This window comes from Mesorhizobium marinum (assembly GCF_040813675.1).
In the GTDB taxonomy this organism is placed as follows: domain Bacteria; phylum Pseudomonadota; class Alphaproteobacteria; order Rhizobiales; family Rhizobiaceae; genus Mesorhizobium_K; species Mesorhizobium_K marinum.
Window position 1 is genome coordinate 192,802 of the sequence record NZ_JBFOCI010000002.1, and the last position, 111,592, is coordinate 304,393.

The window sequence follows — 111,592 nt, forward strand, 5'->3', positions numbered from 1 at the left end:
AAAGCTGGCGCTGGCCGACCTGCAGGAGCTGCATCCCGGCATCACGCAGGACGTGTTCTCGGTACTGTCGGTGCAGAATTCGGTGAAGAGCCGCGTCAGTTACGGCGGCACGGCGCCGAGCGAGGTCAGGAAGCAGATCCGGGCCTGGAAGAAGCGACTGGCCAAGCTCTGAGCGCGCCCCGCACGCCGGTCATTTGCCGGGTGCAAAGCCAGAAAATTTTCGCTACAAGCGGCGAACGGATTTCAGCGTGGACGGATGGGCTCAATGAACGGCGGCAGGATTTTCGCGGTGATCGCACTGTTGCTGGCAGCCGCCGCCGTGGCCGGCTGTGGCCGCAAGTCCGCGCTCGACACGCCCTATCAGGCGCAGGTCGACGCGCGCAAGCAGGCCGAGAAGACGGGCGCGCCGCTGCCGGCCGCCCCGGAGAAACCGGACCGGGACAAGCCGTTCATCCTCGACCCCCTGCTTTGACCGCGTTCGCTCAGGCCCAATGAACCACTTCCACTACAAGGACGGCGTGCTGCACGCCGAGGACGTCGCCATTCCCGACATCGCGGCGGCGGTCGGGACGCCCTTCTACTGCTATTCGACGGCGACGCTGACCCGTCACTACAACGTGTTCGCAAAGGCGTTCGCCGGGCTGGACAGCCTCGTGTGCTATGCGCTGAAGGCGAACTCCAACCAGGCCGTGTTGCGCGTCCTGGCCAGGCTCGGCGCCGGCGCCGACGTGGTATCGGAAGGCGAACTTCGGCGCGCGCTGGCTGCCGGCATTCCGGCCTCGAAGATCCTGTTTTCCGGCGTCGGCAAGACGGCGCGCGAGATGGACGCCGCGCTCGAGGCGGGAATCCTCTGCTTCAACGTCGAATCCGAGCCCGAACTCGAACTGCTGTCGATGCGCGCCACGCGGCTCGGGCTGAAAGCGCCGGTCTCGCTGCGCATCAATCCCGATGTCGACGCCAAGACCCACAAGAAGATCTCGACCGGCAAGAAGGAAAACAAGTTCGGCATCGCGTGGCAGCGCGCCCGCACCGTCTACGCCAGGGCCGCCGAACTGCCGGGCATCAGGGTGACCGGCATCGACATGCACATCGGCAGCCAGATCACCGACCTGCAGCCCTTCGACGACGCCTTCGCGCTGCTCGCCGAACTGGTCGGCACGCTGAAGGCCGACGGACACGCCATCGAGCATGTCGACCTCGGCGGCGGGCTGGGCATCCCCTACCGCACCGACAACGACCCGCCGCCGCTGCCCGACGCCTATGCCGAGATCGTGCGCAGGCGCGTGGCGCCGCTCGACCTGAAGGTGACGTTCGAGCCGGGCCGGCTGATCGTCGGCAATGCCGGCATCCTGGTTTCGCAGGTCATCTACGCCAAGGAAGGCGACGCCAAGAATTTCCTCGTCGTCGACGCGGCGATGAACGACCTGATCCGCCCGACCCTCTACGACGCGTTCCACGACATCCGGCCGGTGGTCGAGCCGGCCGCCGACGCGCCGCGCATGGTCGCCGACGTGGTCGGCCCGGTCTGCGAGACCGGGGATTACCTCGGCCTCGACCGCGACCTGCCGAAGCTGGCGCCGGGCGACCTGATCGCGGTCGGCACCGCCGGCGCCTACGGCGCGGTGCAGTCGGGAACCTACAATTCGCGCCTGCTGGTGCCCGAGGTGCTGGTCGACGGCGACCGCTTCCACGTCATCCGGCCGCGCGGCACCTACGAGCAGCTTATCGCCCTGGATTCGGTGCCCGACTGGCTGTAGCCGCGCCCGGGCGGCCGGCGATCACGATTTGGCTACCGCCTCGCCTTTGCCGCACTTGCTGCTATTCTGCGCGATGAGCCGCGCCGGCGCGCGGCCGCTGGACGTGCTGATGACGGACAAGAATGCGCAAGGATACGACCCCGGCCTGACCACGAAGCTGGCGCGCACCCGCATGGCGGTCCGCGCCACGATGGTCGTCGAACGCGGCTGGCCGCTCGTCCTCCCCCTGCTCATCGTCGGCTGCCTGTTCCTGACCATCTCCTGGCTCGGCATCTTCCGCATCCTGCCGGACGCGGTCCGGCTCGCCGTCATGATCCTGCTTGGCGCCGCGGCGCTCGCCGCGCTCTACCCGCTACGCTTCTACCGGCCGCCTCTCGACGCCGAGATCGACCGCCGCATCGAGCGCGCCAACCTGCTTGCCCATACGCCGGTCAGCGCGCAGACCGACCGGCCGAGCGGCCGCGCCGGAGCCTTCTCCGAAGCGCTCTGGCGCGAGCACCAGCGCCGCATGGCGGCGCGCCTTGGCGGCATCGTCGGAGACCTGCCCAAGACCGGCGTCGCCGAGCGCGATCCCTGGGGCCTGCGCGCGCTGGCGCCGCTGCTACTCGCGGCGGCCTTCGCCTTCTCGCTCGGGCCGCATGGCGGGCGGGTGAGCGACGGTTTCCGTGCGCATTCCTGGCTCGAGACGATCCCGCCGCGCATCGACGCCTGGGTGACGCCGCCGACCTATACCGGCCGGCCGCCGGTGTTCCTCACCGCCGCCGCGAACGGTTCCGCCGCCGTCGAGGGCGAAACGCCGGCAGCCTCGGTGTTCACCGTGCCGGAGAACAGCGAACTCTCGCTGCGCGTCACCGGCGGAAGCGGCGAGGAGACGCTGTCCTTCCTTGATGCGGCCGGCAATCTGAGGGATATCGGGCCGCAGGGTCCGACTGAGGTGAGCGCGGGCGCCGAGCCCGCCGTTCCGCCGCCCGCGGGCAGCGGCGTTCGCCAGTTCGCCAGCAAGCTGACCGGCGACGGCACGCTCAGCCTGAAGTCCGGCGAACGCGAGGTCGCCAGCTGGTCCTTCGCCGTCACGCCGGATCACGCACCGGCGATCCGCTTCGCCGGCGACCCGAAGCGCGCCGTCAACGGCGCGCTCGAGCTCGCCTACGAGGTCGAGGACGACTACGGGGCGACCGAGGCGTTTGCCGAATTTGCGCTGGAGGACGCGCTGCCGCCCGGCACGCGGCCGCTCTACGACCCGCCCGAGATGAAGCTCTCGCTGCCCCGCCGCGACGCCAAGGGCCCGGCGGCCAAGACCTCGCGCGACCTGACGGAGCATGTCTGGGCCGGCTCGCAGGTGAAGCTGACGCTGAAGGCGAAGGACGCCGCCGGCCAGGAGGCCGCCAGCGAGACGAAGACGCTGGCGATGCCGGAGAAGATCTTCACCAATCCGCTGGCCAAGGCGATCGTCGAGCACCGCAAGATCTTCTCGATCGACGCCAACCGGAAGCAACGCGCGATCGACCTCATCGACGCCATCACGCTGCGGCCGGAGGACACGTTCGACAACCCGTCGCACTACCTCGGCATCATGACGGGCCGCACCAAGCTGGTGACGGCGCAGACCGACGACGAGCTGCGCGCCGCCGCCGACTACATGTGGGAGATGGCGCTGACCATCGAGGACGGCGACCTCTCCGCCGCCGAGCGGCGGCTGCGCCAGGCGCAGGAAGCGCTGCAGCAGGCGCTGGAGAACAATGCGTCGGAGGAAGAGATCGATCGCCTGATGGCCGAGCTGCGCCAGGCGATGGACGAGTTCCTGCGCGAATTTGCAGAACGCGCGCTGCAGAACCCGAACATGGCGCAGCAGATGCCGCAGAGCGGCCAGGAACTGCGCCAGAACGACCTGCAGCGCATGCTCGACCAGATCGAGAACCTGGCCAAGTCGGGCAACCGCGACCAGGCGCGCGACCTGCTGGCCCAGCTGCAGCAGATGATGAACAACCTGCAGGCGGGCCGCCAGCCGAACCAGGGCGGCCAGCAGAATTCCGAGATGCGCCAGCAGATGGACCGGCTCGGCGAGATCATGCGGCGCCAGCAGGAGATGATGAACGAGACCTTCCGCATGGACCAGATGCAGCCCGGCCGCCAGTCCGAGCAGGGCGAAGGCGGCGACCGGCAGCAGGGCGAGAACGGCCAGAACCGAGGCCAGGGCCAGGGCCAGCCGATGACCCCGGAAGAATTCGCCGAGGCGATGCGCCAGCTGCAGCAGGGCCAGGGCCAGTTGCGGGGCGAGCTGGACGCGCTGACCAAGAGCCTGGAAGGCATGGGCATGGAGCCCGGCGAGGGCTTTGGCGAGGCGGGCGACGCGATGGGCGACGCCGAAGGCTCGCTCGGTCGCGGCGAAGGCGACCGCGCCGTCGGCCAGCAGGGCCGCGCGCTGGAAGCGCTGAGGCGCGGCGCCCAGAACATGATGAACCAGATGATGCAGGCGATGCAGGGCGAGGACGGCGGCGGCCAGGAGGGCGGTCGCCAGCAGAACGCCGACCGCGACCCGCTGGGCCGCCCGCGCGCCACGCAGGGACCGGACTTCGGCGATTCGGTGACCGTGCCCGACGAGATCGACGTGCAGCGCGCGCGCCAGATCCTGGAAGCCATCCGCAAGCGGCTGGGCAATGCCCTGAGCCCCGAACTCGAACGCAGCTATCTCGAGCGGCTGCTGGAGATGAAGTAAGCGCCCGGCCGGCGGTCAACCGGCCATGCCGGCTGCCTTGGCTAGCTCGAAATCCTTCTGCGCGAAGCGCTTGTAGGCGGGGCGTTCCGTCAGCCGGTCGGCGTAGTCCTTCAGAACCGGGCTGTCGGCCAGTTGCCCAAGCGCTGTCATGGCGTATCCGATCGCGCCTCCGACCTGGGTGTCGGCTGCGGTGAACCGGTCGCCCGCGATGTAGGGCCGCGACGACAGCGTCCTTTCCAGGTGCCGCACCATGTCTTCGTAGGAGCCGAAGGAGAAGCGGCTCGGCACGTAGTCCCAGCCATGCGCCCTGACGGCGAGAACCGGATCGAAAACGGCGTCGGCATAGACCAGCCAGGACAGGAACGCGGCACGGTCGCGGTCGCCGGGCTTCGGCGCGAGGCCGGCCTCGCCGAAGGTTTCCGAGAGGTAGATCGAAATCGCCGCGCGCTCGGTCACGACGGTTCCGTCGTGCACGATGGCCGGCACCTTCTTGTTGGGCTGGATGGCGCGGTAGTCTTCCGCCACGCCCGCCGCGGCGCGGATATCGACGAGCTTCAGCTCATAGGGGACGCCCAATTCCTCCAGCAGCCAGAAGACGGTGGAACTGCGCGACCAGGGAGCGTGGTAGAAGGCAAGCATGGCGATCTCCTGTCCGGCCATGCTCCACCAGTAGCAGACGGCTCCTGACAGCTTTCTGTCAGGAGTACCGGCGACAGCGCGCTCGGGATCAGGGCGACGGCAGGCCGGGATCGCTGCGGCTGAGCGTGGCCGACGCGGAGAAGGCGCGCCACCACGCCGACAGCCTGGCGTGGCCCGCGAGCGCCGAACCGCCTTCAGGGGCCATCGTGAAATAGGCCATCATCGCCCCCAGATGCAGGTCGGCGAGCGACAGCGACCCGGCGACCAGATGCGGACCGCCGGAAGCCAGGCCGTCCAGCGCCCGCAGGACGGCGGCGGACCGCTCGACGCCTTCCGCGATCATCGCCTCGTCGGGCGCCCTGCCCGAGGCCGGTGCGAACACGCGCTGGGCGAAGACCTGCCGTACCAGCGGCCAGTAGGCATAGGAATCGGCGACCGCGATGACCTGGTTCATGCGCGCCCGCTCCCTCGGATCCCGGGGCTGCAGCGACGAACCGGCAAACGCCTCGTCGACATAGCGCGCGATCGCCGTCGTCTCGTAGAGGACGAACCCGTCATGGACGAGCGTCGGCACGCGGCCGAACGGGTGGAGGGCCAGATAGGCAGGCGGCACCGGCGAGACGAAGGGGTTCACCTCGACATGCGTCCAGGCAACACCCTTCTCGAGCAGCGCCATCGCGACGATCCGCAGGTACACGCTGTAGCGGTAGCCATGCAGTTCGACGGGCATGGCGGTCAGGCGTCGCCCTTGACGATGCCGACGAACGGCAGCTCGCGGAACGCATGCGCGACGTCCATGCCGTAGCCGACGACGAAATAGTCGGGACAGTCGAAGCCGACATAGTCGGCGTTCAGCGCCGTCTGGCGGCGCATCCGCTTGTCGAGCAGCACGGCGATCGAACAGCTGCGCGCGCCGCGCGACATCATCAGGTCGCGCGCGAAGGTCAGCGTCTTGCCCGATTCCAGGATGTCGTCGATGAGCAGCACGTCGCGGCCGGCGACCTCGTTGTCGATGTCGCGCAGCACCCTGACCTCGCCGCTGGTGGTGCCGGCGCCGTAGCTCGAGATGAAGATGAACTCGACCTCCGGCGACAGGCCGGCGTCGTGCATCGCCCGGATGAGGTCGGCCGCGAAGATGAAGGAGCCCTTCAGGACCGAGATGACGAGCAGGTCGTGATAGTCCTTGCCCGCGATCTCCTTGGCGAGTTCCAGGTTGCGCCGGGCGATCGCCGACGCCGAAAAAAGAACCTCGATGTCCTTGCCCCTGACCACCGGCATGCGCTGAACCCTATTCCGCGAAGCTGACCGAAACGGTCTTCACCCCGTTCTTAGGGGCATCGAGGCGGCTGGAAAAGGCGAATGTTTCGCCGGGCGCCAGCGGGCGGCCGGATGTCCCCAGCCTGTAGCGCGTGACGAGGCCGTCATTTCCGGTGACCGCGATCTCCAGCGGTGGCAGGTGTTCGGTCGAGCGCCCGTCATTGGCGGCTTCGCCGTCGATCAGCAGCAGCGGCCGGACGCCGGAGGTCTCGACGCGCGAGGTGACGCCGGAGATGCGCAGCGCGCTGCCCGACTGCCCGGCGCCGGCGAAAGCGCCGTCGCGCAAAAGCGCATGCCCGCCCGAAACCCAGAACGCCGCGACGACAAGGGCTATGCCGGTCGTCCAGAACAACGGTCCGCCGGGGCCCCTGCTCCGGGGTTCCCGCGCACCCCCTCCCCGCAGCATGTCCATGCGGCCGGCGGGCGGAGCGACCGGAGCCGGAGCGGACACCGGTGCGCGCGTCGCCGGCCCGGCATGGGCGGCTGCGGCAGGGAGGCTGATGAAGTCGGCGTCGATGACATCGTCGGCGGGCGTCGCGCGGGCCTCGGCGCCGAACCCGGCGCCGGTCATGATTTCGCCGGAAACGGCGCGTGGCTTCACCTCGTCAGCCATCCGGCGGACCATCCCTTGGAACCCGAGTCCTACGCGGGTAAACGGAAATGGTTAACGCTTCGCAACGCAAGCCCGATTCGGGAGGAATTTTAAGCTTTGGTTAACCATACCGGACCGATGGTCGAGCATAGCCGGACGGCCCGCCAGGCGTGGCCGCAATCGAGGTTTTCCAGCAATTGATCCGTTTTGAGAATGTCGGGCTGCGATACGGAATGGGCGCGGAAATCCTCCGCGACCTCTCCTTCGACATCCCCGCGCGATCGTTCCAGTTCCTGAGCGGGCCGTCGGGCGCCGGCAAGACATCGCTGCTGCGGCTGCTGTTCCTGTCGCTCAAGCCGACGCGCGGGCTGATTTCCGTGTTCGGCAAGGACCGGTCGCGAATCAGCCGGCGCGAGCTGCCGCACATCCGCCGGCGCATCGGCGTCGTGTTCCAGGATTTCCGCCTGCTCGACCACATGACCACCTACGAGAACGTGGCGCTGCCGCTCAGGGTGCGCGGCCGCGAGGAGGCGAGCTACCGCAACGACGTCGAGGAACTGCTGAAATGGGTGGGGCTGGGCGAACGCATGCACGTCCTGCCCCCGGTCCTCTCGGGCGGCGAGAAGCAGCGCGCGGCAATCGCAAGGGCGCTGATCGAGCAGCCGGAAATCCTTCTTGCCGACGAACCGACAGGCAACGTCGACCCGCCGCTGGCGCGGCGGCTGCTGCGGCTGTTCATCGAGCTGAACCGGCTGGGAACCGCGGTGGTGATCGCCACCCACGACCTCGGCCTGATGGAGCAGGTCGACGCCCGGCGCATGATCCTGTCCGGCGGAAGGCTCGACATCTATGACTGAGACGGCTGTCGGCGCGAGTTTCACCGAAGACGGCATCGCCGAGGGCGAAGGCGGCGTGCGGCGCGCGAAGCGGCGCATGGCACCGATCGTCCCGGCGCAGAACGTGGCCGGACGCGCGCTGGTGTCGGTGATCGCCATCATGACGTTCCTGTCGTGCCTGACGCTCGGCGCGGTGACGCTGGTTCGCGACACCGCTGCCGTCTGGGAGAGCCAGATCTCGCGGGAGGCGACGATCCAGATCAAGCCCGCCGAAGGGCTCGACATGGAGGCGTCGCTGGAAAGGGCGGCGGAGATCGCCAGCGGCTTCCCCGGCATCACCGGCGCGCGCATCGTCGACCGGGAAGCGACGGCGCGGCTGCTGGCGCCCTGGCTCGGAAGCGGCCTGGACATCGACGAACTGCCCGTGCCGCGCCTCGTCATCGTGACGATCAACGAGGACTATCCGCCGAACTTCGCGCGCCTGGGCGAGGCGATCACCGCCGAACTGCCGCAGGCTTCGCTCGACGACCACCGCACATGGGTCGACCGGCTGGTGACCATGGCGCGCACCACGGTGACGATCGGCATCGCGGCGCTGGCGCTGATGCTGACGGCGACCGTGCTGTCGGTGGTGTTCGCCACGCGCGGCGCCATGGCCGGCAACGGCCACATCATCGAAGTGCTGCATTTCGTCGGCGCCGAGGCGCGGTTCATCGCCCGGGAGTTCCGGCGCCATTTCCTGGCCACCGGCATGAAGGGAGCCGCCGGCGGCGGGCTTGCGGCGATCGCCGTGTTCATCGTGGTGTCGTTCTGGTCGGCCCGCAACCTGGCGACGCCGCAGGCGGACCAGGCGACAGCCCTGTTCGGCAACTTCGCGATCGGCCTCAGCGGCTACGCCGGCGTAGCGCTCATCGTGCTCCTGGTCGGCGTGCTGACCGCGGCGACCTCGCACGCCACCGTCGTCGCCTACCTGACCGATATCGAGACACGCCAGACCGACCAGGGCTGAGGCGGCGGAGGCAACTGGGGATAACCTGCGCGGGCAAACAGCGATGGCTTCTACACAACGCCGCAATTCAGCGCTACTCATGCCGGCGATGAAGGGACATCGGTTCGACGACGCGTCCGGCTCGGGACCTGGACGCGGCACGGGATTTGGTTTGATCGGCCGGGGGCTTGCGGCACTGTTGCGCGCGGCCGCGAAGGCCGTGACCCCGGCATGCATCCTGGTATTTGGCGGTTTTGCGCTCTTCGCCACCCATGTCAGCCAGCTGTCGACCCCTGACGACCCCGAAGCGGCCGACGCCATCATCGTGCTGACGGGCGGCCAGGCCCGGCTGGACGCGGCGCTCGACCTCCTGAAGTCGGGCAAGGGCGAGCGGCTTCTGATCAGCGGCGTGCATCCCTCCACCAGCCGCAAGTCGCTGCAGGCCGCGACCGGCGGCGACGACGCGCTGTTCGCCTGCTGCGTCGATATCGACCGCGCCGCGCTCGACACGATCGGCAACGCCGAGGAAAGCGTCAAATGGGTGCGCACCCACGACTACCGGCGCGTCATCCTGGTCACCAACAACTACCACATGCCGCGCAGCCTGCTGGAGCTCGGCCGGCTGCTGGACCGCGAACAACTCGACCCCTACCCCGTGGTCAACGCCAACCTGGACAAGGGCGAGTGGATGGTCCGGCCCGAGGCGCTGCGCGTGCTGTTCACGGAATACGGCAAGTACCTGGTCGCGCTGGTGCGCGGGCTGCTGCCGCAGCGGCCGGCCGATGAGGGCGACATGACCGTCGTCAGCGCGCCCGCGGATGCGACCGACTGAGACTGTCGACGCCGGTTTCCTTTTTGCGGCCTTCTGGTGTAACGAATTGCGGCTTTCTCACCGGGCCGCGCGCATGCTCTACATCCGTTCGCTGGCGTTCAATTTCGCCTTCTACGTGAACCTCATCGCCCAGATGATCTTCTGGACGCCGTACTATTTCCTCGCGCCGCGCCTGAAGGCCTGGTTCGTGCCGAAGTTCTGGTCGCGAAGCTGCCTCTGGCTCTACGACAAGATCGCCGCGACCAAGAGCGACATCCGTGGCCTGGAGAACCTGCCGTCCGGCTCCTTCATCCTGGCGCCGAAGCACCAGTCGTTCTGGGACGCGATCGCCTTCTTCCCCTATCTCGAAGACCCGCTCTACATCCTCAAGCGGGAGCTGACCTGGATCCCCTTCTTCGGCTGGTACATCATGAAGCAGCGACTGATCCCGGTGCATCGGGGCAGCCGCGCCAGGGCGCTGAAATCCGTCGTCGCGGCGACAAAGGCGGAACTCGCGCGCAATCCCCGCCAGCTGATCATCTATCCCGAGGGCACGCGACGCGCGCCGGGCGACGAACCGGCCTACAAATACGGCATCGTCGAGCTCTATGCGCAGCTCGGCCTGCCGGTCGTTCCGGTCGCGCATGTCGCCGGGCTCTACTGGCCGCGCCGCAAGTTCCTGCGGTTTCCCGGCACGATCCACGCGCGCTTCCTGCCGCCGATCCCCGCCGGGCTGGACAAGAACGAGTTCATGCGCCGGCTGATCGCCGAGACCGAGGCTGCCTGCGACGAACTCCTGGTCGAGGCCGCGCGGGCGCCGAACCCGCCGCCGCTGCCGCCGACGGCGGTCAAGCGACTGGCCGAAATCGAGGCGGCGAGACAGGTCAGCGCAGGCGGCGACGCCACCTAGGAAACGGGCGACGGAGAGGCCGAGCATGCCGAAAGCCGGACCGTCGATCTTCCTGGGCGGCGACGCCATGCTCACCGAACCCTGGTCCGAGATCGACGATCCCGCCTTCCTGCGCCTGGTCGCCGAGATGCGCGCCGCAGCCGTCACCGTCGTCAACCTCGAAACCGTGATCCACCAGCAAACGGGCTATGCCCAGCCGGAATGCGGCGGAACCTACATGGTTTCGCCGCCGGCGATCGCCACCGAACTGAAATGGGCCGGCATCGACATGCTGGCCTGCGCCAACAACCACGCCTTCGACTATGGCAGCGCCGGCGTTCTGGAGACGCTGGAGCATGTCGCCGAGGCGGGACTGGCGCTCGCCGGAACCGGCCGGGACCTGCAGGCCGCGCGGGCGCCCGCCTTCTTTGGCAGCGACGCCGGAACGGTCGGGCTCGTGTCGATGGCCTCGACCTTCGTTCCCTACGGGCGCGCTTCGGCCTCGCGACCCGACATGCACGGCCGCCCCGGCCTCAACCCGCTCAGGCCGACCAAGAGGATCGCCGCGACCCTGCCGGCAAGCGTCGCCGCCCGCCTGCCCGGACGCTTCGGCAGGCAGCTCGCGCAGGGCCGCACCGCTCGCTTCTTCGGCCTGCGCGTGCTCGCGGCAGACCAGGCGCGGCTCGATCTTTTCCGCCACACGGTGCTGCCGGCCGACCTCGAGGCCAACCTCGAGGCGATCGGTTCGGCGGCCGCGCAGGCCGACGTGACCATCGCCTCGATCCATGCGCACATCCAGCGGTCATGGCTGCGGCGATTCGCGCACCGGGCCATCGAACGCGGCGCCGACGTCGTCTTCGTGCAGGGACCGCATGAAGTGCGGGCGATCGAGTTCCATGCCGGCAAGCCGATCTTCTATTCGCTCGGAGACTTCGTCTACCAGCCGCACCGGATCACCCGGTTTCCCTCCGAGATGTACGAGGCATTCGGCCTTGGACCCGAGGCGACGGTGCGCGACCTCTGGCCGATCTGGGAGCGCGGCACGGGCCTCGGCAGCAAGCGGAAGACATTCGAGGCGGTCGCCGCCGTGCTGCAGTTCGACGGCCGCAGGATCGAACGCATCCGGCTCCTGCCCCTCGACCTGCAGTTCGACGCAGACGCCGAAATCCGGGGTCGCCCGAGGCTGGCTGACGCGCGACTCGGGCGGAAGATCATCGAGGAAATCGCCGCGCTTTCGCGCAGGCGCGGCACGATCGTCCGCTACGACGCGGCCCTCAACGAGGGGATCGTGGAGCCGGCGTAGGCGCCTACGGCGCGCTCGCCCGGTCCAGCACCTCGATGTCGCCGGCGCTCAGCGCAAGCGCGGCGGCGCGGACCAGGCTATCGGTCTGTTCGACGGTCGTGGCGCTGGCGATCGGCGCGGTGACGCCGGGCCGCGCGATGACCCAGGCGAGCGCCACCTCGGCGGGCTTTGCGCCATGCCGGGCGCCGACCGCATCGAGGGCGGCGAGGATGCGCATGCCCCTGTCGTCGAGATAGTGCGCGACGCCTTCCCCGCGCGGGCTTTTGCCGAGATCCGCCGCGCTGCGGTACTTTCCGGAGAGGAACCCCTTGGCGAGGCTGAAATAGGTGATGACGCCGATGCCCTCGCGCATGCAGAGGTCGCGCAGCGGACCGTCGTAGGACGAGCGGTCGTAGAGATTGTATTCCGGCTGCAGCACCTCGTAGCGCGGCAGCTTCCTCAGGCTGGCGGTGCGGAGCGCGGCGTCGAGCTGGCCGGCGTCGAGGTTCGACGCGCCGATGCTGCGAACCTTGCCGGCCTTGATCAGCCTGTCATAGGCGGACAGGGTCTCCTCGTAGGGCGTCGCCGGGTCCGGCCAGTGCGAAAGATAGAGATCGATCGCGTCGACCTGGAGCCGACGCAGCGAATCCTCCACCGCCTTGGCGATGTAGGCTGCGGACAGGTCTTTCCTGCCCTGCCCCATGTCGGAGCCGACCTTGGTGATGACGACCACCTTTTCGCGGTTGCCCCGGCTCTTCATCCAGTTGCCGATGATGGTCTCCGATTCGCCGCCCTCGTTACCGGGCGCCCACCGCGAATAGGCGTCGGCCGTATCGATCGCGTTGAAGCCGGCGCCGACGAACCGGTCGAGAATGTCGAAGGACGTCTTCTCGTCAGCCGTCCAGCCGAAGACGTTGCCGCCCAGNTGCGGACAGGTCTTTCCTGCCCTGCCCCATGTCGGAGCCGACCTTGGTGATGACGACCACCTTGTCGCGGTTGCCCCGGCTCCTCATCCAGTTGCCGATGATGGTCTCCGATTCGCCGCCCTTGTTGCCGGGCACCCACCGCGAATAGGCGTCGGCCGTATCGATCGCGTTGAAGCCGGCATCGACGAACCGGTCGAGAATGTCGAAGGACGTCTTCTCGTCAGCCGTCCAGCCGAAGACGTTGCCGCCCAGAACCAGCGGCGCGATTTCGAGGTCGGTTCCACCCAGGCGTCGTTTCTGCACGGCAGTTCTCCATGGTCGTCGATCAGCGGCCGTCGATCGGCCCGCCGGGAAGCTAGTGGCGAGCGGCGCCGAATTCAAACCGGCAGGGCGATTTTTGTGCTTGCCGCGGGCGGACTGGGTTTCAGGACACCCGGCGGCCGACTTCCTCCAGCCAGTGGTCGCGGATTCCCAGCGCCCTCAGATGCTCGATCGTGTTCAGCACATATTCCTCGTTGGGACCCGCCGTGCCGGCCGCACCGGAGACGATGCCGGCCGCCGTCATTTCGTCGAGGGCGCCGGCATACTGTTCGTGCAGCCGATCGACGACATAGGTCACGGCGTCCACCACCGCGCCACCGTCGAGCCGCACCGGCACCGTTCGCTCCAGATAGACGCTGGTGACGAGCTCGCGGTCGCGCAGATAGGCGAGCGCCTCGTCGCGCAGTTCGCCCGGCACGCGGAACGCCAGTCCGACGCAGGAGCCGCCGCGATCCAGCCCAAGCACCAGGCCGCGCCGCTCGGGCGTGCCGCGATAGACGAAGGACGACACGCAGAGCGAGCGGCGGAAGCCGAACAGGCGCGCGCGGCGCGTCTCGGTATGCGCAAAACCCGGCCGCCACATCAGCGAACCATAGCCAAAGACCCAAAAATCGCCCATATCGCCAAGCCAGTGTCCGTTTGGGACTGCAGGCACAGCGTTAGCGCATGATTCCGCGCCGTGCATAGCCGTCGAACCGGACAAGGCAGAAAAAGCGGGGACGCCGATGACCGACACGGATGACAGAACGCCGAACTACGGCCGCCGCATCCTTTGGCTCGCCGTTTTCGTCGTCGTCCTGTTCGGCGGCTACAGCGCAGGCTGGTTCTACCTGGCCGACAGGATGGTCGAGCGCGCCAAGTCGACAATCGCCGACGCCAACCGCGACGGCGTGACCGTCGAATGCGAGAATCCCGTCGCGCGCGGCTTCCCGTTCCGGCTCGGCGTCTTCTGCGACCGGGTCGCCTATGCCAACGCCGACGAGGCAATCGGGCTGACGGCCGGCAACCTTCGCACGGTCGGGCAGATCTACGACCCGCTGCGCTTCATCGCCGAACTGGACGGACCAGCGACGCTGGCGACGCCCAACAGCGGCCCGCTGAACCTGAACTGGGACAAACTGCGGGCGAGCGTGCGCTGGGCGCGGCCGCTGCCGGAGCGCGTCTCGATCGAGGGCGGCAACCTTGCCGCCAGCACGGCCGGCGGAGAGCCGCTGGCGACAGTCGGCGCGTTCGAGACCCATCTGAGGCCGAACGGACCGGACCTCGACCTCGCCAGCACATTCCACGGCCTGACGCTCGACCCCGCGCTGGCGGAGGGACGGGCGGTGCCGGAGCTTTCAGGCCAGTACGACCTGACCATCAACGACGGCGCCAGCCTGCGCGGCCTGCAGCCCAAGGACCTGCGCGGGCGTTCCGGCGTCATCCGCGACGCCTCGCTGAACCTCGAAAGCAACGCCGGCTTCACCGTCAACGGCACCTTCGCCATCGGCCAGGACGGCCTGATCGACGCCAACCTCAAGCTGACGGTGCGCGATCCGCAGAAGCTGTCGGCGATCCTGACGAAGACCTTCCCCGAGAAGCGCCGGGAAATCCGCAACGTGGCGTCGGCGCTGACCTTCATGGGCAACGACCCGACGCTGCCGCTGGTGATCGAGCGCGGCGAGGCCAAGCTTGCCTTCTTCAAGCTCGGCGACGTTCCCGCCTATTGAGCCGGTTGCGATGCGACGGGCAACCCTGCTGAGCGTCGGCGCGCTCACCCTCGACACGATTCTCAAGGTCGACACCCTGCCGCGCGAGCAGGGCAAGTTCGTCGCGTCCGGCGGCATGACGATCGCGTCCGGAATGGCGGCGAGCGCCGCCTGCGCGGCGCAGCGGCTGGGCGCCGACGCATGGCTCTGGGCGAGCGCCGGCGACGACGCTGCCGGCGAACAGCTGATCTCCGGCATCGCGGCGGACGGCGTAAACTGCAGCCTGGTGCGCCGCGTGGCCGGCGGGCGTTCGGCGATCTCGGCTGTGATCATCGACGACGCCGGCGAGCGCGTGATCGTGCCCTATTACGATCCGGTGACGCAGGCCGATCCGGTGGCCCTGCCGATGGACATCGGACGCTTCGACGCGGTGCTTGCCGACGTGCGCTGGCCGGGCGCCGCGGCTCTTGCGCTGACAGGTGCGCGCGATGCCGGCCGCGCGGCGATCCTCGATGCGGACACGGCGCCGCGCGAGGTGCTGGAGCGGCTGATTCCGATGGCGACCCATGTCGTCGCGTCGGAGCAGGCGGCGCGAATCCTGTGCGGCGCGCTGCCGCCGCAAGCCGCCTGCGCTGCCATCGCCGGACGCGCTGGCGTCTTCGTGGCGGTGACCGCCGGCGCCGCCGGGACATGGTGGCGGGACAAGGGATCGGACATGGTGCGCCATGTAGCGGCGCCCAGGGTGACCGCCATCGACACGCTGGCCGCGGGCGACGTCTTCCATGGCGGCTTCGCGGTCGGCCTCGCCGAGGGGATGCAGCCGGAAGCCGCCCTGCGCCTCGCCAGCGCCGCCGCGGCCATCAAGTGCACCCGGTTCGGCGGGCGGCTCGGAGCACCCGGCCGGGCCGAGACGCTGGCGCTGGTCGAGGAAACCTGGGGGACGGCCGGCTAGGCTTTCGGATGCTCCACGGCCTGGCGGCCAAAGTCCGGCTGGTCGATATCCTGGCCGGCCTCGATGATCGAGCGGCGGACAGCGCGGGTTCGCGTGAACAGGTCGAACAGCTTGTCGCCCTCGCCCCAGCGGATCGCCCGCTGCAGCGAGGCGAGATCTTCGGAAAACCGCGCCAGCATCTCGAGGATGGCATCCTTGTTGTGCAGGCAGACGTCGCGCCACATGGTCGGGTCGGATGCGGCGAGACGCGTGAAATCGCGAAAGCCCGAGGCCGAATATTTGATGACTTCGCTTTTCGTCACCGTCTCGAGGTCGTCCGCGGTGCCGACGATGTTGTAGGCGATGATGTGCGGCAGGTGCGAAACGATGGCGAGCGTCTTGTCATGGTGCTCGGCGTCCATCGTGTCGATGTTGGAGCCGCATCGCCGCCAGAACGCCGAGAGCGTCTCCAGCGCCTGGGGATCGGTGTCGGGAAGCGGGGTGAAGATGCACCAGCGATTCTCGAACAGCTCGGCGAAGCCGGAGTCTGGCCCCGACTTCTCCGTGCCGGCCAGCGGGTGGCCGGGGATGAAATGCACGCCTTCGGGCACGTGCGGCGCCATCTGCGCGATGACGGACGCCTTGGTCGAGCCGACATCGGTGAGGATGGCGCCTTTCTTCAACGCCGGCGCGATCTCCTGCGCGACGGCGCCGGACGAGCCGACGGGGACCGAGACGATGACGAGGTCGGCGTCCCTCGCCGCCTCCGCCGCATCGGTGGTGTAGCTGTCGCCGAGATCCAGTTCGCGCGCGCGCGCCAGCGTCTCCGCGCTGCGCGTCGAGATCGCGACATGGCGGGCCAGCGTCTCGCGGCGGATTTTCCGCGCCAGCGACGACCCGATCAGGCCGATGCCGATGAGGGCGATCTTGTCGAACAGCGGCTCGGCCATGGCGTCAGCTTTTCAGGAACTCGGCGAGCGCCGAGACGACGCCGCGATTGGCCTCCTCGGTGCCTACCGTCATGCGCAGGGCGTTGGGGAAGCCGTAGGCGGCGACGCGGCGCAGGATGAACCCGCGCTGCGACAGCCAGGCGTCGGCGTTCGCCGCCGAGTGCTTTTCGTCGGCGGGGAAATGGACGAGCACGAAATTGCCGACGCTCGGCGTGACGCGCAGGCCGAGCTTCGGCAGTTCCTCGTTCAGCCAGGCCAGCCAGCGGTCGTTGTGGACGACGGTGCGCTCGACATGGGCGCGGTCCTTCATGGCGGCAACGCCGGCCTCGATGGCCGCCGCATTGACGTTGAAGGGACCGCGCATGCGGTTGATGACGTCGATGACATGCGCCGGCGCGTACATCCAGCCGATACGCAGGCCGCCCAGCCCGTGGATCTTGGAGAAGGTGCGCGTCATCACGACGTTCTGCGCGTTGCCGACGAGTTCGACGCCGGCCTCGTAGTCGTTGCGGCGGACATATTCGGCGTAGGCGGCGTCGAGCACCAGCAACACGTGCGCGGGCAGGCCGGCATGCAGGCGGCGCACTTCCTCGAAGGGAATGTAGGTGCCGGTCGGATTGTTCGGATTGGCGAGGAAGACGATCTTCGTCTTCGCCGTCACGGCGGCCAGGATGGCGTCGACGTCGGCGCGCTCCTGCGTCTCCTTGACCGAAACCGGCACTGCGCCGGCGGCCTGGATGTAGATCTTGTAGACGAGGAAGCCGTGCTCGGTGAAGATCGCCTCGTCGCCGGCCGACAGGTAGGCCTGGGCGAGCAGGCCGAGCACCTCGTCCGACCCGTTGGAGCAGACGATGTTGGCGGGGTTCAGCCCATGCGCCTGGCCGATTGCCTCGCGCAGCCGGGTGGCGGCGCCGTCCGGGTAGAATTCGAGCCTGTCGGCGACGTCGCGCACGGCGGCGACGACCTGCGGCGACGAGCCGAGCGGATTCTCGTTGGAAGAGAGCTTGTGGACCTTGGCAGCCCCGTGCGCGCCGCTCTTGCCGGGCACGTAGGCCTCGATATCCAGGATGCCGGCGCGCGGCTGGGGACGGGAAAGATCGGTTGCCTTGGTCATGATGCGGATCCGGAAAGCCTCGGTCTTGAGGACCGCTGCGGAATACAGGCCGCGGCCGCGAATGTCGAGACTGCCGCAGGGTCGCCATGGCTGCGACCGTTGACGTCGGGGCTCGCCGGGCTTAGATAACCGGTCGGACACCGTGGTGATTTGGCCGGTCGGCTTGCAGCCACGTTAAACAACTCGCTAAAGGGCCGTTGCGTCGGAACCGGCTTTTGCGCGAGCAAGGCCGGTTTTTTGTTTTGGAGTTTGCGATGCCGATCAAGATACCCGATCTGCTGCCCGCGCACGAAATCCTCCTGCGGGAGGGCGTCTCGGTGATGGACGAGCGCACCGCGCTCAGGCAGGACATCCGGCCTTTGCAGATCGGGCTCCTGAACCTGATGCCCAACAAGATCCGCACGGAGACCCAGTTCGCCCGCCTGATCGGCGCATCGCCGCTGCAGGTCGAGCTGACGCTGGTGCGCATCGGCGGCCACAAGGCCAAGAACACCTCCGAGGAACACCTGATCTCCTTCTACCAGACCTGGGAGGAGGTCGCCGACCGCAAGTTCGACGGCTTCATCGTCACCGGCGCGCCGATCGAGCTGCTGCCGTTCGAGGAGGTCACCTACTGGAACGAGCTGACGCGGATCCTCGACTGGACGGCGTCCAACGTGCATTCGTCCTTCTTCATCTGCTGGGGCGCGATGGCGGCCGCCTGGCGTTTCCACCGCATCCCCAAGTATACGCTCGACAAGAAGGCCTTCGGCGTCTTCCGGCACAGCAACAATGCCCCGGCCTCGCCCTACCTCGCCGGCTTCTCCGACGATTTCGCCATTCCGGTTTCGCGCTGGACGGAAGTGAGATCGGCCGACATCCGCGCTGAGGCAAACCTCGAACTGCTGATGGAATCGGACGCGACCGGCCCCTGCCTGGTCGCCGAGAAGACGGGCAACCGGCTCTACATGTTCAACCACATCGAATACGATTCGACGTCGCTGAAGGAAGAGTACGACCGCGACGTGGCCGCCGGCTCGCCGATCGCGGTGCCGCACGGCTACTACCCGGATGACGACCCGCGACGGCCGCCGCTCAACCGCTGGCGCTCCCACGCGCATCTGCTGTTCGGCAATTGGATCAACCAGGTCTACCAGACGACGTCCTTCGATCTCGAGGGCATCGGCCAGCGCCCGGCGCTCGCTCTGTCGTGACCTGACCGCGGCGGGAAAGCAGTTCCGGACCGCAGATCAGCCGTCGGACCGGCTGCGCGTCGCGGCGCCCTGCGGCGAGAGGACCGGCACGAACACGCGGCGCGAAGCCCGTTTGGCAACCGGCAGACCCTGGTAGATGCGCTTTTGCGCCTCGACGACGACGACGCCCGAAAAGATCGGCCAGAAGCGGCGGCCGCTGCTTTCCAGGATGTTGTGGAAGCGCATCATGAAGCGGCGCTTGGACGGCGGGAACAGCAGCGCTTCCGACCAGGCGGACGGCGTGAAGTTGGCGTCGCGCAGCAATTCGTTGAGCTGGCCGCGCGAGAACGGCCTGCCGGTGCCGAAGGGCGTGTGCTCGAAGCGCGCCCAGACGCCGCGGCGGTTGGGCACCACGATGACCACGCGCCCGTTGGGCGACAGCACCCGCCAGACCTCCTTCAGCGTCTCGCGCGGGCTTTCGGCGTGCTCGAGCGAATGCACGAGCAGCATGCGGTCGATCGAGGAATCGACCAGCGGCAGTTCCTCGTCGAACACCAGCGCCGTCGCCGAGGGCCCGCCCGGCGGCCAGACGACGGCGCCCTGTGTCGCCGGCATGAAGGCAAACGCGCGCTCGGTATCGACGCCGAAGCGGTCGAGCCAGGGCAATGTGTAGCCGAGGCCGACCAGGCGCTCGTTGGGGAGCTTCGGCCAGACGGACGAAATGGCCATGGCGATCGACCGCTCGGCCAGCCGGCCGAGCAGCGAGGAGTAGAACGACCTGAGATCGACGATGTCCGAATTCATGCCGCGACCCTAGCGGCTCGCCATGGAATATTGAAGCCGCGTCACCGCCGCGTGATGACAAGGCTGGACCGCCGCCCTATCTTGCGCGCAACAGATTGGAGTTCTTGATATGGCCTTGCAGATCGACCAGTTCATGTGCCGGGAGGACAATTTCGGCGTTCTCGTCCACGACCCCGTGAGCGGCGAGACGGCGCTGATCGACGCCCCCGAAGAAAGGGCCATCCTGGCGGCGATCGAACGCACCGGATGGACGCCGAGCGTGATCATGACCACGCATCACCACCCGGACCACGTCGAGGCGAACCTGGCTCTGAAGAAGCGGTTCGGCCTCAAGATCGTGGGACCGAAGGCGGAGGCGTCCAAGATCCCCGGGATCGACGTCGAACTGTCGGAAGGATCGAAGTTCGAATTCGCCGGCCAGCCGGTCGAGATCATCGAGACGCCCGGGCACACGGCAGGGCACATCTGCTACTACCTGCCGAAGTCGCACGTCGCCTTCGTCGCCGACACGCTGTTCGCCATGGGCTGCGGCCGGCTCCTGGAGAAGCCGGCGCCGGTGATGTTCCATTCGCTGATCAAGCTGGTCGAACTGCCTGCGGCCACCACGCTCTACTGCGGCCACGAATACACGCTCTCCAACGCGCGCTTCGCGCTGACCATCGACCCGACCAATTCCGCGCTCAAGGAGCGGGCGGCGAAGGTGGAGAAGCTGCGCGCAGCCGGCAAGCCGACGCTGCCGACGACGCTCGCGGAGGAACTGGCGACCAATCCCTTCCTGCGCTGGCACGACCCGGCCATCCGCCGCAACCTGGGGATGGAAAAGGCGACCGACGCCGAGGTCTTCGCCGAAATCCGCAAGCGCAAGGACAACTTCTAGCCGCATGACGGCCGCCGACATCATCGCCGCCCTCGGCATGACCCGCCATCCCGAAGGCGGCTGGTATGTCGAGACCTTCCGCGACAACGGGAAGGACGGCGGGCGCGGTCATTCGACGGCGATCTACTTCCTGCTGGAGCACGGCGACGTCTCGGCCTGGCACCGCGTCCGGGACGCCGCCGAGGTCTGGCATTTCCATGCCGGCGCGCCGCTCGAGATCCGGATCGCCGACGGCGCGGGCGGCACGACAGCCTCGGTGCTGGGCATCGACCTCCAGCGCGGCGAACGCCCGCAGGTGGTGGTTCCGGCCGGCCGGTGGCAGACGGCGCAAAGCCTGGGCGACTGGACGTTGGTCGGCTGCACCGTCGCCCCCGGTTTCGATTTTGCAGAGTTCGAAATGGCGCCTGAGGGATGGCGGCCCGACGCCTAGCGGTTCAGGCCGGCTGGCGGGCGGGCCTTCGCTGGAACAGCATCGACTTGGCCGCAAGAACGGCACCCGCGGTGATGAGCAGGCAGGCGGCAAGGATGCGCATCGAGGGCTCGGCGACACCGGCCGCGATCAGCACCAGCGTCGACAGGAGCGGCGCAGCGTAGCTGGCCGCCCCGAGCACCTGGATGTTGCCGCGCTTGACCCCGATGTCCCAGACATAGAAGGCCGCGCCGACCGGCATCAGGCCAAGCGCGAGGACAGCGAGCCATTGGCCCGACGTGGCCGGCAGCACCGTCTCCTCGAGCAGGAAGTGGCAGAGAAGCGAAAGCAGGGAGGTCGCGGCGCAGAACCACGTGACCGTGCTCGTCGGAACGGCCGGAAACCGGCGCGACAGCAGGGAATAGCCGGACCACAGAACGGCGCAGACGCCGGCCATCGCGTAGCCGAAGGCATAGCGGCTTTCGAAGGCCAGCCCGCCGCCCCGCGTCACGATCAGCGCGGCTCCTGCAAGCCCGAGCAGGGCGCCGCCGACATGGAACCAGCGCAGCCGCTCGCCGGGCATCAGCGCCGACCCGAGCACGATCAGCAGCGGCCAGAGATAGGCGATCAGGCTCGCCTCGACGGCCGGCGCGTTGCGCAGTGCCGTGAAATAGAAGAAGTGGTAGCCGAACAGCCCGCCGATGCCGATGATCCAGACCTGCACGGGTACAGGCTGCCTCGGTCCCGACGGCGGCGACAGGAGCCGGGCGACGATGCCCACGGCCGTGCCGATGGCGAAGGTCATGGCCGAAAGCAGGAAGGGCGGCGTCTGGCCGGACGCATCGGTGAGCAGCGCCAGAAGCGCCCACATCGCGATCGCAGAAAAACCGATAAGGGTCGCGCGCGCCATCCGAACCTCCGGCGCATGCCCTCAGGGCTCAAGACGCCTTGCCAGCTTCCAATCGCCGCGCGCGCACCGTGATCGTGCCGACCTGGGTGCCGATCGTCGCGAAGATCGGCGCGTATACACCGGTTTCGCCGATCTGGGCAAATGTCACGACGATGCGGCTCTTGGTGCTGAGATATTCAAGCGAACGGCGGCCCTTGCGATAGCCGGCCGTCGGCGTGAACTTGAGCCTGCAGGTGACGGTCGGGCCGTCGAAGCCCTTGACCGACATCCGGCCGGTGCTCATGAAGGAGAGCGTCAGATCGGCGCGCAACTCGCCGTCGAACATGCGGGCGCCGCCCTTGCAGACGTCCTCGAGCCGGTCCGCCTTGACCAGCGTGGCGGCGATCGGATCGACGGTCGCCTTGAGGTCGTCGGGGCCGATCGGCACCCAGTTCTTGCGCCGTTTCAGCGGCGGATCGTTGACCACCTCGACGACGTTTCCATCGGAAAAGCCGATGGCGACCAGCGTCGGCTTGTCGTTGTAGCGGTAGTCGGCGCGGAAGGCGTCGGCCTGCACGCGATCCTTGAAGCGGCCGGTCGCGGTCAGCGTCCCGCGGGTGTCGTAGAAGAAGGCGCCGAGCCCGGCGCTTGTGGCCTTGCCGCGGATCGAGTAGCCCTCGCGGTCGATGCGGCTGTCGAAATCGACGCGCGCCACCGTCAGGCCGAGAAAGGACAGCGTGTACTCGCCCCGGTAGACCGGCCCTTCCGCGTGGGACGGCAGCACCAGCAGCGCAAGCGCGGCCGGCAGGGTGGTCAGGATGCGAAAGGCTCGAAGCATCGCGGTCTCGCTGCGAAATCCGGCGCCATGTCCCGGGTGAACGGCGATGCCGGCATGTTGGCGCGAAATCCGGCCATTATGTGGAACGGAAGCGGCGCGCGGGCAAGCGTCCCGGTCAGCTTGACGCGGGAGTGAATTCCCACTATGGAACGCCGACTTTTCCATAAGGCCGCCTGCAGCGACTGCGTGCCAGCATTCCGGTGCGCCGCTTCGTGGCTGTTGAAGACCTGAAGGTACGAAAAATGTCCCGTATGTGCGAATTGACCGGCAAGGCCGTCCTGACTGGCAACAATGTCAGCCATGCCAACAACAAGACCAAGCGCCGCTTCCTGCCGAATCTGGTCAATGTGACGCTGATGTCGGAAGCGCTGAACCAGAACGTTCGCCTGCGCATCTCGGCGAACGCGCTCCGCTCGGTCGAGCATCGCGGCGGTCTCGACGCGTTCCTCGCCAAGGCGGACGCCGCCGAACTTTCGCAGCGCGCCCGACTGCTGAAGAAGCAGATCGCCAAGAAGGCCGCCGAACAGGTCGCCTGATCGTGCGTTTCGCGGCGGCTTCGGCCGCCGGCTGGTTCCATCACCCAGGATAAAAAAATGCCTCGGCTCTCCTCCTATGTGCCTTTCGTGGCCGCCATGGCGCTCGTCGTCGTGGCCTCGAACGTGCTTGTCCAGTTCCCGGTCGACGGCGAGGTCGGCGGCCTGCAACTCGCCGACATCCTGACCTGGGGCGCCTTCACCTACCCGTTCGCCTTCCTCGTCACCGACCTCGCCAACCGGCGCTACGGGCCGGCCGTCGCGCGGCGGATCGTCTTTGTCGGCTTCATGCTGGCGGTGACCTGCTCGATCGTCGTTCCTCCGCTGCTGTTCCGCTACGACTGGATCGGCTTCGAGACGGCGGCGAACCGGCTGGTGCGCATCGCTGTCGCATCCGGCGCCGCCTTCCTGACGGCGCAGCTGCTCGACGTCACGGTGTTCAACTGGCTGCGCAGGCAGTCCTGGTGGCGTGCGCCGGTGTTCGGCTCGCTGGCCGGGTCGGTGCTGGATACGGCGATCTTCTTCAGCGTCGCCTTCTCGGCCGCCTTCGCCTTCGTCGGCCCGAACGACGCCTTTGCGCTCGAAAGCGCCCCGCTTCTCGGCTTCCTGCCGGGCGAGACCGCGCGCTGGGTCTCCTGGGCGCTCGGCGACCTGACCGTGAAGCTCCTGATCGCCGTCTTCGCGCTCATCCCCTACCGGCTGATCGCCGCGCGGTGGACACAGCCGCTGGCGGCGCCGGCCGGCTGACGCATCCCCGAAACGGCGCTAGCCGTCGCTCGCCTGCTCATGCGGCTCGTCGTGCAGGACGAATTCCAGGTAGAGATTGCGCTGCAGGATCGAGTGGTTGTCGTCCGAGATGATGGAGACGACCAGCGCGCCGTCGGCGCGGGTCCAGACGTCGAGCCCTTCCATGTTGTCGATCTGGTAGCCCATGTCGGCCTCGAAGAGGACCGGTCCGTCGGCGACGGCCCCCTTGGCGATCGTCTCGCCGGCGATGCGGCGCAGCCGCATCTTGACGCCGGTGGCCATGGAGAAGCTGCGCTCGAGCAGGAGCAGGTCGCCGCCCGGCAGGAAGGCGCCGTCGGTGACGTCGAACTCGCCGAGGCGCTTGACCGTGAAGATGCCCTTCTCAGGACCCTCGATGACCGCGGCGAAGATGTTGCCTTGCTTGTCGAGGCTCTTTTCGGACACGATCACCAGCGCGCCCTTCTGGCGACTGTCCAGCGGCGCGTGCGCCACCGTCTCGAAGCCGCGGTTCTGCCTCAGTTCCCGCTTCGGGATCAGGAAGTCCACCTCGCCGATCGCCGGCTTCATGTCGTCCGGATCGAGCTTGAACCGGGCGATCCGGTGGTCGCGTTCGAAGCCGACCGTCGCCACCCCGTCGCGGACATCGAGGCTCTCGGCGTCGACTTCCCACTTGCGGTCCGAAACGCGCCCCGCGCGGTCGAACATCTGCTGCATGCGGAAATTCTCGATGCCGGTCGGGCGGCCATCGGCGTCGCGCGCGATCGTTCCGAAGAACCAGAAACCGGTGTCGGCCACGCCGACGAAATCCCCGCCCGGCGTCAGGAACCGGAACGAGGACAGCGCGCCGAAATCCCTCGATGCCGAGGAGAGCTCGAGGCCGCCGACGAATTCGAGCGGCCCGAAACGCGTCCCCGCGACGCCAAGGCGAAACTGGCGGATCGGGCTCGCGGAAACCTCTAGCCGTTCGACTCCCTCGGCGGCTGCCCTGACCGGCTGATGCGCGGTAAGCCACAGCGCAGGCCCAAGCGCCGCCGCGGCGAACAGCCCATAGGCCAGCCCGCGCCGCAGGAGCGCGTTCAACCGGCGCGCCTCAGGCCGCCGCGGCGCGTGTCGCGCGCGCTTTCCTCGCCGAACAGCGATGCGAGCTGCTCGGTCATCGCCCCGGCCAGTTCCTCGGCGTCCACGATGGTGACCGCACGACGGTAGTAGCGCGTCACGTCGTGACCGATGCCGATGGCGAGAAGCTCGACCGGCGAACGCGTCTCGATCAGGTCGATGACGGCGCGCAGGTGGCGCTCCAGATAGTTGCCGGGGTTGACCGACAGGGTGGAATCGTCGACCGGCGCGCCGTCCGAGATCATCATCAGGATCTTGCGTTGCTCGGGCCGGGCGATCAGGCGCTGGTGCGCCCACAGAAGCGCCTCGCCGTCGATGTTCTCCTTGAGCAGGCCCTCGCGCATCATCAGGCCGAGATTGCGCCGGGCGCGCCGCCACGGTGCGTCGGCGCTCTTGTAGATGATGTGCCGGAGGTCGTTGAGACGGCCGGGATTGGCCGGCTTGCCGTCCTTCAGCCACTTCTCGCGCGCCTGCCCGCCCTTCCAGGCGCGGGTGGTGAAGCCGAGGATCTCGACCGAGACGCCGCAGCGCTCGAGCGTGCGCGCCAGGATGTCGGCGCAGGTGGCTGCGACCGTTATCGGACGCCCGCGCATCGAGCCCGAGTTGTCGAGCACCAGCGTCACCACGGTGTCGCGGAACTTGGTGTCGCGCTCCTGCTTGAAGGACAGGGGCTGCATCGGGTCGATGACGACGCGCACCAGGCGCGCCGGATCGAGATACCCTTCTTCGAGGTCGAAATCCCAGGAACGGTTCTGCTGCGCCATGAGCCGCCGCTGCAGGCGGTTGGCGAGACGCCCGACCACGCCCTGCAGGTTGGCGAGTTGCTTGTCGAGGAAGGCGCGCAGCCGGTCGAGTTCCTCTTCCTCGCAGAGCTCCTCGGCCCCGACCGTCTCGTCGAACTCGGTGGTGAAGACCTTGTAGTCGACCTGCCTGGGCAGATCGGCGAACGGGTTGTCCTTGCGCTTGGCTTCGCCCGGCGTCTCGGCGTCGGGCTCGTCGTCGTCGGAGAACTCGTCGGAGGTCGCGTCGGCGGCTTCCATCTCGCCGGCCTGCTCCTCCTCCGAGGAAGCGTCCTGCTCCTCGGATTGCGACTGGTCTGCGCCGGAATCGTCCTCGCCGCCGTCCTCGCTCTGCTCCTCGCCCTGCGGCTGCGGATCCTCGCTGTCCTCGGCGTCGTCGGAACTCTCCTCGTCGCCGATGTCCTGCGCCATCTCGAGGGAGGCGAGCATCTCGCGCACGACACGCGCAAAGGCCTGCTGGTCATCGACGTTGCCGGCCAGATGATCGAGGTCGGCGCCGGCCTTTTCCTCGACCCAGTCGCGCCAGAGATCGACGACGCGCTGGCCGCTCCTCGGCGCCGGGCGGCCGGTGAGCTTCTCGCGCACCATCAGCGCCAGCGCCTCCTCGATCGGCGCCTCCTCGCGGTCGCGCACGTCGGCCAGATTGGCCTTGGCGTACTTGTCCTCGAGCATGTGGCCGATGTTGTCGCCGACGCCGGTCATCCTGAGCGCGCCGACCGCCTCGACGCGAGCCTGCTCGACGGCGTCGAACACCGCGCGCGCCTGCTTTCCCTCGGGCGCAAAGCGGGTATGGATGCGCATATCGTGGCAGGCGCGCCTGAGCGCCATGGAATCGCCGAGGCCCCGCGTCACCGCGACGTCCGCCGGCGACGGCTTCTTGGGCAGTTCGGGCAGCCGCGCGCGGTTGCCCGCCAGCGCCGGCTTGTCCTTGGCGAAGCCGACCTCAAGTTCGTTATCGCCGGAGATGGCGCGCATGCAGACCGTCACCGCGCGCTTGAACGCGTCGGTGTCGGAGCCGTTCTTCGGCTTGTTGCGCGTGTTGTCCCCGGGACCGGCCATGCTAGAGCACGCCTCCGGGAGAACGCATAAATGAGGCCATGGACTGCGCCCGCCCCGCTTATCCCAGGACGACGTTGGCGGCGGATTCCGGCAGTTCCTCGCCGAAGGCGCGCTGGTAGAATTCCGCCACGATCGAGCGTTCCAGTTCGTCGCACTTGTTGAGGAAGGTCAGCCGGAAGGCCATGCCGACGTCGCCGAAGATTTCCGCGTTCTCGGCCCAGGTGATCACCGTGCGCGGGCTCATGACCGTCGACAGGTCGCCGTTGATGAAGGCCTGGCGCGTCATGTCGGCGACGCGCACCATCTTGTTGACGATCTCCTTGCCCTTGGCGTCGCGGTAGTGCTTGGCCTTGGCGAGGACGATCGACACTTCGTTGTCGTGCGGCAGGTAGTTGAGCGTGGTGACGATCGACCAGCGGTCCATCTGCGCCTGGTTGATCTGCTGCGTGCCGTGATAGAGGCCGGTGGTGTCGCCGAGGCCGACCGTGTTGGCGGTGGCGAACAGGCGGAAGGCCGGATGCGGGCGGATGACCCTGGACTGGTCGAGCAGCGTCAGCCGGCCCGAGGATTCGAGCACGCGCTGGATGACGAACATCACGTCCGGCCGCCCGGCATCGTATTCGTCGAAGCAGAGCGCGACATTGTGCTGGTAGGCCCAGGGCAGGATGCCGTCGCGGAACTCGGTGACCTGCATGCCCTCCTTGACGACGATGGCGTCCTTGCCGACGAGGTCGATGCGGCTGACATGGCTATCGAGGTTGACGCGGACGCAGGGCCAGTTGAGCCGGGCGGCGACCTGCTCGATATGCGTCGACTTGCCGGTGCCGTGATAGCCGGAGACCATGACGCGCCGGTTGAAGGCGAAGCCCGCGAGGATGGCCAGCGTGGTCTGTCGGTCGAACAAATAGTCCGGGTCGAGATCCGGCACGTGCTCGGTGGCCGCCGAATAGGCGGGAACCACCATGTTGGATTCGAAACCGAATGTGTCCTTCACCGACACCGTGGTGTCGGGCAGGTTGGCTATGTCGCGGTCGACCTTGTTCATAACGTCCTCACGCGGCGCATGCGCCGGCAGATGCAATCTTGTTCGGGGGCGTCTTTAGCAGACTCAGTGCCTAGCACAAACCTGCTTGTTTGAGCACGCGATAGGCCTGCAGGACATCGCGAAACCGTTCTTCAGAACCCCTGTCGCCGCCATTCGCGTCGGGATGGTGGCGCTTCACGAGTTCCTTATAGCGCGCCTTGATCGCCTCGCCAGTCGCCTTTGTGTCAAGGCCAAGCGTTTCCAGCGCCTTGGCCTCAAGCGGCTTTGCCTTGCGCTCGCGCGGCTGGCGGTGGTCCCGCGGGCCGTTGAACAGGTTGAAGGGGTCGCGCATGCGGTTGTAGTAGCCGGCGCGGCCCGACCGCATCTGCGCCATGTCGGGCGAAGAGCGGGCGCCGCCGTTCATGCCCATCGTCCAGGTCGGGCGGTGGCCGGTCAGCGCCTCCCGCTGGAACCGCGCGACCTCGGAATCCGGCACGCCCGAGAAGTAGTTGAAACCCTTGTTGTATTCGCGCACGTGGTCGATGCAGAACCGGAAATACTCGCCTTCCTTCATCCGCCCGACGGGCGCGCGGTGCGTGCCGGCCTCCTTGCAGCCGTCCCACTGGCAGATCGGCGCATGCGACTTCACCTCCGCCTCCTTGTCGGGGCGGATCCGAATCTTCTCGAAATATTTCGGATACGGCTTCATCTCGCGACCGTTATGGGCGCATCGCACCGGCGATACAAGAATTGACATTTTCGGGAAACATTCCCAACCGGGACAAATCACCCGGCCTGCGCCGACGCGCGATCTCGTGACCGCTGTCGCCCGTGGCCGGACCTATATGGGCAGTGGAGACGCCGATGTCGATACAGACAAGCATTGAAGAGAAGCTGAGCCGCGCATTCCGCCCGGAGCGGCTTTCGGTGATCAACGAAAGCCACCTGCACGCCGGCCACCATCACGTCGAGTCGGGGCATCACGCCAAGTTCGACGGCGAAGGCGAGACGCATTTCCGCGTGCGCCTTGTGTCGCCCCTGTTTGCGGGCATGAGCCGGATCGAGCGGCACCGCGCCGTGAATGCGGCGCTGGCGGACGAACTCGCGGGCGGGGTGCATGCGCTGGCGATCGAACCGGCCGCCCCCGGGGAAAAGACGCGCTGGTGAGCCGCCCGGACGAGAGGATCAGGCGACCGGCCTGATCCTGATCCTGGCGATGCGGTTCTTGTCGCGCTTCATCACCACGAAGCGCTTGCCATGGAAGGTGAACGCCTGGCGTTCCTCGGGGATCGACTGCGTCTCGTGGATGACGAGGCCGGCGATCGTCGTCGCCTCCTCGTCGGGCAGTGTCCAGTCCAGCGCGCGGTTGAGGTCGCGGATCGGCACGGTCCCGTCGACCACGATCGAGCCATCGGCCTCCTGCCGCACGCCCTGCATGTCGAGGTCGTGCTCGTCGGCGATGTCGCCGACGATCTCCTCGATGATATCCTCGAGCGTGACCAGTCCCTCGACCTCGCCATATTCGTCGACCACCAGCGCAAAATGCGCCTTGCGGCGCAGGAACGCGGTCAGCTGGTCCTGCAGGGAGGTCGTCTCCGGCACGAACCACGGCTTGGAGGCGATCTTCATCACGTCGATCTGCGTAAAGTCGTTGCCGACCTCGTTGAGCGCGCGCAGCAGATCCTTGGCGTGCAGCACGCCGACGATGTTTTCCGTCGAGCCCTTCCAGAGCGGCATGCGCGTATGCGGGCTCTGCAGCACCTCGCGCACGACGACCTCCGGCGGGTTGTCGGCGTTGACCGAGCGCATGTTGGTGCGGTGGACCATGACGTCGGCCAGTTCGAGCTCATGCAGGTCGAGCAGCGCGCCGACGCGGTCGCGGTCCTGCTTGACCACGCCGCCTTCCCGGTGGAGCACGGCGATCGTGCCGCGCAGTTCCTCATGCCCGGTCAGGAGCATTTCGTCGCGCGCGAGATTGACGCCGAACAGCGCCAGCAGGGCGCGCACGATCCAGTTGGCGATCGACGACAGATGGCCGAACAGGAAGACGACCAGCCGCGCGAAGCCGGCGACGTTGATCGCGAACTGTTCCGGCCGGGCCAGCGCCCAGGACTTCGGCAGGATCTCGGAAAAGATCACCAGCGCGACCGTCATCACGATGGTGGCGTAGATGACGCCGCTGTCGCCGAAGGTCTTGAGCAGCACGCTGGTCGCCAACGCCGACGCCAGGATGTTGACGAGATTGTTGCCGATCAGAAGCGCGCCGACCAGGCGATCCTTCCGCTCGATCAGCCGCTCGACCAGCCCGGCCCTGCGGTCGCCGGATGCGCTCAGCGAATGAATGCGCGCCCGCGACGCGCCGGTCATGCTGGTCTCGGTTCCCGAAAACAGGAACGACAGCATCAGGAGCAGCACGATCAGGCCGACAACAAGCCACGTTTCCAGGCTCATCGGGGGTGGTTCTCCTTGAGGAATGCCAGCACTTCCGAAGACGGGACGTCCCTGGCGATGAAGGCCTGGCCGACGCCGCGCGTGAGAATGAAGGTCAGCGCCCCGCGCGACACCTTCTTGTCCTGCGCGATATAGGCCAGGAGCCTGTCGGCATCGGGCAGGTCGCCGGGGATGTCCGCCATGCGCGTCGGCAGCCCGACGGCCGCGAGGTGCCGCTCGACGCGCAGCGCATCGTCCATGCTGCAGAGGTTGAGCCGCGACGAGAAGCGATGCGCCAGCGCCATGCCGATGGCGACGCCCTCGCCGTGAACCAGGCGGCCGCTGTCGTAGCCGGTGGCGCCTTCGAGCGCGTGGCCGAAGGTGTGGCCGAGGTTGAGCAGGGCCCGGTCGCCCGTCTCGAACTCGTCGCGCGCCACGACTTCGGCCTTGGCGCGACAGGATTCGGCGATCGCGCGCGTCCTTGCCGGGCCGCCCTCGAAAATCTCGCGCCAGTTGTCCTCCAGCCAGGCGAAGAAGTCGGGCCGGTCGATCAGGCCGTATTTGGCGACCTCGGCATAGCCGGCGCGAAACTCGCGGTCGGACAGCGTGTCGAGCGCGCCGGTGTCGGCGAGGACCAGCTGCGGCTGATGGAAGACGCCAACGAGGTTCTTGCCGTGCGTGCTGTTGATGCCGGTCTTGCCGCCGACGGACGAATCCACCTGCGCCAGGAGCGAGGTCGGCATCTGCACGAAGCGCATGCCGCGGCGCACGATGCCCGAGGCGAAGCCGGCGAGGTCGCCGATGACGCCGCCGCCGAGCGCGATCACCGCGTCGCCGCGCTCGAGCCGGGCGGCGAGGACGCCGTCGACCACGGTCTGCAGCGCCTCGAAACTCTTCGTCTTCTCGCCGGGCGGAAGCGTGATCGCGGTCGATCCCACCCCTGCCCCTTCGAGGCTCGCGAGCAGCGGATCGAGATGCGCGGCGGCGACATGGCCGTCGGTGACGATCGCCGCCCGTACGCCCGGCAACCGCCTGACGATCTCCTCGCCGGCCCGCGCGATCAGCCCGGCGCCGATCAGGATGTCGTATGTCCGGTCGCCCAGCCTGACCGGGACGGTCTCGATGCTCATTTCGTCGCCTCGGTGCCTGGGGATGCGCCGGCTAGATGCCGGCCGATCGCCTCGATGACCTCGCTGGCGATGACCTCCTTGCGCTCGGCCCGCGTCGGCGCGGTGATGTCGGCCAGCGCGTAGACCGGATAGCGCTCGCCCATCAGCTTCTCGAGCACCGCGCGCGGGTCGGCATTCCTGAGGAGCGGACGGTTCTGCTTCTTGGCGACACGCTCGAGAAGCGTATCCACGTCGGCCTTCAGCCAAACGGACAGCCCATGCTCGCCGATCGCCTCGCGCGTCTGCTCGTTCATGAACGCGCCGCCGCCCGTCGAGAGTATCTGCGGTCCCTGCTCGAGGAGGCGGAGGATGACGCGCTGCTCGAGGGCCCGGAACTCGGTCTCGCCATAGCGCTCGAAGAGATCCGGGATCGTCATCCTGGATACGCTTTCGATCTCGTGGTCGCTGTCGATGAAGGGAAGGCCAAGCGCCGTGGCGACCTTGCGTCCGATCGCCGTCTTGCCGGCGCCCATCAGGCCGATGAAGACAATCGAGCGCGAGCCGAGCCTGGCGAGCAGGTCGGCACTGTTGTCTGCAGCCAGCGTCTGGGTCGCGATCATGGCGCCGTTCCACATGAAAAGCCTGATGGCGTCAAGCAGACGATGTCCCGCTCGCCCTTGTCTTGACGAAATTCGCGTCCCATAAGGGCGCGGAACGGAAAACGGGCGGCCAAGGGATTCGATGCCGACGCTATTCAGGTTTGTCATCACTCTCTGCATTCTGGCTGCCCTCGGCTACGGCGCGATGCTCGCGCTGGTGATCCTGGTCGAGCCGAACACGGCGGAAATGAGCGAACGCGTTCCCGCCGACCGGCTCAACCCACAGACCAGATGAACAGCGCGGCGCGCATCGAAGCCTTCCTGGAGATGATGAGCGTCGAGCGCGGCGCGGCCGACAACACGCTGGCGAACTACCGCCGCGACCTCGAAGACGCGACCGAGACCATCAAGGGCGGCCTGGCCGGCGCCGGAGCCGACGACATCCGCGCCTATCTCGGCGGCATGGCCGCGCGCGGCTTTGCCGCCTCCTCGCAGGCGCGCCGGCTTTCGACGCTGCGGCAGTTCTTCAAGTTTCTCTATGCCGAGAACCTCAGGCCGGACGATCCGACCGGCACGCTCGACAGCCCGCGCCGAGAGCGAACGCTGCCGAAGACCATGGCCGAGACGGAGACCGGCAGGCTGCTCGACCAGGCCGACGCCGAGGCGGCCGGCAAGGCCGCCGACCCGGTCGCGGCCGCGCGGATGCACGCGCTGGTCGAGGTGCTTTACGCCACCGGCCTGCGTGTTTCCGAACTCGTCGCCCTGCCCGTCGCCGTCGCCATGCGCGACGAACGCTTTTTCGTGGTGCGCGGCAAGGGCAGCAAGGAACGCATGGTGCCGCTTTCCCAGAAGGCCCGCGACGCCATGCGCGCCTGGCTGGTGCGGCGGAACGGCGATCCGGCGCTGGCGGACAGCCCGTATCTCTTCCCGTCGCCGGCGTCGGAAAGCGGCCACCTGCCGCGGCAGGTCTTCGCCCGCGACCTCAAGGCGCTGGCCGCGCGCGCCGGAATTGCGTCGGCCAAGGTTTCCCCGCACGTGCTGCGGCACGCCTTCGCGAGCCATCTGCTGGCCAACGGCGCCGACCTGAGGGCGGTCCAGCAACTGCTCGGCCATGCCGACATTTCGACCACCCAGATCTACACGCACGTCCTCGAGGAAAGGCTGGTGCGGCTGGTCAACGACCACCATCCGCTTGCCGACCCGCCCCCGTGAGGTTATGTGAGGCTTGATTTCACCCGCCGGAACCGCGTTTTCAGGGGTTCCGCGCGTTTCCCGCCCCGGCGCATCGGTTCAATCACGAATGTACAACTATCTCGATTTCGAAAAGCCGGTTCAGGACCTGGAAGGCAAGATCCTCGAGCTGAAGAAGCTTTCCGAGAGCGGTGAGGCCGTCGACGTCGGCGAGGAGATCGCCAGGCTGGAAAAGCGTTCCGCAGAGGCGCTTCGCGACGTCTACCGGCAACTGACCCCTTGGCAGAAGGTGCAGGTCGCCCGCCACCCCGACCGGCCGCATTGCCTCGACTACGTCAAGGGCCTGTTCACCGATTTCACGCCGCTCGCCGGCGACCGCAAATTCGGCGAGGACGCTGCCATCGTCGGCGGCTTCGCGCGCTTCCGCGGCGAGCCTGTCGCGGTGATCGGCCAGGAAAAGGGCTCCGACACCAAGAGCCGGCTGAAGCACAATTTCGGCTCGGTCAGGCCCGAGGGCTACCGCAAGGCCGTGCGCATCATGGAACTGGCCGACCGCTTCGGCATCCCGATGATCACGCTGGTCGACACGGCTGGCGCCTATCCGGGCGTCGGCGCGGAGGAGCGCGGCCAGGCCGAGGCGATCGCCCGCTCCACATCGGCCTGCCTGTCGCTGCGCAGCCCCTCGCTTTCGGTCGTGATCGGCGAAGGCGGCTCGGGCGGGGCCATCGCCATCGCCACGGCGAACCGGGTCTACATGCTGGAGCACGCCATCTATTCGGTGATCTCGCCGGAAGGCGCGGCGTCGATCCTGTGGCGCGACACCACGCGCTCCAAGGAAGCCGCCACCAACATGAAGATCACCGCGCAGGACCTGCTCGACCTCAAGATCATCGACGGCATCGTGCCGGAGCCGATGGGCGGCGCGCACCGCGCGCCTGAGGCGGTGATCGGCGCCACCGGCGACCTGATCGCAAGAACGCTCGGCGAGTTTGCGCAATCCAACGCGGATTTCCGCGAGCATCGGCGCGAAAAGTACCTGGCGATGGGCCGCTCCCTCTGAAGGGACGCGGATTCCCGCCAAATGTGGCGTCCGACAGCTTTTCGCCACATTAATGTCGAAGCCTGCCCGTCAAGCTGACCTGGGGACAGGGACGGCAGACGGGGGTTGTGGTAATCAATTCTCAAGGTTAACGGACCTAAAATGTCCGTCGACCTGCCATGAACCCGCCGGCCCTATTCGAACGCGCCGCCTAACGGACGAAACCAGACCAATGATCGCAAACGTGATCCGCGCCGCATTCCTCACCGCTGCAATCGCCGCAGCCGGATGCACGGGGTCCGACATCAGCGGCATCTCGACCGGCGGAAACCCGGCCGCGGAGAAGCAGCTTTCCTCGAAGCGGCTGGCCGAAATGCAGGCCAAGGGCATGAGCCGGACGTCGCCCGTCATGGCCCGCATCTTCAAGGAAGAAGGCAAGCTCGAAATCTGGAAGCAGAAGACGAACGGCCGCTACGACATCCTCGCGAGCTACGACATCTGCAAGTGGTCCGGCAAGCTCGGGCCGAAGTTCATCGAAGGCGACCGCCAGGCGCCAGAGGGCTTCTACACCGTGCGTCCCACGCAGATGAACCCGCGCTCCAGCTACCACCTCGCCTTCAACATCGGCTATCCCAACGCCTACGACCGCGCCAACGGGCGCACAGGCCAGCACCTGATGGTGCACGGCGCCTGCTCGTCGTCGGGCTGCTACTCGATGACCAACGAGCAGATCGAGGAAATCTATGCCTTCGGCCGCGACGCGTTCCGCGGCGGCCAGACCGAGTTCCAGATCCAGGCCTTCCCCTTCAGGATGACGGCCGCCAACATGGCGCGCTATCGCGACGATCCCAACTTCGCCTTCTGGACAATGCTCAAGGAAGGCTACGACCAGTTCGAGATCACCAAGGTGCCGCCCAAGGTCGATGTTTGCGAGAAGCGCTACGTCTTCAACCGCATTCCGGAGGGCACTGCGACCTTCAACCCGACGGGCGCCTGCCCGGCGTCGACGCAGCCTGGAACGCTGGCGACCGCCTACCAGTCCTACCAGAAAAGCTATGAAGCCGCTTTCGCAACCGCGGCGAAGAAGAGCTCGAAGCTGCCGCCGAAGCCCACCATCGCCGGGCTGAAGGAAGCCAATCTCGTCGCCGACTGGACCAAGAAGCGGGCCCGCGGCGAGCGCATTCCGGTGGAGCCGCCGTCGATGAACCAGGACGGAACGGTGAGCCAGACCGCCCAGATGGGTCGCATCGATTCGCCGGCCGGGCGCCGCCAGGCTGAAATCGACGAAGCCGCCGCCGAGAAGGCCAAGGCCGAAGCCGAGAAGAAGCGGATCGAACTGGCGAAGGCTGAAGAGAAGAAGCGCCTGGCCGAGCAGGCTGAAGCCGATGCGCAGGCGGCGACCCCTGTCGTCGCCACCGGCGCCGTGAACACGCAGGAAGCGCCGGTCGAGGCCGCGCCCGCCGACAATCCGGGCCTCTTCAACAGCGCGCGCAAGCGGATCGCCAACATCTTCGGCAGCTGATCGCCTTGCACGACACGTCGACCTACGACCTCAGGGGCCTGAAATGCCCCCTGCCGGTGCTTCGCGCGAAGAAGCGCATGGCCGCAATGCAGCCGGGCGAAAGGCTGTGGCTGGAGACGACCGATCCGCTGGCAACGCTCGACATCCCTGCCTTCTGCGCCGACGAAGGGCACAGGCTGATCGATCGCGAAGCAGTTGACGGCGGGCACCGCTTCCTGGTCGAGCGCGGGCCGCCGGCGCCGTCCGGTCGCTCCTGATCTTTTTTGCAAGGTGGCGGAACCTTTCGCCCGGCGGCGCATTGTTGGGAGACGGCAGGCTGTCCCCCGACCCCCCAAATGCCCGCCGTCCAGTCTCCAGCCGGCCGCAAGGCCGGCTTTTCTTTTCCAGGACCTAGCGCAGGCCGGCGATGGCGAGCGGGTTGTCCACCAGCGCCGCCCGATCCGGCGTATCCACCGCCGGTGTGTCGGTGAAGGCGGCGAACAGGCGCCTGACATAGTCCGCGGGCATGTCGAGCGTGATCAGGACGAGCCGCGTTCCGCGCGTTGCGTCCGGCCATGCCGGCAGGCGGGCGGGCGGATGCAACAGGCGCTGGACGCCATGCACGACCAGCGGGCGCGACGGATCGTCGGCCAGTTCGATGACGCCCTTCATGCGCAACAGCTTGTCGCCGTGGGCCGAACGCAAGAGGTCCAGGAACATCTCTATCGCCGCGTAGGGGACCGGCTTGTCGTGCGTCAGCGTGAACGTCCTGATCCGCGAATCGTGCCTGTGATGCTCGTGATGGTCGCCATGATCGTGGCCGTGCCCATGGCCGGGCCCGCAATCGCCATGCGCGTGCGCAGCTTCTTCGCCAAGCCAGCGACGGACATCGGCGGACTTGCTGGCGGGATTGTAGACGCCGCAGTCGAAAAGCGCCGAACAGCCCGTCCCGGGCGTACGGGCATCGATGATCGGCGCCGAAGGATTGATGTGCCGCAGCCGCGCCGCGAGCACCTCCAACGCGCCCTGATCCCGAACGAGATCGGACTTCGCGATGACGAGACGGTCGGCGACGGCGACCTGCTTTACCGCCTCGATGTGGGCGTCGAGGGTCGCTTCGGCGTTGACCGCATCGACCAGCGCGATCACGCCGTCGAGCCTGTAGGCCTGGACCAGGGCGGGATGGCCCATGATCGATTGCAGGACGGGCGCCGGATCGGCCAGACCGGTGGTCTCGACGATCACGCGCGCGAGACGCGCGATGCGGCCGGTCTGCAGCCGGTCGACCAGGTCGGCAAGCGTGTCCACGAGGTCGCCGCGCACCGTGCAGCACAGGCAGCCGTCCGCCAGCTGGATGATGCCGTCGGACGAGTTCTCGACCAGCAGGTGGTCGATCGCGACATCGCCGAACTCGTTGATGATGACGGCCGTGTCGGCCAGCGCCGGGTCCTTCAGCAGCCGGTTGAGCAAGGTGGTCTTGCCGGCGCCCAGGAACCCCGTCAGCACGGAGACCGGTATGGGTCCCGGGATCATTGATCCAGCGTCGTCAGCGCGTCTTCGTCCGTCGCCTCGGTGTCCAGCGCGGCGGAATCGCCGAGCGCGGCAGGCTCGGCCCCCTCAGGAGCGGGGATGTCGGGGCGCCAGTCCGGCAGCGGGATATCCGGATCGTAGCCGGCGGCAACCGCAGCCTGCTTCTTCAGTTCCTCGGCCTCGCGCGCGGCCTTGTCCGCCGCGTCCTGGATCAGCAGGGCCGCGACCGAGGGCGTGGCCGGTCCGGTGGCCGTGCCGACCCGGATCGGCACGAGATCGCGCGGCCCCTCGCGCTTGGCGAGGTAGGACGCCGGCTCGGCCTTGCCGTCCTTCTTGCGCTGCGCGGCCGCCTCGCGCTCGCGCTTGCGCAGCGCCTGGCTGCCGGCCTTGGTGCACAGCGCCTCGCGCATGTTGGTCGCCTTGTCGAGGCCGGCGCCGGTCGGCTTCATGGCCGCGAGCGACAAGCCGCCGGCGGTCGGCTCGGCAAACCCCTTGGCCAGCAGGCCCGCCGCCGCCTCGTTGCGCCCCTTCACCGACGTCGCGCCTATGACGATGGCCATCAGCGTGCGTCCGTCGCGCGTCGCCGAGGCCACCAGGTTGTAGCCGGCCGGGCAGGTATAGCCCGTCTTCATACCGTCGGCGCCCTCGAAGCGCCCGATCAGCGCGTTGTGGCTGGCGATGACCTGCTTGCCGGACGACAGGCCCTCGATCGAGAAATAGGATGCGTATTCAGGGAACTCCCGGCGAAGCGCCGAAGCGAGAATGCCGAGGTCGCGCGCCGTGGTGTACTGCTGGTCGTCGTGCAGGCCGTGCGCATTGACCCAGTGCGACCCCGTCATGCCAAGGCGCCGGGACTCCGAGTTCATGCGCGCGGCGAACTCCGCTTCCGATCCGGCAAGGCTCTCGCCGATCGACGTCGCCACGTCGTTGGCCGACTTCACCATGATGATCTTGATCGCGTCGTCGAGCGTGATGACGGTGCCGACGGGATAGCCCATCTTGCTCGGCGCCTCGTTGGCGGCGTTGGCCGAGACGCGAATGGGCGACTGCATCGTCACCTCGCCCGACTTCACGGCCCGGAAGGCTACATAGGTCGTCATCAGCTTGGTCAGCGAGGCCGGATACCAGCGCGCGAAAGGCTGCTCGCTTTCCAGGACCTGGCCGCTGGTCGCGTCGAACAGCAGCGACGGGCCGGCGCTTGCCGGCTGGCCCGCCAAACTCGCGATGGCCAGGACCGCGAAACCGAGAGAAAGCATGTGCCGCATCGATGATCCCGCCTTTGGATCCGGGGCTTCCCGGGTGTTCCAGCGCCGCAATAGAAGAAGCCAAGGACGGCGCCTGAGGCGGCGACCCTGCGCATCGTTATGTGCTATCTAGCCTATCTGACCTCAAGATGGCAAAAAGCCCGGATTCGGGCAACAGCCCGGCACTTCAATATCACGGGAAATCCGATGCCGATTCTGAACCGCGCCGCCGAACTGCAGGACGAGATCACGACCTGGCGCCGACACATCCACCGCACGCCGGAACTCGGCTTCGATCTCTACCAGACCGCGGAGTTCGTGGCGGCGCGGCTGAGGGAGTTCGGCTGCGACGAAGTCGCGACGGGCATCGCCCGCACGGGCGTCGTCGGCGTCATCAGGGGCCGCCTCGGCGACGGCCCGGCGATCGGCCTGCGCGCCGACATGGACGCGCTGCCGATCGAGGAGACGAGCGGCGCGCCGCATGCCTCGACCGTGCCCGGCAAGATGCACGCCTGCGGCCACGACGGGCATACCGCGATGCTGCTCGGAGCGGCGAAGTACCTGGCCGAGACCCGCAATTTCGCGGGCACCGTGGCGGTTATCTTCCAGCCGGCCGAAGAGGGCGGCGGCGGTGGCCGGGAAATGGTCCGCGACGGCATCATGGAGCGCTTCGGCATCACCCGCGTCTTCGGCATGCACAACATGCCCGGCCTGCCGGTCGGGCAGTTCGCGATCCGGCCGGGCGCCATCATGGCGGCGACCGCCGAGTTCAACGTGCGCGTGCGGGGCCGCGGCGCCCACGCGGCGATGCCGCATGTCGGCATCGACCCCATCGTCGCGGCGAGCCAGATCGTCATGGCGTTCCAGACCATCGCCTCGCGCACCGTCGACCCGACCGATTCGGTCGTCGTCTCGGTGACCAAGTTCAACGCCGGCTCGGCCTACAACGTCATTCCCGAGCAGGTCGATCTCGCCGGTACCGTGCGCTCGCTCAAGGCCGAGGTGGCCGCCCTCACCGAGGAGCGCATGCGCGCCATCTGCGAGGGCATCGGCCGCGCCGCCGGCGCGACCGTGACGATGGACTTCAAGCCCAACTACCCGGTCACGGTCAACGATCCGGGCGAGGCCGCCTTCGCCGGCGACGTCGCCGCGACGGTGGCCGGAGAGGCGGCCATCCACCGCGCCGTCGCGCCGCTGATGGGCGGCGAGGATTTCTCCTACATGCTGCAGGCGCGCCCCGGTGCCTTCATCTTCATAGGCAACGGCGACACGGCGAACCTTCACCACCCGTCCTACGACTTCAACGACGAAGCGACGCCGCACGGCGTGAGCTACTGGGTGAAGCTCGCCGAGACCGCGCTCGCCGCATGAGTGGAAAAGCCTGATCGAAGACAGTTGGCGAATTGGCCGGAAGGGGCTATGTGTCAGCCGGCTGGTCCCGTAGCTCAGTAGGATAGAGCGGCAGATTCCTAATCTGTAGGTCGCAGGTTCGATTCCTGCCGGGATCACCAACAAAATCAAGGCTTTAGATACCTCTGCCCTTCGATCTCATGTTGCGTCATGCTGCAACTGAATAACCTTGATTTCCAACGGTTTTCGCTGACACTCGGCGACTCGACGCGACTTGAACGCGACATGGGGAGCACTCCCCCAGCGCACAGCCAACGCGGCCATCCAGCGATCGCTGAGCTTGTAGCGGCCGGAGAAGTCACCCTACCCCAGCGCAGCGTCTGGACGGCCGTGTCCATCAGGTCACAGGTCGGCAATGTTCTGCCCTGCAACCCGCAAATTGGGGTTTACAATCCCGGATTGCACACGCATGCCGGTCTAGTTCATTTTGAGGAACTGCTTATGCGCACATTTATAGCCACCGCACTGTTCCTCGGCTCAGCAAGTTTTGCCCACGCCGCCGATGCAGTGGTTGAAGAGGTTGTTGTCGTCGATACAACCTACAACTGGTCGGGCGTCTATGTCGGCGGCCAGATCGGCTATGCCTTCGAGGGCAGCGCCGACTACGTCCATGAAGGTATCTCCGGTTTCTACAGCCATGATCCCGACGGGGTCATCGGCGGCATCTACGCGGGCTACAACTATCAGTTCGCCAACGGCATCGTGCTCGGCGGCGAGGCCGATATCGCCCTGGGGGACGTGGAGGACTCATCAGTCTTAGGCCTCAGCCCTTTCTCGGCGCGAACCGAAGTCGACTGGATGGGCGCGGTTCGCGGGCGTCTGGGCTACGCCTATGATCGCTTTCTTCCCTATGTCGCGGGTGGCGTCGCATTCGGCCACTATCGCTTTGAGGAATTCAGCAGCGGCAATCCATACGGTGACCACGACGGAAGCATGGTCGGATGGACGATCGGCGCCGGCGCAGAATATGCCGTCACCGACAATTGGATCGTCCGCGGCGAATACCGCTACACCGATTTCGACGAAAAGCACTTCACCGCGAATCATTCTGGCGACGAATATGACGTGGACATCGACATCCACGATTTCCGCTTCGGCGTCGCGTACAAGTTCTGACGGTCACGCGTCTGCATTTGAGCCCGGCCATCGCGCCGGGCTTTCTCGCAGGGCAGCTCAAGACGCCATAGGCGCCAGTCAGCCGTTCCCCAAGCGCCGCCTTCGGGCGGCGTTTTCATTTGGTGGCCGACCGCCACCACCCGTGCGTGCCAGTTGCCAGTGACGTCGACTGCGAGGGCGGCAAGGGCGATGGCCCTGAATATGTGACCGGTCCCATCCGGGTGATCGGAATCGACGTCTACGGCCTGGACAGGGACGGCGACGGCATTGCCTGTAAGCCAAAGAAAAAGAAGAAGCGCGGATAGACTGCGATTCCTACTTACTAGACTGCTCGACAGGACATGCTCGATCTGAGCTATCTCCCTGCCGCAGCCACCTCTGCGCGGTAAAGTTCCGCAACGGTATCTTCGCCGAGCGACACGTCGGCAAGACCGAGCACCGCCCCCTCCGCAATGTTCCGAAGGAGCTTGACCCTGTGCGCCAGGCCAATCGGCAACGCATCGCGCGCCTCGTCCAGCGGAAGCGCCTTGCCCCATACGGTGTAGCCCCCCTCGCCGTCGAGCATCTCGCCTTCCTTCAGAGCACGCTTGGCCACGGCAGCGACGGTGCCCCGCATCATCCGGGCAGAACCCGTCGCCTCGCGCCGCAGAGCGGCCGACAGGACCGAGACCGACAGTTCAAGACCGATCAGGTGAAACGGCTTGTACATCGCCGCAAACCGGCCCGTGTCGTCCACCTTCAGCCCGTATTGCCGAAAGCATGCCGCCGCATAGTCGTTCGTCGCTTCGAGCACGACGTAGACGCCCCAGCGCAGGTCGCGATAGACCGGCCGGCCGTCGCGCTCGAGCGAAGATATGGTTTCGACCATCCCGCGCCCCTGAAGCTGCCCGCCCAGTTCCCGAGGCCGCAGCACCATGGCGAGATCGTCCACGCCGCAGGGTGGGAATCCCAATCCTCCCGAAGGCACGCGCAGCCCGCAGGCATTGGCGATCGCCACCATCTCGATGGCGCTCTTGGTGCCGTCGAGAAACGAATTGAACATCTGCGGGTTCATCCCGGCGCGGCGCGCTTCCTCCGGCGTCAAGCCATAGTGCGCCCAGACGCCTTCGGGCGTGACCTGGTGATAGGCAGGCAGGTATTTGGTGCCTTTGCCGGCAGCGGCGACCGAGAAGCCCGCCGCCCGTGCCCAGTCGACCATTTCGGCCACCAGCGCCGGCTGATCACCGTAGGCCATGGAATAGACCACGCCCGCCGCCGCAGCCTCCCGCGCGAGCTTGGGTCCGACGAGCACATCCGCCTCGACATTGACCATCACGACATGCTTGCCGGCTGCGATTGCCGCCCTTGCGTGGGCGATGCCGGCTCGCGGACTGCCCGTCGCCTCGATCACCACGTCGACGTCGTCCCGCCCGGCAAGCGCCGAACCATCGTCGAGGATCACGGTGGCGTCGATCCGCTCCTCGTCCCATCCGACCGCGCGGCAGGCAGACCGCGCCCGGTCGGGATCAAGATCGGCGATCGCTGCAACCGACAAGCCGCGGATTGTCGGCACCTGCGCCAGGAACATCGAGCCGAACTTGCCTGCGCCGATCAGGCCCGCCCGGACCGGCCTCCCATGGTCCTCCGCCTCCGCGGCCAATCGTGCCAGGTTCATCCTTCATCTCCCATGTTCGGGAAGACTATAGGATTGGCCGCCCGCCGCCGCGAGCGACATTTGAGAAGGACCGGGCCTTTGATCTGTCAAGGTCGGGGGAGAACCGAATCGGTCGCCACCAACAGGCCTGCTAGCCAGCAGAACGAAGGGCCACACATTGCCTCGGATCCGACCTACTTGATCCCGGCCCGCATGAAGCTTTGAACAAACTGGCGCTGAAAAAGGAGAAATCCGATCAACAGCGGCCCGGATGTTATCAGCGTCGCCGCGTTGATGATTGACCATTCGGTGCCGCTGTCGGTTGTTGCGAAGATGGAGAGGCCAACCGTAAGGGGCCGCGTCTCGGCGGAGGAGGTGATGATCAACGGCCAGATGAAGTTGTTCCAATGGTGGGACACCGAAACCAGCCCGAAGGCGAGCATGGTGGGTTTTGCCAGCGGAATATAGACCCGCCACAACAGGCCAAGCAGGTTGCAGCCCTCGACGCGCGCCGCTTCGTCCAGTTCCTTCGGCAGTGTCTTGAACGTCTGGCGCAGCAGGAAGATTGCAAAGCCCGAAGCAAAGTACGGCAGACCGATTGCAAGAATGGTGTCCACCAGTCCGAGCGTGCGCATCGCCGCATAGTTCCTGACGATGAGGATATCCGGCATCACCATGAGTTGCAGGAGGACCAGGGAGAAGAGAATGTTCTTTCCCGGGAACTCCAGCCTGGCGAAGGCGAAGCCGGCGAGCGTGCACAACACGAGCTGCGCGGCGAGGATCATGGTCACGAGAATGATCGTGTTCAGGAAGTACCGCGCGAACGGCGCTGCATTCCATGCCTCGACGAAATTCTCCAGCGTCAGCGGCGCAAACAAGTCAAAGCGTGTCTCGTAGGCGGACGGATGGATGGCGGTCCATACGGCGTAGAGCAGCGGGAGCAGCCAGACCAGGGCCAGCGCCCATGCGCCGGCCACGAACAGCGCGCGATCGATGGTGATCCCGCGCACGTTGGAACTGGAGGATGTCTGCCTCAGGTCGGTGGCTGCGGTCGTCATCTGTAGTGCACCCGACGGTCGAGGAGGAAGAACTGGCCGATGCCGACGATCGCCAGGATCGCCACCATGACGACGGTAAGGGTCGCGGCGTAGGCCGTATCCCAGAACCGGAAGCCCTGGTCGTAAATGTAGTAGAGCAGCAGGGTCGAGGCGTTGTTGGGCCCGCCCTGCGTCATCACGAAGACATGGTCGACCATGCGAAACGCGTTGATCGTCGCATTGACCGACACGAAAAGCGTGGTCGGCATGATGAGCGGCCATGTGATCCGCCAGAAGAAGACCCAGCTGGAAGCGCCCTCGAGCGCCGCCGCCTCGCGCAGGCTCTGGGGAATTGTCTGCAGCGCAGCCAGGAAAAAGATCATGAAGAAGCCGGCCTGGTTCCAGATCGTCACCGCGGTAATGGCGTAGAGCGCGGTGGAGGGCTGGCCTACCCAGTTGATCGGCTGGAACCCGAAAAGTCCGCGAATTTGATCGAACAGACCGAAGCCCGGAAGGTAGAAGAACAGCCAGATATTGGCCACCGCGATCAGTGGCAGCACCGTTGGCGTGAAATACGCCATGCGCAGTAGTCCCTGCCCGAGGATTTTCCGGGACACGAAGAGAGCCATCGACAATGCGAGCGCGATCGAGGCGGGAATCGTTATCGCCGCGTAGATCGCATTGTTCACCATCGCCTTGACGAAGACTGCATCGCCAAGCATGCGCTGGTAGTTGTCGAAGCCGACGAAAACCGCAGCCCGCTGTCCGCGCGGTGTGGACCAGAAGCTGTCGAGAATTGTCTGCACCGCCGGCAGATGGGTAAACCCGAAAAGCAGCAGCAGCGCAGGCGTCAGCAGCAGCCAGGCATTTATCCATTCGCGCTTGATCATGATCCGCGGCCTTTGGCGAAGTCAAAAGCGGGGGCGACCGAACGAAGCCGCCCCCGGCTGGTCCTACTGACGATAGAGTTTGAGAATTGCGTCCGCCTCGCCCTGAGCATCGGTCAGAGCCTGTTCGGGAGACTTGTCTCCGACGATCGCGGCCGCGATGGCGTCGTTGAGTATCTGGCGAACGCGGGCATTCTCATAGGTCGAGAACTCGGCGACCGCGTGTTCGAGCTGGTTGCGCGCGACCAGTGCGCCGGGAACTTCCTTCACGTACTCCTTCATCTTGTCGGTTTCCCAGATGTCGGGACGCGGCGCCACATACCCGGTCGCGATCGACCACGCGGCCGCCTGCTCCGGAGCAGTCGCCCACTTCACAAAATCGATGGCGGCGCGTGTCGCTTCCTGGTCGTGCCCCTTGAAGAGAAAGAAGTCACCGCCACCGGTAGCGACGCCGTACTGCTTGTTCTTCGGCAGCATCGCCACACCGAGATCGAAGGTCGCATTGGTGCGGATGTTGGTGAGGTTGCCGGTCGTGGTGATAGCCATCCCGGCCTCGCCGTCCAGGAACGCGCGCGGCGTTGCGCCCCAGTCGACAATGCCCGGCGCCAAGATCTGATGCTTCTTCGAAAGGTCCACGAGGAATTGGAGAGCCTCGATGACTTCCGGCCGATCGAAATAGGTTTCGGTGCCTTCAGCGTTCATCAGTTCGGCGCCGTTCGCAATCGCCAGAGCCTGGAACGGCCAATAGGGAAAACCGGATGAGGGGATGCGAACGCCCCATTGGGTGACGGTGCCATTGGCGTCGCGGACGGTCAGCTTCCTGCCGGTCTCGACAAGCTGCTCCCAGGTGCTGGGCGGAGCCTCGGGATCCAGCCCTGCTGCCTTGAAGGCATCCTTGTTGTAGTACATGACCGGCGTGGAGCGCTGGAACGGAATCCCCCAGGTCTTTCCATTCTTGTGCGTGTTCGCGCGGAATGCCTCGTAGAAGCCGCCCACCCAATTCTGCAGCTCGTCCTCGCTCAGGTAGCCGTCCCAGGCGTCGATAAGATTTTCGTCCTGCAGCATGAAGACATCGACGGCCGACAGGATCGCGAGGTGGGGCGGATTGCCGCCGCGGGCCGCGGTGATCGCCCGGGTGGTCGTGTCGGCGTAGCTGCCGGTGTAGATGGCGTTGATTTTCACATCCGCGTTCTGCGCCATGTACTCATCGGTCATGGCCTGGATGGTATTGGCCGCTTCGCCGCCGACGGCGACCGGGAAATAGAGCTCAAGGTCAACCGCAAGCGCCGTGGACATAGATAATGCGAGCATTGCGCCGCAAAGCGACGACGATTTCAGAACGTGTTTCATTGAAGTTCCTCCCTGTATTGAGCTTGCGCCGCCTCATCGAGGCGTCGTCCGTCAGGACCGAAAACGTGCGCAACCGACTCCGGCCACACCAATGCGATCGTCCCGTCCAGCGCTTCAGAACGCGCGGGTTGCCTGACGATGACCCTGGCATCGCCGACATGGGCGGCGACGAGTTCGTCCGCGCCGAGATACTCGACGCTTTCGACCACCGCTCGCACGCCATCGCGGCCTGCGCGGATATCTTCTGGACGCACGCCGATCAGGCAGCCCTCAGCCAGGCGTTCATAGCCTGGCACGACGCCTGCCGGGATCAGGTTCATCGGCGGCGTGCCGATGAACCGGGCGCAGAAGGTGGTGGCCGGCCGCGTGTATAGCTCGCGCGGGCTGGCGATCTGCTCGATGCGCCCCTGGTTCATCACGACGATCTTGTCGGCCATGGTCATGGCTTCGACCTGATCATGGGTGACATAGACCATGGTCAGGCCGAGGCGCTGTTGCAGCGCACGGATCTCGACACGCATGCTCGCCCGCAACTTCGCGTCGAGGTTGGATAGCGGCTCGTCCATGAGACAGACGGGGGATTGAGCCACGATAGCCCGGCCGAGGGCGACGCGCTGCTGCTGCCCGCCGGACAGTTGGTTCGGGCGCCTGTCGAGCAGTTCGCCAAGATTGAGGAGATCGCTGGCCCGCTTCAGCCGGCGCTCGCGCTCGGCAGCGCCGACCCGCCTCACTCGAAGGCCGAAGATGATGTTCTCCCTGACGCTCAGATGCGGGAACAGCGCGTAGGACTGGAAAACCATGGCAATGCCATGTTCGGCCGGCGACGCATGCGTCACATCACGCCCGCCTATGAGAATCGAGCCGGAGCTGACTTCATCAAGTCCGGCAATAAGCCGAAGCGTCGTCGACTTCCCGCAGCCGGATGGCCCCAGCAGCACGGTCAGCGTGCCCGGCTCGACCTCGAAACTCACCTCGTGAACAGCGTGGACGGCGCCCCAGCGCTTGCTCAGATCCTTGACTTGAATTCCCGACATTCCGATCCACACCCCGCCTGGAGTTTTGCCAGCGTCGCCGGCGGATGTTTTCCAAACCGCTCCAAGCAGGACTATTGAACTAAATCTTGATGGTCAATACAAATGTTCAAAATTGGAATGGCGGTCCGATTCCCGTGGCCGCGTCGCCGTCCTCAAGGAGACCGGAATGACCGCTTTCAGCATGCTTCACCTGTCCGACACGCACCTGTCGGCACGTATGGGCCATTTTCAGCGCAACAACGAACTGATGCTGGAGGTGCTGAAGAACTCGACCCATGACCTCATCGTTCACACCGGCGACATCACGCTGGACGGAATTCGCCACGAGGACGACTTCAGCTTCTGTCGTTCGTTCTACGAGACGTTGGACCAGCACATCCATTTCATCCCCGGCAATCATGACGTCGGGGACAATCCGCGACTTTCCCGCCCCGCTGCCGAAAACGGCAGCACGATCGACGACATCCGCATGCGCCGCTACCTGGACTATTACGGAGAAGACCGCTGGAGGGTCGACCGGGAGCGCTGGCTCGTTCTGGGCATCAACTCCCTGCTGGTGGGTTCCGGGCTGTCGCGCGAGGCGGAACAGAATGCCTGGATTGCGGAGCAACTTGCTGATGTGGAGGACCGCCACCTGGCGCTCTTTACCCACCAGCCCTTCTTCATCGACGATCCGGATCCTATCGATCTCAGCTACTGGACGGTCGATCCCGAGGGTCGCGAGGCGCTGAGATTCCTGATGGAGCATCCGCGCCTACGAATGATCGCCAGCGGTCATCTGCATCAGGAACGGCTGCGCAGTCATGGTCAGACCGGCCTGGTATGGTGCCCGTCGATCGCCTTCACGACCCGGGAGAAACTGGTCCCTGAAATGGGTGGGCAGCGCCAGGTGGGCTATCTCGAGCACAGGTTCGAGGACGACGGAACGGTCGCGACGACCGTTTGCGGCCATCCCGGATTCCAAAACAGCCACCTCGATGACGTCATCAAGGTGGTCTACCCCTTCGCCGGATAGTCTTCCGGCAAAGGGGAATGCCGCCCTCGTTCAGGCCTGCCGGGCGCGGGCGGCGGTTTCCCACAGAAGTGATTCGGGAACGCCTGCGTGGCCCATCCAGTGCAGACGGGTTACGCTGGCGATGCCCCCGTCGACAAGGCTGTTCTCGTCGCCGTCCCGGGCGGCGTAGTCCCGGTCGGCCAGCGGCTCGATATCGGCTGAGTTCGCATCCTGGCGATGGATGATCGCACGCTTGGCAACCTTGTCCCGCCCGATCTGCGCAGCGCGGAGCGGAGCAGGCAGACGGCGGGGAAGGTTGACGCTCAGCCAGTGGCCTTCATGGGCCCACTCATCGCGTGCGCGCCAGAATCCCTCGATACGGTTCGCGAGCCACTGAAGCCCCTCGCCCTCGATCGGGCCGGCATCCCTCGGCATGGAGAAGGCAATGCCTGGAATGCCGACCAGCGCGGCCTCGCGCGCCACGGCCATCGTACCGGAATAGGCCACGTCTTCGGCCACGTTGCGTCCCTCGTTGATACCCGAGAGGATCAAGTCCGGCGTCTCGGACGCTTCAAACACCCATTGCATGGCTGCGATCACACAATCGGCGGGTGTACCCGAACAGGCGAAGCGCCGCGGATGGCGCCGTTCGATCCGGAAGCTGCGTCGCAAGGTGATGGAATGGCCGTATCCGCTGCGGTTTCCTTCAGGCGCAACCGTCCAGACGTCGTCGCTAATCAATGCCGCCGCACGCTCAAGGATTGCCAGGCCAGGCGCATCGATGCCGTCGTCGTTGGAAATCAGTATCTTCATAAAAGCCCTCGGGTTGGGACAACGCTTCTCAGGGGACCGGGCAACAATGGCGCTGCACTCCCCAAGCGAACCTACGATCCATTTTTGAACATAGTTTCTCTAGTATGATGTTTTGTTCGTTTTGAAAAGCCGGGCGATGTGATATTGAGGATGCAGCCGGATCCCTTCTGAGAGAGGCAACAGCGCCATGACCGCCAGGAAAAAGTCCAAGCGAACCGCCTTCCAGGCGAACCAGGAGGAACTGAAGCTCCGCTGCGCATGGCTCTACTATGTCGAAGGCATGACCCAGGAACAGGTGGCCCACAATCTGGGCATCAGCCGCCTCAAGGTACTGCGCCTGCTCGCAGCCACGCGCGAAGACGGGACCGTTCAGATCATCATCAATTCGCAGGCCCAGTCTTCCGTGGCGCTGCAGCGCGCGCTGGAAAAGCATCTCGGGCTTTTCGAGGCCACCGTGGTTCCCGCCTCAGACCAGAGCGAGGCGACCATCGCCAACGTGGTCGGCTACGGCGCCGCGCGGTATCTTTCCGAGCAGATCTCCAATGGCCTTTCCGTCGGCGTCGGTTGGGGCGGGGCGCTGCAGGCATGCATGCGCTCGCTGACCTGGCAGGAGGTCGAGGACATGACGGTCGTGTCGCTGCTCGGCGGACTGACCAGGGCTTCGGTTCACAACCCGTCCTCTGTTGCCTGGCGTCTCGCCGACTTCTACCAGGCCGAGCTTTTTCAGATCACCGCGCCGGTGTTCGTTCCGGATACGAGCCTGGTGACGGCACTCTGGGACCAGGCGGATTTTCGAGACCTGCGCGAGCGAGCGCGCTCCGTGGACATAGCGCTGCTCAGCGTTGGCGACCTGAGCCCGCAGGCGTCGATCTTCCGGCGCGGCATTCTTGCGCCGAACGAGGCCAAGAGCCTGCGCGACGCTGGAGCGGTGGGAGACGTTCTGTGCCACTTCGTGGATCAGAACGGACGCGTGATCGATCACCCCGTCAATCGGCGTGTCATGGCCATCGACCCGACCGACCTTCGGCAGGTGCCGAAAGTCGTCATAACGTCCGGCGGGGTGAGGAAGGCCCAGGCCATTCGCGCGGGCCTGCTTGCCACCGGCGCAAGGGTGCTGATCACCGATGTCGCGGCCGCAAACGCGCTTCTGGAATTGCCTCCGATAGAGCGAACCAGTTCCTGAAGGGCTCCACCGCGAACTCGCCCGTCGCCGTGGACGCACGATAGCTGCTGCCAATCGGCACCGTCAGCACACACGCGGCTCCGGCTGGCCCTAGCGCAGGGGCGAGAAGGACGTCGGAACGAGGATCCGGTTCTCCATTTCGACGATCATCGGCGTGCAGACGCGGAGATAGTCCTGCCATTCTGCCAGGCCGGCGAGTTCCGCGCGCCGCCTCGCGCGATCGTCCAGGCTGTCGTAGCCCCACATGTGGACGATGCTGCTCAAGGGACCGATCTCGGTCGTGAAATAGCCGATCAGGTTTCCCAGGATCCGCCGCTGCAGGTCGAACCCCATCGCTTCGTAGCGTGCGAGGTATTCCGGAAGCCTTCCGGCCTGGATGCGGTAGATGCGTTCTTCGACGATCATCGCGTAGCTCCTTCATTCAGTCTGGGCGCGCGGCTCCCGGCGGCGAAAACGTAGCCGGGGAGGCCTGGACCGCCGGCTCAGCGGTAGACGAGGTCGCGCAGGAAGAGCGAGATCTGAGGCAGGAAGGTTATGATCGTCAGCGCGACCAGAACCGTGCCTATGAAGGGCAGGATGGGGCGGAACACCCGGTCCGCGGGGATCTTGGCCACGGTGCAGGCGGCAAACAGGTTGACGCCGAAAGGCGGGGTGACGAAACCCAGCGCCAGATTGACCACCATGACGATCCCGAAATGCACGGGATCGACGCCAAAGGCGATCGCCACGGGCGCCAGGATCGGCGCGAGCACGATGATTGCGGCGGCGCCTTCGATGAACATGCCGACGACAAGCAGGAAGAGGTTCACCGTGAGCAGGAAGCCGATCGGCCCGTCGACCATCCCGAACAGCCAGTCCGTGACCATGGCCGGCGCGCCGGAGCGGTTGATCATGAAGCTGAACAGGCCGGCCGCCGCAATGATGAACATGATGATGGTCGAGCTGATCACCGTCTTGTGCAGCACCGCCGGAATGTCTCGCCACGACATCTCGCGATGCACCACCAGCGCCACGAACAGCGCGTAGAAGACGGCGACCACCGACGCCTCGGTCGGCGTGAAGACGCCGCCATAGATGCCGCCGAGGATGATGACCGGCATGAACAGCGCGAAGGCGCCGCGCCGAAACGCGACCAAGACGGGATAGCCGTCGACGCCCTCGCTGATCTCGGCCTTGGAAAAGCGAGTCCAGACCAGCACATACGCCATGAGCGCACCGCCGACGAGAAGGCCGGGCAGGACGCTTGCAACGAACAGTTCGCCGATCGAGACATCGGCGGCGACGCCGTAGAGGATGAGCGGGATCGACGGCGGAATGATGACGCCGAGTTCGGCCGACGTCGCCTGCAGGCTCGCCGCCCAGGGCGTCGGATAGCCGTGCTTCTGCAGGGCGGGTATCATTATGGCGCCGATGGCGAAGGTCGTCGCCGTTCCGGAACCGGAGACGGCGGCAAAGATCATGCAGGCGAGGACGCAGGTCAGCGCGAGGCTTCCGCGCACCTCCCCCACCAGCGACTTGGCGAAGTCGATCAACCGCTGCGAAATGCCGCCGACCTCCATGATGTTGCCGGCGAGCACGAAAAAGGGGATCGCGACGAGCGAGAACTTGTCGATCGCGACGTAGAACTGCTGGCCGATCAGAACCGGCGGCAGCGACGAGAAGAAGTGGATGGTCAAGATGCCGGCAAGGCCGACGGCCACCGCGACGGGCAGGCCGCCCGCCAGCAGGAGCATCATGAAGGAGACGAGCGGCACTATCATGTCCTGGCGCCTTCAGCGTCTGCCGCGGCGGCGGCGGTTGCCGCCTCCGTCGCGGGATCGAGGATGCGGGCGATCACGGCGACGATGGCAAAGGCGGCGCCGACCGGGACGGCCGCGTAGCCCCACGACATGCTGATGCCGAGCGCCGGATGGTTCTGCGACGCGGCGCGCTCGACCATCTCGATCCCGAACCAGACGAGATTGCCGAGAAACGCCAGCGTGATGCCCGCGCAGATCAGGTCGAACACGGGCTGGGCCCGCACTCCGGCAAGGCGGCGCACCGCGTCGACGGAAACCAGCGCCCCGGCGCGCATGGTGACGGCAACGCCCAGATGCACCATCCAGACGATCAGCAGCTGCGTCGTCGCATCGGTCCAACTGACCGGGCTCGACAGGACAAAGCGCAGGATCACCTGCACGAATGCGAGCGTCGCGGCGACCGCAAGCGCCAGCGAGGCGGCAAACGCGACGAAGCGGAGCACCGCCCGGTCGATCACCTTCAGGATCATTGCAGTCATGCGCACTTCCACCCTTCCACGCACCGGCGAGATGCCGGGTAGCTCCGGGAGCGGCGACACAGGCCGCCGCTCCCGGTCTTTCTGGCCGCTCAGTTGCCCTGCTGGCGGATCTTTTCGACCAGCGCCGGATCGATGCGGTCGGCAAAACGCTCGTAGACCGGCGCCAGCGCACGGTCGAAGCTCTCGCGGTCATACTCGGTCGCGATCGTCATGCCGTGTTCGCGCAGCGTCGCGAGACCCTCGGCTTCGGCCTTCTCGACGGCGTTGCGGGTGGCTACGCCCGCTTCGCGCGCGGCTTCGACGAAGATCGCGCGATCGGCCTCGTCGAGCTGGTCCCAGGCGCTCGGAGCCATGATGAACATCGCCGCCTGGTAGAACAGCGGGGCCATCGTCATGTGGCTCTGGACCTGCCAGAAGTTGCTCGTCACGACGATCGGCACGACCATGTAGGTGCCGTCGATCGCGCCCGTCTGCATGGCGGTGTAGATTTCGCCGAAGCCGAGCGGAACGCCCTGCGAGCCCATGGCTTCGAAGGTCGCGGTGTGCAGCTCGTTCGCCTGCACGCGCATCTTGAGACCGCTCAGGTCCTCGGCCTTGGCGATCGCGCGGTCGCGGGTGACGAAACCCGGCACGCCATTCTCGGCCCAAGCCAGCGGACGGAAGCCCTTGGCTTCGACGGCCTCGAGCAATCCGGCGCCGATCTCGCCATCGATGACGGCGCGGGCGTGCGCCGCGTCATTGAAGAGGAACGGCAGGTCGAGGACCAGCGTCTCCGGAACGAATGCGCCGACGGTGCCCATCGAGGTCAGCACCATGTCGACGGTGCCCAACTGGACGCCCTCGACCATCTCGCGCTCCGAGCCGAGCGAACCGCCCGGCGCGATCTCGATGCGGTAGCGCCCGTTCGTGCGCTCGGCGACGAGGTCGGCGAAGGTCTGCGCCCCGACCTGGTAGTGCGAGTTCGGCGACAGCGAGTGTCCGATCTGGAACGTCGTCTGCGCCGAGGCCGGAGCCGACAGCCCGAGGGCGACGAGTCCGGCGGTAATCGAGAGTGTCCGTAGCATTATTGTCTCCAGTGGTTTCATTGTTCGGCGGCCCCTTCTTGGGGGGTCATCCGCCCTCCCGCTCTCCCGAAACGTCGCCCGGTGTCATCGGGCGCGTGGCGGGGGATGATGCGCCGTCGCGGCAAGCGACAGCTTGAGCGCAAGCGAGCGCTCGATCTCCTGCGCGATCTGCAGGAGGATGTTGCTCAACTCGTCGGCGTTCATGGTCTCGAACCGGCCAAGGCCGATGACGAACACGACGCTGCCGAGCACGCGCTTCTCGACGTCGCAGACAGGCGCGGCGACGCCAACGAGCCCGTCGAACACTTCCGCGCGCGTGATCACGACGCCTGCCGAGCGGATATCGGACATTGCCTTGGCGAAGCCCTTCCAGCTGTCGGCGAGCCCGGCCTGGCGGATCGCCTCGGCGTTGTGCTCATAGAGCTGGCGCCGCTGATAGTCGGAGAGGTTGGCGAGGATCGCCTTCGCCATCGCGCCCCGGAAGATCGGCATCGAGCGGCCGCGGTGATAGATTTCCGGCACGCTGCGGTCGGGCCAGGCGAGATCGGCGCAGAGCACGCGGCTGCCGTAGGAGGAGCACAGCATGATGTTGATGCCGAGTTCCTCGGCGCGGCGCCGGATGATCGCGCGCGCGGCGTTGAGGAGCGGATCGTTCTGGCGCATCAGCGCCTCGAGCTCCATGACACGCGGCCCGAGCACGTAGGTACCGTCGACGGAAGCGGCGAGAAGTCCCGAATCCGTCAGGCTCTTCAAGTAGCGGTAGGCAGTCGCGCGCGAGGCGCTGACGATCTCGGCCGCGCGCGCCACGTCGATCGTCATGGTCTGGTCGCTGAAATGCTCGAGCAGGCTCAGCATCTTGGTCAGGCTTGTCATAGCGTCCCCCTCAGCCCGCCAGGAATCGGGCCGGCGCTATTACCATCGCGGGAAAGGCGATCATCAAGCCGAGCGCGAGAATGAGCGTGACGACATAGGGCCACACGCCCCTGACGACCTGCATGAACGGAATGCGCGAAACGCCCGCGACGACGTTCAGGACGGTTCCCACCGGCGGCGTGATAAGGCCGATGGAGCAGGCGATGAGGAAGATGACGCCGAAATAGACCGGATCGACACCGGCAGAAACCGCGACAGGCAGGAGTACCGGCACCAGGATCAGGATGATCGGCACCATGTCCATCGCCATTCCGATGACGATGACGAGGCCAACCACGACCAGCATGAACAGCTGCGGCTCGGCCGCGAGAGGCGCGACAAGCTGCGCAACCTGCGCCTGCAGGCCGGCGACCGTGACCATCCAGCCCGAAACAGCCGCGGTCGCGACGAGGAACATCACAGTCGCGGTAAGCTTGCCGGCTTCGAGGAGGGCGGCGTGCAGCCCACTCAGATCGAGTTCGCGGTAGACGAACATGGCGATGAAGATGGCATAGACGCTCGCCACGACGCCGGCCTCGGTCGGCGTAAACACGCCGAAGCGCAGGCCCACCACGATGATCACCGGCAGGAAAAGCGCCCAGAAGCTTTCCCGGAAGCGGGCCCAGACAAGGCCGCGCGGCGCGCGCTCGCGCACCGCAAGGTTGAGCGCCCCGCGGTTCAGAACGTACCAGACGATCGTCAGGGCGAGAGCCATCACGAGGCCCGGCACGATGCCGCCCAGGAACAGCCGCGTGATCGAGATGTTGCCGACGACGCCGATCAGGATGAAGCCGATCGAGGGGGGAATGACGAGCGCGATGATGGCCGTCGAGGCCACGAGGCCCGAGGAGGAACGCGCGTCATGGCCGGCGGTCAGCATCATCGGTATCAGGATCGCCGCGAGCGCCGCCGCGTCGGCGGCCGCGGAGCCCGAGAACGAAGCCATCACGAGGCCCGCCAGGATGGTGACGTAGCCGAGGCCTCCGCGCACATGGCCGAGGCCTGCCAGCGCAAGCTCGACAATGCGCCGCGACAGGCCGCCCCTGTTCATCACCGCGCCGGTGAGCATGAAGAAGGGGATCGCCATCAGCGGGAAGCTGTCGGCGCCGTTCATCAGGTTCTGCGCCACGATCTGCGCGTCGAAGAAGCCGATATGCAGCATCAGCGCGACGCCGGTGAGCAGCAGCGCATAGGCGATCGGAAAGCCGAGCGCGATGCCGCCCAGGAGCGTCGCGACGAAGATGAATGCGGTCATGGACCGCCCTCCCCGGCGCCTTTGTCGACGCCGCGGATCTCGCGCCACAGGCGCACCAGCAGGATCGCGAAGGCGGAGACGCCGAAGACGAGGCCCGCCGCGAAGAACCAGGAGAGGGACAGTCCCGAGGCGGGCGCGAAGGAGGTCCGGTTGACCGAGACCTGCGTCAACGCGCCCTGGATGACGAGCCAGGTGAGGCCGAGCATGGTGATCGTGACAAGGATCGCGATCGCCTGCCGCACGGCGCGCGGCAGGCGCGCCACGAACATGTCGACCGCGATATGCCCGCCTTCGCGCAGCACGACGATCGCGCCGCAGAAGACCATCCAGACGAACAGCCAGCGCGACAGTTCCTCCGACTGCGTGATGCCGCCGTTGAAGCCGTAACGCAGCACCACGTTGCCGAAGACCATGACGACCATGCCGGCCAGGCAGATCACCACGATCTGATCGAGCGCCTTGAAATAGGCGTTCGCGAGCCTCGTCAGCATGGCCTTCCTCCCTCGCTCGATCCCGTCAGGGACGCCGGTAGCCCTCGAGCGCCGTATCCGGGACATCGTCGAGATTGACGACGATGTTGTCCGGCGTCCTGCAGGTGAGCCAGAACAGCGGCTCGGTGATGCTCATGTTCACCTCGACATGGACCATGTGCGGAGGCACGAACACGAAGTCGCCCTCGTAGAGATCGACATATTCCTTCAGTTCCTCGCCGAAATAGATCCGGCCGTGCCCTCGCAGCACGTAGCCGCCTGTCTCGGCCTCGCCGTGGTGATGCGGCGGCGAGCGGAAGCCCGGCTCGTTGCTGACCTGGCCGAACCAGATCTTCGTAGCCGGCGTATGCTGGGGGCTCACGCCGGAACGGCGCACGCAATCCCCGGATTGCCCGGTCCGGTCGTCGAGCGCGCCCCCTCGCGTGACGACGGGTCTGACATCGGCCTGATTCATCTTCGTTCTTCCTTGCTGCGTTTTCGGTCGCCCGTGGGAGGTCAGCTCATGTACATGCCGCCATTGACGTCCAGGCAGACGCCAGTGACGTAGCGCGACATCGATGAGCCGAGGTAAAGGCACGCCATGGCGACATCTTCGGGCGTGCCAAATTCGTTGAGCGGTATCTGTTCGAGCACCTTCTTTTCGAGGGCGTCGTCGTAGAAGCCGATGGTCATGCCGGTCCAGATCACGCCGGGGTTGACCGCATTGACGCGGATGCCGCGCGGGCCGAGGTCGCGGGCCATTCCGCGGACGAGGCCGACAACGCCGCCTTTCGACGCCGCATAGTGGGAGCCGCCCATCAGCCCGCCGCCGCGCTGGGCCGCAATCGAGGCGATGCAGACGATCGACGCGCCGGCGGCCATCAGCCCGACCGCCTCGCGGCTGACGAGGAAGGTCCCGCGCAGGTTGACCCCGATCATGCGGTCGAAATCCGCCGTCGAGATCGCATCGACCTTGCCTGGCTGCGCGATGCCGGCGTTGTTCACGAGCACGTCGAGCCCGTCCCAGCGCTCACGGAGCGCCCCGAAGAGCGCGAGCACCGACGATTCCTCGCCGATGTCGGCGGCGAAAGGGAAGGCGCCCTGCCCGAGGCTCGCGGCCGTGGCCGCGACCTTGTCCGGATCGCGATCAACGATCGCCACCTCAGCGCCGGCGCGCAGGAACAGGCTGGCCACGCCATAGCCGATGCTGCGGGGGTCGCTGACGCCCGTCACCAGTGCACGCCGGCCTTCGAGAAGGCGCTCGACCATGATCGTTGCTCCGGATGGGTGACGGCCGCCCCGGAACGAGGCGGCCGCGCTTCAAGACATCAGTTCGTCTGTGCTTCCGCCGCGGCGAGTTCGCTCGAGAAGAGCGTGACGAGGTCGGCATCCACGCGACCCTTCACCTGCTCGATCACGGGCGCGACCGCGGCCTTGATCGCAGCCATGTTCTCGGCCGGGATCTCGTTGACCTGCATGCCCTTCTCGGCGAGGTAGGCGAGGGTTTCGGCACCCGACGTCGTGATGATCTCGCGATTGAACGCGGCGGCCTCGTCGCAGGAAGCGCGCAGCGCGCCCTGCTGGTCGGCGGAGAGCTGATCCCAGAAGCGCTTGCCGACATAGACGACGGCGGCCGTCGCGAAATGGCGGCTCTCGGTCAGGTACTTCTGAACCTCGTAGAAGGAGGTCGAGCGCGTGACGGAGTTGGCGATCTCGTTCGAGTCGATGGCACCGGTCTCGAGCGCGCCGTAGGTCTCGGGGAACGGCAGCGGGTTCGGGTTCACGCCGAGCGCGGCAAGCGAATCGAGGTACACGCGGTTCTGGATCGTGCGCATGCGCAGGCCGCTGAGATCGTCGATCCCGTTGATGGGTCCGCGATTGTTCGTGAAGTTGCGGAACCCATAATCCCAAAGGCACAGGCCGACGAGATTGACTGCGCCGGCCTTCTCGAGCATCTGCCCGACCGCCTTGCCGCGCATCATGCGCTCGAGCACGCGGTCATTGGCGAAGATAAACGGCATGTTGAACAGGTCAAACTCGGCGACGGTCCCGGCAAAGCCGGCCGTCGACGTCACGCCCATCTCGACGATGCCGCCCTGCGCCGAGGAAACGGTCTGGATTTCATTGCCGAGTTGGGCATCGGGAAAACCCTGGACGCGCAGTGCGCCGCCCGTCTTCTCGGCGACGATCTCGCCGAAACGGTCGATCGTCTGGCCCATCGGATTGCTGTTGGCGACAGGGTAGCTGAATTTGATCGTCTGAGCCGCCGCAGATCCGACAGCGACGTACGAAAGCAGTGCGCCGACGGCGCATGCCGCCTTCCATGAAAACCGCATATTTTCCTCCCGTTGGACCGGAATGTCTTCGTCGGCCCTCCGTCGCTCGTCGATATCAAAATTCTCACATTGTGCAACATTTTTTTGCAAACGGCTTCGTTGCAGCGCACCGCCTTGAGACCAAACTGCCAATTGAGTATACGAAATTTGCCTATTTCACTTGCGTTCACGCACGATGTGCGACAAGGCGTGATCAAGGAACAATTTTCGCAAATTGTGATACCTGGTTGCCCCAAGGTGAGGAGAGACGGACGATGCAGAACGAGCGCGCGACAATCGATGAGCGCATGAAGGGCTCCCTCGCCGTGGTGACGGGCGCAGCGCGCGGCCAAGGCCTTGAGGAGGCACGGCTTTTCGCCCGACATGGCGCCAAGGTGATCCTCGCCGACGTCCTCGAAACGGACGGCGAGGCGGCGGCCGCCGCCATGCGCGCGGATGGGCTCGACGTCCGCTTCCAGCGCCTCGACGTGACCGACGCGGCGCAATGGGAAGCCATCGTGACGACGGCTCGCGAGTGGGCTGGACGCATCGACGTGCTCGTGAACAACGCCGGGATCATCCGCCGAAAGACGATTGCGCAATCGACGATCGAGGATTGGAGCGCGGTGATCGGCGTCAACCTCACCGGCGCCTTCCTCGGTATCAAGGCCGTCGCACCGCTGATGGCGGCAGGGGGAGGCGGCGCGATCGTCAACATCTCCTCGAATTCCGGCTTCTCGGGACATCCGGACCCGGCCTACACCGCGAGCAAATGGGGCCTGCGCGGGCTGGCCCGCTCGGCGGCGCTGGAATTCGCCAGCGCCCGCATCCGCGTCAACAGCGTCTGCCCCGGACTCGTCGTCACCGACCTCAACCGGAACGCGCCGCACCTGAAGTCGATGCTCGACCTGACCCCGGCAGGCCGCGCGGTGGAGGTGTCGGAGGTCGCTTCGCTGGTCTACTTCCTCGCCAGCGACGACGCCGCGATGATCACCGGCGAGGACGTCGTCATCGACGGCGGCTTCGTGATGGGCGCGGCCTATCGCAAGACGGCTCTCGACGCCGGCTCCTACAGCTAATCGCGCCAGCGCGCATCCGATCCAAAAAGAAGGCAAGAACACCATGAAGCTCCTGCGATACGGCGAACCCGGCCTTGAGAAGCCCGGCCTCCTCGACGCCGCCGGCTCCATCCGCGACCTGAGCGGCATCGTTCCCGATATCGCCGGCGATACGCTCTCGCCGGACGGCCTCGCCCGCCTCGCCGCAATCGACCCGGCCACGCTTCCCCGCGCCGAGGGATCACCCAGGCTCGGCCCGGCGGTCATGCCGACCCGCAACTTCGTCTGCGTCGGCCTGAACTATGCCGACCACGCGGCCGAGACAGGCTCGCCCATCCCCAAGGAGCCTATTCTGTTCCTGAAGTCGCTGAGCGCCGTCTGCGGCCCCGACGACGACACCATCATCCCGCCCGGCGCCACGCGCATGGACTGGGAAGTCGAACTCGGCATCGTCATCGGTTCGCTCGCGCGCCGCGTGCCGAAGGAACGCGCGTTCGAGCATGTCGCAGGCTACACGCTCATCAACGACGTCTCCGAGCGCGAATGGCAATCGCATCGCGGCGGCGTCTGGGACAAGGGCAAGGGCTTCGAAACCTTCGGCCCGATCGGGCCCTGGCTCGTCACCCGTGACGAGGTGGCGGATCCTCAGGCGCTGCGCATGTTCGCGGATGTCGATGGCAAGCGCTACCAGGACGGCTCGACCAGGACGATGATCTTCGACGTCGCGACCCTGGTCGAGTATGTCAGCTTCTGCTTTACCCTCCATCCGGGCGACGTCATCGCCACAGGCACCCCGCCCGGCGTCGGCCTGGGCCAGAAGCCGGACCCCGTCTTCCTGCGCGAAGGCCAGGTCGTGAAACTCGGAATCGAAGGGCTCGGCGAGCAGACCCATCGCATGGTGGGCGCGCGCTGACGGACGGAGGCCGCTGCAATCCAGTGCGGCGGCCGTCGCCGGCAATGGGGCGCAAGGCCGAACTCATCGCGTGTCGGCGCCAACTGTCGCCTGACGCACCAAGTCGGCGCATGGGAAAGACTGCTAGCTAATCTCCACATCGCAGACGAGCGGTAGGCCACCCTTTGGGTGGAACCACATCCTGTTCTCCCAGACGACGCCGATCTCCGCGCGGTAGCGCGCCGCCGGCAGGCCGGAAACGTCGACCTCGATGGAACAGTCCAGCTTCGAGCCAGGCTGCACGTCCTGCGCGGCGAGCGCCGCACGTCCCTCGCGCTGAACGGCGCCAAAGCCGTCGAAAAGCCGCACGCCCAGGCGGATCGGATCCTTCTCGCTGGCGATGGACCAGCTTCTGATCCCCGTGTTCATCACGCAAATTCCGTCCAGGCTGAGCCGGTCGCCGGCACGGCGGATCGACACCGCCCCCCCGAGCTCGGCCTTCCATTCGTCCCGGTCCCAGCGGGGCAGGCCATCGGGATGCGACGCCCCCGCCTTCGCCAGATCCGGGGTCAGGTAGAGGGGTTTCGCGGGTTCCGGCCTTGTCGACCAGTCCGGCCTGCCGATTGGCTCTCCCGACTTCAATTGCGACACGAAATGGCTTGTCAGGCGGAGATAGAAATCGCCCCAATCGAGGGTCGGCTCGATGACGGCGGTTTCGAAATATTCGTTCCAGCCATAGACGATCACGGTGTGGGCATCGTTTGCCTGGGCGTTGCGGAACTGCGTTTCGAGGGTGCGCCCGTCATCATGGTCGAGAGGCGGCGACAACTGGGGATCCCGCTCGAGCATCAGGTCGTCGTAGCCCGCGGCGACCGCCGCCACGCCGTTCATGACCGGCATTTCCCCATTGGAGGTCCAGAACGGGAAGTAGCCGTTCCCTTCCAGCGATTCCCGCAGCGTGACGCCGCGGGCCAACGCGTCTTCCCAATCCGCTCCGAGGACATGCCGGACGCCGTCCGGATAGGTCTCCGGGCGTATGTGGCCCCATTCGGGCGACCAGGTGCAGGCCCACCAATCCATCTGCGACGGCGCCAGTTCCCGGAGTTCGGCGACCTGTCCAACCTTTGGCGCGAAGTGAAAGAGCGGCTTGCCCAGTTCGGCGCAGTCGAAGCAACCCTCGAGCCAGCCTTCGCCGGCAAGCCGTTCCAGCGTCTCCGAATAGATCCGGAAAGGTTCGGCGATTTCCCGGAAGATCGCCATGTCGACAAGGAAGGAATATCCGATGCCGCGTTCGGCAAGCAGCGGCAGGCAGTTTCGGACATGGCTGCAGATCTGCTCGAAGCTGTGGTCGCTGTGCGGCACCATCTCGAAGACGACGAAATCGACTCCCGTCCGGGCGATCTGCTCGACCTGCCAGCGCGCCAAGAGCGGGTCGCCCGACCGGTAAAAGCCGATCTGCGGACGGAGCGGAAACCGGTGGCTGGTCCATTTTTCGTCGTCGTACCAGCCGTAGAGGTAGATGCCGACATGCGGCCGTCGCGGCAGCTGTGCCTCCGCCGCCGGACTGCTGACAGACCGCGTCAGGCCGACTGATTTCTGAAAACCACCCGCCATTTCAGCTCGCGACCTCCGGACCTTCCGAGGCCGAAATCGGTTCGGTCGCCACGATGCGTCCGCCAGCCATCCTGACAGCCTTGGTGCAGTAGCGTTCCAGGATGTCCGTCGCATGGCTGCTGATCATCAGGATGCCGGCCTGGCCGACAAGTCCGTCGAGGCGTTCGATCGCCCTCGCCTGAAAATCCTCGTCGCCAACGACGATGCCCTCGTCGATCAAAAGGACATCGCTCGGGAAATGCGTCGAGGCGGAAAACAGCAGCCGCGAGGTCATGCCGGCGGAATAGGTCCGCACAGGCAGTTCCAGGAAATCGCCGAGGCCGCTGAACTCGGCGATGGCCGGCATGGCGGTGTCGATCTCGCGCCTGCTGCGACCGAGATAGAGGCCGCGCAGGACGATGTTTTCATAGCCCGTCGCATCCGGGTCGACGCCGTGCCCGATGTCCAGCAGCGGCGTGATGCGGCCGACGACCTCAAGCCGCCCGCCGGTGGGTTCGTAGATCCCGGCGATCAACCGCAGCAGGCTCGTCTTGCCGGCGCCGTTGTGGCCGACGAGACCGATCCGGTCGCCGGGCGCCAGCGCGAGGCTGACGTCCGACAAAGCGTGCACCAGCGTCACCTTGGAGCCCGACTTCTCGATGGCGCCGCCGACCAGCGCCTTCGCCACGCGGCGCTTCAGCGACTGGGTGGTCGACCCGTAGATCGGGAAGTCGAGGGCTACGTTTTCGAGCAGGACGCTTGCCATATCAGACCCAGAACACGATCCGCTTGCGGGTGCGGCTGAGGAGGCCAAGCGCCCCGATCCAGCCGAAAACCGCCATTGCGGCGCAGATCGCGACCGACACCATGTCGGGCCAGTGGCCGAGCAGCGGATCGCGCACCACGGCGATGAGATGGAAGAACGGGTTGAGCATGATGAGCGACAGATGCGGGGGCAGCGCCTCGGGCATCCAGAGGACCGGCGTCGCGAAGAACAGCAGTTGCAGGGCGCTCATGATGATCGGCGGAACGTCGCGGAATCGCGCGCAAAGAATGCCGCTGACGAGAACCATCCAGGCGATGTTGGCGAACAGCAGCACAAGCCCGAGCGGAAGCAGCACCAGGGGCCAGCCTGGTAGAACGCCGAACAGCAGGAAGACCGCCAGGATCACGACAGCGTTGTGCAGCAACAGCAGGACATTGCGGTAGAGGGTCTTGTAGAGGAAGGTCGATCGCGGCGTCTTCATCTGGCGCATCGCGCCGCCTGCCTCGAGGAACATGTGGCAGCCCTCCAGGATGGATTGGCTGATAAAGCTCCAGAGCACGAAACTGACGGCCAGGTGAGGAACGTAGCGCGCCGCGTCCGAGCCGATCATGCCGCCATAGATGGTGCCTATCGCGCCGACCATGATGCCGGTGGTGATCGTCACCCAGAACGGACCGAGATAGGACCGTCGGTAGCGCTGCTTGACTTCGTGATGCGCCATGAACGCCCAGAAATCGACGTTGCGCGCGCCGGTCACGAGGTCGTCAAAGCCTGAGCGAACGCTCGTCATGCGCCGGTCTTTCGCGATTGGCGGTCGATGAGTTTCACCGGTCCGATCAGGCTCCGTTCGATGTTCGGCTGCGGAGAAGTCGGCGGTAGAGCGAAGCGTAGGCCTCGCCCGCAACCTCGACCGTGAAGTGCGCATGATAGCGCTGTCGCGCGCGGATGCCCATGTTCGCCGCCAGTTCCTCGTCATGCCAGAGTTCGGTCATTGCCGCTGCGAGCGCCTCCGGGTCCGCGGGCGGGACCACGCGTCCGGTTTCGCCATCGACATTCACATAGCTGGTGCCCGTTCCGATCTCGCAGGAGATCAGCGGCCGGCCGAACTCGGCCGCCTCGAGGAGCGCGATGCCGAACGCTTCCGACCGGAGATGGGAAGGAAAGACGAAGGCATGGCAGGCTTCGAGAAGAGCATGCTTCTCGTCTTCCGTCTGCGCGCCCAGCAGGTGGACGTTGGCGAGCCGCCGCCGGCGCACTTCCCGCTCGAGGTAGGACGCCATCTCCCCGTCGCCGGCGATCGCCACGGGATAGCCGGTGCGCGCCGCGGCGTCGATCAGGTACGGCAGGCCCTTGTAGTAGCGCAGCGCGCCGAGAAACAGGAAGAAGCGGCCGCCCAGCCGCCGTCGCCATGCATCGGCGGCTGCCGCCAGCGTCGGTGCTCTCGAAACAGGTCGCACGCAAAGCGGGATGACCGAGACCTTCTCCCGGAACCTCTGCAGGACCGCGCTCGATTGCAGGTAGTTCGGCGACGTCGCAACGATGTGATCGATGCTGTCCAGAAAGCGGTACATGAGCGGCTTGTAGAGCGCGAGCAGGCGCTTCTGGCGCACGATGTCGGAATGATAGGTGACGACCGTCGCGCTGCGGATGCCGGCGAGGAAATGCGCGACATCCATCATCGGCCATGGGAAATGATAGTGGATGATGTCAAAGCCGGTCGCCATGCGGGCGAACTCGCCGAGCACGGAAAGCGACAGTCCGGTCGACGCCACTTCCAGATGCAGGCGTGCCTTGCGGGCCCAGTGCCCGTCGACCCGCATGGTGCTTTCCGCCGGCGTGCGGCTGAGCGACAGCACCTCGCTTTCGACGCCGTACCGGGCGGTGCTGCGGGCGATGTCGTTGATCGCGGTCTCCGCGCCGCCGAAGCTGTCGGGATAGTAGGTCTTGTAGAAATGCAGGACGCGCATCAGGCCCGCGACGGCTTTTTCAGCCGACCCCTGCGGCGACTGTCGGGCTTGGCCAGCGTTTGCCGCAACAGCATTTCCGTTTCCGAGACGATCCAGCCGTCGGCATCGACGGCGACGCGCCCCTCGCCGTAATCGTTGTCCGCCTGGTCGACAAGGGCTGAAAACGCCCTGCTGTCCAGGCCGGCCAGGTGCGTGGGCAAGCTTTTCCTGGTCATCCCGAGAGTTCCACGGATCGGATGAAATAGCCGAGTTTGCGCTGATCGTCGCTTTCGCCCAGGGAAGCCGGCGACTGGGGCGAGGGAAACGAAAAGACCAGTTCGCATTCGGCTCGCCCGTCTATCTCGCATTCGAAGCGCTGGGCGTCTTTGCCCCGACCCTGGAACACCTCAATGCCATTGACGGAGAGCGCCAAATCAACCTCCCTGTAGCCCCAACCTGCCAAGCGCAGCCGCGTTGCGCCCGCAGCCGGCAGCACAAGTCGCGACACCCGACCCTCGCTCCAGATGCCGAGGTCCTCGGCATGCGACCATCCTTCGAGCAGGTATCGGTTCTCCGGACGGTCGTGGCCAAATCGAAAGCCCTGCCCCACCTCGCCGAAGCCCGCGGTCAGCGTTGCCGCAAGACGTGCCGCGAGCGCGAGGAAGTTCATCGTCGGGTTGACGTAGTCGCTGGCGGCGAACACCGAGGAGCCGGCGATGAAGAGATTGTTCAAGCCGAAGACCTTGCAGTCGCTGTCGACGACGCCGGCCGTCGGCGCATGAGCCATGCGGGTCGTGCCGAGCTGGTGGCCGGCATGATTGGCAATGATATCGGACCAGTCGCTTTTCCTGTAGGCGGGGCGCATCCGCGCGCGGGCGAGACCTCCCTGGTTGAACAGGCCGCAGAGCAGCAACGTCGCCCTGCGGTAGCTGTCGATATCGCTCGGAAGAATCTCCCAGTGAATGCGCGCCAGGGGCGTGCCGTCGCGATCGCGCCTTTCGGAAAGTTCGACTCGGCTGCGTTCATGTGGCGTCTGCTCGAACTTCAGGGCCGGTATGACGCATCGGTAGCCGGCTGCCTCGCGCAGCCATCCTCCGTGGTCCGTGGCAGGGCTTTCGCCTTCCGTCGACTTTATCCCGCTGTCGAGCATGATGGCGGCAAACCGCGGCAGCCGATGGCGTTCAAGGAGCGCATCGTCCGGTCGCCACGCGAGATACCGGAGCACGTCGCCGTGCCGTGTCGGTATGCTGTTCGACAGGTCGACCCTGCGGTCGAAGAACATTTCGACCGGCCAGTAGACCGGGTGCTCGGCGTAATATTTCCCCGTGAGTTCGTTCGGTCCCCCGAGAAACGGATTTCCGGCGGCATATTTGCGGCCCGCCCATAGCAGCAGCCGGGCGTTTTCGGTGCCTCCGGCGCACAGCAGCACCCTGCGCACAGGCAGGCGCAGCCTGCTGCCGTCGGCGCCGGCAGCCTCCACCTCGCGGACAAGCCCTCCTCCGGCCTCCAGGATCATATCCGTGACCCGCATGCCCGGCAGGACGTCGATCCCGGGATGCGCAAGCAGGCGTTCCCGTATCGGCGAGGCTCCAAGCTTCGGCAACGGATCGGGCATCATGAACAGGTCCGTCGTCAGCCCCCGGTGATCGGCGAGGAGGCCTCGCGACAGTTGGTCGGCCGGGTCGTCATACCGCTCCGGCAGGTTCAGCCAGGCTCGCGCCTCGCCGAGATAGGCCTCGTAGTCGCCATACCGGATCGGCCAGCCCGGAATGCCTATTCCGTCTCGATTCCGGAAAATTGTTGGGGAAAATGGCCGGCAGTGGCCGGTCCAGTGGTTCGAAGTCCCGCCGAACGCCGACAATCGCGTGCCGAGCCATGGCAGGGCGATCCCCGTCGATTCGACCTCGTAGTAGCCATGGCCCATGGCCAGCGGCTCTTCCAGAGACCCTGCCTCGATGACCAGCACCCGTCCGAGCTTCGCCAGCTTCTCGGCCAGGAAAAACCCGGCGAAACCGGAGCCGATGATGGTGAAGGCGTAGTCGTTGCGGCGCGCGACATCAGCGCTAGCGAGCATGGCGACCGCCAGAAAAGTGTTGTTTTGTCCGCGACGGCACTGGTGCTCCCCACTTTGGCCCAGCTAATATAACCACTGCAAAAATGGTATTCGCAAGCGCCGCCTCGCGCCTCAGGGCCGGCGACGACGTTGTCTGGTTCCCGGAAAACAGTATTCGTGATCGGTCTTCGGCATTGGCAGCTCGCAAGGGGAATCGCCACGGCGTTGGTGTTCTATCCGGTCGCCGAGGCTATCGAGCGGCGTGACGTCGCCAGCAAGATCGTCAAGCTGCGCAGGCACTATGCGCTGTCTCCCGCCGAACGCGAGGCCGCGTCGAAGGTCCGTCTCGCCGAGATGCTGCAATTCGCCGGAGCCAACGTTCCCTACTACCGCGACCTGTTTTCTCGGCTGGGGTTCGATCCGGGCCGGGCGGCGGCCGATCCGGCGCGACTCGAGGAATTGCCGCTGCTCACCAAGGACATCATCGACGAGCAGGGGGAAAGGCTGTTGTCGCGGCCGCTCGCCGAAACCCGTCACCATGCATGCCGCACAGGCGGTTCCACGGGCCGCAAGGCGGTGATCTTCTATGACCAGGACGCCGCCGACTATTCGTCCGCCGTTACCGCCTATTGCCGCGAGCGCATCGGCGCGACGCGGCTGCGCTCGACGCTGCACTTCGCGGCGCGGTATGCCGACGTCGAACGCCGCGGCTGGCCGGACCGCGAGACCTTCAAATGCCTGGCGATGAACAGAAGCAACATCTTCTTCGACCGCGTGGACGCCCCTGCCCTCGCCGCGATGTGGCGCACGATCGAGCGACGATCGCCGTATCTGGTGCACGCGCACCCGTCGACCGTCTTTGCGCTCGCCATGCACCTGAGCGACAGCAAGGCGGCAGGCGTCGCAACCGCCTTCGAGGTGTTCGAATCGAGCGGCGAGGTCCTTGACCAGCGCAAGCGCCGCATCATTTCGGACGTCTTCGGCTGCCGCGTCATCAATCGCTACGGGCTCGCCGAGTTCGGCATCATCGCCTATGAACTGCATGATCGGCGCGGTGCGCTCGATCTCCTCGATTCCGAATGCTGGGCGGAGACGCAGCCCGGCGATGGCGAGGAGCCCGGCCGCTTGATCGTCACCGGGCTTCGCAACCGCCTGATGCCCCTGATACGCTACGACACCGGTGATCTCGCCTCGATCTCCAGGGTAGACGGCGTGCCGGTTCTGGAGAACCTGGTCGGGCGGGTGCACGACACGATCGAGGTCGGCGGAGCCCCCTACCTTACCCACCATCTTCAGGACGTGTTAGACCATCGCGTCCAGGGGATACGGGATTTCCAGTTCGACATGCGCACCAACCCGCCAACGCTGAGGATCGTGCCCGAGCCGGACGCCGACACGCAGGAAATCGCAAGCCGCGTCCGCGCCCAGTGGGGCGACGCTTTCGGACTGGCCTTCGTCGGCGCCGACGAGATGGTGCGCGTTGGCGACCGCGCCAAGTTCCGACACGTGGTATCGGCTTGATCAAGGTCGTCGGGCACGGCGGATCGGCGGACGCCAGAAGGCTGGTCGCGGCGGCGCTGCGACGGTCGGTCGGCCATGGCCAGGTCGGCTTTCAGTCCCGGACAGAGCCCCTTGATGCCGGCATCGCCGCTTTCGTCGATCCCGGCGAGGGCAATGGCGACATCATGCGCTCCTGGCTGGCCGGCGGTCCAAGAAAGCTGATCGTGTTCGGCAGGCCGCCATCGTTTCTGTGCGAACTGCTCGGCGCGAGCCTCAAACCCCGCAACGGGGCCAACGCGTTCGATGGTGCGGCGCAAGCCGCGCCGGTTCATGAGTTCCGCGAAAGCCCCGCATTCGTTCAGTACGGCCCGCTCGCGCGCCGGCTCGGCGGCAACGCGTGGCGCAGGCCGCTGCAGCGGTTCGACTACGCCGATGAGTGGAACAATCTCGGATACGGATCGATCGCCTCCGGGCAAACGATCTGGGGCCCAGGCGAAGTCACGGACGTCCCGCCCGACATCGAGCTTGCGGCATTGATGGCGGCGCCGGGGCGCAAGGTCGGCAGCTACGCGGCGCTGCTGGATCAACCGGACTCGTCGATCCTGTGGTTCAACCGGCCGGTCGGACCGATCGATTCCTTCGAATGGCGCCTGGTCGAAATGTTCCTGTCGTCGCATCGCGCGGACGAGTTGCCGGCGCAGCCCGTTCTCAGCGAGATCCCCTTCGGCCACGACGCGGTCGTCACCATGCGTCTGGATTGCGACGAGGACATCGAGTCCGCGCGGCGCCTGTGGCTCGCCTATCGACAATGGGGCGTACCCCTGTCGCTCGCCGTCAAGACCGCCCTTCTCGACGGCGAGTTTCCCCTCCTCGCCGACGTCCTTTCCGGCGGTGGCAGCATCCTGTCCCACTCGGCAACCCATATGGCGAACTGGGGCGGCAGCTACGCAGCCGCTTTGGAAGAGGCCCTGTCCTCCGCGACGCGCCTCGAACAGGTCACCAGCCGGCGCCCGAGGTACGCGGTCTCGCCATTTCATCAGACGCCCGGCTATGCGCTGCAAGCGTTGCACGCGGCGGGCTACGAGGGCTGCGTCGGAGGCAACGTCGGCGGCGATCCCGCATTCAATCTCGCCCGGGGCGGCAGCCTTGCCGGCCTGCCCAGGGGGTTTGTCGGGCAGTCGCAGCAGTGCATGCTGCACGGCGACTGCATGCTTCCGGGCGGCGATCCGCTGGCGACCTATCGCCAGGCCTTCGACACCGCTCTCGAAACGCGATCGATCTTCGCCTACACCGATCACCCGTTTTCGGCGCGATACAGCTACGGTTGGAGTAACGAGGACGCGCGGATCGAGGCGCACCGAAAGCTTCTCGACCACATTGCGGCAACGGCGAAAAGCCCGCTCTATCTCGGCATGGAAGCGGTTCTCGACTTCCTTGCGGCGAACGCCCGGACGGAGGTGGTCGCAAAGGACGGCGGCTTTGCATTCGGGCTCGATAACGGCGACAAAAGGGGCGCCTGCGTGGAATACCGTGGCAAACTGGTCGAAATCTTCGATGGAATGCACCTGCGATGAAGGTGTTCGTGGCGATCGGAACGCGGCCAGAGGCGATCAAGCTCGCCCCCGTCGTCGCCGCGCTGCGCCCGAAGGCGGACGTCGTCGTCGCGACGACCGGCCAGCATCCACGACTCGCCGTCGGCGCGCTTGCCGATTTCGGCATCGTTCCGGACCTCGCGCTACCGCCCATTGAAGGCCGCCCGTCGCTTGCCCAACTCACGGCGTCGATGACCGCGGTGCTGGACCTGGCGCTGGTTGGGCAAAAGCCGGACTGGGTGGTGGTGCAGGGCGACACCAACTCGGCTTTTGCGGCCGGGCTCGCGGCCTACTACCGGAGCATCCCGGTTGCGCATGTCGAAGCGGGGTTGCGGACCGGCAACCTGGCAATGCCGTTCCCCGAGGAAGGCAACCGGCAGATGCTGGCGAGGATTGCCCGATGGCATTTTGCGCCGACCGTCCGTGCCGCAGCCAATCTGGTTTCGGAAGGCGTGGACCGAACCAGGGTGGTCATGTCCGGCAACACGGTGGTCGATGCCGTGGCGCTGGCGCGGGCCGGCCGCCGCGAGGAGGACTGGAAGGCGCTGGACGCAGCGCTTGCGCTGCCTGACGGTCCGCTCGTCCTGGTCAGCTGCCACCGGCGCGAGAACCGCGGCCAGACCCTCCTGGATATCTGTTCGGCGATCCGCCGGCTTGCGGCGCGGTATCCGCTCCATCGCCTGGTTCTGCCCATGCATCCCGAGCCTGACGTGCGGACAGTGTTTCAGGTCGAACTCGCCGGCGTCGACAACGTTTTCCTGCGAGAACCGTTCGGATATGTCGAAACCCTGCATGCGCTGGACCGCTGCGATCTCGTCCTGACCGATTCAGGCGGGCTTCAGGAAGAGGTCGCAACGTATCGCAAGCCCGTCGTGGTCATGCGCGACCAGACCGAACGGCCCGAAGGCATCGAGGCCGGGTTCGCGAGCCTCGCCGGCCGGGATCCCGACAGGATCGTGTCCGAAGTGTCCGGATGGCTGGACGACCCGCAGCGGCGGGCCCGGCTTGCCGGGGTCGCCAATCCCTACGGCGACGGCTCAGCGTCACGCCGTATCGCCGAAACGCTGCTCGTGTCGGACTGACATGCCCGAGCGCCCCGACATCGTCCTGTTCTCGACCGCCGACTGGGCGACCCGCTATTGGACGAACAAGCAGCATGTCGCCGCCAATCTCGCAGAGAGCGGGCATCGCGTGCTCTATGTCGAAACCCCAGGCATCCGGAGGCCCAGCCTTGCCAGCCGCCGCGATATCGGACGGCTCGCCGCCCGCCTGAAGAGCGGCGTCCGGAACCTGGTGTCCGGTCCCAGGCAGGTGCGCGCCAACCTGTGGGTGCTGTCGCCGGCGGTGATTCCCTGGGGACGCGACCACGGCGCGGTTCGCGGACTGAACCGCGCCATGGTCCGGTCCTCGCTGGTCCGGTTCCTCAAGAAGGCCGGCTTCCGAAGCCCGGAAGTGTGGGCCTATCATCCGTTCGTCCGCGATATCCTGGATGGCATCCAGATTGGCACGCTCAGCTACCATTGCGTCGACGACATCGCGGCAATTCCCGGCGTCGACGTGGCGCGCTACGAGGAGGAGGAGACGGAAATCCTCAAGGCCAGCGACGTCGTCTTCGTCACCGCGCCGCCGCTCGCAGCGAAGGCGCGCAAGCTCAACGGCAACGTGCACCTGGTTCCGAACGTGGTGGACCCTGCCCATTTCGCAACCGCGATGGCGCCGGGTCCCCTGCCGGACGATCTGGCCCGCATTCCGGGGCCGCGGCTCGGCTTTCACGGCACCCTCTCGGCCTACAAGATCGACACCGACCTGCTGCTGGGTCTCGCCGAGCGCCGTCCGAACTGGCAGATCATCCTGATCGGCGACGAGCCGCCGGCTCAGCCCGGCCACCACTTCGCAGCATTGCGGCGGATGGCGAACGTGCACTTCCTCGGCGGCAAGGACTATGGTGACCTGCCGTCCTATCTGCGCGGGATGGACGTCGGCCTGCTGCCGATGCGGCTCAACCGGTACACGGCATCCATGTACCCGATGAAGTATCACGAATACCTGGCCGGCGGCGTGCCGGTCGCCTCGACGGGGCTGGCGTTCCTGCAGGGCGGCGCGACATTTCTGGAAGCGGGAGACGGGGTCGAGGGATTCGCGGTCGCGGTGGAGCGCCAGTTGAGGCGCGGCCGCCTGTCGGCGCACGAGGCCGCCGCCGCGGTTGGCGACAACACCTGGAAAAGGCGGCAGGAGACGATGCTGGAGATCAATGCGCAGACGCCCGCGCGCCGCGGGGTGGCGTCGTGAAAGTCCTGTTCGCCACCTATCCCATGGCCTTCCACACGCCCGGCGGGGGCGAGGTGCAGTTGCTCGCCTACGAGCGCCACCTTGCCGACGCAGGAATCGAGGTCGCGCGGTTCGACCCCTGGAACCCCCGCTTCATGGAACACGACATCGTCCACTATTTTTCCTGCGTGGGCGGCTCGTCGCATTTTTGCGCCTTTGTGAAGCAGCTCGGGCTGCCGCTGGTCGTCTCGTCGAGCCTCTGGGTCACCAGAGAGACCGCCGCCGGCTTTCCGATCGACGAAATCCGTCACCAGTTGTTTCTCGCAGACAGAGTGGTCACGAATTCCGAGGCCGAAAGCGCCGTGCTTTCCGGGCTCCTGGAACTTCCGGTTGCGAAATTTGTCACCGTCCGCAACGCGGTCGACGAGTGCTTCCTTAGAAAGTCCGACCCGGACGCGTTCCGCAGTGCCTTCGACATCACCGGCGATATCGTGCTGTGCGTCGGCAACATCGAGCCGCGCAAGAACCAGTTGCGGCTTGCCGAAGCCATGCAAGCGATCGAAGACGCGACACTCGTTCTCGCCGGCGGAGCCCGCGACCAGGACTACCTTGCTGCGGTGCGGCACGCCGGCGGCTCGAAGTTGCGTTATGTCGGCAATCTGGAGCATGCCGGCGAGCTCATCCGTTCGGCCTACGCGGCATGCACGGTTTTCGCGCTGCCAAGCCTCTTCGAGACGCCTGGACTTGCGGCGCTGGAGGCCGCGGCCCAGGGCGCGCCGGTCGTTATCACCGGCGAAGGATCGACGCGCGAGTATTTCGGGTCGGCTGCCCGCTATGTCGATCCGATGTCCGTTTCCTCCATCGCCGCGGCGATTTCGGACGCGCTGGCGCAACGATTGACTTGCGCCGCCCCTTCGGCCTTCATTCCGCCCACATGGCACGAGGTTGTTGCCGAACTGAAATCGATCTATTCGGAACTGGTGTAACCGACTAGCGGGGGCCCGGACGCGCGGGTTGAACGCCCAATGCTCAATTCAGTGGCCGGCAGAGATTCCGACGCCGGATTCTGGGAATGGGAACGCGACCGGGAGGGTCCGTTTCGCTGGACCAGACCTCGTTTTGCGCTGGCGGCGCCCGCCGCCCCCGGACCCGGTCGTTTCGTCTGCCTGGAACTGGCGTCGCCGCTGCAGGGCAACTCGCTCACCGTCCAAGCCGGCGGCAAACGCTCCCATCTGCATTTGCTCCAGGGATGGCAGGTCGTCGATCTTCGGCTCACCGACGCGACGTCCGTTGAGTTCGAGGTCGGCCTCGCCTTCCAGGCACCCGACGACACGAGGGCGCTGGGCTTGATGATCCGGGAAGTGACCTTCCACGACGACCCGGAACTCCATGAAATCCGCCGGCGGCGTCATGCCAACGCGCTCCTCAACAGCGCAGAATTCGCCGAAGGCCGCGAACAACTGGCGTCCTTCCCGACGCATCTGCGCATCACGATGTCCAAGCGCTGCAACATCGCCAACGAAAAGCCCTGCGTCTATTGCTCATGGGACTGGGCCAAGCGCATGGAACGGGGTTCTCCAACCTTCACGCCAAAGTTTTTGTCCGACATGGGGCAGTTCATGGACCTCGCGCTCGCGGTCAACGACTGCAGCTACGGCGAGCCTCCTCTCGAGGCGTCCTTCGGCGAGGTGGTCAACATGGCGACCCAGGCCGGCAGGACATTCGAGTTCACATCGAACGGACAGACTCTGTCGAAGAAGAAGCGCGACCTGCTTCTCGGCCGTCCGGCGCGCGTTCACGTGTCGGTCGATGCCGCGACGGCCGCCGGCTACAACCGCTACCGAGACCATCGGTTCGAACTCGTCGTCAAGAACCTGAGGGCGCTGTGCAGTGAACGGGCCGCTTTCGGCGGACTGCCTGAGGTGTTTGTCAGCTTCATCGTCATGCGTTCCAATCGCGGCGAGATTTCCGATTTTCTGCGCCTGATGAAAGACGTCGGCGTCGATCGCGTCACGTTCCGGACGCTCTATGTCGAGGACCGCCTGGACACCCGACGCCTGGTCCATCATGGCTGGCAGTTCGACTACGACGCCGAATGCCTCGACGCGGACGAGCTGTCTCCGATCGGCGAGGCCTGCCTTGCGGAAGGGCTAGCCAACGATATGGCCGTGTCGATCGAATGGGATGAATTCGCGCGCAACAGCGGCCCAGCCCATGACGGCACGCCGATTTGCTCGGAACCCTGGAAGACCGCGTACCTGCTCGACCGGGGGATCATGCCCTGCTGCTATGGCCGTGAAGCGATGATCCCATGGCAGGACATCGACGAGAGCCAGCTCGAATCCAGCCTGCATGCAGCGTTCAATTCGCAGCCGATGGTCGAACTTCGCCGCGACCTTAGCCAGGGCCGACTGGGCAAATATTGCGATAGGGCGCAAGGCTGCCCGATCGTGAAGCAGATGGCGAAACGTCCGGCGACGCAGACAAGTCCACCATCTCGCAACCGCCGGCGCGCGTGAACCGGCGCGCTCCGAACACCGCTCAATTCGTTGCAACATCGCTTAGACAGGAGGCAGAGATAGATCACGACGCCCGCAGTCTGGACCTGGCTCTCGTCATTCCCTCCCTGGAGAAATATGGCGGAGCGGAGCGCGTCGTCATCGAGTGCCTCGCCAGGTGGCAGAAGCGGCACAGGATCACGCTCTACTCCGCCGCGATCAACGATCGCCTGCTTGAGGAGCACGGCATCACGGACCGGGTGTCCCGGCGTCTCCTGACGCCGTTCTTCGAAGGAGAACACGCCCTTTTGCTCAACGCAGTCCTGCTGCCGAAGCTCTGGCGCGACGAGATCGGGACGCATGAGATCTATCACACGCATCTATGGCCGACCCATCTGATCGACCGCCATCCCATGGTCTGGTACCCGCACGAGCCGCTGCGCATGCTGCACGACCTGCGCTATGAGCAGAAATATCTCGGCGGCGAGAGCGAGGGATCGCATATCTATCCAAAATACGACTACGACCGGTTCGCAGCGCGGCTTTTCGAACCGTATCTGGGAGCCATAGCGGCCGCCGACGGCACCGTCGTGCCCCAGCGTGTCGTCGCCAACAGCCGGTACTGCGCGGACTATCTTGAGAAGGTCTATGGGCGGAAAGTCGACGACATCGTCTATCCCGGCGCCGAGCCGACGACGCCGCTCGAACTGCCGCGCGACCCGAATCTCTTCGTGACGGTCAGCCAGCTCTGGGACCACAAGCGAATCCGGCTGCTGATCGAGGCGCTGGCGCTGACCAACGAAACCCAGCTCATCGTCATCGGATCGGGTCCCGAGCGGGACTGGCTCGTCGAACTGACGGAACGGCTGGGTGTCAGCGACCGGGTCTTCTTCCTTTCCGGTCTGAAGAATACGGAGCTCGAGCTGATCTTCGCGCGAGCCAGCGCCTTCCTGTTCGCTCCGATACGCGAACCGTTCGGCATTGTCGTGCTGGAGGCTTTCGCCGCCGGACTGCCGCTGATTGCCGTGAACGAGGGAGGCTATTCCGAACTGTGCACGCCGGAGAACGCGTTTCTCGTTCCCCCCTTTCCTTCGGCCTTCGCGAAAAAGATGTCGCTATTCCAGTCCGATCCGGAACTGCGCGACAGGATGGGCGAGGCCGGACGGCGAACCGCGGTGCTCTACACCTGGGACAGGACCGCCCGCGAACTCGAAGCGGTGCTGCTGGAAACGGCGCCTCCCCCACCCCCGATGGAGCCGCCCGGGAAGCCGCGCCACACCCTGGTTGGCGCCCAGTACTACCTCTGGTACGCGGAGGGCTACGGCGCGGCCCACTGGAACGACAACGCCGCGTTCGGCCATGTCGCCGACCAGCCTCTGCTCGGCTACTATGGGTCGATGAAGGGCGAAACCATCGAGCGCCATCTCGGCCAGTTCGAGGCAATGGGCCTCGACTATGCGATCCTCAACCTCCACGTTGATCATTCCGAAATCAACGATATCGAAGCCGGCAGCATCGACCGCCTGTTCCGGCTCGCCGCCGAGCGGGGGTCGAAGTTGCGGTTCGCGGTGCAGATCGCTCCCTATTCTGACGATGCCGAAGCCCTCGCAACGGTGGTTGACAGGCTGCGAACCCAGTACATGGCGCATCCCAACTACCTGCGGCTGGAGGGCAAGCCGGCCCTGTTCTGGTTCTGGACAGGCGCTCACGACCGGCGCGAGCGGCTGCTCGCAGCGCTGGCGAAGGCGACCGATGGATTGGTCAACATCGCGGCCGGTCTGCGGCTTCCGGGCGGCGCGGGCGAGGACGCGCTGACCCATCGCCTGTTTTCCGGTTTCGCGCCGTTCTCTCCGCTTGAGCTCGCGGACAGCGCCAACCTGGAGAACATCTGGAACCTGGCATGCCGGCGCGCCGACGAAGCCGGCATGGAATACCGCGTTGTCTCGGTATCCCCGGGCTACGACGATACGGGTCTGGCCGACGTCAGGCGGCTCGGAAACCCGCGCCGCGCCATCCAGCGCGACGGGGGCGAGACCTTCGCCAGGGGGCTGAACTGGATCGAAGCGCTCAGTCCGCGGCCGGATCTGGTCGTTGTCTCGACCTTCAACGAGTTTCATGAAAACACGCATATCGAGCCGTCGCTCGGCCACGGTCAGACCTACGTTGAACTGACCAGGCAGTTCGTCGAACGGCTGCGCTCGGCATCGGATGCGCGGCCATGACGGACGAACTCCTTCGCATCGCCTTCGGACACAGGGCCGTCGCCAGCACCGAGGCCATCGGTACGACGCTGGCCGTGAGCGACGCGGCGCTTCAGGCCGACGCCTCGATCGTCATCGACGTCTACGATCTCGACCATCCTGTTCATCCGGCAGGGCATCTCGGATGGTGGAAATTTCGCATGGCGGCGGCTTCGCCAGTCGATATCCGCCTGCGGGTCGACGCAAGCGCGGTTGAGGCGACCCTTGCCAATGAACCGCCGACGCAGCTTTGGCTCAATCCGGCTCCGCCGCAGTATCGCCGCCTGCTCCTCAACGCCGTCGTCCGTTCGAACACGACAAACGCGATTCTGGCCCTGGACCGGATCGCCGCCGTACCCGGCGAGGACGCCCTGGTCGAGTTTCGAGCTGCGTTCGATCGCGACTGGTCCTCGCCGCGCCTGGCACCGTCTCCCTACATCCCGGATCCCGGCCAGACGATCCACATCGTTTCCCGTGCGATCTTCCAGCGCGATGCGGTCGGCGAGTTGTGCCTCGATCTCTACCGCATGCTGAGGCAGAACCGCATTCCGGTCCGCATGCATGCGGAAGGCTGCGACCTCACGATCAACGACATCGTCGAGCCGCAGAACCTGCTGCATGAGCGCATCGGGCCGGCCGACCAGGTGCTCTACTTCTACTCGCAGCACGACCCTCTGCTGGAGCCCCTGCTCGCGGCCGACTGCGCACGCAAGTGCGTCTACTTCCACGGCATCACCGATCCCGACCTCGTCAGGGTGTTCGATCCGGAACTCAGCGTCGTGTGCGCGAAGGCGATCGCCGAACTGCCCCGGCTGGCAAGGTTCGATCGCTTCGCCGCCAACTCCCGCCACTCGGCCAGTGCGCTCGCGCGCGCGCTCGGACCTGAACGTGCTCCAGACATCGGCGTCATCCCGCCGCAAATCGCGCCTCGACCGGCGGCGCGCCACGAGGATAGCGCTCCCAGGCAAGACGCGCTGCTGAGCGTCCAGCAGATGCGACCGCACAAGAAGGTGGAAGACGTGCTCAGGCTGTTCGCCGCCTATCGCGAAGCCAGCCCGTCGGCGCAATGCTGGATCGTCGGCCGCGCGCCGAACCGCGCCTACCGCGACTACCTGGACTGGGTCGAGCGAAAGGAGCTCGGCCTGCCTGCGGGGGCGGTGCGATGGCTGGGCAGCGTCGGTCCGGCCGAACTCGCCGACCTCTACCGGTCTGCCTCGGCCTATGTCTCGATGAGCGAGGATGAGGGCTTCTGCCTCCCGCTTTTCGAGGCGATGCGAAACGGTCTGCCGGTCTTTGCCTACGGCGTGCCGGCAGTCGCCGAGACGCTCGGCGGTTCGGGACTGCGCTTCGCCACGAAGGACTTTCCCCATCTCGCCGAACACCTCGCCGCGGTGCTGGCCGACCCGGCTCGGCGGTCGGCGCTGTTGGCAGGCCAGGCGCGACGCGTCGACGACCTCCTGCCCAGGATGTCGGGAACCGGATTTTTTGAACTTCTGTCGCCCTGAAAGGCTTCCTCCAGTTTGGCGGTCGTCTATTGCGCGCGCTTCTTCAGGATGACGGCTTCGCGCTCGAAATTCGCCCACAACACCTCGTCGCCGGGGCCTGCGGTCGAAAGCGGCGCCACCGCTACGAGTTGCCAGGTCCGCGCTTCGGCCGATGCATCTTTCGATGTTCGAAGACGGACGATGTCCTTGCTCGTCAGGCCGCGCTTCGGCCGGGGTTCGGAGATCGGTATCGGCGTGTTCAGCGTGCGCCGCCAGGAGACGTAGGCGGCAGCCGGATCGTTGCTCAAAACGATCGTGTTCGGGGGCGTGTTCTTGCTGATCCAGTCCAACGCCATGTAGCGCTCATAAGGCATGTTCGGCTCATAGAGCACGTTCCAGCGCTCACGGTTTTCAAAGGCGAGGTAGAGCAACGCCAGGCTGGCCACCGACACGCCGGCCGAGACCGGTATCGGCACGCTGCGCCGCGCGGCGAAGACGATGTATCCGGCGAACACCGCGAGAAAATACACGAGGTCGGTCTGGAAGCGCGACGGCGTGAAGACGGCGTATGCGGTTCCGTAGAGCGACAGGGTGATCGCGCGAACGGCGTAGGCGAAGATGACGAACAGCGACGCGATCGTGACCAGCGGAACCCAGAGCGCCAGGTCGAACCGGACGTCCTGGCGTCGCAGGCCCCACAGGACCAACCAGGTCGCCAGGCCAAGCGCGGCAAGCGTTGAAAAGATGTGGCCCAGCCCGTGACGAAAGCTGTCGAACGAAATGAACGTTTCTTCGAACCTGAAGATCGACGTGTCACCGAGGCCGGTCGCCTTGAGCGCATAGGGCACGATGTAGAAGCAGCCGATCGCCAGGCTGGTCAGCAGGCCACCCAGGATCAGTCTCGCCCTTGCATGCTCTTCGCGCCTCAGCAGGCACACGGCGAACATTGCGGCGAAGGTCAGCCCGGCCGTGACCATCACGTGATGGTGGGTGAAGAAGATCGCGGTGAACAGGAGCCCGAACAGGGCAACGTCCCGCATGCCCGGGCGCCGTTCCGTCGAGACGATCAGGCATTCCAGGAAGAAGCTCATGCCGATCAGGTTCGGCAGGCCGCCCCAGCGGTAGTAGTCGATGCTGCCGAGAACGGCGAGCAACCCATAGCTCGCCGCGGCATAGAGTGCGAGTTCTCGATGCCCGGAGACGCGCAGCGTAAACACGAAAATCTGCGCCGTGGTGATCGCGCCGAACAGCGGCACCAGGAACTTGAAGACCGTGTGTGGCGGCAGGCCGGTCGCCAGGGAGAACTCCGCGATCAGCAGATGGCTGCCGACCGGATAGTTCAGTCCGGCCGCCTCGAATGGCAGCCAGTCGTAGATCATGCCCTGGGCGGTCAGTATTTTCTTGGCCAGCAGCAGATGGAAGGTGGAATCCCAACCGGGCGGAAGGACGTGCCATTGCGTCGGCAACAGCCTGGTCACGAGGACAAGCGCGATGACGATGACCAGCCAACAACCGACGACGTCGAGACGCGCCGGCCACGGCAACCGCAGCGGGATCCGCCAGACGATCAGGAAGAGCGCAAGCGCCAGCATCGGCCACGCCGCCCAAAACAGCGCAAGATGCAGGTAGCTCGACACCAGGGCGAGATAGACGGCTGCGGCAAAGCCGACGGCGGGGCCACGCAACAGGATCTCTTCGTATGAGCGGCCCCTGGAGAGCAGTGCGACGACGAGCATGCCCGGCAGAGTTACCGCGGCGGCTGTCAGCGCTAGCAGGCCGAAATGGAACAGGAGAGCCCCACGAACCAACCCAATCGGTCTATCGATAGCTCACCGGGTCGGGTGAAGAAAGCCGGTTCGCCTTTTTGCAGGGCCGCCGGGGGCCGAACGCGTCGCAACCGCTTCCTCTCTGACGGCCACGCGCGATCGGGAATGCTGCGCTCATCCGGCCGCCAGGCGCCCGGACAGCCTGTAGAGAGGTCTTCCGAAAACGTCGCCCGCCGGCGTCAGCAGCCACCGGGTTCGGACGCGATCGACGACCGCCGCCATCGAATCCGTGTCGACGAGGAAGAACTGCTCAATTCCGGCATCGTCAAGTCCGGAGACGAGAGCGTCCTGAATCTCGGGCGAGGTAAACATGATCTTGGCCGAATAGGCGCCGTAACGCGCGACGACTGCGCTGCCATAGACATCGCCCCAGACGATCGGATCGTCGGCAAATCGCTGCTTGACGGCCGGATCGATGGCAAGTCTCTGGCTCGGGAACGCGATGGCCATTAGCCCCACGACTGCGGCGACCGCAACGGCCGCCGGGAAGGCCCAAGCCGACCATCCCCTCGCAGGCTTGGTCGGCTCCGGCAAGCCGATCAACACGGCTACCGAAACCGTCGTCAGGAACGCTGCCGCCGACAGCAGATAGTATGGAACGAGCACATCCTTTGGGACGAGATAGGCGAGCGACAGAGCCATCACCCATGCCGCAACCGACATTGCAACGGATCGTGGATGGGCGAGCAGAGTCGCGATGCCGATCACCAGCGACAGGGTCAGGGCGAGGCCGTTCGAATTGTCTCCGAAATAGAACGCTATTCCGCGCAAGATGTCGTCGAGATCGAATTCCGGCTTCGTCGCATCGACGGCCGAGTAGGTGGTCCTGAAGATGGAGCCCGCATTGACGAAATTTGCCCAAATTGCCGGCGCGAGGCCTGCCACCGACCCGGCCGAATAGGCCATCAGGCTGGCGACGTCCGACCGGCTTCTGCTCCTGACCAGCCTGACTAGGAACACAAGGCCGACGATTGCGACGATGAGCAGGTTGGTCACACGGATCGTCGATGAAAACCCGGCCGCCAACCCAAGCAGCGCCGGCGCCAGGGTGCCGGCTGTCCCAAGCGCCGGCGCAAGGAGCAACGCGCAGACGACCGACAGGGCGATGCCGGCATAGGCCGAGTCGGTCCCGACCTGAGATGCGGCCAGGACAAGCCCCGCACCGCCGAGAACGACCAGTCCATCGGCAGGACGCGTTGTCCTTGCAAGGAGATAGGCGAACGCCGCGGCGACTGCGAACAGGCAGCCGTATCTCAGCCACCTTCGCTCTACATCCTCGGGCAGGGGCGCCATCAGCATGCCGGTCCCGGGAGGGTACTGCAGGATCACCTTGTCGACATCCGCGCGATAGTGGTGGCAGTGAGGGGCGACAGCCTGGTACCAGTGAGACGTCTTCTCTCCAGTGGCCTTCGCGATCTCGATAAGCCGTCGCGAATTCGGCGTCTCGAGCCCCGTGTCGAAGCCGTGCAGTCCGTTTTCCCTGAACAACGCCGCCTGCCTGTGGTAGCCGAAGTCGTCGCAACCGAGCGGCGCTTCTCTGACACCGGGCAACCGGAGCGCCCCCTGGAACGTGATCCCGATCAGCACAGCGAGCAGGGCGACCTGGAACAGCTGCGGCCGTTGCGATCCTGCGGCGGTCATCCGGCATTCCGTCGCTGGTGGGACAATCCGGGCCGCATCACTGAGCTTTCCCGCATGGCGACAGGTCGAGCGTCACCACGCGTTTCACGTAGTCGGAGACATCGATGCCGCCCATGAAGTCCGCATAGCCGCGCAGCTTGTCCTCGACGCTGTCGCAGCTGTCGCTGCCGATATTGCCGGGCGGCTGGTTGCCGGAATAGCCGTTGAGCGTCGGTCTTCCGATATCCTGGGCGAGGATCATCGCGTCGAGCTCGGCATGCACCATGTCGACCCGCACGTCCGATCCGGTCCTTACCCAGATGATGGCGTCCGGCGGCAGATCCGTCGGCAGGATCGCCTTCAGCGCGGCCTGCCTTTCCTGCCACATTGCGATGGGGTCGGAGCGCGGCGGGACGTTAAGCGGCTCGAGAACGACCAGGGCAGCCCCAGCCAGGACGACCGCGACATCGGCCATCGCGGTCCTGCCGACGGCCCGCCTCAGATAGTCGACACCCAGCCCGGCCAGCACGGAAATCGGCAGGAGCATGACGACGATGATGCGGGTGACGGCGCGCACGGCGTTGATGCCCGGCAGCCAGGCGATCAGGTAGTAGAACGAAAAGTGCTTGATCCATAGCGTGCCGATCATCATCAGCAGCAGTGACCACATCATGGTCTTGCCGATCCTCGAGCCCGGCTGACGCCACGCCCCCAAGATGCCGGCCGCAGCCAGCGCGACCGCGCCGAAGCCCACGAACATCTGGTGCTCGTGCCGGACCGGCATGGGGATCGAGCGGGCGACGCCGTCGAGCCAGGGACTGACATCAGCCACGATATAGCTCGCCCAGCGCGGCAGCATCGGCGTGATCTGCTCGACGTCGCGCCCAAGATCGTAGAGGCGCGACACCGCAAAATAGTTGCCGACTAGATATGCGAGCGCGGCGAGGGCCGCCACGCCGACTGCCGCGCCGAGCGCCTTCGTCGCGGCCGTCTCGCGCGAAAGGCTCTCGAGCCATGGCCGCAGCGGTACGCTGCGCTCCTGGCGAACGAGCACGGCCGTCATCGCAGCCAGCAGGTAGAACAGGAATATGCCGACATAGATCGAACAGTAGAACTGCCACACCGTCCAGACGATCACCGTCACAGCGTCCATCGCCCGCCGCCTCGTGAACAACTGCCAAAGCGCGAGCACGGCCAGAGGGACCGCAAAGCGGTAGACCAGTTGCGCATGGCCGTTTTGCGCCAGAGCGGGAATCGCGAAGGTGAAGAGGAATGCGCCGATGGCCGACGCCGCCGGTGACAGGCCGAACCGGTTCAGCGCATAAAGGGCCGCGAGGAAGTTCAGGATGAATCCGGCCAGGTACCAGACGTCGAACGCATGCTCGCGCATGGCGCCGAGGAGCCGCGCCGCGACGTAGACGGCGCCAGACCCGAGATGATTGTCGCTGAACGCAAGCACGCCGCCGAACGGGAAGAAGAAGTCCGGGCTCCACAGCGCATTCTGCTGCCCCGTCGCCAGGCGAAAAAGATGCTCGAGGACGACGCTGTTGAAGCGCGGATCGCCAATGTCTCCGGGGACCATGCTGAAGTAGCCCATGTCGGGCAGCACGCTGCCGAACATGCCGATCGCCAGGAGCAGCGGCGCCAGCACCCACTCGTGCATGGACCAGCCAGCAGCCGGCGCCGTTCTCCGGTCCAGCCGCGCGGGCCGCTCAACATTCATATCCCATCACCCCCTTCCTGCTGTTTGCGAAGGGATCGACGAGCGCGTCGGTCTTCTCGTCCATCAGCCACCTTTGCTTCGGCAGGAGATTCGTGCGGAAGAAGCGGCTGAAGCTCGCCAGCGCCTCGCCGCGCGGCGTCAAGCGGACGCAGCCGTTGTCGAGGGTCACCGTTCCGGACTCGATCTGCTCGGTCAGCCTCACGTCGACGAGACGAAACTCGGGCATGTACTCGCCAACGAAAACATCGCCCAGGCGGTCGGCGCGAATGCCGCCGCCACGCTGCTGGATCTTTTCGAGGATGTAGAAGGACAAGGACCGGTCAAGCACGGTCGGGACGGAGATCGCCACCGTGTACCCCGTCAGCAGCCACAGGCAGCAGAGCAGCAACCGCTCGAAGCCGCCGAACGGAAGGCGCCGGCGAAGCGCAAGCATGATCGCCGCCGTCGCTACCGCGGCCACGACGCCGTCGAAAACGGCCGCGTAGAGCACCACCGTTACCGGAAAGATCCAGACATGCGCCAGGTAGAACGCCGCCATCAGCGCCAGGAACAGCAGCGTCAGGAGGAGCGCCGCCCAGACCTTCAAGGCGCGAACACCAACGTTCGGTTGGCGACGAAACTGATCATCACCTGCAGTCCCGTTGCGATGAGGAAGCCGATGCGAAAATCGTACCCGAGCCGATCAGTCCAGACAAAAAGCACGCCAGCGTGCAACACGGCCAGCATCGCATAGATGAGCACGAACCGCCACAACTGCCCCGACCAGTCGCCATCGCCCGCCTCGAAGACGAAATAGCGGCTGCCGAGGAAAGAGACGGTAATCCCGACGACGGCCGCGGCAAAGTTCGCGGCGCCGGCCGACGGGACGCCAACGACTTCAAGCAGGAACACGAGGACGGAATAGTGCGCAGCGGTCGCGGCTATCCCGTTCGCCAGGTACCGCGCGAACTGCCGCCGCGCGTCAGCCCGGGGTCTGTCCATGGACCTCGTCGACCTCCCTGATCAGCGTGCGATAGTCGACCGCGGCCAGGCTGGAGACGCGCGCGACCCCCGACAGGACGAGCGTCATCAGCGTCAGCGTGCCGGTCTGCAGGAGGACGAGCAACAGAATCCCGAGCGCGACCGAGAACCACCCGGGCGTCGCGAAGCCGATCGCCTTCAGCACGACCGCCAGCCCCATCAGCGCCAGCGACGTCGCGGCGACGGCGGCGCACAGGATGCAGACCCGGACGAGAACGTCTTCCGAAAAGACCATCAGGGCGCGCACGCCGTGCAGGACCAGGGACGAAAAATTCATCTTGCTGCGGCCGCCATAGCGTTGCCCGCGGTCGATCGGCGCATAGGCGACCCGCAGCCGAGACAAAAGTACGCTGCTGGCGACATGAACCCACAATTCCGGCATCGCGGCCAGAACCCTCGCACCGGCCGGCGTGACCGCCATGAAGTTGCCGAAGGTGATGCGGCGCCCGCAAAGCAGCGTGAAGATCACCTTGTAGAAGGCATAGAACGCCTTGAAGACGAGCGATTCATGCCGGTTCTTCCGTTCCGCGACGGCGACATCGACGCTGCCGTCCGCCAGCGACCTCAGCAGCGCCGGCGCCGTCGCCGGAATGTCCTCGCCGTCGGAATCCATGACGACGACGCGTGCGTCGGGCATCTTGTCCGCAGCGTAGTTCAGACCGGTCGCGATCGCCCTCTGATGCCCGAGATTGCGCCGCAGGTGGATGACGACGCCTCGCAACCCCGCTCCGGAGATCGCCGAGGAATGCACCTCGCTTTCGACCGAGCCGTCATCAACCAGCACGACGTAGACATCGGGCCCCAGCGCTTCCCTGAGGTCGCGGCAGAAGGTGGACGCGATGGCGCCGTCCTCGAATACCGGAGCCACGACAACCAGCGAAATCGAGCTCACGCCTGTTTCCCTCTCCAGCCAGGCAGCCAAAGCAACCGATCCGCTTTGTTAACGTCTTCGCCGACATTGGCAAGCCGGCCACGCGCGCTGGGCCCTCGCGGTCGAGGCGCCGCATTTCCGTCCGCCCGAACGCTTCGGAGGAATCACAAGCCGGTCCGGCTTGGGGGAAGCCCCCTGCCCGTATGCCTCGCAACGGACGCGCCGTGCGCGCCACCGGACCTCAGACAGTTCGCCGCGCGATGCTGCCCTTTCGTTCCTCTAGACTGCCGGCAGCAAGGCCTCCGTTCGTCCAGAATCCGGCTGCCGGATGAGGTTGAAGAGGTCCAGCTGCCAGAAGAGAGCGGGAACGCCGCCCGTGTGCAGGAAGCACATGGCCTCGTCGGCCGGCAGCGCGCCACCCTTGGCCATGTCCATGAAGCAGGCGAACGTCTTGCCCGTGTAGGTGTGCTCGAGGAAGATCGCCTCGTGCCGCGCCAGCGCAAGTATCGCCTCCTCGGCCTGCGGCGTGGGTCGGGCATAGCCCGGTCCAAGGTAGTCCATGTGGTAGTGGATGGCCGCATCCTCCAGCGGCGGCGGATTGAGCCCGGTCGTCCGCCTGAGATCGCGGTCGATACGCGCAATTCTCGCCGCCAGGTCCGCCAGCCCGTATTCCACGCTTACCAGGTGAACCTCGAACGGATTCCCCAACAAGGCATTGCCGAAGATGAAGCCCGTCTCGGTCGGCCCCATCGATCCGGGCAGGAACACGTGGCGAATCCCCGCGCCCGTCTCGTCCGACTGCCGCAGGAGTTCGGCCGCGGCACGCGCATAGCCCAGGGCGCCGACCACTCCGTTGCCGACGACATAGGGTCGCCGGCCATCGAGCCGCAACTGTTCGGCGACGTCCTCAACCACGTTTGACCGGCGGTTCTCGTCCATCGGCCCGACGAACCTGATCGTTGCGCCGAGAATGCGGCTGAGCGCCGACGCACGGCCCGCCCAGTCGTCCTGGTGTGCGTTGTGGACGATGACGCAGTCGAGGCCGGCCTTCGCCGCGGCCGCCGCGGTCAGCCGGCACTGGTTGGAGTTGGGCTCGCCGGCAACGACAAGCACGTCGGCCTCCTCCTCGAGCGCAGCACCAACCCAGAACTCCAGGCTGCGCAGCTTGTTGCCGCCGAGACCGGCTTCCATGTGGTCGTCGCGCTTGATGTAGAGGGGTCGGCGACCAAGCGTCGCTTCCAGTCGCTCCATGCGGCGAAGCGGCGTCGGTCCATCGAGGAGTGCAAAGCGCGAATGGCCGAAATCGGTCATCGTCCGTCCGCCTTGCCAGACGCCTGCAGGCTGTCGCGGAGTGACGACTTAGGGTCGACCGAGCCCATCTCGCTGCGGACCTTGTCGATGTAGTTGTACAGCGTAAACTTGGACACGTTCATTCTCGCCGCGATCAGGTCGATCGCCCCTTTCACCAAAAAGACGTTCTTCTTCTCGAGCCCCCTCACCACGTTCATGCGGTAGGTGCGCTTGTCTTGCGTGCGCAGCGAACCGTTCTCGTTCATCACTTCGCTGACGATCGCATCGACCATGCCGATCACGTCTTCGTTGCCGGCAATTGCGGGAGCCGCCGCTGGCGGCGTCTCGAAGTTGCAGAAGTTCTGCAACACGTTGATGCTGTGCATCAGGCTTTCGATGCAGAAGTCGATCCTGAGGCAGCCGAACGTCTCCCCGGATGCGTCGCGCAGCAGCGTCAGCGACGAACTCAGCCGCCGGCCGTCTGGCGTCGCGGCCGTGAAGAGCAGCGGCTGGCCGGATTCGCGCGCCGCCGAGTTCAACCGGTCGAACAGCTTCTCGGGCAGATATGATCCGATCTCGGCCTCCATGACGGTGCCGGTGACCGCAACCAGCTGCGGGCGTCGGCCGCGCATGTCATAGAGCGAAGCCTGGCAGTTCGCGCCAAACTGGCTGACCAGTGCGCTCATCAGCGCGCCATAGGATTGGAAGATCGGTTCGAGTTCCTGTTCCATGCGATCCAACACTCGTCTTGGTTATGGGGACGGTTCGGCCGTGGCTCTGCCGCGGCTGACGTTTTGGCGCGACCGGCTCTCGAGCCAGTCCACGAATTTCAGGACCGGGAAGCAGTAGCAGAAGTAGATGAGAGCCACGACGCCGTAGATGAACAGGATGTCGCCCGGGTATCTCAGAATCGCGTTTTCGCCCTCCCGGGTCAATTCGCTGATGCCGACGACCGATACGATCGACGTCGCCTTGATCAGGTTGACGTAGACGCCGCCCAGCGAGGGCAGGATCAGGGCGGCGGCCTGCGGCAGGATGATGTGCCGCAGTGTCTGGACGCGACGCATCCCGAGCGCGAAAGCACCCTCCCACTGGCCGCGCGGCACCGCGCGGATGGCGCCGCTGACGATCTCCGTGACATAGCTCGACGTGTAGATCGACAGGCTGAGAAGCGACGCAGTCATCGAATCCCACATCAGCCAGGGAATGCCGGTTCCCGGCAGGACGAAATAGATCACATAGAGCTGCACCAGGAACGGCGTGCCGCGCAAAAGGTGCAGATATCCGCCGATGAGCGTGGTTGCGTAGCGAAAGTTCTGGCCCCGGACGACGCCCAGCAGGAAGCCCAGTACCGAGCCCCCGGCCACGCCGAGCAGCGAGATGCGCAACGTCTCGACGAAGCCGGTCAGCAGAAACGGCAGGACCGAGCGCAAGACTTCTGAGTAGTGCTCGATCATGCCGGGTTCCTGTTCCAGGCCTTGCCTGCAAGCGTGCGCTGCACCCGCTGGGAGAGGACGAGCAGGATCAGGTAGATCGTCAGATAGATGGCCGCGACGGTCAGGAAGCCCTCGCCGGGCCTTATTCGCTCGCTGTTCAGCAGCATGCCGGCGGCGACAACGTCGAACACGGTGATCAGCGACAGGAGCGAAGTGTCCTTGACCAGGATCGCGGTTTGCCCGAGCAGCGCCGGCAGCGTGTTGGCGAAGGCCTGCGGCAGCACCACGTGGCGTGCGCGCTGCAGGAAGGTCATGCCGACCGCCATCGCGCCTTCGATCTGCCCCCGCTCGACGGACTGGATTCCGGAGCGGATGATCTCGGCCATGTAGGGCGCGGTATGGATGGTCAGGGCGACAATGCCGAGCCAGAGCTCCGGCCAGCGCAGGGCGGCTGGAAACAGCAACGGAAGCCCGAAATAGACGATGTAGATCTGCAGCAGCAACGGGGTCGAACGGATGGCCTGGACATAGGCTTCTGCCGGCCACGTCAGAAAGCGGGTGCCAGACAGTCGCGCGCCCGCAACGAGCGTCCCCAGCGCGACCGACAGGATCAGGCTCGCACCGGCAGCTGCCAGGGTGTTTGCGAGGCCGCGCGCGAATTCGTCGAGATAGTGCGCGACGATCCGGAAATTGTATATGCCGACAAGCCAGTCGGCGAGAAAATCCAGCAACATGAAGATCCGAACCACGATGGGCGCCGGCGACCCCGGGCCGCCGGCGCAGGTTGGGAGGACTTACTTGTGGTCGGCTTCCCAGTCCCGGGAGTTCCACCAGTACTTGACCAGGCGGTCCAGCTTGCCGTTGGCCGAGATCAGCTCGAAATAGTTGTCCATCCAGAACTTGAGGTGGCTGTTTTCGGCGCGCGTCGCGAACGCCAGCGGCTCGCGGGTAATGATGCCGTCGACAATCTTGAGGTTGGTGAACTCACCCACATAGGTCTGGGCGTTTCCGAGATCGGTCAGGGCGGCGTCGATGCGGCCGGCGGCGAGCGCCTGGGCGGTAGCCGGTCCGCTCGCGAACTCCTTCACGGTAGCGTTGGGGAGGAACTCCTTGATCGCGGTTACATAGGTTCCGCCCTGGACGCCGCCGACGTTGACGCCTTCCTTGTTCAGGTCCTGCCAGGTGGTCGCCGGGTTCTCCTTGCCGGTGAACGCCACCGTGTCCTGATAGAAGAACGGGCGGGAGAACAGCAATTGCGCCGTGCGCTGCGGAGTCGGCGTCATGTCGGCGGCGATGAGGTCGAACTTGCCGGCAAGCAGCGCCGGGATCAGGCCCTTCCAGTCATAGTCCTGCAGCACCAGCTTGACGCCGAGATCGTCGGCCATCATCTGCACGATCTCAATCGCCAGCCCCGTACGCTCGCCGTTCTTGTTAATGAAGCTGACCGGCGCGCCCTGGGTCTGGACGCCGACGCGCAATTCGCCGCGCTGCAGAATTTCGTCCATCTCGGTTTCAGCTGAGGCCAGCCCTGGAAGCGCCGCCAGCGCGATCGTGGCAACGGCCAGCGCCTTGCCTATCGACTTGAACAATTTCATGAGATCTCCTCCCTCATCAAAAGCACCGTGATTGGTGCGGGTTCAGTGGATCTGTGACAGGAAGCGGCGCGCGCGCTCGCTCTGCGGATTGGCGAAAACGGCTTCGGGCGCCCCGCTTTCGACGACTGCTCCGCCATCCATGAAGATGACGCGGTCGGCGACATCGCGGGCGAACCCCATTTCATGCGTGACGGCGACCATCGTCATGCCGTCTTCCGCGAGACCACGCATGAGGTCGAGGATGCCGCCGATCATTTCGGGATCGAGGGCCGAGGTCGCTTCGTCGAACAGCATGACGCTCGGATCCATCGCCAGCGAACGCGCAATCGCCACGCGCTGCTGCTGGCCTCCGGAAAGCTGGCCCGGATAGTGATCCTGGCGGTCGAGCACGCCGACGCGATCGAGCAGCGCCAGCGCCCTATCCCTCGCCTCGGACGCACTGCGGCGGCGCACGACGCGCTGCGGAAGCACGACATTCTCCAGTGCCGTCTTGTGCTGAAACAGGTTGAAATGCTGGAAGACCATGCCGACATCGGCGCGCAGCTTCGGGAGATCGGTCTTCGGATCGGTGACCTCGCGCCCGGCGATGCGGATGACGCCGCGATCGACCGCCACCAGCGCGTTCAAGGTGCGCAACAGCGTGCTCTTGCCCGAACCGGAAGGGCCGATGATCACCACCACCTCGCCCCGCCGGACCGACATATGGACATCGTCGAGCGCGACGCAGCCTCCACGCGACCCGATGGAAGGGAAGGTCTTGCGAACGCCGACGACGTCGATGATGGCCTCGTCGGGTGCAATTGTGCTGGCGCCCGTCATGTCTTCTCCCCCATGGACGAGCACATTTAGGCGACGCGAAATTACGTTGTCAATTTTTTTGATTTAAAAAATTTTTTGGCAAATGCATATTCCATTCTTGAGTTTGACAACTTCCTCCATCGTCCTAGAAACCCAGTAAGGCATTGGAATATCATGAATATTTACATCTCGATGGATATCGAGGGCGTTGCCGGCGTCTCCAGCGCCTTTCAGGGCCAGCGTGGCAACCCCGACTACGAACTGGCGCGCAGGCTGATGACCGCGGAGGCGAACGCTGCCGCGGCCGGAGCGTTCAGGGGCGGCGCGACGGCGGTGACGGTCGCCGATTCGCATGGGAGCATGCAAAATCTCGTGCTCGAGGACATCGACCCAAGGGTGCGGGTCGTCAGCGGATCACGACGGCCCGTCTCGATGGTCGCCGGCCTCGACCGCAGCCATGACGGACTGGTGCTGATCGGCTACCACGCGGCGGCCGGTCGGCGCGGCGTACTCGCCCACACCATCAGTTCGGCGGCCTTCCGTCACATCGACATCAACGGGATGACGACCGGCGAGCCCACCCTGTTTGCCGGCCATGCGGCGGAACTCGGCGTGCCCCTGCTCGCCGCAAGCGGCGACGACTGCCTGGCGACGGAGATCGAGGCGCAGTTTCCCGGCGCCGCGCGGATCGTCACGAAATCGACGATCTCGGCCGAAGCCGTCGACAGCATGGCCCCGGCAGCCGCGCGAGCGCTGATCGAGGAACAGGTCCGGTCGGCGGTCGAACGGGCGGGCGACTGTCCGGTCACCCCCCCTTGCCGGCCGCCCCATGTCGTCACGGTGGAGTTCCTGCGGCAGACATACGCCGACGCGGCCGCCCTGCTGCCCTGGATCGAGCGGCGCGACGTTCTGTCAGTGACGTTCACTGTCGGCAGTTTCGGCGACGCCGCAAGCATCCTCTCGGCGCTCTCGATCATGGCCGCTGCGCCGACGCAATAGGCACAGGCAGCAACCTAGAGAGCGCCCGGTCGTGGCGCCTTTATGGTTTCATTATGCACAGCCGCTTCATTCCCAATCGAGATTTGACGCTGATCGCTGCACCTATGCCTCCGAACTCTCATCGGAGAAAGCTATGTCCGACATCCTCTACCTCGCCATAGGGCTGGGCATGTTCGTCCTGCTTGCGCTCTATGCCCGCAGCCTCGGCCGAATTTGAGGAAATCGCGATGGTTGAACCACTCATCGGTCTCGCCGTTGCGCTCGCGCTAGGCATCTACCTCGTCTTCACGCTGATCAGGCCGGAACGGTTCTGATCGCGGCTTCGGAGCAAATTCCATGACACTCATTGGTTGGCTGCAGATCGGCCTGCTTCTTGCCGTCGTCGCAGCCTTGGTGAAGCCACTCGGCCGCTTCATGGCGAACATCTTCACCGGCGAACACACATTCCTTTCGCCCGTGCTCGGCCCGGTCGAGCGCGCCTTCTACGCCGCCGCCGGCGTCGACCGCAACGTCGAGCAGGGCTGGCTCGCCTACGCGTTTTCCATGTTCGCCTTCGCCGCGGCGGGTTTCGCCGCGCTTTACGCGATCCTGCGCCTGCAATTCTACCTGCCGCTGAACCCGCAGGGATTTGCCGGCATGTCGCCCGATCTCGCCTTCAATACGGCGGCCAGTTTCGTCACAAACACCAACTGGCAGTCCTACGGCGGCGAGACCACGCTCAGCCATTTCAGCCAGATGGCAGGGCTGACCGTGCAGAACTTCGTTTCAGCGGCGACCGGCATCGCGCTGGCGCTGGCGCTTACGCGCGCCTTCGCCCGTTCCGCAGCGCAGACGGTCGGCAACTCCTGGGTCGACCTGACCCGCGCCACCCTCTACGTGCTCCTGCCGCTCGCGGTAGCGGTGGCTCTTGCCTTCGTGGCGATGGGTCTGCCGCAGACGCTCGACGCGTCCGTCACCGCAACCACGCTCGAAGGCGCGCGGCAGACGATCGCGCTCGGCCCTGTCGCCAGCCAGGAGGCCATCAAGCAGCTCGGCACCAACGGCGGCGGCTTCTTCAACGTCAACGCCGCCCACCCGTTCGAGAATCCGACGGCCCTGTCGAACTACCTCAATATCGTCGCAATGCTCGGAGTCTCGGCCGCCCTCGTCTACGCCTTCGGCCAGATGGTCGGCGACCGCCGCCAGGGCTGGGCCTTCCTCGCGGTGACCGGCATCATGCTCACCCTCGCCATCGGCGCGATCTACTGGGCCGAGACATATGGCAACCCGATCCTGGCAGCACTGGGGGTCGACCCTTCGCTTGGCAACATGGAAGGCAAGGAGGTCCGTTTCGGCCAGGCGATGACGGCAGCCTACGCGGCTTCCACCACCGGCCTGTCGGACGGCGGCGTGAACGCCATGCATGGTTCGCTCACCGGGCTTGGCGGCCTCGTGCCGATGTTCTTGATGCAGCTCGGCGAGGTACTGCCTGGCGGCGTCGGCTCCGGCCTCTACGGCATGCTCGTCTTCGCGATCCTCGCCGTCTTCGTAGCCGGCCTGATGGTCGGCCGCACGCCCGAACTGCTCGGCAAGAAGATCGAGAGCCGCGAGATGAAATTCGCCATGCTCGCCGTACTCATCCTGCCGACCGCAATCCTCGGCTTTACCGCCGTTTCCGCGATGCTGCCCTTCGCTACGGCCGGCGTCGGTACGGTCGGGCCGCACGGACTGTCGGAGATCCTCTACGGGTTCACCTCCGCCGCCGGCAACAACGGCTCGGCTTTCGGCGGCCTGACGGCGAACACGCCCTGGTACAACACCACGCTCGGCATCGCCATGCTGCTCGGACGCTTCGCCTATGCCGTTCCGGTCTTGGCGATCGCCGGGGCGCTGGTCGTCAAGCCGCGCGTTCCCGCGTCGGCCGGCACCTTCCCGACCCACACACCGCTTTTCGTCGGCCTGCTGATCGGCATCATCCTGATCCTCGGCGGCTTGCAGTTCTTCCCGGCGCTCGCGCTCGGGCCGATCGTCGAGCATCTCGCGATGCTCAGCGGCGAGACATTCTGAAGGGTCTTCCCATGTCCAAGCATCCCGTTGAGGCCCACAGCCTATTCGACCCCGCCATTCTGGTTCCCGCAGCCAGGCAGGCGTTCCTGAAACTCGACCCCAGGCGCCTGATGCGCAACCCGGTGATCTTCGTCACCGAAGTGGTGGCGGCGCTGGTCACACTGCTCTTCCTGCGCGATCTGGCGGCCGGCAACGGCGACGCCGCCTTTTCGGGCCAGATCGCGATATGGCTCTGGTTCACCGTGCTTTTCGCCACCTTCGCCGAAGCCGTCGCGGAGGGCCGCGGCAAGGCGCAGGCGGATAGCCTGCGCCGCGCCAAGTCACAGCTCACCGCACGCAGGCTCGTCAAGCCGGACGGAACCGAAGCGGTCGAGATCCCGGCGACCGACCTCAAGGTGGGCGACATGGTGATCGTCGAGGCCGGCCAGCTGATTCCGGGCGATGGCGAAGTGGTCGAGGGCGTCGCCTCGGTGAACGAAAGCGCCGTTACCGGCGAATCCGCCCCCGTCATCCGCGAGTCCGGCGGCGACCGTTCGGCGGTGACCGGCGGCACCCAGGTGCTGTCAGACTGGCTGCGCATCCGCATCACCGTGGCGCCGGGGTCCAGTTTCGTCGACCGCATGATCGCGCTGATCGAGGGCGCCGAGCGGCAGAAGACGCCGAACGAGATTGCCCTGTCGATCCTGCTTTCCGGCCTGACGCTGATTTTCCTGGTCGCCGTCGTGACGCTGTGGGGCCTCGCCAGCTATTCCGGAACGGTGCTCACCGTCACAGTGCTCGCTGCGCTCCTGGTAACACTGATCCCGACCACCATCGGCGGCCTGCTCTCGGCGATCGGCATCGCCGGCATGGATCGCCTTGTGCGCTTCAACGTCATCGCGACCTCGGGCAGGGCGGTGGAGGCGGCCGGCGACGTCGACACGCTGATGCTCGACAAGACCGGTACGATCACCTTCGGCAACCGCATGGCCAGCGACTTTCTGCCAGTCGCCGGCGTCACGCGGGCCGAACTCGCACAGGCGGCGCATCTCGCCAGCCTCGCCGACGAAACACCTGAAGGTCGCTCGATCGTCGCGCTGGCGACGGGCGAGTTCGATCGCGGCCAACCGGAAATCCAACCCGACCGCGCGGTGCCCTTTGCCGCAGAGACCAGGCTGTCGGGCGTCGATTTCGGCGCACGCCGTATCCGGAAGGGCGCGGTCGACGCCGCGTTGAAGTTCGCCGGGCTGGACAACGAGGATGCGCCGACCGAGTTCCGGCAGGCCGTCGACCGTGTCGCGCGCACCGGCGGCACGCCGCTCGCGGTCGTCGAGGGCAGCCGCCTGCTCGGCGTCATCCACCTGAAGGACGTGGTGAAGCCCGGCATCAAGGAGCGGTTCGCCGCGCTGCGCGCCATGGGCATCCGGACGGTGATGGTGACAGGCGACAACCCTGTGACCGCCGCCGCCATCGCCTCGGAAGCGGGCGTAGACGATTTCCTCGCCGAGGCGACACCGGAGCAGAAGCTCGCCTTCATCCGCAGGGAACAGCACGGCGGTCGCCTGATCGCCATGTGCGGCGACGGCACCAACGACGCGCCGGCGCTGGCCCAGGCGGATGTCGGCGTGGCCATGCAGTCCGGTACGCAGGCTGCGCGCGAGGCCGCCAACATGGTCGACCTCGACTCCAGTCCGACCAAGCTCATCGAGATCGTCGAGATCGGAAAGCAGTTGCTCATGACTCGCGGCTCGCTGACGACCTTCTCGATTGCCAACGACGTCGCCAAGTATTTCGCCATCGTCCCGGCGCTCTTCATCACCACCTATCCGGCGCTATCGGCGCTGAACGTCATGGGCCTTGCATCGCCGCAATCGGCGATCCTGTCGGCAGTCATCTTCAACGCCTTGATCATCGTCGCGCTGATCCCGCTTGCCCTAAGAGGCGTAGCCTACCGGCCGGTCGGCGCCACCGCCCTGCTGCGGCGCAATCTTGTCGTCTACGGCCTCGGCGGCCTGCTTCTGCCTTTCGCGGGCATCAAGCTGGTCGACATCGCCGTTTCCGCCCTTCATCTGGTGTAGTCATGTTCGCTCACATTCGTCCCGCAATCGTCCTCACAGCAGCCTTCATCGCGCTCACCGGGCTGGCCTACCCCCTGGCAATCACGGGCATTGCGCAGATCGCCTTCCCGGCACAGGCCAACGGCAGCCTGATCCGGAACGGGGAGACGGTCATCGGCTCCTCGCTCATCGGCCAGCATTTCGCCTCCGACAGGTATTTCTGGCCGCGTCCGTCGGCGACGGCCGAGGCACCCTACAATGCCGGCGCATCGGCTGGATCCAACCTCGGCCCGACATCGGCCAACCTGGCGGCCAGGGTGAAGGGCGATGTGGCGCGGCTCGTCGCCGCCGGCATTGCCGGTCCGGTGCCGGCTGACGGTGCGACCGCTTCCGGCTCTGGTCTCGATCCGGACATCTCGCCCGAGTTCGCCCTGGCGCAGGTCGGCCGCGTCGCGGCCGCGCGCGGGCTGCCGGAGGCCGATGTGGCCGCACTCATCGACCGCTTCACGGACAGGCGCCAGCTCGGTATTGTCGGCGAACCGCGCGTCAACGTGCTTCGGCTCAACATGGCGCTCGACACAACGAAATCCTGAAGTGCCTTATGGGCGACGCAACCCGCAACGCTGCCATACGCCCCGATCCCGACGCTCTGCTTGCACTCGCAGGCGGCGGGGGCCGCGGCAAGCTGACCCTGTTCCTGGGCGCGGCGCCCGGCGTCGGCAAGACCTTCGCCATGCTGACGCGCGCGCGCCGCCTCAAGGCCGAAGGCATCGACATCGTCGTCGGCCTTGTCGAGACGCATGGGCGTTCCGAGACCGCCGCCCTGCTCGAGGGACTGGAAGTACTCCGGCGCCGAGTGTTCGACCATCTGGGCCGGCAAATCGAAGAATTCGATGTCGATGCCGCACTTGCCCGTCGGCCCGGCATCATCATCGTCGACGAACTCGCCCATAGAAACGCGCCCGACAGCCGTCACCCCAAGCGCTACCTCGACGTCGAGGACCTGCTCGCCGCCGGCATCGATGTCTGGTCGGCGATGAATGTCCAGCATCTGGAAAGCCTGTCGGACGTCGTCGCGGAGATTACTGGCGTCCCGGTGCGCGAGCGCGTGCCGGACATGATGCTGAAGCGCGCCGACGAGGTCCTTCTGGTCGATTTGGCGCCGGCCGAACTGATCGAGCGCTTGAAACAGGGCAAGGTGTATCTGCCCGCAAACGCCCGCCGCGCCGTCGACAGCTTCTTTCGGCTCGGCAACCTCACCGCACTGCGCGAAATGGCGCTGCGCCGCACCGCCGACCGCGTCGACGACCAGATGGTCGACTATCTCAAGCAGAACGCGATCGAAGGTCCCTGGCAGACGACGGAACGGCTACTCGTCTGCGTCGGCCCCGATCGTCTGTCCGAGAAGGTCGTCCGCACCGCCGCCCGCCTGGCAGTCGGCCTCAACGCGCCGTGGCTCGTCATCTCGATCGAACGCGCAGACAGCCCACCCTCGCATCCCGAGGTCACCAAGCGGCTCGCGGCCACCTTCAAACTGGCGGAAAGCCTCGGCGCCGAGACGCGGCGCGTGACGGGGCGCGATTTCGTCGAGGAAATCCAGAAGACCGCGCGGCGCGAGCATGCGACCCAGATCGTCATCGGCGGCCGCCGGCAGCGTTTCCCATGGAGCCTGCTTCGCAATTCGCTGCCTGACACGCTGATCGAACGCGTGTCCGGCCTGGGTATCCACATCGTCACCGGCGAGGAAACCGCCGAGCGGCCCGCGCCGGGACCAAGGCTGCGAAGCCGGTTCCTTCCAGCGAACCCCAAGTGGGAACTTGGCCTGCCGACCGTTGCAGTTGCCGTGGCCACCTATCTCGGCGACCTGATCGAGCACTTCGTCCATCTTCCCAACATCTCGCTGCTCTATCTTCTGGCGGTCCTTGTATCCGCTGCCTACGCCGGTCACATGGCCGCGTTGCTGGCGGCGATCCTGTCTGGCTTTGCCTACAACTTCTTCTTCATTCCCCCGACCGGGACTTTCACAATCGCCTCCCCGCACGAGGTTTTTGGCCTGGTCGTCTTCGTCATCGCCGCGCTCATTTCTGGTGGCCTTGCGTCGCGTCTGAGCGACCAAGCCTCGGCCGCGAGCCGGCGGGCCGCGTCGACCCAGGCGCTCTACGATTTCTCGAGAAAGCTTTCGGGCACTGTCAACGCCGAGGACGTCATCTGGGCGGCCGTATCGCAAATGCGCGCCTCTCTGAGGCGGGATGTGCTCTTGCTCTCGCCGACCGGCGACGAACTCACGGTGGCGGCGGCCTGGCCACCCGATACCGAGCTGGACGTCGCCGATATGCTGGCGGCACGCTGGGCGATGCAGAAGAACGAAACCGCCGGCGCCGGCACCGGCACCCTGCCCAACAGCCAGTTTCAGTTCCGTCCGCTGAACGCGTCGGCTGGCGTCGTCGCGGTCGTAGGCTACCGCTACGCCGGCATGCTCCTCGATGCGGAGGAGGAGCAGGTCCTTGGGGCGGTTCTCGACCAGACCGCGATCGCCATCGACCGCGCCCGCCTGTCCAGGGAAAGCCTCGATCAGGCCGCCCGCCTCGAAGGCGAGCGGTTCCGCTCGGCGCTTCTGTCATCGATCTCGCACGATCTGAAGACCCCGCTGGCGACCATCACCGGCGCCATTTCGAGCCTTCGCGAACTCGGCGAAAGAATGAAGCCCGACGACCGTGAGGACCTGCTTGCATCGATTGAAGAGGAAAGCGACCGCCTGGCTCGTTTCGTTGCCAACCTGCTCGACATGACCAGGATCGAGGCTGGAGCGGTCGACGCAAAACGCGACTGGGTCGACGTTGCCGACGCAGTACGCGCCGCCATTCAGCGAGGCGCCAGATATTTTCCAAACAAGGCGATCGAAGTGAGCATTGCCGAGAACCTTCCGCTGATCCGGGGCGACAGCGTGCTTCTGGGCCAGGCGCTCTTCAATTTGATCGACAATGCAGTCAAATACGGTGGCGAGCAGCCCATCAGCGTCTATGCGAGGGCTGACGCCGACGAGGTCATCGTCTCGATCACGGACCTCGGCAAGGGCATTCCAGCGAGCGACAAGGAAAACGTGTTCGAGAAATTCTACCGCCGCGGGAAGCCGGATGGCCGGACTCCCGGAACTGGGCTTGGTCTGGCTATAGCAAAGGGCTTTGTCGATGCGATGGGCGGCGACATCAAGGTCGAAAGCCCTGCGGTCCGCAGGCGTGGCACACGCATCACCCTGAGGTTTCCGATTGCGCCAACCAACGGCGCGTCACCGGAAGAAGCATGACCCGCGAGCGCATTCTCATCGTCGACGACGAGTCGCAAATCCGGCGCTTCCTGCGCCCGGCGCTCGAAGCGGCCGGCTACGAGGTCGTGGAAGCGGCAACCGGCGCGGACGCGCTCAAGGCCGCAGCGACGGTCGCTCCCGCGCTGGTGATCCTCGACCTCGGCCTGCCTGACATGGACGGCAAGGAGGTAATCGCCAGGCTGCGCGGCTGGTCGCACGTTCCCATCATCATCCTTTCGGCGCGCGACCAGGAGACTGAAAAGATCGCCGCCCTCGATCTCGGCGGCGACGACTACGTCGAGAAGCCATTTGGCATAGGCGAACTGACGGCGCGCATGCGAAGCGCGCTGCGCCACCGGATCCAGCAAGCCGGCGAACTGACAGCGGTGAGCGTGGACGGCCTAGCGATCGACACGGTGCGCCGCGTGGTGGAGCGCGATGGCCAGGCGCTGAAGCTGACGCCGAAGGAATACGACCTTCTGGTGCTGCTTGCGCGGCATGCCGGCCGTGTGGTCACCCACAAGACCTTGCTGACCTCGGTCTGGGGGCCTGCCCATGGCGAGGATATGCAGTACCTGCGCGTATACATTGGCCAATTGCGCGGCAAGATCGAGCGTGACCCGACGAATCCGAAAATCATCCGCACTGAGCCGGGGGTGGGATATCGGTTTGTCTTCGATTGATTCACCTGCGCGAGATGCCCCGCGTCGCCAGTTCCTCAATCTCGCGTTCAAGGCGGGTGACAAGGTCCTGACCCTGGCACACAAATCAGACAATTCCGCTTCCGCCGACTTCTTCGAGAAGGCGGCCGGCGCTTTTTTCGGGAGATCCGCGATGAGCGAGGACGCAAGGCTCAGGAGACAGATCGGCGACGCCGACGCGTCCACGTTCGCGCGCGGCCTCACCGCCGGAGACGAATGATGCGCTTTTCAGCCAATCTGGGATTTCTCTTCCGCGACCTCGCCCTGCCGGATGCCATCCGCGCCGCCAAGCGGTACGGCTTCGCCGCGGTCGAACTGCACTGGCCCTACGACACGGACGCCTCGGTCGTCGCCGAGGCGCTTGCCGAAACCGAGCTGCCGCTGCTCGGCATCAACACGGCCCGCGGCGACGTCGCAGCCGGCGATTTCGGTCTTTCCGCCCTTCCGGGTCGAGAGGTCGAAGCGCGCGCGGCGATCGACCAGGCGATCGAATGGGCCGCAGCCACCGGTTGCCGCAACATCCACGTCATGGCGGGAAAGTCGAGCGGCGAAGAAGCCTTCGCCGCCTTCACGGGCAATGTGCGGTACGCGGCGGCAGCAGCCTCGCCGCACGGCATCGGCCTGCTCCTGGAACCGCTCAACACGCGCGACGCGCCCGGCTACTTCCTGCCGGACCTTTCCAGCGCCCTGCGTGTTGTCGATGCGACGCAGGGAGCGGCGAAGGTGATGTTCGACTGCTACCACATGCAGATCATGCGCGGCGACCTGCTCGCCTCCGTGGCCGCTGATCTCGACCGGATCGGCCACATCCAGTTCGCGGCCGTTCCGGATCGCGCCGAACCGGATCACGGCGAAGTCGACTATGGCTGGCTGCTTCGCGCCATTGTCGAGGCCGGATACACCGGGATGTTCGGCGCCGAGTATCGCCCGGCCACCGGATCGTTTTCCTGGATGGAACGCTTCGCCTGAGGCAGCCATCGCTGGCGGCTTCTAGCCGGGATGCGGCCGCGCCTGTGACGGTCGTTGTCCGGCCTCCAGCAACGCCACGCGGACTGTCGCAGGCTTCGGCCGATCGGTGCGTCGGGTGCCTGAAACGTCGGCCGAATGCCGGCCGCTTGCGCCGCTGCGCCTATCAACCCTAGGGAAGAAAAGAAGAAGAACTCCGACGACCCTGTTCGGCGCGGGGGCTTGCTCGATCTCCGTCTTTGACACCCTGCGCCCGGGTACTCGATCCGCGGTGCGACGACGCCGGCAATTTGCTACCATGCGACGAGTGAATGGCGATTGTGACGGAGATTTCATATGACCTATTTCGACATCGACGTTTACTCGCGCATCATCACCACATCGAAGGACGAGGCTCAGCTCTGGTTCGATCGCGGGCTGGTCTGGACCTTCGCCTACGGTCACGAACAAGCGGTCAAGTGCTTTACCAGGGCGCTGGAGCACGATCCGGAATGCGCGATGGCGCATTGGGGCGTCGCCTACGCCATAGGCCCCAACTACAATCTGGAATGGCATCACTTCGATCCCGCCGGAAAGGCGCAGGCGCTCGCAGCGGCCTACGACGCCACCCAGGCCGCCCTTGCCCTGAAGGACAAGGCCAGCCCGCCCGAGCGCGCGCTGATCGAGGCGCTGGCGGTGCGCTACCCGCAACGCGACCCTATCGAGGACCAGAAACCCTGGAACGTCGCGTTCATGGACGCCATGCGCCAGGCCTACCGCGCCCATCCCGACGACCTGGACGTCGCTTGCATCTTTGCCGAGGCGATCATGAACGTGACGCCCTGGAAGATGTGGGACCTCAAGAATGCGACCATCGCCAAGGGCGCCGGAACCGCCGAAGCCGAGGCCGTGCTCGACAAATGCTTCCGCAACCAGTCAGCCTGGAAGCATCCGGGCCTTCTGCACCTGCATGTCCACCTGATGGAAATGTCCCCCCATCCGGAGCGGGCCCTGAAGACCGGCGACGTGCTGCGCACGCTCGTTCCGGACGCCGGCCATCTCATCCACATGCCGACGCATATCGACATCCTGTGCGGGAACTATCGCGATACGCTGTTCTGGAACGAGAAGGCGATCACTGCCGACCTCAAATTCGTCGCGAGGGAAGGCGCGATGAACCTCTACACGGCCTATCGTATCCACAACTACCATTTCGCCCTCTACGGGGCGATGTTCCTCGGTCAGTACGAGCCGGCCATTCGCGCCGCGGAAGGCCTGATCGAGACGACGCCGGAAGACTTGCTGCGCGTCGAGACCCCGCCCATGGCCGACTTCATTGAAAGCTACTTCTCGATGAAGGAGCATGTCATGATCCGCTTCGGCAAATGGCGCGACATCATCGCGCTGCCCGACGTGAAGGATCCGCAACTGTTCTGCGTGACCCACGCGATGCGCCTCTATGCCAAGGGGGTTGCGCATGCGGCGATCGGCCAGATCCCGGAGGCCGAGGCCATCAAGCTCGAATTCATCGAGGCCAAGGCGCGCGTGCCCGAAAGCAGGTATCTTCACAACAACACCTGCGTCGACCTGCTGGAAATCGCCGCGGCAATGCTCGACGGCGAGCTCGAGTACCGCAAAGGCAATTTCGAGGCAGCCTTCGCTCATCTTCGCCGGTCCGTGGAGCTCGACGACGCGCTTCCCTACGACGAACCTTGGGGCTGGATCCAGCCGACACGCCATGCGCTTGGAGCCCTGCTGTTCGAGCAGGGGCGCATGGAGGAAGCCGAAGCCGTCTATCGCGAAGATCTGGGCCTGGGTGGGAAGCTTTCCCGCGCCACGATCCATCCGGACAATGTCTGGAGCCTCAAGGGCCTCGTGGATTGCCTCGATCGACGCAAGGCTGGAGAAACGGAAGAAGCGAGGCTACTCAAGCAGCGGCTGGATTTTGCGCTCTCGCGCGCCGACGGCCGCGTCTCCGCGAGCTGCTTCTGCGCGCAGGCCGCCATGGCCGCCGAGTAGCGCGCAACCAGCCAGGAACCGTACCAGCAACCCGCCGGGATCTCCGCATGCCAGCCATCCCCGCCCGCATCCTGCCGACGATCGTCGTCTCGCAGTTCGCCTCGACGTCGCTGTGGTTCGCCGGCAACGCGGTTATCCCCGACCTGCAGCACAACGCAGGCCTGCCTGCCTCGGCCGTCGGCCACATCACCATCGCGGTTCAGCTCGGCTTCATCGCCGGGACCCTGGTCTTTGCATGGCTGGCGATCGCCGACCGCTTCTCGCCGCGCATCATCTTCCTGCTTTCCGCGCTCGCTGGCGCGGCGGCGAACGCCGCGACGCTGGCGAGCGGCGGAGAACTGCTGCCCCTGCTCGCCGCGCGCTTTGCCGCCGGCTTCTTTCTGGCCGGCATCTATCCCGTCGGGATGAAGATCGCCTCGGGCTGGTACGACCGCGACCTCGGGCTGGCGCTCGGCTGGCTGGTCGGAGCACTGGTGCTCGGAACGGCACTTCCGCATCTGATCCGCGGACTGGGCGGCGACCTGCCCTGGCAAGCGGTGATCCTCGCGGTATCGGCGGTGTCGGTGGCCGGCGGCCTGGCGATGTTCCTGCTGGTTCCGGACGGGCCGCACCTCCGGGCCGGCGCAGGTTTCGACCCGACCGTCCTGGCGACGATCTTCCGGTCGGCCGAGTTCCGGGGGTCGGCCTTCGGCTATTTCGGGCATATGTGGGAACTCTACGCGTTCTACGCCTTTGTGCCGATGCTGCTGGCTGCGCGCCTGGGCGCCGACAGCGCGAGCGTTTCGGTTTGGAGTTTTGCCGCGATCGCCGCCGGGTTTCTCGGCTGCATGGGCGGCGGCTACCTCTCGCGGTTGATCGGCAATGCCCGGGTCGCCTTCGTGCAGTTGTCCGCATCGGGCCTGTGCTGTCTCGTTTCGCCGCTTGCGTTCCTCGCGCCGTTGCCGGTCTTCCTGGCCTTCCTGCTGTTCTGGGGCATGGTGGTTGCGGGGGACTCGCCGCAGTTCTCAACGCTCAACGCCCGCTTCGCCCCGCCGGCCTATGTCGGTTCGGCGCTGACCATCGCCAACTGCATCGGCTTCGCGACAACGATCGTCTCGATCGGGATTCTCGGCTGGCTGATCCACGTCGTCGGGCCGCGCTATGCCTTCCTGATGCTGGCGCCAGGACCAGCACTCGGGCTCGCCGCCCTGAGGCGCCTGGCCACGAAGCCGGCCTAGCGACTCGTATCCACAAGCGCGGCGGCACGCAGCGGGGAACGCCGCCGTTTCGGGCGGCGTCCCCTGGCCGGATCAGAAATCGAACTGGTCGATGTTCTCGGCGTTGAAGGTGGTCAGCGAGGACTGCGTGTTGATCGAGTTGCCCTCGTTGATGGTGATGGTCCCCAGGTTCGGCACGTCGAAGGTCGCGCCGACCTCGTTCTTGGCGGTGCCGTTCTTCAGTCCGACCGAGAAGTGGGCGGCCAGCCAGCCTTCGTTGTAGGGCGACCACAGCTGGAACGCCTCGACCGTGCCGTCCTTGATGAAGTCGCGCATCTCGCTCGGCAGGCCGAGACCGGTCACCTTGACCTGCTCGGCGACGCCGCGCGACTGCACCACCTGGGCGGCGGCGGCGACACCGACGGTGGTCGGCGCGATCACACCCTTGAGATCAGGGTAGTTGGAGAGCAGCGCTTCCATCTCGGTCGTCGACTTCTCAGGCTGGTCATCGCCATAGACCGTCGCGACAAGCTTCATCTTGGCGTATTTCGGATCCTTGATCGCCTCGTTCATGCCCTCGATCCAGAAGTTCTGGTCGGGGGCCTCGGTGGTGGCCGACAGGATGGCGATCTCGCCTTCATAGTCGATCAGCGAGCCGACCATCTCGACCTGGTCGGCGCCGACCTTGGTGAAGTCGGTGGGCAGGATGGTCGCGTCGCGATGCGACTCGTTGCCGGTGATGTCGCCATTGACCGTGAGGATCGTGATGCCCTTGGCGCGGGCGTCGTCGAACACCTGGTTCAGCGCGTCCGGGCTGTTGGGCGAGATGGCGATGACATCGACGCCGCGCTGGATCTGCGCCTCGATGAAGGGAATCTGCGAGGTCGCCTCGGCAGTCGCCGGGGCGACGAATTCGAAGTTGCAGGCGATCTTCTGGCAGGCCTCGACAAAGCCCTTGGTGAGCGAGTCGAAATAGGGGTTGCCGGTGTTCTTGCCGATGAAGACGATGTCGATCTTGTCCTGGGCAATGGCGGCCGTGGAGAGGGCGAGGCCCGCGGTCAGGGCTATCAGTGATTTCTTCAGCACTTCATTTCCTCCTGTTTAAAGTCCTGTTGAAACAATCCGGGCGAACCCGGGTCGACGCCCGCTACCTCTGCGTGCGGGAATAGATGAAATTGGTGGCGATGATGGCGACGATGAGCAGGACGCCGAGCACGGTCAGCTGGATCGCAGGCAGAAGGTTGGCGACCGTCATGCCGGTCGAGACCACGACGAGGAGCCAGGCGGCTAGAAAGGTCCCGAGGATGGTCCCGCGTCCGCCGAAGATATAGGTGCCGCCGAGCATCGCCATCAGCACCATCTGCAGTTCGCCGCCGAGCCCGAGATCGTAGCGCACCGAACCGAGGCGCGAGGCGGTCATCATGCCGGCGATGGCGGCGACCGCGCCCATCAGCAGGAACAGCACGAGCTTGATGCGCCGCGTCCGGATGCCGGCGTAGCGGGCCGCCGTCTCGTTGGTGCCGATCTGGTAGATCTGCCGCCCGAAGATGGTGCCGGCCAGGATCAGACCGAGCAGCAGCGCGGCGACCACGAAGATGACCACCGGCATCGGCACACCGAGCACCAGAACCTTGTCGATGCCGATGAACCAGTCGGGGACGCGGATCGACTTGTCGCCGGCGATCACCTGGGCGAGCCCACGATAGAGCGTCAGGGTGCCGATGGTGACGATGATGGACGGCAGTTGCAGCGCGATGACCATGAACGCGTTGAGCGCGCCCATCGCAAGCCCTGCGGCGAGGCCTATCGCGACGGCGACGGGGATCGGCGCGCCGGCTGCCTGCGCCCAGGCGAAGAGGCAGGCGGAAAGCGCCATGTTGGCCGCCGGAGAGAGATCGATCTCGCCGGCTATGATGACCATGGTCAAAACGAGAGCGACGATGGCGAACTCGGCCGACAGCGTGAAGCTGCGCAGGATGTATTCGACATCGAGGAAATAGGGCGACAGGTGGCTGGCGAAGATCACCGCGGCAATCAGGAGCACGAGCGTCATCGTCTCGGGCCGCACCAGGACGACATGCCACAGCGGGCGCGCAGGCGCGGACTCGTTCACGGCGGATGGCCGGGCCGATGTGTCGGTGGCGGTCATGCGCGCCTCCATCGCAGGCTGGCGAAGCCGTGCTGCCTGACCGAGCGGTCGATGATCAGGGCGACGAGGATGATCGCGCCGTAGATGGCGCCCTGCGCCGTGCCCGGGATGCCGAGCAGCGGCAACGCGGCCGCGACGCAGCCCAGCAGGAGCACGCCGAGCGTGACGCCCGACACGGTGCCGACGCCGCCGTTGATCGAAACGCCGCCGATGACCACTGCGGCGATGACCTGGAACTCGAACCCGGCGCCGGTGTTGGACGGATTCACGAAGCCCCAGCGGCTGGCGTACATGATGCCGGCCAGCCCCGACAGCGCCCCCGAAATGGTGAATACAAGCAGGGTGATCTGGTTGACCTTGACTCCGCGCAGCGCTGCCGCCGACGGGTTGGAGCCCAGCGCGAAGACCTGGCGACCGGCCTGCGTATGCCGGGTGAACCAGTAGGCGAGCAGGATCACGCCGAGCGCCATGAAGATGATCCAGGGAATCCCGAAGATCGGCGACGTCTGGCTCATCGCCTTCAGCTCCGACGGGACGAACTGCCGGTCCACCTGGCGCGCGTTGGAGACGATGAAGGTGAGGCCGCGGTAGAGGTTGAGCGTGCCGAGCGTGACGATAATGGCGGGAAGCTTGAAGACCGTGACCAGCGCGCCGTTGACCAGGCCGAGCAGCGCGCCGGTGCCGATCGCGACGATGAAGCCCAACCCCCACGGAATGTCGGGCATGTCGCGGAACATCATGCCGGTGATCATGGCCGAGAAGCCGAGGATCGAACCGACCGAAAGATCGACGTGCCGGGCGACCAGCACAAGCATCTGCCCCATGGCGACGATCATGATCAGCGGAACCAGCAGGAGGATGACGCGCAGCTGGTTCAGGGTCAGGAACTGCGGCTTGTAGAGGCCGACGGCGACGCACACCAGGACGATCATGGCGGCGATGCCGGCTTCGCGCCGCAGGAGGATGCCGCGGATGACGTTCATGCCGCGGCCTCGGCGATCTGGGCGCGCGGCACGGCGGCGCGCATGATCTTCTCCTGGGTCGCCTCGGCGCGCGGAATCTCGGCGGTCAGCCGTCCCTCCGCCATGACGAGCACGCGGTCGCACAGCGCCAGCAGTTCGGGCAGTTCGGAGGAGATGAGCAGTATCGCCCTGCCCTGCGCGGCGAGCTCGCCGATGATGTCGTAGAACTCGGCCTTGACGCCGATGTCGATGCCGCGCGTCGGCTCGTCGAGGACGAGGATGCGCGGGTCGGACAGAAGCCAGCGCGCAAGGATGGCCTTCTGCTGGTTGCCGCCGGACAACTCGCCGATCGGCTGATTGATCGATGCGAGGCGGATGCGCAGCTTCTGCACCGACTCCGCGGCGAAGACCCTCTCGACCGCCCTCCTGATGATGCCGCGCGGCGCGATCTTGCGGGGGATCGCGGCGGTGATGTTCTGCTCGACGGACAGCGTGCGGAACAGCCCTGCCTGTGCCCGATCCTCGGGCACGAAGGCGAGTCCTAGCGCGATGGCGTCGCCGGGTTCGCGAATGTCGGCCGGCTTGCCGTCGACCTTGACCGTCCCGCTCTCGGCCGGCTGGATGCCGAAGATCGCGCAGGCGACGTCGGTGCGGCCGGCCCCGACCAATCCGCCCAGGCCGACGATCTCGCCGCGCCGCACGGCGAAGCTGACGTCCTGGAACCGGCCGGGCAGTGTCAGGCCATCGACCTCGAGCGCGACGTCTCCGATCGAGGCGTTGTGCTTGTGCATGTATTCCTTGAGCGGGCGACCGATCATCAGGCGGATGATGTCCGCGTTGTCCAGCTTGTCGATCGCGTCGGTCGAGATCCTGTTGCCGTCCCGGAAAATCGTGACGCGGTCGCACAGCGCCTGCACCTCCTCGAGGCGGTGCGAGATGAAGATGATGGTGCGGCCTTCGTCGCGCAGACGACGCACGATGCCGAACAGGGTGTCGACCTCCTTCGGCGTCAGCGGCGCGGTCGGCTCGTCCATGATGATGAGCCGGCTGTCCGACGACAGCGCGCGGCCGATCTCGACCATCTGCTGATCGGCGATCGACAGTCCGCGCATCGGCCTGGTGACGTCAATGTCGACGCCGAGCAGATCCATCTGGCGGCGCGCTTCGCTGGTCATCTGCGACCACGGCACGCGGCTGAACCAGCCGCCCTCGGCGTGGCCGAGCACGAGGTTCTCGGCCACCGACAGGTCGGGAAACGAGATCGGCTCCTGGTGGATCAGCGTGATGCCGAGCTTCTGCGCCGCAAGCGGGCTGGAGACGTCGACGGGCTCGCCATTCAGCCTGAGCGTGCCGCGCGTCGGCCTGTGGACGCCGGCCAGAATCTTGGCGAAGGTCGACTTGCCGGCGCCGTTCTCTCCGAGCAGGGCATGGATCTCGCCCTTCTCGAGGTCGAGGTCCACGTCGCGCAGGACGCTCACCCCCGCAAACGACTTCGAGATGCCGCGGGCGGAAAGGAGCGGTGCGCCGCGCTCGCTCATGCGGGTACGGGCGCTTCTGGATGCATCAGGCCACGCGCCTTCAGGTCGGCCCAGAAGGCGGCCGGGATCCGGTTGGCGAGCGCCGCCACGTTCGCCTGGACTTCAGACGGCTTGGCTGCGCCGGGAATGACCGACACCACTGCCGGGTGCGCCAGCACGAACTGCAGCGCCGCGGCCGGCATGCTGACGGCGTGGGCGGCGCAGACCTCCTCTATGCCGCGCACCTTCGCCTGAACCTCGGGCGGGGCCTTGTCGTAGGCGTACATGGCGCCCTTGCCGGAGCCTGTCACCAGGATTCCGGAGGCGAACGGCGCGCCGATGATCACGCCGATGCCCTTGTCCAGGCATCGCTTCATGCTGGTGTCGAGGACGCTCTGGTCGAGCAGCGTGTAGGGCACGGCGACGATCGCGAAGTCGACGTCGATCTCCTGCAGCATCTCGTCAAGATTGCCCGGCACGTTGTTGCCGACGCCGACAGCCTTGATGTCGCCGCTCCGCTTCAGCTCCTCCAGCGCCTTCATGCCGGTGCCCGTCAGCTGCTTCATGAAGACGGCGCTGGCCTCGGCATCATGGAACATGGAGTCGAGGTCGTGGATCACCAGCGAATCCACCGTATTGAGCGCCAGCCGCTGCAGCACCTGTTCATATGCGTGCATGATGCCGTCGTAGCTGTAGTCGAACACCACCTCGAACGGCAGGCCGCCGGCCCAGGGCGCGGTGCTGAAGTTGGCCGGATCATCCGGCCGACGCAGGATGCGGCCGACCTTGGTGTTGACGATGAACTGGTCGCGCGGAAGCTGTCGGAGGAATCCGCCCAGCCGGTGCTCGGAAAGCCCCCGGCCGTACCATGGCGCCGTGTCGTAGAACCGCACGCCGGCATCCCAAGCGGCTTCGAGCGTCTCCCGCGACTGCGCCTCATCCACCTTGCCGTAGAGTTCTCCAAGGTGGGCGGCGCCAAAGCCGAAGGCCGGCAATTCCAGCGATGTCCGTCCGACTCGGCGGCGTGTGGAAATGGAGACGGTCACCGAGTTCCTCCCATAGCGACGCGACCGGCGCCCTCCTCCAAGCGCGCCATCCTGATTTCTTGTCAGACGCAAATTAGTTTGACAAGTTAGAAAATTAGTTTGACAAATTTTGCCGACAGCATGCGGGTGGATGCCCTCTCGGGAGGAGGATTTCCGCACACAGAGGGTGCCAATGCCAGACTTTCCGGTCATCGACGCACATCTGCACGTCTGGGATCAGACCCGGCTCCGGTACAGCGCCTTCGAGGGCAGCCCGCTGTTCGGGCGCCCCTATCGTGTCGAGGACTACCAGCGGGACTGCGGTGCGCTGGAAGTCGAGGCGATGGTGTTCCTCGAATGCTACGCCGACTTCTGGGAGGGCGGCGGGCAGTACATCGAGGAAATCGAGTTCGTCGAAGACGAGCAGAAGCGCGACCCCCGCATCAAGGCCATCATCCCGATGGCGCCGCTCGAATGGGGCAAGCGCGTCGGGCCGATGCTCGACAGGATGCGCGACGAACATCCGAGCGTGCGCGGCATCCGCCGGATCATGGAGTTCGACGCCAATCCGCGCCAGTTGACGATGAGCGAGGGGTTCATCGAGGGCGTCAACCTGCTCGCCGACTACGGCTGGTCGTTCGACATAAACCCGAACTACACGCAGATGGATTTCATCCGGGAATTCGTTCGCCACATCCGCGGCGTCCCGATGATCCTCGACCATTGCGGCAAGCCCGGCATCCGCCAGGGCCGGATCGAACAGTTCCGCGAGGACATGCAGTACATGGCCAGGCATCCCGACATGTGGGTGAAGCTGTCGGACCTGCCGCCCTATGCCAGCGAGAACTGGACCGAGGAGGAGTTGCGACCCTATATCGAGGCGACCCTGGACGCCTTCGGTCCCGAACGCACGATCTATGCCGGCGACTATCCGATCCTGCTGCAATCGACCAACATGACCGAATGGGTCGACGTGCTCGACCGCGCCTTCGCCGATCTCGGGCTCAGCGCCGGCGAAACGCGCAAGATCTACCGGGACAACGCCAACACATTCTACCGTCTCGGCCTGTAGCCAGGGCGCGACGAACAGAACCGCCATGGGAACCAACTTGGGCGAAGCACCAGTCAGAGATGCCTTCTCGGAAGCCGTCGAGGCCGAGCGCGAAAGGCGCGCCGGTGCAATCGGCGGCGGCGCGCTGGATCGCCGCTCGATCGCCGAGCAGGTGTCGGGCCGGATCCTGGCGATGATCAAGTCGGGCAATTTGAAGTCGGGCGACCGGCTGCCCACCGAGCAGAAGATGTCGATCGCCTTCGGCATTTCGCGGCCGCCCCTGCGCGAAGCCCTGAAGGCACTTACGCTGATGGGCGTGCTGACCAGCCGCCAGGGCGGCCGCTACACGGTCACCGACCTCTCGCCCAGCCGGCTCGTCGCACCCGTCAACACCCTGCTCTCCGTCGCCGACTACGACGTGCACCAGCAATTCGAGGCGCGCACCGTCGTCGACCTGGCGCTGGTCCGGCTGTGCGCCGAGCGGGCTTCGCAAGACATGCGGATGCGCATCATGAAGCTTGCCGTCGACGGCCGCGCCTTCGAGCATGATCCGGTGGCGTTCCGGTTGCTCGACATCGAGTTCCACCAGGCGATCAATGCCGGTGCAAACAACGGCCTGCTGTCGGCACTGGCGCAGGTTCTCTACGACCTGGGCCTGGATGTGCGCCGCACCGCAAGCGAACTCCCCGGCGTGATCGCAACCAGCGTCGAACAGCATGTGGCCGTCGCCGATGCGCTGCTGGCCAGGGACGCCGCGGCAGCCGTCGCCGCCTATCGCATTCATCTCGAACACGTGCGCGACTCCACCATCATGGTGACCGGCGAACGATCCTAGGACCCGACACGATGCCAGACCGCATTGCCTTCCGCATGAACCTGTTCCCTGGGCAGGCCTCCGAGTACGAAAGGCGCCATGACGAGATCTTTCCCGAACTCGTCGTCGCGCTGAAGGAGGCCGGCATTTCCGACTACACGATCTGGCTGGATCCCGAGACCAACCATCTGTTCGGCATCCTGACCCGCAGCGACGACCACACGCTGGACCGGTTGCCTGACACGGAGATCATGAAGCGCTGGTGGCTGCACATGCGCGACATCATGGAAACGCACCCCGACAACGTCCCCGTGCAGGTGCCCCTCAAGCGCGTGTTCTA

The 111,592-nt window shown here is 65.9% G+C and carries 110 protein-coding genes, 1 tRNA gene and 1 riboswitch (2 of these 112 running past the window's edge); of the genes, 51 read left to right on the top strand and 60 right to left on the bottom strand.

The genetic code is table 11. From position 1 onward, the window contains the following. The 4 genes from argH to ABUE31_RS06430 all read left to right on the top strand — a co-directional run. Window positions 1-172: the end of an argininosuccinate lyase gene (gene argH, locus ABUE31_RS06415; protein WP_367722702.1), read on the top strand. 1,241 nt of this gene lie to the left of the window's left edge; only the last 172 of its 1,413 coding nucleotides appear in the window; the start codon falls outside the window, past its left edge; the stop codon is at window positions 170-172. Between the two features lie 93 nt (window positions 173-265). Next, window positions 266-472, top strand: coding sequence for an LPS translocon maturation chaperone LptM (lptM, locus tag ABUE31_RS06420; protein WP_367722703.1), 207 nt, complete (start codon window positions 266-268; stop codon window positions 470-472). A 19-nt stretch (window positions 473-491) separates the two neighbouring features. Further along, entirely contained in the window at window positions 492-1,757 is a 1,266-nt protein-coding gene (gene lysA / locus ABUE31_RS06425) for a diaminopimelate decarboxylase (RefSeq protein ID WP_367722704.1), read from the top strand. Between the two features lie 109 nt (window positions 1,758-1,866). Next, window positions 1,867-4,473 carry a TIGR02302 family protein gene (locus ABUE31_RS06430; RefSeq protein WP_367722705.1) on the top strand — a complete coding sequence of 869 codons (2,607 nt, stop codon included), beginning with the start codon at window positions 1,867-1,869 and terminating at the stop codon, window positions 4,471-4,473. A gap of 15 nt (window positions 4,474-4,488) precedes the next feature. Here ABUE31_RS06430 and ABUE31_RS06435 read toward each other — a convergent pair whose 3' ends face one another. The 4 genes from ABUE31_RS06435 to ABUE31_RS06450 form a co-directional block, all read right to left on the bottom strand. Continuing rightward, on the bottom strand, window positions 4,489-5,112 hold the full coding sequence (locus tag ABUE31_RS06435; protein ID WP_367722706.1) for a glutathione S-transferase family protein: 624 nt from the start codon (window positions 5,110-5,112) through the stop codon (window positions 4,489-4,491). Between the two features lie 88 nt (window positions 5,113-5,200). After that, window positions 5,201-5,842, bottom strand: a complete 642-nt coding sequence (locus ABUE31_RS06440; RefSeq protein WP_367722707.1) for a glutathione S-transferase family protein — start codon at window positions 5,840-5,842, stop codon at window positions 5,201-5,203. A 5-nt stretch (window positions 5,843-5,847) separates the two neighbouring features. Then, entirely contained in the window at window positions 5,848-6,390 is a 543-nt protein-coding gene (gene hpt, locus ABUE31_RS06445) for a hypoxanthine phosphoribosyltransferase (protein ID WP_367722708.1), read from the bottom strand. Between the two features lie 10 nt (window positions 6,391-6,400). Beyond that, entirely contained in the window at window positions 6,401-7,042 is a 642-nt protein-coding gene (locus ABUE31_RS06450) for a hypothetical protein (protein WP_367722709.1), read from the bottom strand. 176 nt (window positions 7,043-7,218) lie between these two features. On the opposite strand from ABUE31_RS06450, the gene ftsE reads away from it, so the two are divergent. The 5 genes from ftsE to ABUE31_RS06475 all read left to right on the top strand — a co-directional run bounded on the left by ftsE (window position 7,219) and on the right by ABUE31_RS06475 (window position 11,848). Beyond that, window positions 7,219-7,878: a cell division ATP-binding protein FtsE gene (gene ftsE, locus ABUE31_RS06455; RefSeq protein WP_367723567.1), complete on the top strand. Its 660-nt coding sequence runs from the start codon at window positions 7,219-7,221 to the stop codon at window positions 7,876-7,878. Continuing rightward, entirely contained in the window at window positions 7,871-8,866 is a 996-nt protein-coding gene (locus ABUE31_RS06460; protein WP_367722710.1) for a cell division protein FtsX, read from the top strand. The genes ftsE and ABUE31_RS06460 overlap by 8 nt, the downstream gene beginning before the upstream one ends. Before the next feature lie 88 nt (window positions 8,867-8,954). Then, window positions 8,955-9,677: a YdcF family protein gene (locus ABUE31_RS06465; protein ID WP_437344105.1), complete on the top strand. Its 723-nt coding sequence runs from the start codon at window positions 8,955-8,957 to the stop codon at window positions 9,675-9,677. Window positions 9,678-9,750: 73 nt separating this feature from the next. Continuing rightward, entirely contained in the window at window positions 9,751-10,566 is an 816-nt protein-coding gene (locus ABUE31_RS06470; RefSeq protein WP_367722712.1) for a lysophospholipid acyltransferase family protein, read from the top strand. Between the two features lie 25 nt (window positions 10,567-10,591). Continuing rightward, entirely contained in the window at window positions 10,592-11,848 is a 1,257-nt protein-coding gene (locus ABUE31_RS06475) for a CapA family protein (RefSeq protein ID WP_367722713.1), read from the top strand. A gap of 4 nt (window positions 11,849-11,852) precedes the next feature. Here ABUE31_RS06475 and ABUE31_RS06480 read toward each other — a convergent pair whose 3' ends face one another. The 3 genes from ABUE31_RS06480 to ABUE31_RS06490 form a co-directional block, all read right to left on the bottom strand. Continuing rightward, window positions 11,853-12,752 carry an aldo/keto reductase gene (locus ABUE31_RS06480; RefSeq protein ID WP_367723569.1) on the bottom strand — a complete coding sequence of 300 codons (900 nt, stop codon included), beginning with the start codon at window positions 12,750-12,752 and terminating at the stop codon, window positions 11,853-11,855. Continuing rightward, window positions 12,721-13,056 (bottom strand): aldo/keto reductase, encoded by a 336-nt coding sequence (locus ABUE31_RS06485; protein WP_437344081.1) that lies wholly within the window; start codon window positions 13,054-13,056, stop codon window positions 12,721-12,723. Before ABUE31_RS06485 ends, ABUE31_RS06480 begins: the two co-directional genes overlap by 32 nt. A 121-nt stretch (window positions 13,057-13,177) precedes the next feature. Continuing rightward, on the bottom strand, window positions 13,178-13,693 hold the full coding sequence (locus tag ABUE31_RS06490; protein ID WP_367722714.1) for a gamma-glutamylcyclotransferase: 516 nt from the start codon (window positions 13,691-13,693) through the stop codon (window positions 13,178-13,180). A gap of 106 nt (window positions 13,694-13,799) precedes the next feature. Between ABUE31_RS06490 and ABUE31_RS06495 the strand changes: the two genes are divergently transcribed. Both ABUE31_RS06495 and ABUE31_RS06500 read left to right on the top strand, forming a co-directional pair. Further along, a complete protein-coding gene (locus tag ABUE31_RS06495; protein WP_367722715.1) occupies window positions 13,800-14,783 on the top strand; it encodes a DUF2125 domain-containing protein in 984 nt (327 codons plus the stop codon). 10 nt (window positions 14,784-14,793) lie between these two features. Then, complete coding sequence (locus tag ABUE31_RS06500) at window positions 14,794-15,714, top strand: PfkB family carbohydrate kinase (protein WP_367722716.1); 921 nt, start codon at window positions 14,794-14,796, stop codon at window positions 15,712-15,714. Here the strand turns inward: ABUE31_RS06500 and ABUE31_RS06505 are convergent. Together ABUE31_RS06505 and hisC are read right to left on the bottom strand one after the other, a co-directional pair. Further along, complete coding sequence (locus ABUE31_RS06505) at window positions 15,711-16,643, bottom strand: prephenate/arogenate dehydrogenase family protein (RefSeq protein ID WP_367722717.1); 933 nt, start codon at window positions 16,641-16,643, stop codon at window positions 15,711-15,713. The genes ABUE31_RS06500 and ABUE31_RS06505 overlap by 4 nt on opposite strands. Window positions 16,644-16,647: 4 nt before the next feature. Then, window positions 16,648-17,757, bottom strand: a complete 1,110-nt coding sequence (gene hisC / locus ABUE31_RS06510) for a histidinol-phosphate transaminase (RefSeq protein ID WP_367722718.1) — start codon at window positions 17,755-17,757, stop codon at window positions 16,648-16,650. A 132-nt stretch (window positions 17,758-17,889) separates the two neighbouring features. Continuing rightward, a riboswitch (SAM riboswitch) is annotated at window positions 17,890-17,967 on the top strand. Window positions 17,968-18,011: 44 nt separating this feature from the next. Here hisC and metA point away from each other — a divergent pair. Next, a complete protein-coding gene (gene metA, locus ABUE31_RS06515) occupies window positions 18,012-18,950 on the top strand; it encodes a homoserine O-acetyltransferase MetA (RefSeq protein WP_367722719.1) in 939 nt (312 codons plus the stop codon). A gap of 36 nt (window positions 18,951-18,986) precedes the next feature. Here metA and ABUE31_RS06520 read toward each other — a convergent pair whose 3' ends face one another. Then, a complete protein-coding gene (locus ABUE31_RS06520; protein ID WP_367722720.1) occupies window positions 18,987-19,733 on the bottom strand; it encodes a class I SAM-dependent methyltransferase in 747 nt (248 codons plus the stop codon). Between the two features lie 109 nt (window positions 19,734-19,842). Here ABUE31_RS06520 and gloB point away from each other — a divergent pair, with 109 nt between their 5' ends. Both gloB and ABUE31_RS06530 read left to right on the top strand, forming a co-directional pair. Further along, window positions 19,843-20,610, top strand: a complete 768-nt coding sequence (gene gloB / locus ABUE31_RS06525; RefSeq protein WP_367722721.1) for a hydroxyacylglutathione hydrolase — start codon at window positions 19,843-19,845, stop codon at window positions 20,608-20,610. A gap of 4 nt (window positions 20,611-20,614) precedes the next feature. Further along, window positions 20,615-21,040: a cupin domain-containing protein gene (locus ABUE31_RS06530; protein ID WP_367722722.1), complete on the top strand. Its 426-nt coding sequence runs from the start codon at window positions 20,615-20,617 to the stop codon at window positions 21,038-21,040. A gap of 4 nt (window positions 21,041-21,044) precedes the next feature. Here the strand turns inward: ABUE31_RS06530 and yddG are convergent, their stop codons facing one another. Then, window positions 21,045-21,929: an aromatic amino acid exporter YddG gene (gene yddG, locus ABUE31_RS06535; protein WP_367722723.1), complete on the bottom strand. Its 885-nt coding sequence runs from the start codon at window positions 21,927-21,929 to the stop codon at window positions 21,045-21,047. A 28-nt stretch (window positions 21,930-21,957) separates the two neighbouring features. Then, window positions 21,958-22,746 carry a DUF3108 domain-containing protein gene (locus tag ABUE31_RS06540; RefSeq protein WP_367722724.1) on the bottom strand — a complete coding sequence of 263 codons (789 nt, stop codon included), beginning with the start codon at window positions 22,744-22,746 and terminating at the stop codon, window positions 21,958-21,960. A gap of 242 nt (window positions 22,747-22,988) precedes the next feature. Between ABUE31_RS06540 and rpmB the strand changes: the two genes are divergently transcribed. Beyond that, window positions 22,989-23,282: a 50S ribosomal protein L28 gene (rpmB, locus tag ABUE31_RS06545; RefSeq protein ID WP_367722725.1), complete on the top strand. Its 294-nt coding sequence runs from the start codon at window positions 22,989-22,991 to the stop codon at window positions 23,280-23,282. Between the two features lie 57 nt (window positions 23,283-23,339). Next, window positions 23,340-24,026, top strand: a complete 687-nt coding sequence (locus ABUE31_RS06550) for a queuosine precursor transporter (RefSeq protein WP_367722726.1) — start codon at window positions 23,340-23,342, stop codon at window positions 24,024-24,026. An 18-nt stretch (window positions 24,027-24,044) separates the two neighbouring features. Here ABUE31_RS06550 and ABUE31_RS06555 read toward each other — a convergent pair whose 3' ends face one another. From ABUE31_RS06555 to ABUE31_RS06570, 4 genes are all read right to left on the bottom strand, one after another. Next, window positions 24,045-25,106: an esterase-like activity of phytase family protein gene (locus ABUE31_RS06555; RefSeq protein WP_437344082.1), complete on the bottom strand. Its 1,062-nt coding sequence runs from the start codon at window positions 25,104-25,106 to the stop codon at window positions 24,045-24,047. Continuing rightward, window positions 25,103-27,001, bottom strand: a complete 1,899-nt coding sequence (gene cobT / locus ABUE31_RS06560) for a cobaltochelatase subunit CobT (RefSeq protein WP_367722727.1) — start codon at window positions 26,999-27,001, stop codon at window positions 25,103-25,105. Before cobT ends, ABUE31_RS06555 begins: the two co-directional genes overlap by 4 nt. A gap of 58 nt (window positions 27,002-27,059) precedes the next feature. Next, entirely contained in the window at window positions 27,060-28,046 is a 987-nt protein-coding gene (gene cobS / locus ABUE31_RS06565; protein ID WP_367722728.1) for a cobaltochelatase subunit CobS, read from the bottom strand. Window positions 28,047-28,116: 70 nt separating this feature from the next. After that, entirely contained in the window at window positions 28,117-28,734 is a 618-nt protein-coding gene (locus ABUE31_RS06570; RefSeq protein ID WP_367723573.1) for a J domain-containing protein, read from the bottom strand. Window positions 28,735-28,889: 155 nt separating this feature from the next. Here ABUE31_RS06570 and ABUE31_RS06575 point away from each other — a divergent pair, with 155 nt between their 5' ends. Further along, complete coding sequence (locus ABUE31_RS06575) at window positions 28,890-29,192, top strand: BolA family protein (RefSeq protein WP_367722729.1); 303 nt, start codon at window positions 28,890-28,892, stop codon at window positions 29,190-29,192. An 18-nt stretch (window positions 29,193-29,210) separates the two neighbouring features. Here ABUE31_RS06575 and ABUE31_RS06580 read toward each other — a convergent pair whose 3' ends face one another. From ABUE31_RS06580 to ABUE31_RS06590, 3 genes are read right to left on the bottom strand one after another with little or no spacing between them, the layout of a single operon-like run. Beyond that, window positions 29,211-30,476 (bottom strand): HlyC/CorC family transporter, encoded by a 1,266-nt coding sequence (locus tag ABUE31_RS06580; RefSeq protein ID WP_367722730.1) that lies wholly within the window; start codon window positions 30,474-30,476, stop codon window positions 29,211-29,213. After that, on the bottom strand, window positions 30,473-31,585 hold the full coding sequence (gene aroB, locus ABUE31_RS06585; protein ID WP_367722731.1) for a 3-dehydroquinate synthase: 1,113 nt from the start codon (window positions 31,583-31,585) through the stop codon (window positions 30,473-30,475). Before aroB ends, ABUE31_RS06580 begins: the two co-directional genes overlap by 4 nt. Further along, complete coding sequence (locus tag ABUE31_RS06590; RefSeq protein ID WP_367722732.1) at window positions 31,582-32,184, bottom strand: shikimate kinase; 603 nt, start codon at window positions 32,182-32,184, stop codon at window positions 31,582-31,584. The genes aroB and ABUE31_RS06590 overlap by 4 nt, the downstream gene beginning before the upstream one ends. Window positions 32,185-32,305: 121 nt before the next feature. On the opposite strand from ABUE31_RS06590, the gene ABUE31_RS06595 reads away from it, so the two are divergent. The 5 genes from ABUE31_RS06595 to ABUE31_RS06615 all read left to right on the top strand — a co-directional run bounded on the left by ABUE31_RS06595 (window position 32,306) and on the right by ABUE31_RS06615 (window position 36,172). After that, the gene (locus tag ABUE31_RS06595; RefSeq protein ID WP_367722733.1) at window positions 32,306-32,458 is read left to right on the top strand and encodes a histidine kinase; all 153 of its coding nucleotides are present in this window, start codon (window positions 32,306-32,308) and stop codon (window positions 32,456-32,458) included. Then, window positions 32,455-33,375: a site-specific tyrosine recombinase XerD gene (locus ABUE31_RS06600; protein ID WP_367722734.1), complete on the top strand. Its 921-nt coding sequence runs from the start codon at window positions 32,455-32,457 to the stop codon at window positions 33,373-33,375. The genes ABUE31_RS06595 and ABUE31_RS06600 overlap by 4 nt, the downstream gene beginning before the upstream one ends. An 88-nt stretch (window positions 33,376-33,463) precedes the next feature. Continuing rightward, a complete protein-coding gene (locus tag ABUE31_RS06605) occupies window positions 33,464-34,414 on the top strand; it encodes an acetyl-CoA carboxylase carboxyltransferase subunit alpha (RefSeq protein WP_367722735.1) in 951 nt (316 codons plus the stop codon). Between the two features lie 211 nt (window positions 34,415-34,625). Continuing rightward, a complete protein-coding gene (locus tag ABUE31_RS06610; protein ID WP_367722736.1) occupies window positions 34,626-35,915 on the top strand; it encodes a L,D-transpeptidase family protein in 1,290 nt (429 codons plus the stop codon). A 5-nt stretch (window positions 35,916-35,920) separates the two neighbouring features. Beyond that, the gene (locus tag ABUE31_RS06615) at window positions 35,921-36,172 is read left to right on the top strand and encodes a sulfurtransferase TusA family protein (protein WP_367722737.1); all 252 of its coding nucleotides are present in this window, start codon (window positions 35,921-35,923) and stop codon (window positions 36,170-36,172) included. Window positions 36,173-36,305: 133 nt separating this feature from the next. Here the strand turns inward: ABUE31_RS06615 and ABUE31_RS06620 are convergent, their stop codons facing one another. Together ABUE31_RS06620 and ABUE31_RS06625 are read right to left on the bottom strand one after the other, a co-directional pair. Further along, entirely contained in the window at window positions 36,306-37,427 is a 1,122-nt protein-coding gene (locus ABUE31_RS06620) for a CobW family GTP-binding protein (protein WP_367722738.1), read from the bottom strand. Beyond that, window positions 37,424-38,680: a D-alanyl-D-alanine carboxypeptidase family protein gene (locus ABUE31_RS06625; protein ID WP_367722739.1), complete on the bottom strand. Its 1,257-nt coding sequence runs from the start codon at window positions 38,678-38,680 to the stop codon at window positions 37,424-37,426. Before ABUE31_RS06625 ends, ABUE31_RS06620 begins: the two co-directional genes overlap by 4 nt. A gap of 195 nt (window positions 38,681-38,875) precedes the next feature. On the opposite strand from ABUE31_RS06625, the gene ABUE31_RS06630 reads away from it, so the two are divergent. From ABUE31_RS06630 to ABUE31_RS06645, 4 genes are all read left to right on the top strand, one after another. Continuing rightward, window positions 38,876-40,039: a M20 aminoacylase family protein gene (locus ABUE31_RS06630; RefSeq protein ID WP_367722740.1), complete on the top strand. Its 1,164-nt coding sequence runs from the start codon at window positions 38,876-38,878 to the stop codon at window positions 40,037-40,039. A gap of 63 nt (window positions 40,040-40,102) precedes the next feature. Beyond that, window positions 40,103-40,179 (top strand) — tRNA-Arg (locus tag ABUE31_RS06635). A 49-nt stretch (window positions 40,180-40,228) separates the two neighbouring features. Beyond that, the gene (locus ABUE31_RS06640; RefSeq protein ID WP_367722741.1) at window positions 40,229-41,194 is read left to right on the top strand and encodes an outer membrane protein; all 966 of its coding nucleotides are present in this window, start codon (window positions 40,229-40,231) and stop codon (window positions 41,192-41,194) included. Between the two features lie 122 nt (window positions 41,195-41,316). After that, the gene (locus ABUE31_RS06645; RefSeq protein ID WP_367722742.1) at window positions 41,317-41,499 is read left to right on the top strand and encodes a hypothetical protein; all 183 of its coding nucleotides are present in this window, start codon (window positions 41,317-41,319) and stop codon (window positions 41,497-41,499) included. 50 nt (window positions 41,500-41,549) lie between these two features. Here ABUE31_RS06645 and ABUE31_RS06650 read toward each other — a convergent pair whose 3' ends face one another. The 5 genes from ABUE31_RS06650 to ABUE31_RS06670 form a co-directional block, all read right to left on the bottom strand. Beyond that, window positions 41,550-42,848, bottom strand: coding sequence for an NAD(P)H-dependent oxidoreductase (locus ABUE31_RS06650; RefSeq protein WP_367722743.1), 1,299 nt, complete (start codon window positions 42,846-42,848; stop codon window positions 41,550-41,552). A 173-nt stretch (window positions 42,849-43,021) separates the two neighbouring features. Further along, a complete protein-coding gene (locus ABUE31_RS06655) occupies window positions 43,022-43,885 on the bottom strand; it encodes a carbohydrate ABC transporter permease (protein ID WP_367722744.1) in 864 nt (287 codons plus the stop codon). Further along, window positions 43,882-44,754 (bottom strand): carbohydrate ABC transporter permease, encoded by an 873-nt coding sequence (locus ABUE31_RS06660; protein ID WP_367722745.1) that lies wholly within the window; start codon window positions 44,752-44,754, stop codon window positions 43,882-43,884. Before ABUE31_RS06660 ends, ABUE31_RS06655 begins: the two co-directional genes overlap by 4 nt. 63 nt (window positions 44,755-44,817) lie before the next feature. Continuing rightward, window positions 44,818-46,101 (bottom strand): ABC transporter substrate-binding protein, encoded by a 1,284-nt coding sequence (locus tag ABUE31_RS06665; protein ID WP_367722746.1) that lies wholly within the window; start codon window positions 46,099-46,101, stop codon window positions 44,818-44,820. Then, a complete protein-coding gene (locus ABUE31_RS06670) occupies window positions 46,098-47,135 on the bottom strand; it encodes an ABC transporter ATP-binding protein (protein WP_367722747.1) in 1,038 nt (345 codons plus the stop codon). Before ABUE31_RS06670 ends, ABUE31_RS06665 begins: the two co-directional genes overlap by 4 nt. Window positions 47,136-47,301: 166 nt before the next feature. On the opposite strand from ABUE31_RS06670, the gene ABUE31_RS06675 reads away from it, so the two are divergent. Then, window positions 47,302-48,150, top strand: a complete 849-nt coding sequence (locus ABUE31_RS06675) for a metallophosphoesterase family protein (protein WP_367722748.1) — start codon at window positions 47,302-47,304, stop codon at window positions 48,148-48,150. A 30-nt stretch (window positions 48,151-48,180) separates the two neighbouring features. Here the strand turns inward: ABUE31_RS06675 and ABUE31_RS06680 are convergent, their stop codons facing one another. After that, entirely contained in the window at window positions 48,181-48,942 is a 762-nt protein-coding gene (locus ABUE31_RS06680) for a 5'/3'-nucleotidase SurE (protein WP_367722749.1), read from the bottom strand. A 187-nt stretch (window positions 48,943-49,129) separates the two neighbouring features. Here ABUE31_RS06680 and ABUE31_RS06685 point away from each other — a divergent pair, with 187 nt between their 5' ends. Beyond that, window positions 49,130-50,125, top strand: coding sequence for a sugar-binding transcriptional regulator (locus ABUE31_RS06685; RefSeq protein ID WP_367722750.1), 996 nt, complete (start codon window positions 49,130-49,132; stop codon window positions 50,123-50,125). A 90-nt stretch (window positions 50,126-50,215) separates the two neighbouring features. Here the strand turns inward: ABUE31_RS06685 and ABUE31_RS06690 are convergent, their stop codons facing one another. The 10 genes from ABUE31_RS06690 to ABUE31_RS06735 form a co-directional block, all read right to left on the bottom strand. Further along, window positions 50,216-50,530: an NIPSNAP family protein gene (locus tag ABUE31_RS06690; RefSeq protein WP_367722751.1), complete on the bottom strand. Its 315-nt coding sequence runs from the start codon at window positions 50,528-50,530 to the stop codon at window positions 50,216-50,218. A 77-nt stretch (window positions 50,531-50,607) separates the two neighbouring features. Next, a complete protein-coding gene (locus ABUE31_RS06695; protein WP_367722752.1) occupies window positions 50,608-51,885 on the bottom strand; it encodes a TRAP transporter large permease in 1,278 nt (425 codons plus the stop codon). Further along, window positions 51,882-52,403 carry a TRAP transporter small permease gene (locus ABUE31_RS06700; RefSeq protein WP_367722753.1) on the bottom strand — a complete coding sequence of 174 codons (522 nt, stop codon included), beginning with the start codon at window positions 52,401-52,403 and terminating at the stop codon, window positions 51,882-51,884. Before ABUE31_RS06700 ends, ABUE31_RS06695 begins: the two co-directional genes overlap by 4 nt. A gap of 89 nt (window positions 52,404-52,492) precedes the next feature. Continuing rightward, window positions 52,493-53,467, bottom strand: coding sequence for a TRAP transporter substrate-binding protein DctP (gene dctP / locus ABUE31_RS06705; RefSeq protein WP_367722754.1), 975 nt, complete (start codon window positions 53,465-53,467; stop codon window positions 52,493-52,495). Between the two features lie 84 nt (window positions 53,468-53,551). Further along, window positions 53,552-54,340, bottom strand: a complete 789-nt coding sequence (locus tag ABUE31_RS06710; RefSeq protein ID WP_367722755.1) for an IclR family transcriptional regulator — start codon at window positions 54,338-54,340, stop codon at window positions 53,552-53,554. Between the two features lie 10 nt (window positions 54,341-54,350). Next, window positions 54,351-55,634 carry a TRAP transporter large permease gene (locus ABUE31_RS06715; RefSeq protein WP_367722756.1) on the bottom strand — a complete coding sequence of 428 codons (1,284 nt, stop codon included), beginning with the start codon at window positions 55,632-55,634 and terminating at the stop codon, window positions 54,351-54,353. Next, the gene (locus ABUE31_RS06720; protein WP_367722757.1) at window positions 55,631-56,125 is read right to left on the bottom strand and encodes a TRAP transporter small permease; all 495 of its coding nucleotides are present in this window, start codon (window positions 56,123-56,125) and stop codon (window positions 55,631-55,633) included. The genes ABUE31_RS06715 and ABUE31_RS06720 overlap by 4 nt, the downstream gene beginning before the upstream one ends. A 25-nt stretch (window positions 56,126-56,150) precedes the next feature. After that, window positions 56,151-56,579 (bottom strand): cupin domain-containing protein, encoded by a 429-nt coding sequence (locus ABUE31_RS06725; RefSeq protein ID WP_367722758.1) that lies wholly within the window; start codon window positions 56,577-56,579, stop codon window positions 56,151-56,153. Window positions 56,580-56,620: 41 nt separating this feature from the next. After that, window positions 56,621-57,373, bottom strand: a complete 753-nt coding sequence (locus tag ABUE31_RS06730; RefSeq protein ID WP_367722759.1) for an SDR family NAD(P)-dependent oxidoreductase — start codon at window positions 57,371-57,373, stop codon at window positions 56,621-56,623. Between the two features lie 59 nt (window positions 57,374-57,432). Beyond that, a complete protein-coding gene (locus tag ABUE31_RS06735) occupies window positions 57,433-58,440 on the bottom strand; it encodes a DctP family TRAP transporter solute-binding subunit (protein WP_367722760.1) in 1,008 nt (335 codons plus the stop codon). A gap of 254 nt (window positions 58,441-58,694) precedes the next feature. Between ABUE31_RS06735 and ABUE31_RS06740 the strand changes: the two genes are divergently transcribed. After that, window positions 58,695-59,498 (top strand): SDR family NAD(P)-dependent oxidoreductase, encoded by an 804-nt coding sequence (locus ABUE31_RS06740; RefSeq protein WP_367722761.1) that lies wholly within the window; start codon window positions 58,695-58,697, stop codon window positions 59,496-59,498. Window positions 59,499-59,541: 43 nt separating this feature from the next. Then, window positions 59,542-60,390, top strand: a complete 849-nt coding sequence (locus ABUE31_RS06745; protein WP_367722762.1) for a fumarylacetoacetate hydrolase family protein — start codon at window positions 59,542-59,544, stop codon at window positions 60,388-60,390. 123 nt (window positions 60,391-60,513) lie between these two features. On the opposite strand, the gene ABUE31_RS06750 is transcribed toward ABUE31_RS06745, so the two are convergent. From ABUE31_RS06750 to ABUE31_RS06775, 6 genes are read right to left on the bottom strand one after another with little or no spacing between them, the layout of a single operon-like run. Beyond that, the gene (locus tag ABUE31_RS06750) at window positions 60,514-61,983 is read right to left on the bottom strand and encodes a glycoside hydrolase family 71/99 protein (protein ID WP_367722763.1); all 1,470 of its coding nucleotides are present in this window, start codon (window positions 61,981-61,983) and stop codon (window positions 60,514-60,516) included. A 1-nt stretch (window position 61,984) separates the two neighbouring features. Then, the gene (locus tag ABUE31_RS06755) at window positions 61,985-62,728 is read right to left on the bottom strand and encodes an ABC transporter ATP-binding protein (protein WP_367722764.1); all 744 of its coding nucleotides are present in this window, start codon (window positions 62,726-62,728) and stop codon (window positions 61,985-61,987) included. Between the two features lies 1 nt (window position 62,729). After that, window positions 62,730-63,518, bottom strand: a complete 789-nt coding sequence (locus ABUE31_RS06760; protein ID WP_367722765.1) for an ABC transporter permease — start codon at window positions 63,516-63,518, stop codon at window positions 62,730-62,732. Window positions 63,519-63,564: 46 nt separating this feature from the next. Continuing rightward, window positions 63,565-64,695, bottom strand: a complete 1,131-nt coding sequence (locus ABUE31_RS06765; RefSeq protein WP_367722766.1) for a glycosyltransferase — start codon at window positions 64,693-64,695, stop codon at window positions 63,565-63,567. After that, window positions 64,695-64,910: a hypothetical protein gene (locus tag ABUE31_RS06770; protein ID WP_367722767.1), complete on the bottom strand. Its 216-nt coding sequence runs from the start codon at window positions 64,908-64,910 to the stop codon at window positions 64,695-64,697. The genes ABUE31_RS06765 and ABUE31_RS06770 overlap by 1 nt, the downstream gene beginning before the upstream one ends. After that, a complete protein-coding gene (locus ABUE31_RS06775; RefSeq protein WP_367722768.1) occupies window positions 64,907-66,748 on the bottom strand; it encodes a GMC oxidoreductase in 1,842 nt (613 codons plus the stop codon). The genes ABUE31_RS06770 and ABUE31_RS06775 overlap by 4 nt, the downstream gene beginning before the upstream one ends. Before the next feature lie 156 nt (window positions 66,749-66,904). Between ABUE31_RS06775 and ABUE31_RS06780 the strand changes: the two genes are divergently transcribed. The 8 genes from ABUE31_RS06780 to ABUE31_RS06815 are packed head-to-tail and all read left to right on the top strand — an operon-like array spanning window position 66,905 to window position 78,330. Continuing rightward, window positions 66,905-68,248, top strand: a complete 1,344-nt coding sequence (locus ABUE31_RS06780) for a phenylacetate--CoA ligase family protein (RefSeq protein ID WP_367722769.1) — start codon at window positions 66,905-66,907, stop codon at window positions 68,246-68,248. Next, window positions 68,245-69,801: a polysaccharide deacetylase family protein gene (locus ABUE31_RS06785; protein ID WP_367722770.1), complete on the top strand. Its 1,557-nt coding sequence runs from the start codon at window positions 68,245-68,247 to the stop codon at window positions 69,799-69,801. The genes ABUE31_RS06780 and ABUE31_RS06785 overlap by 4 nt, the downstream gene beginning before the upstream one ends. Next, the gene (wecB, locus tag ABUE31_RS06790) at window positions 69,798-70,901 is read left to right on the top strand and encodes a non-hydrolyzing UDP-N-acetylglucosamine 2-epimerase (protein WP_367722771.1); all 1,104 of its coding nucleotides are present in this window, start codon (window positions 69,798-69,800) and stop codon (window positions 70,899-70,901) included. Before ABUE31_RS06785 ends, wecB begins: the two co-directional genes overlap by 4 nt. Window position 70,902: 1 nt before the next feature. Next, on the top strand, window positions 70,903-72,108 hold the full coding sequence (locus ABUE31_RS06795; RefSeq protein ID WP_367722772.1) for a glycosyltransferase: 1,206 nt from the start codon (window positions 70,903-70,905) through the stop codon (window positions 72,106-72,108). Further along, window positions 72,105-73,073, top strand: coding sequence for a glycosyltransferase (locus ABUE31_RS06800; RefSeq protein ID WP_367722773.1), 969 nt, complete (start codon window positions 72,105-72,107; stop codon window positions 73,071-73,073). The genes ABUE31_RS06795 and ABUE31_RS06800 overlap by 4 nt, the downstream gene beginning before the upstream one ends. 39 nt (window positions 73,074-73,112) lie before the next feature. Further along, window positions 73,113-74,606 carry a hypothetical protein gene (locus tag ABUE31_RS06805; protein WP_367722774.1) on the top strand — a complete coding sequence of 498 codons (1,494 nt, stop codon included), beginning with the start codon at window positions 73,113-73,115 and terminating at the stop codon, window positions 74,604-74,606. Then, window positions 74,603-76,807, top strand: a complete 2,205-nt coding sequence (locus ABUE31_RS06810) for a glycosyltransferase (RefSeq protein WP_367722775.1) — start codon at window positions 74,603-74,605, stop codon at window positions 76,805-76,807. Before ABUE31_RS06805 ends, ABUE31_RS06810 begins: the two co-directional genes overlap by 4 nt. After that, window positions 76,804-78,330 (top strand): glycosyltransferase, encoded by a 1,527-nt coding sequence (locus tag ABUE31_RS06815; RefSeq protein WP_367722776.1) that lies wholly within the window; start codon window positions 76,804-76,806, stop codon window positions 78,328-78,330. Before ABUE31_RS06810 ends, ABUE31_RS06815 begins: the two co-directional genes overlap by 4 nt. A gap of 26 nt (window positions 78,331-78,356) precedes the next feature. Here the strand turns inward: ABUE31_RS06815 and ABUE31_RS06820 are convergent, their stop codons facing one another. The 12 genes from ABUE31_RS06820 to ABUE31_RS06875 all read right to left on the bottom strand — a co-directional run bounded on the left by ABUE31_RS06820 (window position 78,357) and on the right by ABUE31_RS06875 (window position 90,473). Further along, window positions 78,357-80,045, bottom strand: coding sequence for a hypothetical protein (locus ABUE31_RS06820; RefSeq protein WP_367722777.1), 1,689 nt, complete (start codon window positions 80,043-80,045; stop codon window positions 78,357-78,359). A gap of 204 nt (window positions 80,046-80,249) precedes the next feature. Continuing rightward, entirely contained in the window at window positions 80,250-81,776 is a 1,527-nt protein-coding gene (locus tag ABUE31_RS06825; protein ID WP_367722778.1) for a hypothetical protein, read from the bottom strand. A 37-nt stretch (window positions 81,777-81,813) separates the two neighbouring features. After that, a complete protein-coding gene (locus ABUE31_RS06830; RefSeq protein WP_367722779.1) occupies window positions 81,814-83,418 on the bottom strand; it encodes a hypothetical protein in 1,605 nt (534 codons plus the stop codon). Window positions 83,419-83,467: 49 nt separating this feature from the next. Further along, complete coding sequence (locus tag ABUE31_RS06835) at window positions 83,468-84,064, bottom strand: hypothetical protein (RefSeq protein WP_367722780.1); 597 nt, start codon at window positions 84,062-84,064, stop codon at window positions 83,468-83,470. Further along, window positions 84,061-84,459: a GtrA family protein gene (locus ABUE31_RS06840; protein ID WP_367722781.1), complete on the bottom strand. Its 399-nt coding sequence runs from the start codon at window positions 84,457-84,459 to the stop codon at window positions 84,061-84,063. The genes ABUE31_RS06835 and ABUE31_RS06840 overlap by 4 nt, the downstream gene beginning before the upstream one ends. Next, window positions 84,440-85,390 (bottom strand): glycosyltransferase, encoded by a 951-nt coding sequence (locus tag ABUE31_RS06845; RefSeq protein WP_367722782.1) that lies wholly within the window; start codon window positions 85,388-85,390, stop codon window positions 84,440-84,442. Before ABUE31_RS06845 ends, ABUE31_RS06840 begins: the two co-directional genes overlap by 20 nt. 258 nt (window positions 85,391-85,648) lie before the next feature. Beyond that, a complete protein-coding gene (locus ABUE31_RS06850) occupies window positions 85,649-86,680 on the bottom strand; it encodes a pyridoxal-phosphate dependent enzyme (protein ID WP_367722783.1) in 1,032 nt (343 codons plus the stop codon). Then, window positions 86,677-87,390 (bottom strand): helix-turn-helix domain-containing protein, encoded by a 714-nt coding sequence (locus ABUE31_RS06855; protein ID WP_367722784.1) that lies wholly within the window; start codon window positions 87,388-87,390, stop codon window positions 86,677-86,679. Before ABUE31_RS06855 ends, ABUE31_RS06850 begins: the two co-directional genes overlap by 4 nt. A gap of 21 nt (window positions 87,391-87,411) precedes the next feature. Further along, window positions 87,412-88,116, bottom strand: a complete 705-nt coding sequence (locus ABUE31_RS06860) for an amino acid ABC transporter permease (RefSeq protein ID WP_367722785.1) — start codon at window positions 88,114-88,116, stop codon at window positions 87,412-87,414. Continuing rightward, window positions 88,113-88,844 (bottom strand): amino acid ABC transporter permease, encoded by a 732-nt coding sequence (locus ABUE31_RS06865; RefSeq protein WP_367722786.1) that lies wholly within the window; start codon window positions 88,842-88,844, stop codon window positions 88,113-88,115. Before ABUE31_RS06865 ends, ABUE31_RS06860 begins: the two co-directional genes overlap by 4 nt. A 45-nt stretch (window positions 88,845-88,889) precedes the next feature. Continuing rightward, complete coding sequence (locus ABUE31_RS06870; protein ID WP_367722787.1) at window positions 88,890-89,690, bottom strand: ABC transporter substrate-binding protein; 801 nt, start codon at window positions 89,688-89,690, stop codon at window positions 88,890-88,892. 42 nt (window positions 89,691-89,732) lie between these two features. Then, on the bottom strand, window positions 89,733-90,473 hold the full coding sequence (locus ABUE31_RS06875; protein WP_437344106.1) for an amino acid ABC transporter ATP-binding protein: 741 nt from the start codon (window positions 90,471-90,473) through the stop codon (window positions 89,733-89,735). Window positions 90,474-90,662: 189 nt separating this feature from the next. On the opposite strand from ABUE31_RS06875, the gene ABUE31_RS06880 reads away from it, so the two are divergent. The 10 genes from ABUE31_RS06880 (at window position 90,663) to ABUE31_RS06925 (ending at window position 103,755) form a co-directional block, all read left to right on the top strand. Further along, the gene (locus tag ABUE31_RS06880) at window positions 90,663-91,487 is read left to right on the top strand and encodes a M55 family metallopeptidase (protein WP_367722789.1); all 825 of its coding nucleotides are present in this window, start codon (window positions 90,663-90,665) and stop codon (window positions 91,485-91,487) included. A 227-nt stretch (window positions 91,488-91,714) separates the two neighbouring features. Further along, window positions 91,715-91,801: a K(+)-transporting ATPase subunit F gene (gene kdpF, locus ABUE31_RS06885; protein WP_353830946.1), complete on the top strand. Its 87-nt coding sequence runs from the start codon at window positions 91,715-91,717 to the stop codon at window positions 91,799-91,801. Between the two features lie 22 nt (window positions 91,802-91,823). Continuing rightward, window positions 91,824-93,533, top strand: a complete 1,710-nt coding sequence (gene kdpA / locus ABUE31_RS06890) for a potassium-transporting ATPase subunit KdpA (protein ID WP_367722791.1) — start codon at window positions 91,824-91,826, stop codon at window positions 93,531-93,533. An 11-nt stretch (window positions 93,534-93,544) separates the two neighbouring features. Next, complete coding sequence (gene kdpB / locus ABUE31_RS06895; RefSeq protein ID WP_367722792.1) at window positions 93,545-95,590, top strand: potassium-transporting ATPase subunit KdpB; 2,046 nt, start codon at window positions 93,545-93,547, stop codon at window positions 95,588-95,590. Between the two features lie 2 nt (window positions 95,591-95,592). After that, the gene (gene kdpC / locus ABUE31_RS06900; protein ID WP_367722793.1) at window positions 95,593-96,162 is read left to right on the top strand and encodes a potassium-transporting ATPase subunit KdpC; all 570 of its coding nucleotides are present in this window, start codon (window positions 95,593-95,595) and stop codon (window positions 96,160-96,162) included. 8 nt (window positions 96,163-96,170) lie between these two features. Then, window positions 96,171-98,873 (top strand): DUF4118 domain-containing protein, encoded by a 2,703-nt coding sequence (locus ABUE31_RS06905; protein WP_367722794.1) that lies wholly within the window; start codon window positions 96,171-96,173, stop codon window positions 98,871-98,873. Further along, complete coding sequence (locus ABUE31_RS06910; protein ID WP_367722795.1) at window positions 98,870-99,556, top strand: response regulator; 687 nt, start codon at window positions 98,870-98,872, stop codon at window positions 99,554-99,556. Before ABUE31_RS06905 ends, ABUE31_RS06910 begins: the two co-directional genes overlap by 4 nt. A gap of 237 nt (window positions 99,557-99,793) precedes the next feature. Further along, the gene (locus tag ABUE31_RS06915) at window positions 99,794-100,543 is read left to right on the top strand and encodes a hydroxypyruvate isomerase family protein (protein ID WP_367722796.1); all 750 of its coding nucleotides are present in this window, start codon (window positions 99,794-99,796) and stop codon (window positions 100,541-100,543) included. Between the two features lie 333 nt (window positions 100,544-100,876). Next, the gene (locus tag ABUE31_RS06920; RefSeq protein ID WP_367722797.1) at window positions 100,877-102,538 is read left to right on the top strand and encodes a hypothetical protein; all 1,662 of its coding nucleotides are present in this window, start codon (window positions 100,877-100,879) and stop codon (window positions 102,536-102,538) included. Between the two features lie 47 nt (window positions 102,539-102,585). Further along, complete coding sequence (locus ABUE31_RS06925; RefSeq protein ID WP_367722798.1) at window positions 102,586-103,755, top strand: MFS transporter; 1,170 nt, start codon at window positions 102,586-102,588, stop codon at window positions 103,753-103,755. A 72-nt stretch (window positions 103,756-103,827) separates the two neighbouring features. Here the strand turns inward: ABUE31_RS06925 and ABUE31_RS06930 are convergent, their stop codons facing one another. The 5 genes from ABUE31_RS06930 to ABUE31_RS06950 form a co-directional block, all read right to left on the bottom strand. Continuing rightward, window positions 103,828-104,820: a substrate-binding domain-containing protein gene (locus ABUE31_RS06930; RefSeq protein ID WP_367722799.1), complete on the bottom strand. Its 993-nt coding sequence runs from the start codon at window positions 104,818-104,820 to the stop codon at window positions 103,828-103,830. 61 nt (window positions 104,821-104,881) lie between these two features. Further along, window positions 104,882-105,883, bottom strand: a complete 1,002-nt coding sequence (locus tag ABUE31_RS06935) for an ABC transporter permease (protein ID WP_367722800.1) — start codon at window positions 105,881-105,883, stop codon at window positions 104,882-104,884. Further along, on the bottom strand, window positions 105,880-106,866 hold the full coding sequence (locus ABUE31_RS06940; protein ID WP_367722801.1) for an ABC transporter permease: 987 nt from the start codon (window positions 106,864-106,866) through the stop codon (window positions 105,880-105,882). Before ABUE31_RS06940 ends, ABUE31_RS06935 begins: the two co-directional genes overlap by 4 nt. Continuing rightward, on the bottom strand, window positions 106,863-108,383 hold the full coding sequence (locus tag ABUE31_RS06945; protein WP_367722802.1) for a sugar ABC transporter ATP-binding protein: 1,521 nt from the start codon (window positions 108,381-108,383) through the stop codon (window positions 106,863-106,865). Before ABUE31_RS06945 ends, ABUE31_RS06940 begins: the two co-directional genes overlap by 4 nt. Further along, on the bottom strand, window positions 108,380-109,408 hold the full coding sequence (locus tag ABUE31_RS06950; protein WP_367722803.1) for an aldo/keto reductase: 1,029 nt from the start codon (window positions 109,406-109,408) through the stop codon (window positions 108,380-108,382). Before ABUE31_RS06950 ends, ABUE31_RS06945 begins: the two co-directional genes overlap by 4 nt. Window positions 109,409-109,580: 172 nt before the next feature. On the opposite strand from ABUE31_RS06950, the gene ABUE31_RS06955 reads away from it, so the two are divergent. The 3 genes in view from ABUE31_RS06955 to rhaM are tightly spaced (at most 37 nt apart) and all read left to right on the top strand, a layout consistent with a single transcriptional unit that may run on beyond the window. Then, entirely contained in the window at window positions 109,581-110,459 is an 879-nt protein-coding gene (locus ABUE31_RS06955; protein ID WP_367722804.1) for an amidohydrolase family protein, read from the top strand. Between the two features lie 37 nt (window positions 110,460-110,496). Beyond that, entirely contained in the window at window positions 110,497-111,273 is a 777-nt protein-coding gene (locus ABUE31_RS06960) for a FadR/GntR family transcriptional regulator (protein WP_367722805.1), read from the top strand. 11 nt (window positions 111,274-111,284) lie between these two features. Then, a protein-coding gene (gene rhaM / locus ABUE31_RS06965) for an L-rhamnose mutarotase (protein ID WP_367722806.1) crosses the window boundary here: on the top strand, window positions 111,285-111,592 show its 5' portion. It continues 10 nt past the right edge of the window; 308 of the gene's 318 nt are visible here — the first part of the coding sequence; the start codon lies at window positions 111,285-111,287; the stop codon falls past the right edge of the window.

Bases quoted from the DNA above. Each gene is read 5' to 3' on its own strand.
- ABUE31_RS06830 (WP_367722779.1), bottom strand. From the start codon at position 83,418: ATGCACGAGTGGGTGCTGGCGCCGCTGCTCCTGGCGATCGGCATGTTC.
- ABUE31_RS06920 (WP_367722797.1), top strand. From the start codon at position 100,877: ATGACCTATTTCGACATCGACGTTTACTCGCGCATCATCACCACATCG.
- ABUE31_RS06710 (WP_367722755.1), bottom strand. From the start codon at position 54,340: ATGACAAGCCTGACCAAGATGCTGAGCCTGCTCGAGCATTTCAGCGAC.
- ABUE31_RS06430 (WP_367722705.1), top strand. From the start codon at position 1,867: ATGACGGACAAGAATGCGCAAGGATACGACCCCGGCCTGACCACGAAG.
- ABUE31_RS06795 (WP_367722772.1), top strand. From the start codon at position 70,903: ATGCCCGAGCGCCCCGACATCGTCCTGTTCTCGACCGCCGACTGGGCG.
- ABUE31_RS06870 (WP_367722787.1), bottom strand. From the start codon at position 89,690: ATGAAATTGTTCAAGTCGATAGGCAAGGCGCTGGCCGTTGCCACGATC.
- ABUE31_RS06500 (WP_367722716.1), top strand. From the start codon at position 14,794: ATGCGACGGGCAACCCTGCTGAGCGTCGGCGCGCTCACCCTCGACACG.
- ABUE31_RS06465 (WP_437344105.1), top strand. From the start codon at position 8,955: ATGAAGGGACATCGGTTCGACGACGCGTCCGGCTCGGGACCTGGACGC.
- ABUE31_RS06600 (WP_367722734.1), top strand. From the start codon at position 32,455: ATGAACAGCGCGGCGCGCATCGAAGCCTTCCTGGAGATGATGAGCGTC.
- ABUE31_RS06605 (WP_367722735.1), top strand. From the start codon at position 33,464: ATGTACAACTATCTCGATTTCGAAAAGCCGGTTCAGGACCTGGAAGGC.
- ABUE31_RS06660 (WP_367722745.1), bottom strand. From the start codon at position 44,754: ATGATCAAGCGCGAATGGATAAATGCCTGGCTGCTGCTGACGCCTGCG.
- ABUE31_RS06935 (WP_367722800.1), bottom strand. From the start codon at position 105,883: ATGACCGCCACCGACACATCGGCCCGGCCATCCGCCGTGAACGAGTCC.
- ABUE31_RS06730 (WP_367722759.1), bottom strand. From the start codon at position 57,373: ATGGTCGAGCGCCTTCTCGAAGGCCGGCGTGCACTGGTGACGGGCGTC.
- ABUE31_RS06805 (WP_367722774.1), top strand. From the start codon at position 73,113: ATGCTCAATTCAGTGGCCGGCAGAGATTCCGACGCCGGATTCTGGGAA.
- ABUE31_RS06640 (WP_367722741.1), top strand. From the start codon at position 40,229: ATGCTGCAACTGAATAACCTTGATTTCCAACGGTTTTCGCTGACACTC.
- ABUE31_RS06915 (WP_367722796.1), top strand. From the start codon at position 99,794: ATGCGCTTTTCAGCCAATCTGGGATTTCTCTTCCGCGACCTCGCCCTG.
- ABUE31_RS06575 (WP_367722729.1), top strand. From the start codon at position 28,890: ATGTCGATACAGACAAGCATTGAAGAGAAGCTGAGCCGCGCATTCCGC.
- ABUE31_RS06940 (WP_367722801.1), bottom strand. From the start codon at position 106,866: ATGAACGTCATCCGCGGCATCCTCCTGCGGCGCGAAGCCGGCATCGCC.
- ABUE31_RS06740 (WP_367722761.1), top strand. From the start codon at position 58,695: ATGCAGAACGAGCGCGCGACAATCGATGAGCGCATGAAGGGCTCCCTC.
- yddG (WP_367722723.1), bottom strand. From the start codon at position 21,929: ATGGCGCGCGCGACCCTTATCGGTTTTTCTGCGATCGCGATGTGGGCG.
- ABUE31_RS06695 (WP_367722752.1), bottom strand. From the start codon at position 51,885: ATGATAGTGCCGCTCGTCTCCTTCATGATGCTCCTGCTGGCGGGCGGC.
- ABUE31_RS06745 (WP_367722762.1), top strand. From the start codon at position 59,542: ATGAAGCTCCTGCGATACGGCGAACCCGGCCTTGAGAAGCCCGGCCTC.
- ABUE31_RS06690 (WP_367722751.1), bottom strand. From the start codon at position 50,530: ATGATCGTCGAAGAACGCATCTACCGCATCCAGGCCGGAAGGCTTCCG.
- ABUE31_RS06735 (WP_367722760.1), bottom strand. From the start codon at position 58,440: ATGCGGTTTTCATGGAAGGCGGCATGCGCCGTCGGCGCACTGCTTTCG.
- ABUE31_RS06670 (WP_367722747.1), bottom strand. From the start codon at position 47,135: ATGTCGGGAATTCAAGTCAAGGATCTGAGCAAGCGCTGGGGCGCCGTC.
- ABUE31_RS06460 (WP_367722710.1), top strand. From the start codon at position 7,871: ATGACTGAGACGGCTGTCGGCGCGAGTTTCACCGAAGACGGCATCGCC.
- ABUE31_RS06910 (WP_367722795.1), top strand. From the start codon at position 98,870: ATGACCCGCGAGCGCATTCTCATCGTCGACGACGAGTCGCAAATCCGG.
- ABUE31_RS06880 (WP_367722789.1), top strand. From the start codon at position 90,663: ATGAATATTTACATCTCGATGGATATCGAGGGCGTTGCCGGCGTCTCC.
- ABUE31_RS06495 (WP_367722715.1), top strand. From the start codon at position 13,800: ATGACCGACACGGATGACAGAACGCCGAACTACGGCCGCCGCATCCTT.
- ABUE31_RS06755 (WP_367722764.1), bottom strand. From the start codon at position 62,728: ATGGCAAGCGTCCTGCTCGAAAACGTAGCCCTCGACTTCCCGATCTAC.
- ABUE31_RS06595 (WP_367722733.1), top strand. From the start codon at position 32,306: ATGCCGACGCTATTCAGGTTTGTCATCACTCTCTGCATTCTGGCTGCC.
- ABUE31_RS06655 (WP_367722744.1), bottom strand. From the start codon at position 43,885: ATGACGACCGCAGCCACCGACCTGAGGCAGACATCCTCCAGTTCCAAC.
- ABUE31_RS06580 (WP_367722730.1), bottom strand. From the start codon at position 30,476: ATGAGCCTGGAAACGTGGCTTGTTGTCGGCCTGATCGTGCTGCTCCTG.
- ABUE31_RS06505 (WP_367722717.1), bottom strand. From the start codon at position 16,643: ATGGCCGAGCCGCTGTTCGACAAGATCGCCCTCATCGGCATCGGCCTG.
- ABUE31_RS06770 (WP_367722767.1), bottom strand. From the start codon at position 64,910: ATGACCAGGAAAAGCTTGCCCACGCACCTGGCCGGCCTGGACAGCAGG.
- ABUE31_RS06945 (WP_367722802.1), bottom strand. From the start codon at position 108,383: ATGAGCGAGCGCGGCGCACCGCTCCTTTCCGCCCGCGGCATCTCGAAG.
- gloB (WP_367722721.1), top strand. From the start codon at position 19,843: ATGGCCTTGCAGATCGACCAGTTCATGTGCCGGGAGGACAATTTCGGC.
- ABUE31_RS06540 (WP_367722724.1), bottom strand. From the start codon at position 22,746: ATGCTTCGAGCCTTTCGCATCCTGACCACCCTGCCGGCCGCGCTTGCG.
- ABUE31_RS06955 (WP_367722804.1), top strand. From the start codon at position 109,581: ATGCCAGACTTTCCGGTCATCGACGCACATCTGCACGTCTGGGATCAG.
- ABUE31_RS06850 (WP_367722783.1), bottom strand. From the start codon at position 86,680: ATGACCGATTTCGGCCATTCGCGCTTTGCACTCCTCGATGGACCGACG.
- ABUE31_RS06435 (WP_367722706.1), bottom strand. From the start codon at position 5,112: ATGCTTGCCTTCTACCACGCTCCCTGGTCGCGCAGTTCCACCGTCTTC.
- wecB (WP_367722771.1), top strand. From the start codon at position 69,798: ATGAAGGTGTTCGTGGCGATCGGAACGCGGCCAGAGGCGATCAAGCTC.
- ABUE31_RS06520 (WP_367722720.1), bottom strand. From the start codon at position 19,733: ATGAATTCGGACATCGTCGATCTCAGGTCGTTCTACTCCTCGCTGCTC.
- ABUE31_RS06470 (WP_367722712.1), top strand. From the start codon at position 9,751: ATGCTCTACATCCGTTCGCTGGCGTTCAATTTCGCCTTCTACGTGAAC.
- ABUE31_RS06530 (WP_367722722.1), top strand. From the start codon at position 20,615: ATGACGGCCGCCGACATCATCGCCGCCCTCGGCATGACCCGCCATCCC.
- ABUE31_RS06550 (WP_367722726.1), top strand. From the start codon at position 23,340: ATGCCTCGGCTCTCCTCCTATGTGCCTTTCGTGGCCGCCATGGCGCTC.
- ABUE31_RS06625 (WP_367722739.1), bottom strand. From the start codon at position 38,680: ATGCTTTCTCTCGGTTTCGCGGTCCTGGCCATCGCGAGTTTGGCGGGC.
- ABUE31_RS06760 (WP_367722765.1), bottom strand. From the start codon at position 63,518: ATGACGAGCGTTCGCTCAGGCTTTGACGACCTCGTGACCGGCGCGCGC.
- ABUE31_RS06650 (WP_367722743.1), bottom strand. From the start codon at position 42,848: ATGAACCTGGCACGATTGGCCGCGGAGGCGGAGGACCATGGGAGGCCG.
- ABUE31_RS06750 (WP_367722763.1), bottom strand. From the start codon at position 61,983: ATGGCGGGTGGTTTTCAGAAATCAGTCGGCCTGACGCGGTCTGTCAGC.
- ABUE31_RS06630 (WP_367722740.1), top strand. From the start codon at position 38,876: ATGCCGATTCTGAACCGCGCCGCCGAACTGCAGGACGAGATCACGACC.
- ABUE31_RS06775 (WP_367722768.1), bottom strand. From the start codon at position 66,748: ATGCTCGCTAGCGCTGATGTCGCGCGCCGCAACGACTACGCCTTCACC.
- ABUE31_RS06820 (WP_367722777.1), bottom strand. From the start codon at position 80,045: ATGCTCGTCGTCGCACTGCTCTCCAGGGGCCGCTCATACGAAGAGATC.
- ABUE31_RS06490 (WP_367722714.1), bottom strand. From the start codon at position 13,693: ATGGGCGATTTTTGGGTCTTTGGCTATGGTTCGCTGATGTGGCGGCCG.
- ABUE31_RS06700 (WP_367722753.1), bottom strand. From the start codon at position 52,403: ATGACTGCAATGATCCTGAAGGTGATCGACCGGGCGGTGCTCCGCTTC.
- ABUE31_RS06840 (WP_367722781.1), bottom strand. From the start codon at position 84,459: ATGGACAGACCCCGGGCTGACGCGCGGCGGCAGTTCGCGCGGTACCTG.
- kdpB (WP_367722792.1), top strand. From the start codon at position 93,545: ATGTCCAAGCATCCCGTTGAGGCCCACAGCCTATTCGACCCCGCCATT.
- ABUE31_RS06720 (WP_367722757.1), bottom strand. From the start codon at position 56,125: ATGCTGACGAGGCTCGCGAACGCCTATTTCAAGGCGCTCGATCAGATC.
- cobS (WP_367722728.1), bottom strand. From the start codon at position 28,046: ATGAACAAGGTCGACCGCGACATAGCCAACCTGCCCGACACCACGGTG.
- ABUE31_RS06620 (WP_367722738.1), bottom strand. From the start codon at position 37,427: ATGATCCCGGGACCCATACCGGTCTCCGTGCTGACGGGGTTCCTGGGC.
- kdpF (WP_353830946.1), top strand. From the start codon at position 91,715: ATGGTTGAACCACTCATCGGTCTCGCCGTTGCGCTCGCGCTAGGCATC.
- ABUE31_RS06675 (WP_367722748.1), top strand. From the start codon at position 47,302: ATGACCGCTTTCAGCATGCTTCACCTGTCCGACACGCACCTGTCGGCA.
- ABUE31_RS06825 (WP_367722778.1), bottom strand. From the start codon at position 81,776: ATGACCGCCGCAGGATCGCAACGGCCGCAGCTGTTCCAGGTCGCCCTG.
- ABUE31_RS06450 (WP_367722709.1), bottom strand. From the start codon at position 7,042: ATGGCTGACGAGGTGAAGCCACGCGCCGTTTCCGGCGAAATCATGACC.
- ABUE31_RS06855 (WP_367722784.1), bottom strand. From the start codon at position 87,390: ATGGAACAGGAACTCGAACCGATCTTCCAATCCTATGGCGCGCTGATG.
- ABUE31_RS06925 (WP_367722798.1), top strand. From the start codon at position 102,586: ATGCCAGCCATCCCCGCCCGCATCCTGCCGACGATCGTCGTCTCGCAG.
- dctP (WP_367722754.1), bottom strand. From the start codon at position 53,467: ATGCTACGGACACTCTCGATTACCGCCGGACTCGTCGCCCTCGGGCTG.
- hisC (WP_367722718.1), bottom strand. From the start codon at position 17,757: ATGACCAAGGCAACCGATCTTTCCCGTCCCCAGCCGCGCGCCGGCATC.
- ABUE31_RS06725 (WP_367722758.1), bottom strand. From the start codon at position 56,579: ATGAATCAGGCCGATGTCAGACCCGTCGTCACGCGAGGGGGCGCGCTC.
- ABUE31_RS06765 (WP_367722766.1), bottom strand. From the start codon at position 64,695: ATGCGCGTCCTGCATTTCTACAAGACCTACTATCCCGACAGCTTCGGC.
- ABUE31_RS06685 (WP_367722750.1), top strand. From the start codon at position 49,130: ATGACCGCCAGGAAAAAGTCCAAGCGAACCGCCTTCCAGGCGAACCAG.
- ABUE31_RS06590 (WP_367722732.1), bottom strand. From the start codon at position 32,184: ATGATCGCGACCCAGACGCTGGCTGCAGACAACAGTGCCGACCTGCTC.
- ABUE31_RS06905 (WP_367722794.1), top strand. From the start codon at position 96,171: ATGGGCGACGCAACCCGCAACGCTGCCATACGCCCCGATCCCGACGCT.
- ABUE31_RS06440 (WP_367722707.1), bottom strand. From the start codon at position 5,842: ATGCCCGTCGAACTGCATGGCTACCGCTACAGCGTGTACCTGCGGATC.
- ABUE31_RS06680 (WP_367722749.1), bottom strand. From the start codon at position 48,942: ATGAAGATACTGATTTCCAACGACGACGGCATCGATGCGCCTGGCCTG.
- ABUE31_RS06570 (WP_367723573.1), bottom strand. From the start codon at position 28,734: ATGAAGCCGTATCCGAAATATTTCGAGAAGATTCGGATCCGCCCCGAC.
- ABUE31_RS06860 (WP_367722785.1), bottom strand. From the start codon at position 88,116: ATGATCGAGCACTACTCAGAAGTCTTGCGCTCGGTCCTGCCGTTTCTG.
- ABUE31_RS06475 (WP_367722713.1), top strand. From the start codon at position 10,592: ATGCCGAAAGCCGGACCGTCGATCTTCCTGGGCGGCGACGCCATGCTC.
- rpmB (WP_367722725.1), top strand. From the start codon at position 22,989: ATGTCCCGTATGTGCGAATTGACCGGCAAGGCCGTCCTGACTGGCAAC.
- hpt (WP_367722708.1), bottom strand. From the start codon at position 6,390: ATGCCGGTGGTCAGGGGCAAGGACATCGAGGTTCTTTTTTCGGCGTCG.
- metA (WP_367722719.1), top strand. From the start codon at position 18,012: ATGCCGATCAAGATACCCGATCTGCTGCCCGCGCACGAAATCCTCCTG.
- ABUE31_RS06815 (WP_367722776.1), top strand. From the start codon at position 76,804: ATGACGGACGAACTCCTTCGCATCGCCTTCGGACACAGGGCCGTCGCC.
- lptM (WP_367722703.1), top strand. From the start codon at position 266: ATGAACGGCGGCAGGATTTTCGCGGTGATCGCACTGTTGCTGGCAGCC.
- ABUE31_RS06665 (WP_367722746.1), bottom strand. From the start codon at position 46,101: ATGAAACACGTTCTGAAATCGTCGTCGCTTTGCGGCGCAATGCTCGCA.
- lysA (WP_367722704.1), top strand. From the start codon at position 492: ATGAACCACTTCCACTACAAGGACGGCGTGCTGCACGCCGAGGACGTC.
- aroB (WP_367722731.1), bottom strand. From the start codon at position 31,585: ATGAGCATCGAGACCGTCCCGGTCAGGCTGGGCGACCGGACATACGAC.
- cobT (WP_367722727.1), bottom strand. From the start codon at position 27,001: ATGGCCGGTCCCGGGGACAACACGCGCAACAAGCCGAAGAACGGCTCC.
- ABUE31_RS06715 (WP_367722756.1), bottom strand. From the start codon at position 55,634: ATGACCGCATTCATCTTCGTCGCGACGCTCCTGGGCGGCATCGCGCTC.
- ABUE31_RS06610 (WP_367722736.1), top strand. From the start codon at position 34,626: ATGATCGCAAACGTGATCCGCGCCGCATTCCTCACCGCTGCAATCGCC.
- kdpC (WP_367722793.1), top strand. From the start codon at position 95,593: ATGTTCGCTCACATTCGTCCCGCAATCGTCCTCACAGCAGCCTTCATC.
- kdpA (WP_367722791.1), top strand. From the start codon at position 91,824: ATGACACTCATTGGTTGGCTGCAGATCGGCCTGCTTCTTGCCGTCGTC.